Raw genomic sequence first — 115,343 nt, forward strand, 5'->3', positions numbered from 1 at the left:
GAAAAATTTATTATCGTTATCTAAATCTAGTAAAGGTAATGGTCGTACATTAACACCTTCATCGTCACTTGTAAGTTCTAATCCTGGAAACATTCCTTTAATTAACAGTGATTTTCCAGCACCTGCATCGCCTATAAAACCTATAAGTTTATCCATTGGACTTAGATATCTTTGTGCTATTTGGTGACCTAAAAGTAAAAGTCTTTTTTTCCCTCTTGGTGCAAAATACATAGAATACATCAATGCTTCATGTAATAGGGATAATGCCATAAAATCGCTCCTTTTGTTATACTTAAAACTGTATTCTTATGTTCTATAGTTCAAATTCTAAGTCTAGTAATGGTGCGTGTTGTTGAGCTCCATATACATCTGTTTCCCCAAGCTGTCCAGATGAAATAGGCCTTTTTATAGTTGCTTTTATTGCTTTAGCAGGTTCAAATTCTATTACATTAATTACATCATGAATTGAGACATTATACAAAGAAGAAATTAATTTACTATTAATAACTTTTGCATCGCAAATTTTATAAAACATTTCCCAATCTTTAAATATTATATCTAAAGTTAGTTCGTAAGGACCTGCATTTTTACTTCTTATAACTTCTGCAATATCAATTAGTTTTACTTTCATTATATACCTCCTTCATATTTCAGTTGATACATAGATAAACTAATGTAGTAGTTTATCTATGCGTGATTTATCATTAAACATTCACTATTTCCATAGGGAAAAGTTCACATGGATCTTCTACTTCAACTACATGATATAGACTAAATTCATATACTTCCCCTGCCTGGAAATCTGAAGGAGAGTACGGAAATGCAAGGTTACCTGCTGTAGAAATTCTACCATCATATCCATAATGAAGCATAGTTGATCGTGCAAAACTACATATTGTATTAGCTGTATCTTGATTGTCTGCTACTGCTTCAATAACTATTCCTATCTCATGACTTCTTATCTCTTTTACAGGTTCTAAGTCTCTCATAACAGCATTTTTACCATAGATTTTAAAGTCTAAATAGTACTTAAAACCTACCTCTTTAAAATTATCAGCAACTCTAGCTTTTACTTCTTTAATAATATTATCTATTTGTGAGATCATTATATTATCCCTAGTTCCTGCAATAGAAACAGTTCTATACCCTATTTTTTTTGCTCCTTCTAATTTTATAGTATATTTTTTCGATGGTATAAATTTTGATCCAGTCACCTTAACAATATTTTCAGTTATCTGCTCAAATTTAGTTTTTGTTAAATTTATAACCCCACCTGGTCCTGGAAGAATATACGGATTAGTCTTTTCATATAGCGTATGAGCTGCTACAGACATTGTTGTACATTTTCTAATACTACTTAAAGGTTCCAGTTTGAAGTAATCTTCTCCCAAATATCCAAACATGCAATCACTTCCACTTCCTGGTGACGCTGCAATACTTGCACATTCTAGAATTTTACCCATATGAAGAGCAAGCCCTTTATCATAACCCTCTTTAATTGCTGATGCTGCAAATACTGTTGGGTCATATGCTCTTCCTGCTAAAATCACTTGAGCACCCTTCTCTAGTGCATCTATTAAAGGCTCAATTCCCATTTGCCCTACTATTCTTCCTGTATTTTGTAGTTCTTCTAAAGTCAATTCTGGAGCTGGCTCTAAAGGAGAAATTTTTCCTTTTTTAAACTTTTGATCTACTCTATTCTTATCAATCTCAGCATGTATTACTGCCATTTTAAACTTAAGTTCTTTTTCCGATGCCAATTCTTTAACAATATCTACTGTCCATTGTAAATGCGGTTCTCCACCACTTCCTCCTGATGTTCCTACCACTACAGGAATATTTCCCTTCAAAGCTGCTTCAATCATTATAGTCAAATCTCTTTTCACAGCACTCCTATCAGTAAAGGACTTTCCAGATCCTAAATAATAAGGTCCTGGATCAGTTGACCCTGCGTCAACAGCGATTAAATGAGGTTTTCTTTTCATCCCTTCTTTAAAAGACTCTATTGGAAATCCATATCCTAAAATTGCAGTTGGAGACAATACTCTAAATTCACCCATTATTACACCTCATTTCTAATTCTTTTTGTGAGCGCTAAAATCCTATTCATTTCGTTATACACTATCATATAACCTTCATCCACACCCATACCTGGTTTTGCAAGTATTTGATCTGGCTGAACAGCCATTGCAATATTCACACAAACTTGAGATGATCTATCTGTTTCGTTACAAGTTCCCCCTTGATACGCTCCTATTCCTTTCTTCTTACAATACAATACTGCATCGATTATATTATTGATACCTCCCAAATCTGGAGTTTTAATTTGTATCATATGACCTGCTTTATTATCAGCAAAATACTTTATGTCATCCAAAGTATTACACCACTCGTCAGCTACAATTTCAATATTAATATTGTTTTCATCAATCCTTTTAGTAATTTCTTTTAATGCTAACATTTGGCCTTCTCTTTCATCTACATCAATAGGACCTTCTATCCTCAATTTTAATGGGTAAGCAGCTTTTTCTAACTCCTTAAGATATCTTAGTATCTTATCATAATCATTTTTAAAAGCTATTCCAATAGTTCCGTAAACATCTATATGCAAAACAGGCTTATAGTCTTCAGTTGATTTTAACTGTTGAACCCTGTCTTTCAACCACGATACATATTCTAAAAGTAGTTCTCCTTTTTCACCTAATTTTAGATTTACATTATTTATTAATGCATGTGGAAGTACATCAGCTTTTTTTATAATCATTTTATCTACATTGTTATATCTATCATCACCTGATTGCATAAATATTGGTATACCTTCTTTAGAGATACTTGTTCCATACTCTTCAGATACTACTTCTGCCATTAATTTTTTCTTACCTTTTGCTACTGCATCTAAAATAGCCTGAGTAACACCATATCGCAATGCTGTATGAAGTTTTTTACCTGTTTCAGGATTTATTAGTCCATCAATTTCTTCAGACAAACTTTTAAAATTATCTAAATTTCTATTTATTAATAAAGGAGTTATATATTTTTCTATTACCGGTATATAATCCTTTGCTAAAAATAGCGGATCTCTTCCGCCAGCACCTGAATACTGAACTGCAGCACAGTCACCGTATGCTATTTGACCGTCTTCTAAAATAAGCATCACTGATATAGCTTCCCCTGCCTGTCTAACAGCCGTAAAACCCTCAGTTATTGGATTTCCATTATAAGTAGCTCCATCAGCTACAGCATTAGTTTTAATAGCTTTCTGATCATCAAAGAAAAAACCTGTTTTACCCTGTGAACAAACCACATCTACAATTTTCATATTTAACCTCCTGATTTTTATAGTATTTACGGAGTGAAATTATTAATTATCTTGGTCTTCCCACAAGTCTTCCTTTGCCTATTGCATAAATATCATCGATTACCATTTGAAAACTTACATCTCTTTTTTCGAATTTGGCTCTTTCTTCAATTTTCTTTTTATGAAAATCCTTAATATCTTTGGTAAAAGGTAAGTTTGCATATTCCAAAAATCTTACTGAACCATTATTATCTCTTGCAGGTAATACTTTTCCAGCGTTAAATTTACTTGGAGCAAAAGGTACATCAATTATTCCAGCTTCAAAACCTCGTATAGTTCCTATTGCAATATCTCCATTTCCTAATTCTATCAATCTATTTACTATGCAACGCGTTTCCGCTTTTATCATATCTATTTCTTGTTCCAATTCTTTTGTTAAAGCCATTTTTTGATCTGCCAACATAGTAACTACTTGTTTAGTTGCTTTTAATCCGTTTGCATTCGCTTCTTTTGTAGGTACTCCCATAGCCTCATGTGGTGTCTTTACAATCACTTTAGTGGCTCCGGCTAAAGCTGCTGCTGCTGCACCCCAAGAGATTACACCAAATGCCTTTGACTCATCTTGTGGAAACCCTCCCATCCATTGATGTAATACAGTAGTAACTACAACATCTTCATATCCATACTTACATAAATACTCTTCCGTTAATTTTTCAACTGTTTCTATTGCCGCAACGTCTTGAACTAAGTTTCCACATTGACCATATCCTACTGTTATATTTTTTACTCCTTGCTCCGCTGCAAGTAAACTTTCGATAATAGCAACTGCATGAGAAATACATGGTGGTACTAACGTTCCAGTTAAAGGTCCAAAAGGTTCTCTGTTTATGCTAACTCCAGCTTCTTCATATAATCCTATAAGTCTGTCAACATACTGCCAATTATAAATTGTTTTTTCAAGGGAAATATTCTTTGAATATGGTATATTATAAGATATGCCACCACCTTCAAAGCTAGTAAATCCACCTGATATAGAAATTTCAGAAAGTAGTCTAGCATCAGGCGTTCCATGACGAACCTGAACTGGAGAATTAACTGATTCATTAACTTTCCTACACAAGGATATACCGTGATTTACTGCTGGAAAACCATTTAACAATGATCTACCTTCTCTTCGACTTTCCTGAATTCCTTCTTCAGCTTCTTGATATCTATTATGCCTTGTATAACTATCTATGGTTGTAGGAAGTAAATCAGCCTCTCCTTCTTTTTCTAAGTAATTTAGGAGTTCTATATGCTTATCTACTAATGCAACTCCTGCTCTAGGTTGAATAAGTGTCCTTTTGTTTTCTTTTGCTTTAAATAATTTATTTGAGAAAACTTTTTCTTTAGGAATATTTTCATGATACTTCACTGCTTCATCAAAGTCCACCTTGCTACCTGTTACCCATTGAGTTAAAACATCTTTTCTAAGTTTATCAAATAAGGTATTCTCTAACCTTTTATTTTTTAGTTCCAAAACATTCACTCCCCCTAAATTCAAATTTATAATTAGTTGATTTTTTCAATTTCTTTTTTCATAATTCTTATGGCCTTTTCGGGATATTTTTCACCTAACAAACCCATTGCTGCAAGTATATATTTCTTATCCAATAAAAACTCAGGGTCTATAGGCTTCAATACTGTTGGATTTTCTTTTTCAAACAATATTTTTTCCAGTATTCCTTTTGAGTTTGAACTATTAATAATTGGACCTCCTGTTCCAACAACATACTTTATGTTAGTCAAATCTTTTCCATCCTGTAAATATGCAGTCCCAAATGGAGTATATTGTGTTTCTATTGTTCCAACATGTCTTTCAACAGCTGTTTTTGCTGCCAAATATCCTAGCACAAAATCAAGATCTTTAAGTTTGTCTTCTTCAGCAATTATTTCTGGACTTTCTTCAATTTTTTTTATTAGTTCAATTATTTCATTTTTATTTATTTTTGACTCTTTTGAAACTAATTCTAAACCTAAAGCGTCAACTAATGCTTTAGCACTATACCTTACTCCTAAATCTCCTTCAACACTTCTTTTTTCAAAAGGTTCTTTTAATCCTTTTATATAAACACCTGTTTTTGTAGGTTCCCCGTTTGCTAATGAGTGAACATCAGTAGTAGCTCCTCCTATATCAACTACCATAAGCTCACCAATACCTTCTTCAGTACTTGTTCCTTTTGATAACAAACTTGCCGCTTTTAGTACTGCTGATGGTGTAGGCATTAGAATACCTTCTATAAGGCTTTTAACTTCGGTAAATCCCTTTGCCTGAATAATTCTTCTTAAAAATATTTCTCTTATAGCCTTCCTTGCCGAATCTATATTTAATTCATTAAGTCTTGGCATTACATTTTCTGTTATCTTTACTTCTTTTCCTGATTTTATTAGAATATCTGCTACTTTATCAGCATATGTTTTATTTCCTGCTACGACAATTGGGAATGTTTCTTCAATTGTTCCAATCATTTTTGCATTATGCAAGATAGATTTAAAATCTCCACCATCTGTTCCACCTGTTAAAAGAACAATATCTGGTTTCATGGTTTTTATTTCTTCTATCTCGCTTTTATTTAAACCATATGAATATACTTTCATCACCTTAGCACCTGCACTTAAAGCTGTTCTTTTTGCAGCTTCAGCAGTAAGTTCAGGTACCAAACCGACGGCAATCATCTTTAATCCTCCAGCTGCACTACTGCAGGCATATTTTTCTTTAAATTCAATCTTACCTATTTTACTACTTAAAATATTTACCGCTTCTACTAATCCCTCATTAATATCAGTATTAACAGTGGTAAAAGATTTAGCTGTTCCTAAAATTCTTTCGTTTTCTAAATCAACTGCTGTAACTTTAGTAAAAGTACTACCAAAATCTATTAGCAATACCGCATTCATATATTAATTCACTCCTAGATCATTTTTTAAATCAGCAATTGTAATTTCAGGCAATGTACCCGGCGGATATACTCTATTAAATCCCATATCTATAAACTTTTGTTTCACTTCTTCAAATGGTGTTTTGCCAACTACTAAGTTTCCTCCAACAAATAACAAAATATCATTTAGTCCTGCTTCTTCGCATTTGCCTTTCAATCCTCTACAGTCAAGCTCTCCATGTCCATAAAGTGAAGAAACAACAATTACATCAGCAGCAGTTTCTATTGCAGCTTGAATATATTCTTCTTGTGATACCATAACTCCAAGGTTTTCCACCTTAAAACCAGCTTCTCTAAAAGCATGAGCTAATATTTTGTTTCCAACTGCATGAACATCTGCTCCTATTACACCCATCACTATTGTTTTATCATTCATTTTTCTCCCCCACTCATAAATTTATATGGTTTTAAAAAATTATAAATATACTCTTTCAAATATTTCCACAAAACAAAACGTTTACATTGGACTATGCCATCAGTATATTCTCATCTAAAGTGTTTGTCAACAGTATTATACATTGAAAAATACTAAATTATTCCCTTTTTTTTAATATTATTGAACTACCTTAATATACCTATGCAATTACAATTATATAACCTTGCAATGTATTATAAATAAGAGAAGTAAAACACAATATATAAATCTAAATTTGAAATATATATATCCGTAAAACTCAAAAAAACACAAATGGAATAGTCCAATTGTGTTTTAAAATTTTTTATATATTTTTTTCTTTTATTATTCTTGTAATTTTTTCCTCTATATAAATTAAAGTCCCTCTTTCAATTTGGTATTGAAATTCAATGATTTTACCTCCTAATGATTTAAATCTATTTATTTCATTATCGTATGTTAATATTATATCTGAATCTGATGGAATAATAATAACATCCTTTGCTTTTAAAAATTCTTCCAAATCACTTTTAGTATCTTCAACTACATATGTATATGAAACATTATTAATTTTTATTTGCATTGTTTCCAGTGTATTTTTTATAATATCTGAAAATCTTCTTGAGTAACATATGATTCCAATAGATATCTCTTTATAAAACTTAGCAAAGTTTATAATTGTTTGCTGACTTGGTGCTACAGCACCTCTTATGACCCTATCCGTTAATTTTGGAATCAATTTTAATAATTGATTATAATGCGTAACAGTTGTAATTATTAAATCATACTCACTAAGTAATTCATTTATTTGCTCTGATTTTTTCAAGTCATCTAATAAAAATCTGGTAATAGTTACATTTTTAATGTATTCTAATTGCTTCTTAAAAATATTTAAAGCTTCAGGATTACAATCCACTGTTGCTATTGAAACTATCTGAGCGTTTTTTTCCCTTTCCAACATTAAAATATCTATAAATATTTTAATCTCTTTATATGAAAAACCTATTGATGTTAAACTATCTATAGTTTCATTTATAATTTTTATAGCCTTTTCTTTTCTATTTTCATCTCTAACATCCTGCTCGCTAGAAATATAGCTTCCTCTTCCTTGTATAACTTCAATAACTTTAATATTTTCTAATTCCCTATATGCTTTGGTTACAGTACCTCTTGAAGTATTTAGTTCGTTTGCAAGTTCTCTTTCTGGTGGAAGTTTATCTCCCGCTTTTAAAAGACCATCTCTTACCCCAGAAATAATCTGTTCAATAATCTGTTTGTAAATTGGTTTATCTATATCCCTATCAATTGTTATTTCTAAATTCAAATCTATCACCTAACTTTTTAGCTTAATGTTTCATTTTTTCTTCTTTAATAAATATATTTTAATGTATATAATTATATTATTCATATTTATTAATTGCAAGAAAATTGTATATTATGGCATTGGAATTGCAAATAATGTAGATTTTTCATATAATTGAATTAAAGGATACCTCCTCTGAGATATCCTTTAGTATTCTTAAAATGTCTATATGATTTTCTACTTATCTTTCTCCTTTTATATATGGATCTCCATCAGCCCTTGGTGCTATTGTTTTACCAACAAATCCTGCCAAAGCTAACATAGTCAACACATATGGAAGTGCTTGATACACTTGTGTTGGAAGTCCCAATCCAAATCCTTGAGCAAATAGCTCAAGCGCTTGAGCAAATCCAAAGAAAATACATGCCCACATTGCTCCTATAGGTTTCCAGTTACCAAATATCATAGCAGCTAAAGCTATAAATCCTCTTCCTGCAACCATTCCGTCTCTAAACAATCTAATAGAACCCAAAGATAGATATGTTCCTCCAAGTCCTGCTAAAGCACCTGATAAAATAACACAAAAATATCTTATCGCAGATACATTTATTCCAACTGTATCTGCAGCACTTGGATGCTCTCCAACTGAACGGATTCTTAATCCTAGTGAAGTCTTATATAAAACAAAGTTTGCAACAAACACAAGTATTATTGCTAATATTACAAACCAATCTAATTCTGCTAAAAAACCACCAATTAACGGTATCTTAGATATAGCTACCGATGGATATGGTATCCCCTTAACAACATCAGTTTGACCATTGGTTTTGTACAATTCATATATTAAGAAACTTGCAAGACCAGCCGCAAATAAATTTATCGCAACTCCTGATACAACTTGATCTGCTCTTAAACTAACACTAAGTACAGCATGAATTATTGCTACAAGTGCTCCAGCTATTATACCTGCCAAAACTCCTATCCATGGATTTCCAGTAGATATTGTAGCTGCTATTGAGAAAAACGCTCCCATAGTCATCATACCATCTAAACCAATATTTACAACACCTGACCGTTCTGAAAATACGCCACCTAATGCAGCGAAAATAAGAGGTGTAGCCATTCTTAATGTTGCTGCTAATATTGCTAATACAACAGGTAAGCTCTCAGTATTACTCATTTTTCATAGCCCCCTTCTTTCTTTTTTCTCTCAACCATTTGAACAAATAATCAGCTGCCACAAAGATAATTATAACTGCTTGAATTAATGAAACTATTTCCTTTGGTATTCCAACCATTTGTAAAGTTAGTGCACAACTATTTAAAGCTCCAAGTAATAATGCTGAAAATAATACTCCAATTGGATGACTTTTAGCAAGCAAAGCTACAGTTATTCCGTTAAATCCATAATTCGTAAAACTTGCTAATTGATATCCTTGGTGTTGTACCCCAGCTAAATGAGTTGCACCACCTAATCCTGCAAGCATACCTGATATAACCATTGCTAGAATAATATTTTTCTTAACATTTATACCACCGTATTCTGCAGCATATGAGTTTAATCCAACCGCTCTAATTTCATACCCCTGAACAGTTTTCCAGAAGAAATAATAAACTAAAATTGCACAAATTATTGCTATAAATATACTTATATTAATCCTATATTTATCACCCATAAATCTCCAAAGTCTTGCTGACTCAACTATTTTATTTGTAGTTGCAGAACCAGGCTTATTTAATGGTCCCAAAACAAAGTAATCTGAAACAGCTAAAGCTATAAAGTTCATCATAATAGTATTTACTACTTCGTTTGTACCTGATTTTGCTTTCAAGAACCCGGGAATACCTGCCCATAAAGCTCCAAGGCCCACACCAGCGATCAATACCAATAAAATATGTATTAAAGCTGGAATTCCTGGTATTAATCCTACCATCGTAGCTGCTAATATACCAACAATAAATTGACCTTCAACACCTATATTAAATAGTCCGGTTTTAAATGCTACTGCATTAGCAAGTCCTGTAAATATTAGCGGTGTTGTATTTACAATTGTAGTATATATCTTTGTTTTACTCCCAAAGCTTCCTTTCCAAATTGCTGAAAATAACTGTTGAGAAGATGTTATAAATCCTTCTTCTTTTACCACCATAACTATAAAAACTGCAAGTATCATAGCTAACGCAATTGATATAATCGGTAATAATAGTGCATTTTTTGCGGATACTAAAACACCTTGTGTTTTATTTCCTTTTTTATTTTCAACCATAATTTTCCTCCTAACTAATCTTTATCTCTGATAAATCTTGTGTTAATTTAATTTAGTCATTCACAAAATCTTATACATCAATAAGTTTTACACTTAATTAAATTTAAGTTTAAATGATTTACCTAAATTGTTCCTCCTGCCATAAGTATTCCAAGCTTTTGTTCAGTTGCATTCTTACTGTCTAAAATTCCAACTATTTCTCCATCATACATAACTGCTATTCTATCAGATAAAGACATTATTTCATCAAGTTCTAAAGATACTAGTAAAACAGCTCTACCATTGTCTCTTTCCGCTACTAGTCTTTTGTGTATATATTCAATAGCACCTACATCTAATCCTCTCGTAGGCTGAGCTACAATTATCATTTCAGGGTCCTTGCTTATTTCTCTTGCTACTATCATCTTTTGCTGATTTCCCCCTGATAAAGATGAAGCATTCACGTTTTCACTAGGTGTTCTTACATCAAATTCGTCAATAAGTTTTCTTGCATACTCTTTTACATTTCCATAATTCATTACTATTCCTTTTGAAAAAGGTTCTTTGTAATGATTACCTAGGATTGCATTTTCTGCAAGAGAATATTTCAAAACTAACCCTCTCTTATGTCTATCCTCTGGTACGTGACCAACACCTTCTTCAAATACTTCTCTTGGTGTAAATCCTGATAAATCTTTTCCACGGAACAATACTTTTCCACTAGTAGATTTTCGAAGCCCAGTAATAACTTCTATAAGTTCTGATTGCCCATTACCATCTACCCCTGCGATTCCAAGTATTTCCCCTTTGTGTAATTCTAAATTTAATCCTTTTAATACAGGAAGCTCTCTAGCATCTAGTGCTTTCAAGTTCTCGACTTTTAAGACTACCTCACCAACTTCCAACTCTTTTTTATCCACTTTCAAATTAACTTTCCTACCAACCATTAATTCTGCTAATTCATCTATATTAGTTGACTTAGTTTTAACTGTATCAATAACTTTCCCTCTTCTAACGATTGTAACTCTATCACTCATACTCATTACTTCTTTTAATTTATGAGTAATTAATATTACTGATTTGCCTTCTTTAGTCAAGTTTTTCAATATATTTCCTAATTCTTCTATTTCTTGAGGAGTCAATACTGCAGTAGGTTCATCTAAAATCAAAATATCTGCACCTCTATAAAGTGCTTTTAATATTTCTACTTTTTGTTGTTGTCCAACAGTGATGTCTTCAATAATATCATTTGGATTGATGTTAAATCCATATTTTTTAGCAAGTGCTTCAACATCATCTTTTGCTTTTTTCATATTTATTTTTAGACCTTTTTTAGGTTCACTTCCTAAGATTATACTTTCAGCTATAGTAAAATTATGTACCAACATAAAGTGCTGATGCACCATTCCAATCCCCACATTAATTGCATCTGAAGGTCCTTTGAATTTTACTTTTTCTCCTTTAACAAAAAGATCTCCTTTTTCTGCCTGATATAGACCATAAAGTACATTCATTAACGTAGTCTTTCCTGCGCCATTTTCTCCTAAAAGTACGTGAATTTCTCCCTTTTCAAGATCAAAATTAACATCAGAGTTAGCTATTACACCAGGAAACATCTTGGTAATATTTTTCATTTGAACTACCTTTTCCATTTTCACAACTCCTTCATCATTTCTTTAAACAGATTTCTAATAAACTGAAACATTATACAAGTAAATAGCTTAACAATAATTAAACTTTTTAACATGTATAAATCGAACTTTCCTAAAGAAACATTACCCCATCTTTAGTAACAACACCTTTTATAAGTTTTGTCTTTTTAACTTCTTCTTTAACTATATTATAAGCTTTTACAATCATTTTTTCAGCTTCTTCTTGTTTTTTTTCATTATTTGCAAAAATTGTAGCTATGGATTCTCCTTGAGAAACATAATCTCCAATTTTTTTATTAATAACAAGTCCTACTGATAGGTCAATATTACTCTCTTTTGTTTCACGGCCTGCTCCTAATACTAAAGCAGCTCTACCAATATCATCAGCTTTTATTCCTTTTACATATCCTGCTTCTTCAGCTTTAACTTCAGCAATTATAGAAGGCATAGGCATTAAATTTGGATTTTCAACAAATTCTGGATTTCCACCTTGAGCTTTAACGAGTTCTTTTAACTTAGACAATCCCTTACCCGACTTAATTATTTCTTCTAAAATGTTCCTACCTTCTTCTGCATCTTTAGCTTTTTTACCCAATACTAACATATGAGATCCCAATGTTAAACATAATTCCGTTAAATCTTCAGGTCCTTTTCCTTGTAATGTTTCAATAGCTTCTTTAACTTCAAGTGCATTGCCAACAGCAAAACCTAAAGGCTGATCCATTTCTGTAATAACTGCAATAGTATTTCTACCAACATGTGTTCCGATATCAACCATTTCTTTAGCTAGTTCAAATGAGCTTTCTTCTTCTTTCATAAACGCCCCACTACCAGTCTTAACATCAAGTACTATTGCATCTGCTCCTGAGGCAATTTTTTTACTCATAATACTACTGGCTATTAATGATAAGTTATCAACAGTGGCTGTTACATCACGAAGTGAATAAAGCTTTTTATCTGCAGGTGCAAGATTTGCAGTTTGACCACCTATAGCTATCTTAAACTTATTAACATCTTCAATAAACTTTTCAATAGGCATCTCAACGGTAAATCCATCAAAAGATTCCAATTTATCAATAGTTCCACCTGTATGGCCTAATCCTCGTCCAGACATTTTAGCCACTGGAACTCCTGCCGCTGCAACAATTGGACCTAATACTAAGGTGGTTGTATCACCAACACCTCCAGTACTGTGTTTATCAACTTTTATACCTTCAATTCCTGATAAATCTACTGTTTCACCACTTTCAACAATAGCTTTCGTAAGATCAGCCGTTTCTCTTTTATTCATCTTTTGAAAATATATTGCCATCATTAAAGCAGAAACTTGGTAATCTGGTATTTCACCTTTTGCATATCCTTGAACAAAAAAATTAATCTCATTAGTTAGCAGTTCTCCACCATTTCTTTTTTTCATTATCAAATCATACATTCTCATATTTTCACATCCTTTTTTATAAATCTTGTTCTACAATATTCAAGATAATAATCACTCTTAATTATTCTAATTTATCAATCACTTAATATCCTTTACTAGTATCTTCGCTACCTTCAACAATAGCTATTGACGCACTAGCTCCTATTCTACTTGCTCCAGCACATATTACTGCTTCCGCATCTTCTTTTGTTCTAACTCCACCTGATGCCTTAACTCCCATATTGGCTCCTACAGTTTCTCTCATTAACTTAATATCTGCAACTGTTGCACCACCAGTAGAAAATCCAGTTGAAGTTTTTACAAAATCCGCTCCTGCTATTTTAGAAAGCTCACATGCCTTTACTTTCTCTGCATCTGTCAACAAACAAGCTTCAATAATTACTTTCACTAGTGCTTTTCCTTTAGCAACTTTTACTACTGCCTCAATATCTTCTCTTACAATATCATACTTATAATCTTTTAAAGCTCCAATATTTATAACCATATCTACTTCTTCTGCACCCATCTTAATTACTTCTTGAGTTTCAAAAGCTTTAACTTCTTTTGAATTTGCTCCTAATGGAAAACCAATTACTACACAAGTTTTTACATCAGTTCCTTGCAACGCATTTCTTACTACAGAAGTATAAAAAGGATTTACACATACAGATGCAAAACCATATTTAATTGCTTCTTCACATATTTTTAATACTTCGTCCTCTCTTGTTTGAGGTTTCAAAATAGTATGATCAATAAATTTTTCTAATTTCATAAAATCACTCCTTAAGATTATTTTAAATACTATCATTGTTAAATTTACGATATTCATAAATTCTTTAATTACATAAACTGTAATAAAAATTCCATTTTAAACTTTATATTAAAACTCATTGTTTATTCTTAATATTTTTTACAAAAATATTCATTAATGATTTGTGATATGAGGGTACTTGTTAACCTCCACTTGTAAGAATCAACATACTACCTTAAAATGATTGAAATCGCTTCCACATATTTTTACTACTACTGTTTTAAATTCATTTTTTTATTAGTTTTTCCGAACCTTTTAAAACCAATTCAGGCAAAAGCATTACTTTCTTGATTTCTTTATTTTCTTTATTTTTAAATATCTCAATAAGCATTTCCATTCCTGCTCTGCCCATTTCTCTCGTCGGTCCATTTATATAACTGATATTTAGACCTAATGTGTTAAGAACCTCTACTTTATCAAATCCAACAAGTGCAATATCTTCTGGTATTTTCATATCTTTTTCAAATATTGCTTTTAAACACCCCAATGTCATCATATTGCTACTAACAAAAATAGCTGTTGGTCGATCTTCCATATTTAAAATTTCTTTTGCTGCTTCATATGCGCTATCCAATAAATATTCACCGTTAAATATATATCTATCGTTTAATGGTATTTCATATAAATTCATAGCTTTTGTATATCCTAAAACTCTATCTTTCGCAGGTTTTGAATTCATACGCCCAGTAATAATAGCAATCTTTTTATGACCAGCTTTTATTAGGGCTTCTGTACCCTCATAAGCTCCTTTAATATTATCAACGAATACTCCATTGAAGTTAGAATATCTAACATGACCGTCTACTAAAACTATCGGTGTACCTAAGTTTTCAATAATTCGTAAGTATTCACAATTTATTTCATCTTCTACGGATGTAGGAACTATGATAAGTCCTTGTATCCTCTGTTCTTTTAATAGCTTTAAAGCTTTTATTTCTTTATCAATATTTTCATCAGTATCAAACAAAATAATATTTAAATTATGTTTATCTGCGACATCACTAATTCCTTTGATTACTTCACCAAAAAAAGGATTGTTTATGTCAGGAACAATTACACCAATAGTATTAGTTTTATTTCTAGATAAACTTCTTGCTATGGCATTTGGAGTATAATTCAATTCTTTCATAACTTTTAAAACTTTTTCTCTCGTATCTTTTTTTACATATCCAGAATCATTTAAAACTCTTGAAACCGTAGCTTGTGACACACCAGATTTCTTTGCTATATCGCTTATTGTAACTGTCATTTCTGACCCTCCTATTTATTTCAGTAACCGCTTTCATGTTTAAAATAAAAAAATAGTCTCTATTTGTGATAGCGATTACATATTAAATATACAATATTCTCACTAATAAATCAATAGGTTTTCATCAAAAAAATACTGTATATATATGTATCTTGAAAATTATCTCAAGATTTACAGTATATATCTAGAATATCACTCTTCTTTTTTTATATAATAAAAAACTCATAAAAAATTCACCAAATCTTTTATGAGTATATTTTTCATATTATTAATACTTAATGATTTTATAATGAATTACTCTCAACTATCACTTCAATAAATGCCTTTGCAATTTCTGGATCAAATTGAGTACCACTACATCTTTTTAATTCCTCTACAGCCTCTTCATAAGTTTTCGCTTTATTATAAGGCCTATTAGATGTCATTGCATCAAAGCTGTCAACTACCGTAAGTACCCTTACTAAATAAGGTATTTCATCTCCTTTTAAATTTGACGGATACCCTGTTCCATCAAATCTTTCATGATGGTGCAGTATTAGCGGTGAAATATTTTGTAGAGAATCTACAGATTTTACAATATCTAATCCATTTTGGGTATGCTCCTTTAGCATATTCCATTCGTCATTTGTAAGAGCCATTTTTTTATTCAAAACTTGTTTCGGTATATTAATCTTTCCTATATCATGCATATATGCACCATAAACTAAGGTTTTTTTATCTTCTTCACATAATTCTAATTTATCAGCTAATAATCTACTATATGATACCACTCTTTCAACATGACCATATGTATACTTATCTTTTGCATTTATTACACTAATTAAAGTTTTAATTGAAGTTATTAAATCAATGTGTTCTTCAGCTATATCCTTTTTTAATTCATCAAGAATAGATGTATAAATTTCCACCCTATTTTTATTAAAGAATTTAGCTTTATAAAGCGCATCATCAGCACTTTTTATAAGATCTATTTCACTTTTAGCCTTATCAGGATAAACAGATATTCCTATAGAAACTGTAACTTTTCCATTAGGTTGATTTTCTTCACCTTCAAAGTACGTTTGTTCTATTTGTATTCTAAGCTTTTCAGCCATATTTTTAGCTTCTACTTCATTAGTATTGGGAAGTATAATTGCAAATTCTTCTCCACCATATCTTGCAACAATATCTTCTGTATTGACACCATTTTGTAATAAATCAGCCACTTTTTTCAATACTTTATCGCCTTCTTGATGACCATACATATCGTTGTAATATTTAAAATAATCTATGTCAATAAAAATCATAGAAACACGATTATTTTCTTTTTCGCTAATTTCTACTTTTTCTTTTAAAGCATCATAAAAGAATCTATGATTATAAACATCTGTAAGTCCATCCTTATTAGCCAAATCTTCAAGTTTTTTGATGTGTTCACTTTCTGTCTTAACATAGTAACCTAATGGCCATGCTGTTAGAATAAAAACTCCTACAAGAATTAAATCATTTTGAAAGAATTGATTTATTTCTGAGTTTGAACCATAAATTAAATCCACTCCAAGTATTAAAATTGAAGAAATACATGCTATTGTGACTCCATGCTTTATGCCCAATTCTATAGTAGAAGTAATTATTAAAAATAAAAACAAAAATTTAAAGTCACTTGTATATGCTCCAGTAAAAAGTACAACTAGAAAGAAAATAACCATAAAAAACACGTTCTCTATAACTTGTAATATACTAAAGTATTTGCTTTTAATGCTACTACTTGTTGAAAAAGCCCATATAAAATATATTAATAATAGTATAGATATAGGAATAATTACAAAAAAGCTATAGAAAACACTATTCGTATTATTAAAACAAATTTTATTTTCACTAAACAATTGTTCAAAAATACCTATACCTACAAATAAAATAGATGCTAATTTTACTATAGAAACAATTTCTTTTATTTTTTTTCTTTTATCATTTTGTATTTTATTCATTTGTAATTACCTCTTATCAATTATTAACTATTAAAAAGAATAAATAAGGTCTAATGACCTTATTTATTCTTCTCTTAAACATTTTGGTTCTTCAGGTTGATAACCATACCATACGCAAGCAGATGAGGATACTGTCATTGCAATAAAGGTAAAAATAATTGCTGCAACTCTAAATAATGACTTCTTGTTTTTCATTACTTTCAACACTCCAATCTTTATTTTTATTATTATTTTAAATTGTACAAGTACAATTTAATATGCTACAGATACTAACTACAAAATTCAAAATAAATTAATTACTTTAGTAAATTTATTTACAAAAGTGTGACCACTTTGTGTTAAAGTAAAAACTTGCCACCAAATACTTCCACACATACAAAGAGTATAATTTAAAAAACTATTTTTTCCCATAAATGAATATAATACTATATTAGATAGAGCAAAAATTAAATACCCACTTACTATCGCAAATGAATATTTCTTTAGTTTTTTCTTCTTGACTTCACTCCTAATTGGTTTTGATGAACTATCAACTGGAGCAAGTTTATATATATAATAATAAGCCCAAATAAATGATATAACTACTATAGTAATAACTGCCAAAATATTAGACATAGGAACAATAAAATGTACAATAAAAACGGCTTCTACCATACAAACAATAATGCTAAGAACTGTACACGTTTCAGGTGAACTAGCATGTACCCCTCCTGAATATTTTCTTAATATACTTGTAGCAATAGATAAAATCAAAGCCTCTACTAACACATCAAAAATCAAACCTAAAACAATTAAAAACAGTAAAATTATAAAAGTTTGCACAAAAGCAAAAGCACCATAAGCTATTACTTCTTTTTTATCATTTCCAAGATTCAGTTCCTCAGATATTTTATTTGCTAATGCACTTGAAATTTTAGTTATTTGAAACATAATCAGACTCTTTTCTATTCGATAATTTGTAAAATAAAATAGTTATTATAAAAAACAAAATAAGTGATGGTATTCCATATAGAGTTTTCATTAATGGTTGACTAAATATATAATTTATATCTTTTTTCAATACATTATGGATTATATAAATATTTAAACCTTCACAAAGAAATTGAAATATTGTTACAATAATAACAGCTCGAATAGCTTTTAAGATTTCAATCTTACTTAAATAAACAACTAATGTAATACTTACCATAATCCCTAATATATTATTTACTCCATAATTAATCGGTAATAACCTTATAATATAAACTATTATTGCATAAGCAATGCTTGATAATAGATACTTACTTAAGATTATTTTAGATTTCGAGAAAACATATATTGCAAAAATAAATAGAAACCCTTCTGGCAACCCTCTTAATAATATATCTGTCATGGATAGTTTCAACATATTTCACTTCTCCTTTAACAATGTTCTACATTTTACACTTCATTTATGTACTAATTATACCATCATTTATCAAATTGTTAAACATGAAGTTTTTTTAATTATTAAATTATTACCATTAGTATTAACTTTTTTATGTTATTTCATATTCAATTGCCTAATCGCACTGAAAATTATAACAAATGAAAAGAAGTGAATAAAAATATCTCCAATACTTAAAATTGTATACCCTAAATCAATGTAATCTGTTAAGAACTTAACCTGAGTGGAACTACTCCCTAAAATATGTATGTTATCTACATTGGGAAACGCACCCTTTTCTGAATAACCAGTATAATATGACAAAGTAGGAAAAACTGGCATTTTACCACCATTAGCTGCAATAGCAATTTTGTTCAAAACGCTTCCAATAAAAATAGATATTGATCCTATAACTGAACTTTTATAAAGTTGGTATTTTACAATCAAGATCAGAAAACATAATAAATGAAGTGTAGTAAATATTTTTGCATATTTTACAAATCTATAATCTTCCATGAAAATTGTTATAGCTAGAAAAATATAAAAAACTTCATATACCAATACAGGATAAAAGGCCCAAGATTTAAATAAAGGTTTTAGCTTGTACCCTTTTAGCTTAGCTACCAAAAGCGCTAAAAGTAACGATTCAATCATAATATTCCTCGCAATCAAATAGTTTACATATTAATATTTTAATTTAAGTATTAAATTTAATTATACTCACGTACAACCCTCAATTAATATTATACTAATTTTATTATAATTTGCCAAGCTTTTTTATAAATTATCTAAACTTGTTTTTTTTTAACAAAAAAGGACTTTAAATTCTAAGTTCATTTCTAAGAATATTCACATTAGAATTACATAATACATACTTTATTAATAAGGAAATTATCAATAATAGAATAAGGGTGAAAAAATGACTAGAAATATAATTAATTACTATGCCTGTGGAAATACTGCAAAAGGTTTTTTTAATCTTTTTGACAACAATTTATTAGGCTTAAGAAAAGTATTCATTTTAAAAGGAGGTCCAGGAACAGGTAAATCTACTTTAATAAAGAGAATTGGTGATCTTTGGGCTAAAACCGAGAGTAATATAGAATATATACATTGCCCTTCTGATAATGGCTCATTAGATGGCATAATAAATACAAATCGCAAAATTGCTATTGTAGATGGCACATCACCACATGTGATTGAACCAACTGCACCTGGCGCAATTGATGAGTACGTGAATCTAGGAGTCTCATGGGATTCAAGCAAACTTGAGCTTGCAAAAGCGAAAATTATTGATCTAAATTGTAGAATTAGCGACTGTTATAAAAACGCTTATGCATACTATGGAAAAGCTTTAGCTATTCACGATGAATGGGAAAAAATATATATTGATAATATGAATTTTAATAAAGCTGACAAATTATCAGAAAAAGTGATAGAATTATTGATTAAAGATAGAAAAATTTATCAAAACCCAATTGTTAAACATAGATTTTTAGGCGCCGCAACACCTAAAGGTCCTGTAGATTTTATAGAAAATTTAACTAGCGAAATATCAAAAAGATATTTCCTTAAAGGACGTCCTGGCTCTGGAAAATCTACTTTGCTTAAGAAGCTTGCTAATAAAGCTATTTCAGACGGTTTTAATGTTGAAATTTATCACTGTGGTTTTGATCCAGATAGTTTAGATATGATTATTTTAAGAGAATTAGACGTATGTATTTTTGATTCAACATCTCCTCATGAATATTTTCCTTCTAGAGATGATGACGAAATAATAGATATGTATAAAGAACTAATTGTTCCTGGTACGGATGAAAAATATAAAGAAAAGTTAGATAATATCAAATTACGATATAAATCAAATATAGGATTGGGGAATTCATACCTAAAAACATCAAAAGGAATACATGATGAACTCGAAAAATATTATATTAACGCTATTGACTTTAGTAAAATTGATGAGATACGAGAAGAACTTATATATAAACTATCAAAATATGAATAATAATATAAAACTTAAAAAACAAAAAAAGCTACAAAAATCTGTAGCCATTAATATTTAGCTCAATTATTAGTACTTGAAAATCAACTTCAACTATAGATAAACATCAAGAATCATAGTTTATAGTTGAGGTTGTTATTCCTAATTACGGTAGTTCAATTTTTTGCTTATCTTTTGATTGTCTGTAAATTAAAAACTTATTCCCTATAGCTTGAACTCCATCACAATTAACTTCCTCACAAATAATATCAGAAGCCTCTCTTGCAGTGTAATCTGAGTTATTTAAAACCTTTATTTTTATAAGTTCTCTTGCCTCTAGCGCTTTATCTACTTGATTATAGAAATTGTCTTCAAGACCATTTTTACCAATTTGAAAAATTGGTTGCATCTTATGTCCTAGACCCCTCAAATAACTACGTTGTTTGTTTGTCAACATAGTAACACCTCCTTACATAAATTCAAACTCAAAATCATTTAATCTTACAATGTCTCCATCTTGAATTCCCATTTCTTTTAATTCATCCATTATACCTTTGTTTTTTAATACTTTATGAAAATATCTTAATGAATCTGGTTCATTTATATTTATACTCAATAGAATTCTATCTACAAAACTACCTGAAATAACATAAATACCATCTTCAATATTTATTTCATAAGTAAATTTCTTCTCTTCTGGTATAAACATATCACTTTCTTCATACTCAAGCTCTTTAACAGGTATTTGAGAAAGCATATTTACCGCTTCTTTCATAAGTTCTTCTACCCCTTGTTTAGTAGCAGCAGATATTTTAAACACTTTTTTATAACCCATTTTATTCAATTCAGACTTAAAGTTTTCAAAAATTTCTTCATCAAATAACATATCACTTTTATTTGCTGCAACTATTTGCGGTCTATCAGTAAGTTTAATATTGTAATTGTAAAGTTCTTGATTTATCTTTTTAAAATCCTCTATAGCATCTCTACCTTCTACACCTGATATATCAACTATATGTATTAATAATCTAGTTCTTTCAATATGTCTTAAAAACTCTAATCCAAGACCAATCCCTTCTGACGCACCTTCAATAATACCTGGGATATCTGCCATTACAAACGCCGGTGCTCCTTCTACTTTTACAACGCCTAAGTTTGGTTTTAATGTTGTAAAATGATAATTAGCTATTTTAGGTTTAGCTTTTGAAACGGTAGAAATCAAAGTTGATTTACCAACGTTAGGAAAACCTAACAATCCAACATCAGCTAATAGTTTCAGTTCCAAGAAAATTTCTCTTTCTTCTCCCGGCATTCCAGGCTCAGCAAATTCTGGTGCCTGTCTAGTTGGAGTAGCAAAATGTTGATTTCCTCTACCACCTCTACCACCTTTTGAGATTACAAACTCATCTCCGTCATGAGCTAAGTCTACCATAACCTTTTTGGTTTCATAATCTTTAACTACTGTACCTGCAGGGACTTTAATTATTAGATCTTCACCCTTTTTACCTGAACACTTGCTTCTGCCGCCATCTACTCCACGTTCAGCAACAAATTTTCTTTTATATTTAAAATCCAAAAGAGTAGTAAGTTGTTTATCTGCAACTAATATTACACTTCCGCCTTTTCCACCGTCTCCCCCTTCAGGGCCACCTCTAGATACAAATTTTTCTCTTCTAAAGGCAATACATCCGTGACCACCGTCACCTGATTTTACGAATATCTTCGCTTTATCTAAGAACATTTTATACACCGCCTTTGATTATAATTTTACCAAAAACTCAGAAAATTATAATATGTTTAATTCTAATCGGTTTAACATTTGTTTGATTTGCTAAGCACATAATTCATCTCTTTATAATAATATATAAATTTATTTGTACTTTAATAGATGAACTCTTTTATAAATAGCATTAATAAAGAGTAAAAAAGCACCCTTACGGGTGCCTATAATTATTCTGCTATAGCTTCTTGAACATCGATTGGATACACACTAGCTTTTTTCTTGCTTTTGCCAAGTCTTTCGTATCTTACGACACCATCAACTTTTGCAAACAATGTATCGTCTCCACCTCTACCAACGTTTTCTCCTGGATGGATTTTAGTTCCTCTTTGTCTAACTAAGATATGTCCTGCTAATACGAATTGTCCATCGCCGCATTTAACACCAAGTCTTTTAGATTCAGAGTCTCTTCCGTTTTTAGAACTACCAACACCTTTTTTGTGTGCGAATAACTGAAGGTTCATTAATAACATATTTACACCTCCTCAACTATTACATTTATATATTTTTCGTAACTTTTCATGCTTTTAAAACCTAAAAGTAAAGTCTCCAACAAGACTTGACTCTTTTCTATATCTTCAACTGATCTATTTTCAAGATTTATACTCAAATAACCTGTTTCTTCTTCAATAAAGAAATCTTGGTTTTGAATAAGTTCCATATGTAAAACATCAATTAAACCATTTAATGTAGTATAACTCATGGCAGATATAGCACTGCAAATTATATCATATCCTTCTTCAGAATACTCTGTATGACCACTTGCAGTATAAGAAATTATTCTATCATTTCTTTTTTTAAATAAGACATTTGTCATTACAATTACGCCTCGATTTTTTCGATTTGTAACTTAGTGTACGGTTGTCTATGACCGTTCTTTTTTCTATAGTCTAATTTAGGTCTATACTTGAATACAACAACTTTTTTGTTTTTTCCTTGCTTTAAAACTTTAGCAGTAACTTTAGCACCTTCTACTACTGGAGTTCCAAATTTGAAATCTCCTTCGTTACCTATTGCAAGAACTTCGTTTAGTTCAATAGTTGATTCAGCATCAACATCTAGTTTTTCAACGAATATTACGTCGCCTTCTTGAACTTTGTATTGTTTTCCACCTGTCTTTACTACAGCGTACATTAAAACACCTCCCTAACCAGTCTCGCCACAATAAGGTACATTTGTTAAAATGTTTTAATAAAAACCCAGAGTGTGCGGCCTACAAAAGCCATTGTATCACAGAGAATAATATTTGTAAAGGAAATTTTAATCATTACAATCATATATTTTCAGATGCTCAATCTTTTTTATTTGGCTATTAAATAATAAGGGCTCTACTTTATAATGAGCTAAGTTTTGTATAAAATTAACATAAACAGTTTTATCAAAAGCATCTAATGCTTTAATAAATTCTAAAACATTCCCTTGTATATCCTTTTTATAAACTTCATCTAGCTCAATGTATATATTTTGGAATTCAAATTTTTCTTTAAAAGCTATTGATTCATTTTTTATTAAATGAAGAAGATATTCTACTTTAACTCGACTACCCTTTCCTCTACAAAGCCCACATTCATCCTCAATATATTCATATATGGTTTTTCCCCTTCTCTTTCTTGAAATCTGTACAAGATTCAGTTTTGTTGGTGGATAAATGATTGTTTTCTTCTTATCATATTTGAATCCTTCAATTAAAGCTGATACCACCTTTTTCATATTTGAATAATTAGACATTCGAATAAAATCTATAACTATTGTTCCACTTAAGTTCCTTAGCATTATTTGACTAGCAATTTCTTTCGCAGCATTCAAATTTGTATCAAAAGCAGTTTTTTCCATATCTTTCTCGTTTGTGCTAGAAGCCGAATTCACATCAATAACATGCATAGCTTCAGTGCGTTCAATAATTATATTACCCCCATTTTTTAAAGGTACTTTTGCATTTCTTAAAGATAAAATTTCTTTTTCTATATTATGTTTGCAAAATAAATCTACTGGTTTAGAATACAATTCTATTTCAACATCCAAATCGGGTTTTCCAATAACAAACTCACTTATATAATTATAATCATCTTTGTTATTAACTGTAACTTTCCCAGTATTATTGCCTAATATGTCAATAAGTACTCTCCCCAATATTCCTCCACAATCATATAGTAATCTTGGTCTTAAAGAAAACTTACCCTCACGTAGAACTCTTTCAAAAATGTTATTCAATTCTCCTACCTCTTTATTAATAGCATCTATGTCAACGTTAAGTGCATTTGTTCTCACCATTACGCCTGCATCTTGAGGCAAATCTATTTTCTTAGAAATATACCCTATATAATCATCTTCAGACAAAAGTTTTTTTGAAAAACTCAACCCTTTATTACTTATAAGTACCACATATCTACCTGGAATACTTATTTTATTTGTTACTTTTGCTCCTTTATCCCCAATAGATTCTTTCATAACTTCTACAATTGTATGTTCTCCAGTTTTTATATTTTTAGACTTTTTATTCAAGAACATATACGCATTTTTACTATGTCCTATATCTATAAAAGCACTATTTATAGCTGGAACTATTTCCTTTACTATTCCAATATAAATTTGACCTGGACTAGGTTCGTTAAACTCTTCTTCAAATAAACATTCTTTTAACTTACCAAATTCTCTAAGAGCAATTCTTAAATTATTATTTAATCTTTCGATAAATATTTCTTCCAAATAACCACCTCATTTATTAGTCTTTTCTTTTTTGTCATTCCTCGCCTATTCTATAACCTTCTATAAACATCTTATGTAAAATTTTCAATAATAATTTTGAATCTTCTAAAGCAAAATGCCTTATTGAAGATTTTATGTGCAACATATTTAAAGCTTTATCTAAAGATACTTTATGTGAAAGATTATAAAACCTTCTAAATTCTTCTGATAAATCTAAGTAATCATCATATAAAAAAGGAACTTTAAATCTATAGGATTCACATAAATTCTTTAAAATCCTATATTCTACAATCCCCCAAGATATCCACACTGTCTCATTTGGTGTATAGTACTCTTCTAGATTATCAATTGCCTCCATAAGACTTATTCCATTATTTATTTCGTCCATTGAAAACCTACTGGCATAAATACATTTATTTTCTTTTTCTCTACATTCAATGAAGTTCTTAGGTTTTACAATAGTAGTGTATTCAAATTCACCTAAATCACTTTTTAATATAGCTCCAATTTCCACAATTTCTTGTAAATACCTTTTCGCTTTATTCTTAATTATTCTCGTAGATACAAATTCAAAGTCAATTGCTAAAATGTCAAAAGGTATAAAAATCATGTCATCTTTATCTATAATGTAAAAACTCATATATATCCTCTTTTCTTCAAAGATTCAATTAAAAACTTTATTTATAATTATACCCTAAAAGTTAAATAGTTTCCATTATGACTCTAACACAGCACAAAATAAAAGAACCAAGGTTATCCAAGGCTCTTAAATATGAGAAGCAAACTTCATAATTTATAATACATAATTAATTTTTACCTATTTATCATTTTATTTCATATATTCAATTAATGATACTAACTTTCCTTCTCTTGCCGCTAACATATCATGTCTAAATATCTCAATAAAAGAAATTTCTTTTCCAAAAGAAGTATTATTTAATATAAATTCAGATAACAATTTTGGAGATAAATTTGATTTACTACCACATGCTAATAAAACTTTAAAAATTACAATGTTATCTTCAACTTTATATTCAAGTTTATGCAGCATCGGCTTAATATTTACCTCTTTACTACCTTTTTTAGTCTTTTTAGTTATATTCCATTCAGATAGTTTAGTCATCTTTTTCAGCTCATCGCTTACTATATCTTCATTATTACACTTAACTTTTATTGTGTAATTAGCCATTTCAACAGCAGCCATCGCTTGCGGTTTTTTCTTTTGATTGGTAATATTTTCCACTCTTAAAGCATCTAAAAATTTTATACCCGGAGTTGTTGCATTATTTAACTTTTCGATCAATTCTTTTTCAGGAACCTTTTCAACTAAAGACAGATCCAAATATTCACCTTTAGAATAAACCCCTACAGATAAGGGTTGTGCTAGAGACATAATAATATGCGGATTAAACCCATACGAATATTCAACTGGCACTTCACTTCTTCTAACAATTCTCTGAATTGTTCTCATTAATTCCAAATGTCCGACAAATTTGATATTGCTCTCTTTTGTAAATTTAATCAAGTATCGCATTTTCAAAGCATACCCCATTTCTAAATTCATCATTAGTATTAACCCCACAGCCAACACATTTTTCACGGCAATCAGGAGTGATTTCTGCCATTTTTGCTTTTTCATTTTCTTTTATCAAGAAAGCTTTTGAAACCCCGATATCTATAAAATCCCATGGTAAAATTTCTTCATACTCTCTTTCTCTGCATGCGTAAAAATCACGATCTATTCTGCATTCATCAAGAGCCTCATTCCAAATTTCAAAATTAAAATGTTCAGCCCATCCGTCAAATCTTGCTCCCTTTTCAAATGCTTTTATAAGTACATCACAAAGACGTCTATCTCCTCTAGCAAATATAGCTTCCATATAACTAACTGGTGACTCATGCCAATTATAAGTAATAGCTCTGCTTTTTATAGAATCTCTTAGCAATCTTATTTTTCCCTTTACATCATCCATTTTATCTTGCGGTGCCCATTGGAATGGCGTAAACGCCTTTGGTACAAATATTGAAGTTGAAACAGTTACCTTTAGCCCTTTTTTTCTTTCATTTTTTGGAATACTATAATATTGATCAACAACTTTCCTTGATAAATCTGCAATTCCAAGAACATCTTCTTCTTTTTCGTAAGGTAACCCTATCATATAATAAAGTTTTATAGTTGACCATCCTGCTTTAAAAGCAGCAAGAGATGAATCCATAAGATTTTGCTCATTTACACCTTTATTAATAATATCTCTCATTCTTTGAGATCCTGCTTCTGGCGCAAAAGTTAATCCTGTTTTTCTAACCTTTTGGATTTCCTTAACCAAATCAACTGAAAAAGAATCAGTTCTAATAGATGGAAGTGAAATCCCCACTTTCTTTTCACCAAATTTTTCTACTAAAGAAAAAACCAAATTCTGTACATCTGAATAGTCGCATATACTTAATGAAACAAGAGATACTTCATCATACCCTGTTGCCTTTAGCAGTTGTTCAGCCTGTTCAATTAATTTTTCAGTTTTCTTTTCTCTAACAGGCCTATAAATCATACCCGCTTGACAGAATCTACATCCTCTAGTACACCCTCTAAATGTTTCTAAGGTAACTCTATCATGAACAATTTCAGTATAAGGCACTATTAATTTATCCGGAAATTCAGATTCATTGAAATCTTTTATAAATGCTTTATAAACCTTTTTTGGAACATCATCAAATTTAGGATTAAATTCTTTTATTGTATTATCTGAGTTATAAGTAACTTCATATAAACTTGGTACATAAATCCCTCTAATTTTTGTAGCTTTTCTTAAAAACTCTTTTTTCGTTAAATCTAAGTTTTTACACTCTTTATATAAATCCATAAGTTGATTTAATTGTTCTTCACCTTCACCAATTGCAAATAAATCTACAATATCGTATAAAGGTTCAGGATTATAAGCACATGGACCACCACACATAACTATAGGTTCATCTTCTTTTCTTTCTGAAGCTCTTATATTAATATTGGCCATATTTAGCATATTCAAAATATTAGTATAACTCATTTCATACTGAAGAGTGAAATTTACAAAATCAAAATCATTCAAGGAATCTTTTGTTTCCAAAGTAAAGGTTGGAATATTATTCTCTCTCATTAATTCTTCCATATCAGGCCAAGGAGCAAATGCCCTTTCGCAATAAGTGTCTTCTCTTTTATTCAGTGTATAATATAAAATTTTTGTTCCTAGATGAGACATACCTACTTCATATACATCTGGAAAACAAAAAGCAAATCTTATGTCTACTTTATCTTTATCCTTTATATAAGAATTCAGCTCTCCTCCAATATATCTTGCAGGTTTTTCAACCCTAAATAGTATATCATCAGATACTCTGTTCATTATTAGTCCTCCTCTGTTTATTTACATTCCTTATTTTATCACAATGTTATTAAAAGTAAACAAAAACCCTCTAATTATTAGACCAATGTTCCCATTCTTCTAATGCTTTTTCTGATAATTTACCCATTTCATTATTATCATTGACATTCTTCAGAATTTTAATGTAATTTTCAATTGTTATGTTACCATAACATTTCAAAGCTTTAATCAATTCCTCTTCATAAATAATATCTAATAATTTCATTTCTTCATTAAGAACATAAAAAATATTATATTTGTTCTTATCTAAAATACTCATTGCTTTTAATAAATCTTTTTTGAAATGGATGGAAATACTTTTGTTCTCAATAAAACCTTTCTCCGAAAATTTTGTTTTCTTTCTTATAACATCTGCCATAATAATATAAACAATCCTTTCTTTTTCTTTATAAGAAGCATAAATTATAAATATGCCTATTACGCAAATAGAAAAATTGTATGACCCAAAAAGCATCAAAAAAGAAAATATGAATATCACCAAAATACCAAATAACATACTTATCTTAACTGTAATTCTATTAGCACGTTTATATAGAGTTTTTTGTGCTAATATATCTCTAAAAATCCTCCCACCATCTAATGGAAATGCAGGTAATAAATTAAATAAACCTAATGCGATATTAGTTGAAAAACAAATGTAAATAAGTTCAGATTTATAAAAAAAATTTATAATAAAAAAAACCAATCCACAACATATATTAAAAATAGGTCCAGAGATAGATATTATAAAATCTTCCCTAGGGTCTGCATCATTTAGGTCCTTTAAATTTAATATAGTTCCAATTGGTTTGATTTCTAAATAAAATCCACTAAATCCATATTTCTTAGCTACTAAATAATGTACCATTTCATGAAGAATTACGAAAAATAGTGATACCGTTATATTGCCTTTAAATCCTAAGATTAAAAGAACGGCAATATAAGGAATAAACAATTTATTTATTTTAATCACTTATAAACCTCCAGAATCTGTGTCAAAGAAAGTTCAATCTCATTATTTTCATTATATGTAATACTATCCTCGAATTGTATAGAAAATTTTTCTCTAAATTTGTTTTTTATCTTATCTAAATCTAAAGGATTATCTTTCACTCCTTTTATCCATCGCTCAATATTCAGCTGTATATCCAGCTTAGATGGGTCATTTTTTATTTCCTTTAACTTCTCTTCAATTAACGTAAAATTATAGCTATTATTAACGATTTCTTTACCATAATTGTAAACTGCAGCCGTTTGAGGTGTCACAAATATTTTGCATAGAATAACAATAGCAAATAAAATCAAGGTTCCTGTAAACTCCTGAATTATTCTTCGCCCTATTTTATTTTTCTTTTCTCCAGCATAGTTGCCATTACCAATTCTTCCACTAGTATAGGGCATATTTTTATCTCCAGACAAACTTCTATAATAGTTATCGTATTCAGTGTTGTAGTGACTCATAATCCCCATCCCTTCTATTAGTTTTCCTCTCATAGTGCATTATGAATTTTGATTTGTATAAATAATCTACTTAGCATTTTATCTATACATAATATATATATTTTAAAAAGTAATCTTATATGACATAAGGGCATAAAAAAAAGAGCCTATAGCTCTCCTTAATTATGCATCTCTTTTGGTTACTAACGCCTTAACAACAACTTCCGCTGATCCTAAATTTGTTGCAAGGGGTATACAATGTACATCACATAATCTTAGCAATGCACTCACATCAGGTTCATGTGGTTGAGCAGTTAATGGGTCTCTCAAAAAAATAATTATATTCATTTCTCCAACAGCTACCTTAGCTCCAATTTGCTGATCTCCCCCTAATGGACCAGATAAAAATCTTGTTATTTCAAGACCTGTCGCTTCATTAATTTTCATTCCAGTTGTACCTGTTGCAAACAATTCATGCTCTGCAAAAACATTACGATACCTTTTTACAAAATCAATCATTTCATCTTTTTTTCCATCGTGAGCTATTAATGCTATTTTCATTACTGTTCCCCCTAGAATACGATTTTTTTCTTCCTCATTCCTATATTTAATACTAATGCAATCCCAATAAAATTTGAAAGCAATGAACTACCCCCATAGCTCATAAGCGGTAGAGTAATCCCTGTGATAGGCATAATACCCATAGTCATTCCAATATTCTGTATTAACGAAAATACAAAAGTAGATACAACCCCCACACAAACTACTGCACCAAAAATATCTTGAGATGATTTTGCTATTTTAATCATTTTAAATATTAAGATGCAATACAAAGACAAAAGAAACAAAGCACCTATTAGACCCCATTCTTCACATACTACAGCAAATATAAAATCTGTAAATGCTTCCGGTATAAGATTCATCTCTAATTGCTTACCTTGAGTAAATCCTTCGCCAAAAATTTGACCAGATCCTATCCCAACAAGAGATTGAGACAATTGAAAAGTAGACGTTAAACTATATTTTTCAGGTGTTAAAAAAGATGTTAATCTAACTTTCCAATAATTAGGCATAAGTGACGAGTTCCATAAGACAAGAATCAACACTGTTAACCCTACAAAACCTCCAAAAATAACTCTCAAGTCTAAACCAAAAATAAAGAAAATTCCAAGAACTATAAAAAAACTAACCATAGTCATACCCATATCTGGTTGTATTACAATCAACGACATAGGAATAATTGCATATAAAACAAGTTTAAAGAAATTCTTAGGTTCATTAATCTTGCCTTCCATTTTTTTTAATTGAAGAGCTAACATCAATATCATTCCTAATTTTGCAAACTCAGACGGTTGTATTGCTCTCGAACCAAGTTTAATCCAAGCTGTAGCACCTTTTGTTGTTTTACCTAACACAAAGTCATTCAACACAAGCATTACTACTCCAGACCAATAAATAATTGGCACATAATTTATAATAAGTTTATAATCAACTAACAACACTATATAAATTACTATCAAACTTAATACTAGCCATATTAGTTGAAGTTTTGCATAGTATATTGTTTTTCTTGCACTGTATATATTTACACACCCAAATAGAACTATCAAAGACGCTACCATTATAAGTCCGTAATCCAAGTGTTTTCTTAATTTCTTATTTATTGTTAGTTTTTCAAACACTTTCACCCCTCCAATACCAATAAGATTATATCATAAAAGAGGGATGAATTTATATACTTCATACTAAATTTACTCATTATTCAATTTCTAAGGTTTTCATTTCTTTTATAGGAATACTAGCAACTAATGCCGGAAAACTCCCTTTAATATCTTCTGCATCAGTTAATCTAACCTCTACATCATCATTATCTATTTCCATGTACTTCTCAATAACTTTTAAAAGGTCTGATTTCATCATTTCTAAAAGTGCTGGTGAAATTTTTGCTCTGTCATGAATTAAAATTAATTTTAATCTGTCTTTTGCAACATCTTTTGAAGACTTGCTAGAGAATACTTTTAATAAATCCATTTTAACCTCCTTAATTATGGGTTTGAATTAATAATTAAACAAAAAATCTTATATCACTTATAATATTACAATCTAAATATTTTTTTAAAAGTCGCTACTAAAACTGAATCTTCTGATTCTAAAGGAATAAATGGCACTTCTTCCCCTTCAATCCTTTTAGCAACATTAGAAAAAGCTATTCCTGCATAAGCCTTATCATTCAAAACTACAGGCTCACCTTTATTAGTAGCTATAGTTATTTGTTCGTCAGCTGGGACAACACCAATTAACTTAATAGCTAACGAATCTATAATATCAGATACATCTAACATTTCACCTTTCTTAACCATCTTATAATCAAGTCTATTTACAATCAATTGATGATTATCAAGTCCTTTTGCATCTAATTTTCCAATAACTCTATCAGCATCTCTCACAGATGTAACTTCCGGATTAACAACAATTAAAGCTCTATCCGCACCAATAACAGCATTTTCAAAACCTTGTTCTATTCCTGCTGGACAATCTATTATGATATAATCAAAATCTTTTTTCAATTCATTAACTAAACCCAGCATTTGCGATGAGCTAACATCACTTTTATCCCTTGTCTGAGCAGTAGGTAACAAGTATAAATCTTTAATTCTCTTATCTTTTATCAAAGCTTGATTTAATCTACACCGTCCTTCGATTACATCCAACAGAGTAAAAACTATTCTATTCTCTAATCCCATTAGCACATCTAAATTTCTAAGGCCAGTATCTCCATCTACTACTACTACTTTTTTTCCTAATTTCGCAAGGGCTGTACTAACATTTGCTGCTGTTGTTGTTTTTCCAACTCCACCCTTTCCTGATGTTATTACGATTGCTTCACTCATCTGTTTTCCCTCCGTATTAAATGTATTTATCAAGCAAATATGGTTCTACAACGATTGTGTCACCTTTAATCTTTGCAATTTCTGGATAGCCCGGTTTTTCTCCATCAGGAGCTATAGTTAACTTTCCTGCAATATCTAGAATTTGAGGTTGTAAACTAAATGCAACAACAATTGCTTTACTATTGCCATTAAAACCAGCATGAACATTACCTTTCAACGCACCAAAAACCATTATATTTCCTCCTGCATAAACTTCTGCACCAGGATTTACATCTCCAACAATAACTAAATTTCCGTTATATTGAATGATTTGTCCACTTCTAACAGACTTCCTTATAAACTTAGTCCTACCTTCATAGACTCCTGAAAAACTCCTTTTACTTTTTTCTTTTTTATCCTCAAGAATACAATCCTTAATTAAAAATTCTTCAAAAAGTACTTTTTTTAAGTTTATGATATTTCTCTCATTTAACTGTTTTAAATCTGCAGTAATTTTTAAAGTTGATCCTTTATAAAACTTTTTACCATTTGACAATTTCAAAGTTAACGTTTCTAACATATCTTGGAAATCTCTGTATTTATTCATATCAATAACTGCATTTAAGCCATCTTTATTGCCTTTAATTATTAATCCATCACTTCCCATATTAATCCTCCATAATTGCCATATCTAATTATTTCAACAAGTTATCTCGATTTCCTTCAATTTTAATAAATATTTACGGAAATTTAACAAAAATAAGTTATCCTGATATAATCAGTCTAAAAAACTTTCTATTTTTTGTATATTTAAGTTATTTTATTTGCTATAAGTGTTTATTTTCATATCTTCTATTATAACATTAATATTCTGACATGTTTATCTAAACAACAGGATTTAATTATCTAAATTAAAAACCAACTACCTTTTGAAATAAAATGAAAAAACCCTATTATAAGGGTTTTATTCGTCTGATTCTATACTTTCATTTAATTCAAGATTCTCGTCAGCTTCAGTATTTTCTCTTTCAGTAGATTCATCAGAAACAGTAACATAATTATATGTTGGAACATAATTTGGATACTGCGTTTTTAAGGTGTCTTTAAAGTATTCTTCATACACCGCTCTTGCTACTCCAGCTATTTCACCACCATGACCACCATCAAACACTACCACCGAAACAGCTATTTCTGGGTTATCAAGAGGTGCATATCCTATATATGTACCAAATGATGTCCTGCCTATTTTGTCTTGATAAGATGCAAATGTAGCAGAACCCGTTTTACCTGCATGTTTTATAGGAAAACCTTTAAAAGCCGAAAGCGCAGTTCCTCTTGGCTCGCTTACCACTCTCCTCATACCTTCCTTAACTGTTGCAAGTGTAGAATCATTAATAGCTACTTCTTCTAAAACTTTCGGTTCATATTGTTCAATTATTTCTCCATCTGGACTAATAATACTATCAACCAAATGTGCTTCATATCTAGTACCACCATTAGCTAATGTAGCTGCATAAATGGCAAGTTGAAGGGGTGTAAATTGATTAATACCCTGGCCAATTGAAGCACTTATCAAACTATTTACATTATTTGTATCATCCCATGCATTTTTTATTGAAAGGTACATAGCATACGATATACTTTTTATTTCATTTGAAATATATTTATTTAAAGCTTCTGTTTCCAGAGGATTTCCTCCACTTTCCTTATAATTATCAACAAATTTATTCTTTAGATTTTTATCTACACTAACTAATTCATTGAGCAAAGTTTTCAATTCATTAATAATTGAACCACTACTTTTTATACCATCTTGCATATAACTTGTTACTTTATTTTTTATTTCACTTTTAACACTTACAACATTTTCTTCATCTTTCGATGTAATATTTAAATCAATTGGTTCAAAAGATTTTTCGTTACGCAAAATACTATACCCATTAGTTAAAAAGCGATTATACAAACTATCCAAATTTATAGCAACTGCAATATTTTTATTAGTTTCATAATTATACACCTGGCCATATTTTTCAGATATTTCTATACCTGTATAAGGTTCTCCTGTTTGCTCAACACCTAATCCAAACTTCCATGCCCATTTTGCAATAGAATCAAAGCCTTTATTTGCATCATTATTTCTATTAGCTTTTTCATATAATCTACTTCCCATTTCATAATAAAACCAGTTATTTGAAACCTTTAAAGCATCCTTTATATTAAAAGTTTGACCAGGATGAAGACTAGCATTTTTCTTAAGATTCTTATTAGCTACATACTCCAAATAATATTTACGATCCTTGATATTCTCACCAGCTGATACCACATTTTCTTCTAACGCAGCTACTGACATCAATGGTTTAAAAGTAGATCCAGGAGGTAATAACGCTTGAGTAGCATAGTTAAATAAAGGCTTAGGGAATAAGTCAAAACTATCTTGTCTAATAGTTGTATTTCCCTCTATTGACTGATCCAAAGGAAAAAGTTTATTTACTATTTCTTCTATTGTTAACCCATCATAAACACTCCTTGATGCAGAACTCCTTTTCAATAGTTCTTCTACATAGGCAGTACCCATTTCCTCTAAATCTGGGTTGAAATAATATTTTTGAAGATCTGAAGTAAGCATCCCAGGAGTAGATAAAAGATTTGGATCATATCCAGGCTTACTTGCCATAGCTAATATTTTCCCAGTATTAACATCAACTACAACAGCTGCCCCTCGTGTAGCATTTGAAGTATCAACTTTATCGCCACCATGAATTCCTTTTCCTTGCTGGGCAACAAGAGCTTCTTCTAAAGCCTTTTCTGCTACAGCCTGCAAATCTGCATTAATTGTAAGTTTTACATCATTTCCTGGATAAGCTGGCTTTTCAGCCACTTCCCTTACAATCCTTCCTTGCTTATTAATTTCTGCAAATATTATTCCTTTAGTTCCTTTTAATACAGATTCAAGTGCTCCCTCTATTCCGGATGAACCTACATAATCAGTATTCACGTTATATCCTTTTTCTTCAAATTCTTCTTTCTTCAAAGGGCTTATCTTGGATAAATAACCTATAAAATTAGAGCCTAATTCATTAAATGGGTAAACCCTGTTCATATCAATTTTAACTTCAATTCCAGGAAGTTCATCATACCTTTGCATAATTATATGTGCAGTTTCTTTTTTTATATTCCCAGCTATTACAACAGATTTATTCCCTTGAAAACTCTGCATTCTCATGTCATCCCGTACTAAAAGATATTTTCGTTTATCCTCATCACTCGTTTTCTCTACATCAATACTGAATTTATTTAATAAGCTTACAAGGTCATTATCATCACCTTTGTTATATAACTTAACAAACAACTCATCTATTAATTCTTCTTTTATATCACTATTAACATTGTACTTTTTTAATAAATTGGCCAGCTCTTTTGACTCGTCTGTTTCTAATAATTTATATAATTTGTAAAACGATTCTTTCTTGTCTAAAATTTCAACATTTTCATTTATCTTATAAAAATCCACCATATAATCAAGAGTATCTTGTGGAGAGAATTTTAACAATTCCCCATTTAGCTTATTTAATAATTTTTTTTCTTCATCACTTAATTTACTTACATTTTTAAAATCATTTATATCATCAATACCAGGGATAATGTTATTTTTAGCAAAAAAGTCATCAAGTCCTCTATCTTTCTTAAATCTCAATTCTCTAGATCTTATAGTTTTTATATTAGTACTATTAAATTCGAATCTTATAGGGTCAATCTTTAAAGCTAAATTGTCTTCAATTTTTTCATCATATTCATCAAGAATTTCAAATAAAATTCGCATCGTCTCGTAAAAATTTTCTTCACTTTCTTCTGTTTTCGTATATGTAACCGAAAAACCTTGAACATCTTGAGCAAGAACAACCCCATTTGAATCAAATATGGAGCCTCTTGGTGCAATTTCTTCAAAATCTCTATTGGTTCTGTTAACAGCCACCTCTCGATAATATTCCCCTTTATACACTTGTAAGAATACTAACCTAGATATGATTGCTACAAATATCATTAACACAATCACACTAAATGAAAAGTACCTATATTCTTTTTTTTTCTTTTTATTATACTTTTTTTTCATTTAATATCCTCGCTTTTTAAAATTCCATTTTTTCTCCATAAAATTTTTAGTGCTTAAATAATAAACAAATTTATACATTAAAAAGGATACTAATCCTGTATATAATCCTCTATACAAAATAAGACTATTATCTGTATATTGTCCTACTATAAAAAGCAAAAATACTACAATTATCCCTTTAATAATACTTGTTAAAAAATTAATCACTATAGGGACAATTACTTTATGCTTATATATCAATTCACCTATTTTTGCAGCTAAAATACACATCAACATATTACTTAATATATTTATACCAAATATATTTGTAAAATAAGTATCTTGAAGAACTCCACTAAAAATCCCTATTGATAGCGCTTCCCATTTTCCATTAATAATCGAGTATGATATTGAGAAAGAAAATAACAAGCTTGGATAAACATCACTAACTGCTAAAAATGGAGAAAAGACGTTATCTAAACCAAAAAAAACCAACCCTAACATAGCTACCACAGTAATCTTTTTCATAACATCACCTTAATATTTAATATTTCTTTTTTCTTTAGGAATCACAACAAAAATCTCTTCAAGCTTTTTGAAATCAACCGCTGGTTCAATTAAAGCGCTTTTCAAAAGTTTACTCTTGTCTTCCTCTATGCTCATTACTGTCCCTAGAACAATCTCTTTAGGGTATACTCCACCTAATCCTGAAGTGGTAACAACATCTCCAATTTTAATATCAGAATCAATTGATAAATAATATAACTTAGCAAGAAGCTCATCTCCATTGTCTCTATAACCTTTAACAATACAATCACTATCTCTTGTACTATTAACAATAGCTGCAACTGCTATATTTTCATTAATTAGTGTTTGTACCATAGCCCAATTACTACCCACGGTATTTATTTGACCAACTAATCCTTCTCCAGTTATTACAACCATTCCCTTTTCCAAATCATTGTTCGATCCTTTGTTAATAATGAATCCATCAAGCCAATCATTTCCGCTTTTTCCTATAATGTCACATCCAATATATTCATACTCATTCCTTTGATTCATAAATTGAGTCATTTTTCTAAAACGTTCATTTTCTAAAACTAAAGCATCATAATTCATTGACTTATTTTTAAGTTCGTTAATTTCTGCTTTTAAGGCTTTATTTTCTTCTTTTATTTCCTTTAAATTTACTATGAATTTAAAATTGCTAACTACAATATTGTTTGCTTTATAAAACACTTTTTGAATTGGGTTAATAACAGCACCAATACCGTTCTCTATAAAATTTTTTTTATCATTATCTTTTGTATTAATTATTATTCCAAAAAAGGTAACTGACAGTACAAGTACAGTTACTGTCAGTTTATGCTTCAACAATGTCTTAATCATTCCCCTTATCTTCTCTTTCTTCCAATTTTATTAATAATATCAATATATCCACCCGAACCAATTGCAACACAATCAAGAGGAGATTCTGCAATATTTACAGGCATATGAGTCTCCTTATTTATCAATCTATCAAGACCTCTCAATAATGCACCTCCACCTGTTAACATAATACCTTTATCCATAATATCAGCTGCTAATTCAGGAGGTGTTTTCTCCAAATTAGCCTTAATAGCTTCTATTATAGCTTCAACTGTTTCTTTTAATGCAGCTCTTATTTCACCTTCATTTATAGTTATAACTTTAGGTAACCCAGTTATTAAATCTCTACCTCGAATATCCATATTTTTTTCATCAGAATATGAACTCTCAGAATCAACAGCTGCTTCTCCTTCAATAATATTTAATTCTGATTTTACTGGATAAGCTGAACCAATATTTATTTTTATAGCTTCTGCAGTTCTTTCACCAATCATTAGACTATATTGTTTTTTTATGTACATAATAATCGCTTGATCCAAATCATCTCCAGCAGTTCTTAAAGATTGACTAGTAACTATTCCACCTAGTGAAATCACAGCCACTTCAGTTGTTCCGCCACCGATGTCTACAACCATGCTTCCAGTAGGCTCTTCAACAGGTAATCCAGCACCTATAGCTGCTGCCATTGGTTCTTCAATTAATTTAACTTCACGAGCTCCTGCATTCTTTGTCGCTTCTTCTATCGCCCTTCTTTCAACTGCTGTAACTCCTGATGGATAACACACTACAATTCTAGGGCTTGCAAAAGATGATTTATTTATAGCCTTAGTTATAAAATCTCTTAACATAACTTCAGTAACATCAAAATCAGCAATTACACCATCTTTCATAGGTCTAATTGCAACAATATTTCCTGGTGTTCTACCTATCATTTGCTTTGCTTCATCACCTACTGCTAACACCTTGTTATTTGTCTTATTTATAGCAACAACAGAAGGTTCCCTAATTACTATCCCTTTTCCCTTTACAAAAACTAGTGTATTTGCTGTTCCTAAATCTATTCCCATATCTTTTGAAATTCCAAATAGTCCCAATGTTTTTCTCCTTTCGATTTAAAGCATTCCTTTTTCTTTTAAACTTATATATTTCCCGTTACCAATAATTAAATGATCTAGGATATCTATACCTACGATATTACTACACTTTAATAATCTTCTTGTTATACTAATATCCTCTTCACTAGGGGTCGGGTCCCCAGAAGGATGATTATGACATATTAATATAGTTGCACTTCTCCTTTTTATTGCCTCAACAAAAACTTCCCTTGGATGAACAATTGAAGAGTTTATACTTCCAATCGAAACATCCTTAATATAAATCACAATATTCTTTGTATTCAACAAAATCACTTTGAGATGCTCTTCCTTTAAATATCGCATATCTTCCATTAATAAATCAGCTGCATCTTTTGGACATTTTATTTTCATCTCATCTCCTGATTTAAAAGACTTAAATCTTTTTGAAAGTTCTGCTATTGCTAAAAGTTGAGCTGCCTTTGCAGCTCCAATTCCTTTAATCTCCATAAACTCTTCAGAAGTTAAATCAAATAATCCATTTAAACCACCAGATTTCTTTAGCAGTCTATTGCATAAATTAATAATGTTCTCTGATTTTGTACCACACCTTAAAACAATTGCTAAAAGCTCATTATTTGAAAGTTCACCGGCACCATATCTAATAATTTTCTCTCTTGGTCTTTCGTTACAAGGTAAATCAGTAATTTTAAGGCTTTTGTTCATAATTACCTCCTTAAAGATTTACCCCCATCCCTTTTAATAACTTATTCAATTTATTTATTGGAAGTCCTACTACACTATAATAACACCCATTTATTTTTTCTACAAATACACCTGCAATGCCTTGAATTCCATATGCACCGGCTTTATCCATAGGATCTCCAGATTTAATATATCGTAAAATATCCCTGTCTGAAAGTTCAGAAAATGTTATATCAGTACATGCATAGTCAGTATATATTTCCTTTGTAGAAGAATTAATAATAGCTAATCCAGAATATACTTGATGTGTTTTTCCACTCAACATTCTGAGCATATACAAAGCTTCATCTTCGTCTTTGGGTTTACCCAACAATTTATTATTTATAGCCACTATAGTATCACATCCAATGATAATAGAATTATCTTTAGCTTTTTCTAATACATCCAGGGCTTTTCCTTTTGCAAGTTCAATAGTATATTGCCCAATATCACCTTTAAAATCTACAGAATCTTCATTAAATTCGCTAAAAATTATGTCAAAGTCTTCAATAATTCTAGACAAAAGTTCCTTTCTTCTGTCAGAAGCAGATGCTAAAATGATTTTCAAGGTATCACTCCTAAGTTTGTATTTATCTAAAGTATAAACCTAATTTTTAATTGTATTCGTATTTTTTGGAAATAACACTTGTAGTTTATACTATCATTATCAATTATTGGCATTACGTTAAATTGTTTGTCATAAATATATCTTTTTCTAGTATAGTTTATCATTTTATAAAATCTTAAACAAGTAGCTATAAAAGTTTTTTCAAAAAGTTAATAACTTTATTTCATCATTAAGATGGATTTATCCAAATAAACATTAAAAACCAAAGGAAATAATTATCCTTTGGTTTTTAGTCCTATACCCCTTCGTCAAATTTAATAATAAAACTATATAAGTACTCTTTTATTGGTATTAAATTTTCTTTCGTTATAGCCTCTGGCAACTTTGATGTATAATCTTTCAATTCATTCAAATCATTATAGTTTTTTTCTGATTTATCAATTTCAGCTAATGTATTCAACCATTCTTTGATAGTTTTAGTTTTTACTGAGCTAGCTCCATCTTGTTCTATCTCAGAAATAATTTTTAGATTACCATTTAAAACAAGAGATATTTGTTTATCACATTTATTTTCAGTAGATAAAGTAATATTATTTGAACTAAATTCCATATTAGCATTTTCCAATTTATCTTTTATAGTTGTAACATCGTTTAAGCTATATACACCCAAAACCACTTTACTAATATCCCCTACTTTCACAATAAAAGGCTCTCCAAACCCAGCTAGTTGACCTTTTAAACTATTAGCATTCTCTTGGTTGCTAAAAGCTCCACATTGAAGTATCACGAAAGCACCCTCATTTCCTAAAATAGCTTCTTTCTTATTAGTATCCTTACTTTCTTTAGTATCGTCAATAGCTTTAATAATAGGTTGTCCAGTAGAAGTAGTTTCTCCACCATCATTAGTAGAAGCTCCCTCTATTTCATTAACTGTCGTATCCTTATTATCAACACCCTTATTGGAAGTGTCTTTCATTAATATTGAAAGTATGCTTCCTAGTAATATAGATACTAATATTATTCCTACAATAAATATTAGAATAGTTGTAGAGTTACTTTTCCCTTTATTCATATTGTATCTTGTGTACTTCATTGTATGACCCCCTTATTCATGCAACATCTCTTCTATATAATAATTATTAATCACATTATAAAAATATGATTACTTTTTATAATGATAGCCACAATTGAAATAAAATACGAAACAAATCATTCCATTTAACAATTTTAAAATAAAACACAAAAAAAAGACCTAAATCTAGGTCTATTAAAAATATCAAAATAAATTTTAACTAATAATTCTTCTACCACCGCAAAATCTTGAATTATAATATGATTCACTTAAACTACTAATTTTGACCACATCTCCTCCAGAAGACGCATGAATGAATTTACCATTTCCTATGTAAATTCCTACATGTGAATAAGATCCCGTAGTATTAAAGAACACTAGATCACCCATTTGCAAATTTTTTCTTGAAACTGAAGTTCCCATTTGCCATTGGTAACCTGTGTAATGACCAAGATTATAACCAAATTTTTTATAAACATAAGAAGTAAATCCGGAACAATCAAATGAGCTTGGACCAGAAGCTCCCCATACATAAGGTCGGCCTAGAAAATTATAAGAATACTCAATGATGCTTGCACCTAATGTTTTTCCTCTTGACATCATCGTTCGCTCAACCAGTGACTCTGGTACAGTTAATACTTTCTCAGTATTAAGAGTTGTAGACAGCATAATCTTACTTTTAACTTTGTTGTTAATAACGTCAGCTTTAGCAGTCTTTGAACCCATACCTAGAATAACACACATAGCCATCAAAAAAAATACAGATAGCAATACCTTGCGACAGTACTTATACATTTTTTTCCTCCCCACGTTACTTACAGTTTGTACATAACCAGTGTTATGAAACTATAGAATCCCTTAATTAAAACCATAATTATACATTTCTCAACATAGTTTATTTTAACATTTTGATAGTTGCATAATTTAATAGTTAAATAGAAAACTCTATAAACCTTTATCAATTGTACATTACAATATAACCAAAACATCTTTGGAAATAGAAATTAAACCATTTATGTAATGGTACACATATTTATTATTATATATATGTATACATTCTTTGTCAAATTACAGTATAAAAGCTTTTCTTTGGTATAGTTGTTGTAAAGATATCTTTTTGCAAAATACAAAAATAAAAATAGCTTTTCATTTAATAATGAAAGGCCATTTTTATAATCAAATAATTTAATATTCTGAATACATTAAAGTTAATCTAATAACTCTTCTTACAATCCTTTCAGCAGCATAATAAGGCACTCCATACATTCTCAAATATCTGAATACACCAGGATTGTATCTTTTAATTTGATTTAATATTCTGTTTACTTGTTTCTGATAACCATACTTTTCTTTCTTTTGCTTTTTTTTGCGTGGTAATTCAGATGAATCATCTTCTGTTATCTCTTCATCATAAAAATCCGGGAAATTTAAACCTGCCATTTGCGGTGGCATCATAGGGAACATCCCCATATCCTGAAAATTATACGCTCTCATCATTTCGGGATTCATTCCGTTTTCCATCATGCCCATATTCATTCCAGGCATAAACATAGGAACTATTGGCATAGGCATCATTTCATACTCACTATCAAAATCAACATTTCTATCCACTTCTTCATTATAATTAGAATCCATTCACAAACCTCCATATTAATAATTACATTACTAAATTTATGCAACAATATCAATATAAATTCTAATTATTGGTATTTTTCTATTTATTTTATATTATTTTTTACTATTACAATCTTTTGGTAAAAGTGTAGACATAGATATTACCATCTTTATTGCTTCATCTACAGTTATATCCAATTTTTTAACTGATTCCCGATCAACATAAATCAAAAAACCGTTTGTTGGGTTAGGTGTAGTTGGTATAAAAACAGATATTTTTTCGTGATTATTCAATACTAAGTTTTCATTTGTAATAAATCCTATGCTTTGGATTCCTTTGTTAGGAAACTCAACACTTACAACATTCGAAAACTTATTTTGAGAGGAAGATGAAAAAGTTTTACTTAATTCTTTTATTGATGCATATACAGAATTTATAATCGGAACTTTATTAATCATCTCTTCTACATAATCAAAAGTCTTTTTTCCAATTACATTATTAGCAATAAATCCAATTAACAAAATAATTCCTATAGTTAAAAGAAAGCCCACTCCTGGAAAATAGTCTCCAACAACACTTACTATTATTTTTTTTAAAAAAGAATCTATGAACAAGAAAATTGTTTTAATAATATAATATGTAACTGCTAGCGGCAACGTAGTAGCTAGTCCAGTTATAAATAAATTTTTTATTTGTTTCATGTTACTCCCCCTGAAAGCATTTTGTAATAATTACTAAAATCAATATATCATATTTATTAGAAAAAAGAAAATAATATTACTGTACATTTATTTTGAGAGGAGTTTTTTTATGGAATGGAAAAAAGGAAAAGTTAAATTTGATGACGGTTCTATATATCCAGCAGAACTGTTAATTTCTGAAGATGGTCAAATTTGGAACTCTAAAGTATTTAAAGATAGAAAAGTTATCGAAGAAATTGATGCAGATAATTTTGCTCTAAAACTTGGTAAATCTGTAGCAGAAGTGTATCCTTACACTTGTGAAATAGATGATTAAAAAAGTATTGCGAATATAACTTCGCAATACTTTTTTAAATTTATTAAATATACTTCACATATTTTTCTTCTAATTTTCTAAATATATAAACAATTACAAATGTTAAACATAAATAAATAGCTGCAGCAATAACAAAAGGAGTAATAACAAAATCTCTATTCAATATTTCTTTTGCAGCTTTAAGAATTTCCGGCATTCCAATAACTGTCACAAGCGCAGTATCTTTAACTAGATTGATTGCTTCATTACTAATAGGAGGAAGCACTCTCGCAAAAGTTTGTGGTATAATTATTCTTTTCATCGTTTGTTTATAATCCATACCTAAAGTTTTTGCTGCTTCAAATTGTCCTTTATCAATAGATTGTAATCCTCCTCTAAAAATTTCAGTATAATAAGCAGCATAGTTTATAATAAATGTTATTGCAGCAGCAATAAATGGACTCAGGTTTATCCCTACAACCGATAGCCCAAAATAAGTAAAATAAAGTTGCAACAATAATGGTGTTCCTCTAACAATAGTTGTATATATGCCTAATAGAAATCTTAAGAATTTAATTTTTGATATTTTTCCCATAGCACACACTAAACCTAATGGAATAGAAAATATCATAGTAACAGCATATATTTGTAAAGTCAATATACTCCCTTTTAATATGAATAAAGTAATACTAGTTAAATACGACACAATCTTACCTCCAGCTATTTTACTATGTCTTCACCAAACCATTTTTCTGAAATTTTTGCAGATGTTCCATCTTCCTTCATTTCACTTAAAATTTTATTTACTTCATCAGCTAGTTTTAATTCACCTTTTCTAAAACCAATGCCATACTCTTCACTTCCGAAATCATCAGTAACAACTTTATATTCACCTGGTTTTTTACTTATATAGTATCTAGCCACTATTTCATCTATAACAACAGCGTCTGTTCTTTTTGCACTTAAATCTAATAATGCTTCTGTATAATTAGCAAATTCTCTTAGCTCTTTTAACGAGTCTAATGTTTCTGAATCAGCTGAAACCGCTTCTTTACCGCTACTTCCTGCTTGTACACTAACAACTTTTTCTGCTAGATTTTCTTTTTTTTCTATATCAGAGCCTTCTAATACAACAATAACTTGCCTATTTGCTAAGTATGGATTTGAAAATTCAACTTTATCTTTTCTTTCTTCAGTAATAGTCAACCCATTCCAAATACAATCAATATCTTTTTTCTCTAAACTTAAAATCTTAGAATCCCAATCAATAGGTTGAAGTTTCAATTCAACATCTAATCTTTTAGCAACTTCTTTAGCCATATCTATATCAAAACCAACGATTTCTTCATTATCCCCTCTAAATCCCATTGGTGGAAAGCTGTCGTCAAGACCTAAAATAAACTCTCCTTTATCTTGAACATAACTCAAAGAATTATCCTCATTATCCGTAGCCTTATTATCTGTAGCTTTATTTCCACATCCTGTTAAGACAAAACTAAAAGCTAAAATAGTAGTTAAAAAACTAATAATCTTCTTTTTCATAATATTATCCCCCTAATTATTTTCTAAAGTATTATCACGAAACTTATTATACTTTAGTATGCTAAATTTGTAAAGCGGTAAATTTTTATAAATAACAAAAATAAGCCGTATTATCTACGACTCATTGCTCTTCTTTCATTTGCAAGTTCTCTAATTAAATCTCCAAGCTTCCACATAAGCGAATGTGGAGTTATAACCGCAAATATCGGATTTAAATCTACCTTCTCTTTGAACTCATTAATATAATCATGAATTTCTTTATTAGAAAAAGCATTAAAAATAATAAATTTATCTTTTTCACAATCTTCATTTATAGAGTTAATCATTTTTTCTTCACCTTTTAGTAAACCATCTATTTTATCGTCTAATTGACTTTCTCCCACTATTAAAACATCATCGACTCCAAAAGATTTATTATAATTCTGAGTTAAGCTTAACTCATCATCACTAAATCCATATATTAATAGACATCTTCGCCCCTCAGGCCTATTTACATCCTTCATATCAATTTTTTCAAAAGCCATAGTTTTATCTACCTTTCTTTATGAATTACTTTTTCTCCAAGGTATGATGCAATGACATGGATTATTAATGATATTATGCCAAGGTACATTAAAAATCTATTATCATTAACAGGACATACCCCTTCTGGTAATACACTCCTATCATAATACGTTTTCCCAATAGCAAATAAAGACACTGAAACACCTAAATAGAAGAACATATTTGTTAATAAATTAAAATTTTTCTTATTCATATAATCCCCCTCTTTTGTATTTTAATTCAACTTATCTTAAAATTTCAAACCTATTGCTTTATTATACTATTAAATTTAGTATAAATTAAATATTTCACAGAATTAATTAAGGATAACCAAAATCATTATTGGCTATCCTCAAAATTTAACATCATCATTTAATTAGAGTATTAAGTCTCGGTCTATTATTCACCCTCAATACTATTAATCACTGCATACTTATTGATATTTTTCATATTGTCCACAATGATTTGTACATTTTCTGTAGCTATACTCGGCATACTAATTCTTAATTCTTCTTTCAAATTATCTTTTGTTATATTACTAGCTGGATTAACAGTTAAATGAACTTTTTTTAGAGTTCTAATTTCTTTTTCCTGACATATTTCTTTTAACGAATCTGAAATACTTTCAAAAATCATAGTGCCGTGCATTTACTTACCCCCCGTTAAAGTAAATTTTTTCTATACTACATATTATATTTTACATTTTCTATAATATGTATGTATATTCCATTTTTGATTTTAAATAGTTTTATTCAAAAATATAAAGAAACCACGAAGTATATTCGTAAATTTCTTATAATTTAATTATTTGATTCCAACTAAAATAAAATCATTTCTTACATTTATATATTATATTACCATTTTATGTATTTGTAAAGTTATTTTTCTGTTTTATTTACTTTTTTTAACAATCGTTTTTATTGCATTTCGTTCTATATATACACTTTTACTAAAACCATTTTTAAAATACCTTATTTGTTTATACTCTATACCTTCCCTTATATAATCAAGTACATCTACCCTGTTAGACTCAAATACCTCTGGCTCTTTTTTATTTTTCAAATATACTTTTACTTTCATCTAATCACCTCAATATATATTTTTCACTCTTTATTATTACCTCACTTAAAACAAATAACAATTTTCAAATCTCATTACATTAACTTTAACGTTAGATATGCTTTTTCAAAGCACTAAAGAATCATATTTACAATTTACTGGTCAAGAACAAATGCGTATATAGATACAAAGCCACTTCACTAAGAAATTCTAATTCATTTTCTTAAAGATATACTAAAAAATTATAACTCGCATACTCAAACAATAATTTTCTTAACGCATATATTACAAAAATGAATAAGAATTTTTAAAGCTTGTTACGATGCCTTTTACGCTATATATGCTTCTTCTGCTCATTGAAGGATGGAATTTATAAATTAGTTTAAAATTTTACACAATACTGCAATGTATTGATATAACTGTACTTGACTGGCGTTAAATTTCCGTGAAAATTTATAAATTCCTATACATTAAAAAAAGAGAAGGTTATCCCTTCTCTTAAGTGCAATATATAATTTCCAAAATACCGCTACCCTATAATTGACACCTATCCTCGTGATAGGTGGGTGTCCTCACTGATGCATCTATCTCTTAAAAGCCGTCTAAGGGTCTCACAATAAGTCCATATCAACATCAATATATTGAACTCCCTTGCTTGAACTGTAGGTTCAATACAAGAGCACACGAATAATCCAGAAATATAAACTATTTAATTTTAAATTAATTTTCTACTCAAGTCTAATATAGCAAACTTCCTGCGAAATTGCAATAGGTCATTTTGGTGCAGATGATGGGACTTGAACCCATACGAGCATTTGCTCACTACCCCCTCAAGATAGCGCGTCTGCCATTCCGCCACACCTGCATTTATAGTCTTATTCCTCATTCACATAATTTATTATACACTTTAAATGAATTATGTCAACTATAATTTAAAATATATTTCTAATATCTCTTCCACTAAACTGATTAAACTTTTATCATTGCAATACAAATACTTATAAATATTATAATTAACTTCTACCTTTTTGATATATTTATCCGTTTCACCAAAAGGAATATTATCCAAGTTTTTACCATCTTTAGAGTAAGCTTTATTAGATAGCCATTTTTTTACGTTTCCTCTGCCTCCATTATATGCCGCTAAGATTAATTTGTTATTATTTCCAAATTCGTTTCTTAAATTATTTATGTACCAGCAACCCATTTCTATATTAAATTCCGGACGAAATAAAATATCATCAGTATACTCTGTTTTCCCCATAACATCTGCGGCCCATCTAGCTGTAGAAGGAGTTATCTGCATAAGTCCACTAGCGCCTTTACTAGAAAGTGCAGATTCTTTGAAGTTGCTTTCTGCTTTTATTACTGCATAAATGAAAAATGGATCAACTTCATATGCTTTAGAATACTTCATTACATAATCTTGGTATTTCATCGGATAAAATTGTTTTGCTATATATCTTATACCAATTAATAGTATAATAATTAATAAAAGTATCAAAATTATTTTTCTTAAAAATTTCATTTTTTCTCCCTAATCTACAAATCCTTCATAATTTCTTTAAATATTTTATCAACTTGCTTTTCTGAATCCTCAATACTGCCTGTATTATTAACAACATAATCTACTATTTCTTTTTTTAAATCTAGACACATTTGAGCATTTATTCTATTAATGGTATTATTTCTAGATAAACTGTCTCTTATCATTACTCTCCTTATCTGTGTATCCTTATCTACCCAAACTAATACATTAATATCCATAATCTTATGTAATCCATGTTCTATTAAAGTTGGCGCATCAATTAGTACAATTTTTTCCTTTATTCTATCATATTCATTCATTCTTAAATTTATCTCTTTTATTATATAAGGAATCATAATTTCTTCTAATTTTTTTCTTCTTTGATTCTTTTCAAATATAAAATCACCAAATTCTTTTCTCAATAATTTACCTTTATCATCAAAAAATATCTCTCCAAATTCTTTTTTGAGATTTATTAATATCTCTGGATATTTATCCAAAACATTTCTGGCTATTATATCCGCATCAATAATTGGAATATTCTTTTCTCTTATTAGATTAGATACAGTACTCTTGCCACTGCCTATTCCCCCTGTAAGACCTACTTTAATCACATTTTACCTCCCAAAATTATTATTTAGCATCGTACCAAGTATCTCCCGTATTAATGTCAACATCAAGGGGTACAGATAGTTTTATAACATTCTCCATCTCTTCTTTGACAATATTTTTCACTTCATCTAACTCGTCTTTTTTGACATTCAAAATTAATTCATCATGTACTTGTAATAATAAAGTAGATCTTAATTTTTCCGCTTTTAATCTACTGTAAACTTTTATCATAGCAAGTTTTATTATATCTGCTGCTGACCCCTGAATAGGAGTATTCATTGCTAATCTTTCTCCAAAAGCTCTAACTATTTTACTTGAAGCTTGTATTTCTGGAATAAATCTTCTTCTATTTAGAATGGTTGTTACATATCCATCTTGAATTGCATTTTTTATTACGTCGTCAAAATAACTTTTCACTTTGGGATATCTTTCAAAATAAGTCTCAATGTATTGCTTTGCTTCTTTTCGTGAAATATTCAAATCTTGTGACAAACTAAATGCACCAATTCCATAAACAATCCCAAAATTAACGGCTTTAGCATTACTTCTCATCAACGATGTTACTTCGTCAAATGGAACATTAAATACTTCTGAAGCTGTTTTTCTATGAATATCACTATGATTAATAAAAGCATCAATAAAATTTTCATCCTCTGATATATGAGCTAAAACTCTAAGTTCAATTTGAGAGTAATCTGCTGATAAAATAATATCATCTGAGTTTTGAGAAACAAAAACCCTTCTAATAGCTCTCCCCATCTCATATTTTATAGGGATATTCTGAAGATTAGGTTCAGTACTTGATAGTCTTCCAGTTGTTGTTACTGTTTGATTAAAACTAGTATGAATTTTACCATCTTCATCAATAACATTTTTTAGGCCCTCAACATAAGTAGAGTTTAATTTCGATATTTGCCTATAATAGGTTATTTTATCTATAATAGGATGTTTATCTTTTAGTTTCTCCAGAACTTCTGCATTCGTGGAATAACCTGTTTTTGTCTTTTTTATAACTGGCAAATCAAGCTTTTCGAAGAGGATTTTACCTAACTGTTTTGGTGAATTTATATTAAATTTTTCTCCTGACATTTCAAAAATTTCCACTTCAGTTTGAGATATTTCAGACTTTAATTTATCACCAATTAAGTTTAACTCATCTTTGTTAACATCAAATCCATTATACTCCATTTCAGACAATACTTTAATCAAAGGATGTTCTACATTATAATATAGCTTTTCCATATTAGTTTCTTTTATATTTCCTAAATAATAAGAATAAACATCCTTTATATACTTAATATTGATCTTTGCAACATTAGATCTCTTTTCTATGATTTGTTCTTCGCTTAAATCCTTAATTTTTGTATTTTTAAATACTATTTCACCCAAATCTACATTATATAAACCTTCAATTAAATCCAACAAATCATAAGACTTTCTTGATGGCTCAATAAGATAAGCTGCTATTTCTACATCAAATTTTAAATTATTAAAATCAACACCTATTTTCCTTAATATTTCGATAGCCTTTTTAGATGAGTGACAAATCACCTCAATGTTTTCATTCTCAAATAAAATCTTCATAGATTTCAAAGACTTCGAGTTATGATTTTCTTTTTTTATAGCATAATGTTTTTCATCAATTTTTATATACACATATTCGAAATCAATTTTTGACATAAAATTCTCGTTATTATAATCAAATAAAGCAAAAATTTCTCCAGTATAATTGCTCATTTCGCTAAAAAAATCTTCAAATTCTTTATCTGATTCAATAGTTTTTATATCTAAATCAATATTAATATCCTTATTTGTTTTACTAGAACTTTCTGTCGCATCTAAATCTTTGTTTTCGTTTCCTTCTCCAATTCTTGCAAGCAAAGATTTAAATTCTAATCTTTTAAAAGTTCTTATAATACTATTAATATCATAATCATCTTTAGATTTTATATCTTCCAATGAAATTTCTACTGGAACATTAGTAACAATAGTAGCAAGTTTTTTACTAAAAATTGCCTGTTCAGCATATTCTACAAGGTTTTCTTTTAGTTTTTTCCCTTTTATATTTTCTACATTTTTCAATACATTTTCAATACTTCCATACTCTTTAATCAATTTAAAGGCAGTTTTTTCACCTATACCCGGAACACCCGGAATATTATCTGATTTATCACCCATAAGCCCTTTACAATCAATAAATTCTTTAGGTGTTACTCCAAATTCCTCTACCATTTTTTCTCTATTGTAAATAATCTTATCTGTCATTCCTTTTTTATTAATAACAACTTTTACATTATCAGTTGCTAATTGAAGAGCATCTTTATCCCCAGTCACTATAAACACTTCAATACCATTTTCTTCAGCAAATACCGACAAAGTTCCAATAATATCATCAGCTTCAAAACCATCAATTTCAAAAATATTAATAGCCATATCATGCAATATTTCTTTCAATATTGAAAATTGTCCACTAAGCTCTGAAGGCATTTTTTCTCTTCCTGCCTTATATTCTTTGTATTCCTGTTGTCGAAATGTAGGAGCTTTTTTATCAAAAGTTGTAACTATATAATCAGGTTTTATCTCATCTTTAATTTTTAAAAGCATATTCATAAACCCATAAATAGCATTTGTATGTAATCCTTCTGAATTTGTAAACTGAGGCAACCCATAAAAAGCTCTATACATCAAGCTATGTCCATCTAATATTAATAATTTATTTTTTTTCATATACAACCTCCAACTATAATATATATACATAGATAAGTCACTTAGTTGATTTATCTACATAAGTTAAATTTATAATTAAATCTTATAACTATAAAGTACTATAATTAGTTTACTCATTCTAGCTATTAATATCAAGGAATAAAGTTGTGTTCAAAAAAATTTTAAACAATTTTGATTAAAAATACACATATTTGTAATAATTTTATTTTACATCTACTTAATATACCTGATTTAATTTTATGATATAATTATTTTAAAAGACAAGCTAAAAGCTAAATAATATGATTAATAAATTCTTAACTAGGAGGTATTATATGAACTCACATGAAATCGATTATAAACTTTACGGAGACGATATGCAATTTGTTGAGATTGAATTGGACCCTAGAGAAAGTGTGGTAGCAGAAGCTGGTGCCATGATGATGATGTCGCAACATATTCAGATGGAAACTATATTTGGTGATGGTTCTAAACAAAATAATGGCGGTGGCTTTATGAATAAGCTTATGGGCGCTGGAAAAAGAATGATAACAGGTGAGAGTTTATTTATGACTCTATTTACAAATGCAGGTCATGGCAAGCAGCAGGTATCATTTGCTTCTCCCTATCCTGGTAAGATAATACCTATGGATTTAAGCGTTATGGGCGGTAAAATAATCTGTCAGAAAGATGCATTTCTTTGTGCAGCTAAAGGCGTTTCAGTTGGCATAGAACTTCAAAGAAAATTAGGGACTGGTTTTTTTGGGGGCGAAGGATTTATTCTGCAAAAATTAGAAGGCGATGGTTTAGCTTTTGTTCATGCTGGCGGTACTATTACTAAAAGAGACCTTCTACCTGGCGAAACATTAAAAGTCGACACAGGTTGTTTAGTTGCATTTACTAAAGATATACATTATGACATTGAATATGTTGGAAATATTAAATCAGCGGTCTTTGGAGGAGAAGGTTTATTCTACGCTACTGTTACTGGACCTGGATCTGTTTGGGTACAATCACTTCCTTTCTCAAGACTTGCAAGTAGAGTATTCGCTGCTGCTCCACAAACAGGTGGTTCAAGAAAAGGTGAAGGATCTGCTCTTGATTTATTAGGTGGTTTAGGAAACTTACTAGATGGTAATTAAAAATTTATAAATTCCTATACATTAAAAAAAGCGAGAAAATTTTCTCGCTTTTTACTCATTTTTACTCAAATAACATACTAACAGGATTACCTTCATATATTCTTTTGATTGCTTCAGCCATTAAAGGAGCTATAGACAATATTACAAATTTATCAGACTTTTTCTCTTCAGGTTGATTAATTGTGTTTAACATTACTAATTCTTTTATTTTAGAGTTATTTATCATCTCTACAGCATTTCCGGATAATACTCCATGACTACACGTTGCATAAATATCTTTAGCACCGTACTCTTCAAGCACTTTCGCACCTCTTGATATTCTTGTTCCAGTATCAATAATATCATCCATTAAAACTGCGCACTTTCCTTCTACATTTCCGATAATTGTCACATCTTCTTTACCAGTAATTTTATCTCTTTTAGTATCAATAATTGCAATAGGTGCATCTAACCGAGTTGCTAATTTTCTAATTCTAGGAACAGATGCTGCATCTGGTGAAACTATTACTACATCATCACGATTTTTAAAACCTTTATCAATGAAATACTTACCAAGTATTGGCTCTCCTAAAAGATTATCAACTGGTATATTAAAGTATCCTTGTAATTGAGTTGCATGTAAATCTATTGTCAATACTCTATCTGCTCCCGCTTTTGTTAATAAATTTGCTACTAACTTAGCTGTAATAGGATCTCTTGATTTAACTTTTCTGTCCTGTCTTGCATAAGCATAATACGGAATTACTGCTGTGATTCTAGCAGCAGAAGCACGCTTATATGCATCAATCATAATTAATAATTCCATTAAATTGTTGTTTACAGGTTCATTTGTAGCCTGTACAACGAAAACATCATATCCTCTAACAGTTTCTTCTGTAATTACTGAAATTTCTCCATCACTAAATGTGCTAACAACACTATTCCCTAAATTTACCCCTAAATTTCTAGCAATTTCTTCAGCTAATGGCTTATTAGAATTACCAGAAAATACTTTAAGTTCCTTACCGTGATAATACATCTTTGACCTCCTCTATAGTTTAACATCTAGTCTAATATTTATATCCGTATCACTATAATATCTCTTCATCTAAAAAGTATAACAAAAATTCTGCATTAATACAAAATAATTATACATTTTTTTTGTATTTAATCTGCTTTTTAGAATTTCTTAATGTACCCTATTCCAATAACACCTTTACCTATATGGCACCCAATTGCGGGTGAAATAGGGGCATCTATTAACTTTCTAGTATCAATACCTACTTTTTTAAGCCTATCTTTTACATATTCAATATGTTTTGGTGCCTCAGTATTAAATAAGAACAAAAACTGTGTTTCTTCTCCATTTTTTGTATCTTTCAAAAAACTATCTATTACTCTATCAATAGCTTTTTTGGTAGTTCTAATTTTTTCAACTCCTACTATCTTCCCATTATCTTTTATTTCTAACAATGGTTTGATTTTAAGTACAGAAGCAAAAAAACCAGATGCATTAGATAACCTACCATTTTTCACCAAATATTTCAGATCATCAACCATAAAAATAATTCTGTCGTTATCTCTCAACATTTCTAAATGAGCAATTATTTCTTTAACAGTTTTACCTTCTTCAACTAATCTTTGCGCTTCTATTGCCATAAACCCTGCTAAAAATGATGCCGTTTTGCTGTCAAATGCATGTACATTAAAATCATCCATATAACTATTTGAAAGACAAACGCCCTGATATGTGCCACTTAAATGTTCTGAAATAGATATATATATAGCATCGGTATATCCTTTTCCTTTTAATTCTTTGTATATATCTATAAGTTGTCCAATTGATGGTTGAGCTGTGCTAGGAACCTCTTCTAAATTATCTAATCTTTCATAGAATTCTTTTGGAGAGAGATTAAGCCCATCTAAATATTCTTTATTATCTAGCATTATTGTAGTCCTAGCAAGTTTTATGTCATCATATCCTTCAATAAAATCCAATCCACTTGTACTGCATGTTATGATTGCAATTTTTTCCATATTAACACCTCGTATCACCTATGCTATTTTTTACTTTAATTATTATAAATACGTTTTTATGTAGTTATTAGATTTAATTATTACATTAGAATATATCTATAATATTTGTCTTTATTATATCAAAAAAGTAAAATACTTTGAAGCTCAAAGTATTTTACGAATTAAAATTATTATAATTGATTATTATATTTAACATTTGATGTTAAAAAAATCTTCTTGCAGTATAGTAGTCAGACCTACTTGATAATCTAGATATTTTAATTACATCTCCAGTTCTAGGTGCATGAATATAAGAATTATTTCCCACATATATTCCTACATGATGGACTGCTCTTCCACGTTTTGCGAAGAAAACTAAGTCCCCTGGTTTAAGTTGCGATTTAGGCACATATTTTCCGGCTTTTGCTTGATCTCTTGAAACCCTAGGTATTTTAACTCCAAAATGTCTAAACACATATTGTGTAAAACCAGAACAATCAAAAGAACTCGGTCCTGTAGCTCCCCATCTATAAGGTCTTCCCAAAAAATTTGAAGCATAAGCAATAACTGCACTAGAAGAAATCTTAGATGAACCCCTGGAAGGTACATAAGTACTTGTTTTAGCCCTAGCTTGTTCTATTAGTTTTTTTGTTTTGGTAATATCTTTTTGATCCTGACTTACTGCATTTGCATAAGCAGTTACCTGTTTTCTTGCTTCATTTATGTATTTTTGTTGTTCAGTTTTATTAGCTTCAAGTTTAACCATTTTTTCTTTATAAATAGCAACTGAACTATCTAGTTTTTCAGTTTCTTCTTCCATAATCTTTTTTCTTTTTTCAACTTCGGCTTTTTTTCTTTTTAGAGAAGCTATAATTTCATTATCAAGCTCAGTAATTGTTCTTATTATTTGAATTCTAGAGTATAAATCATGAAACCCTTTTGCACCAAGAAGTATTTCAACAAATCCTGTTTTTCCACTTATATACATTGCAGTAATTCTGTCATTATACAATACTTTTTCGTTTATCATATCCTTTTCTGCTTGTCCAATATCTTTAGCAGCATTTTCAATGTTTACTTCAATAGTTTCTATTTTGTTATTTAATTCATCTATTTCAAACATAGTATTTTCAATTTCATAGTCAAATTCTTCAATTTTAGATTCTAGTTCTTCAACAGTTTTTTTAGCAGAACTCAATTTATTTTTACTATCCTTTAATTCTTTGTATTGTTTATCTAACTTTTGTTGTAATGTGTCAGCTAACACTACGACTGACGAAGTTGATGATATTAATATAATAGTAGTTAAAACAGTAGCTGTTAATCTTTTACGCACACAATCACTCCTCTTTATATTATCCACTATTTATTATATCATTCTACATTACAAATTTCAGCATTTTCTTCAAATTACCTTATTTTAACTTAACTATTCATTATATTTTTTCTATTTTCTTACTTTTAATTGTTTATTATTGTCGAACTAAAAACATTGTTTTCATATTATTAACAATTAACTATCTATTCTAGAAAATTTACATTTTATAAAGATTCAAATAGGTTAAAGCCTTATTTAATACCATTCAACTCTATTTCTTCCATTTGTCTTTGCTTTATATAGTAATTTATCAGCCTTGCTAACAAATTCTACTGCTGATTCATTCTTCCATGTACAAGTACCTAAACTACATGTTATATTTAACCCTTTATAATCAAATATTATTTGCGAAATTATTAGTTTTACCTTTTCTGAAACTAAAACAGCTGCATGGATATCTGTATTTGGTAAAATAATCAAAAACTCTTCTCCACCATACCTACCTGCAATATCCATAGTTCTTATATTAGATTTAATTGCCTGGGCAACAGTCCATAAAACTTCATCACCTGCTTGATGTCCATAGTTATCATTAACTTTCTTAAAATAGTCTAAATCTAACATCATAATTGACAAAGGCTCTCTAGTATCTTTAATTTTACCTATTTCTTTTTCTAATAATTCGAAAGAGGTATTATGATTATATAATTTTGTCAAACTATCTGACACTGCAAGTTCACGTAACTCTTTAGTTCTTTCTTTTACGTTTTTTTCTAATGATTGGTTCATTTGTAATAAACTTTTCTCATAAACTTGCTTCGAATGAATCCTTAATATTATGTTTATTATAATTGTAATAAATATTATACTTATAACCATCATAACTATTATCACATTCAATATTTTTTTGTACTTGCAAATATCTCTTCATTTTCTTGAGTAAAAACTATATACCATCCATATCTTAAGTATTCTTCACTTATATCAACTTTAGTACTGGAATAAAGTTTTTTATCTCCTAAAAATTCTGCTTCAAAATTTTTTTCACCTTTTAATATATTACTCATAACATATTTATAAATTTATTTTCTTTATATTCATATTCGATATTTATCACCTCATTTGTATTTTAATTATATCAATTTTTCAAACAAACAACATCATTTATCATACTTTTTAATATAATTTTGTAATGTTTTGTAATTAATATTGCTATTTTTACATTTTCAATATTATTCATAGGATAATTTCAAGAATTATCAAATAATAATAATTATTCTTATATAAAAAGCACTATTTACATCTTCAATATCTTATGCTATTATAAAAGTATAATAGGACTACAAATTAAATCAGTACAAGAAAAGGAAGTGATTCCGCCAAAATATTAACTTTCTTTAGTTAATCAGAACTATAAACCTATTGAAAGGGGATAGACCAATGTACTTGATAGAATCTTTAGAGGATAGTTGTTATTAATAAGAAGTCTATAACTTTATCATTTAGGCTAAGGAGAACACTTTAGTTCAAGATTAAACTATTCTCAGCTTAATTAAAATTAAATAATATAAAAAATATTAAAAGCTAAGATTGTCTAAATCTCAGCTTTTTGTATATTTATATATTATCAAGAAAGCAAAAGATACTATGTTTGGCCTTAAAGTAATTGAGATAAAATATTCTAGTATATAAAAACAAATTTATACTTGTCTTAATAAAATTACTATGCTATACTTTTTTTATAGATGAACCATAAAATCATCAATTAAAAAAATTAAATACATTTTTCACGTGTTACTGATTCGATCAGGCATGGGTAAGAAAACTTGATAATATAATCAAGTTTACTATACTCATGCCTTTTTTATTTGCATTTATACCCCTATCATAGGATTTATAATCAGATAATACGGAAAATCAAATTTAAGGAGGATACTATTTATGTCAAAAAAAGCTTTTGGAATTTTACAACAAATCGGGAAAGCGCTAATGCTTCCAGTTGCTCTACTACCTGCTGCAGGAATTTTACTTGCTTTCGGTAATATGTTTCAAAATCAACAATTTTTATCTGCCGCTCCTATGTTTGAAATAGCTTGGTTTCAAAAATTTGCTATAGTTATGGAACAATCTGGTGGTATAATATTCGATAATCTTGCACTTTTATTTGCAGTTGGTGTTGCAATAGGTTTATCTGATGGAGATGGTGTTGCAGGACTTGCTGCTATCGTTGGTTTCTTGATTATGAACAAAACTATGGGTCTTTTTGCAGGTGTTACAGCAGAACAAGTATCAGATCCGTCTTTCACCAGTGTTCTTGGAATTCCTACTCTTCAAACTGGTGTTTTTGGAGGTATTATAATTGGAGTCGTTGCCGCTTATGCTTATAAAAAATATTTCAATATTGAACTTCCTTCGTATTTAGGTTTCTTTGCCGGTAAACGATTTGTACCAATTGTAACTGCTGTATTTGCTTTAATTCTTGGTGTTGTTCTTGTATTTGTATGGCCACCTATACAAAATGGACTAACAGCATTTTCACGTAATATGATAGATACAAACTTAACTCTTTCGGCTTTCGTATTTGGTGTTATAGAACGTTCACTTATTCCATTTGGATTACATCACATTTTTTATAATCCTTTTTGGTATCAATTTGGAGAATATGCAAATAAAGCTGGACAAATAGTCAATGGTGACCAACAAATATTCTTTGCTCAATTAAAAGATGGTGTTCAATTTACTGCTGGTACATTTATGACTGGTAAATTCCCATTCATGATGTTCGGATTACCTGCAGCTGCACTTGCTATTTACCAAGAAGCTAAGCCTGAAAAAAAAGCATTAGTTGCTAGTATTATGACTTCTGCGGCACTAACTTCATTTTTAACAGGTATTACAGAACCACTCGAATTTTCATTCTTATTCGTAGCGCCCGTTTTATTTGGAATTCATTGTATTTTCGCAGGACTTTCATTTATGACAATGCATATTTTAAACGTTAAAATTGGTATGACTTTCTCTGGTGGTGTTATTGACTACTTATTATTTGGAGTTATGCCAAATCGTACTTCTTGGTGGCTAGTAATCCCTGTAGGATTAGCATTCTCTGCTATATACTATTTTGGATTTAGATTTGCCATTAGAAAGTGGAACTTAAAAACTCCTGGTCGTGAAGTCGAAACTGAAGGTTCTTCACAAACAATTTCAATTAAAGGTTCTCAATTAGCTTCCGAAGTTTTAGTTGCACTTGGTGGTAGAGAAAATATTGATAAACTAGATGCTTGTATCACTAGATTAAGGGTTAGTGTTAAAGATATAAAAAATGTAGATAAGCAGCAATTAAAAAACTTAGGAGCGTCAGGTGTACTAGAAATAGGCAACAATATACAAGCTATCTTTGGTCCAAAATCAGATCAATTAAAGAATGCTATAAAAGATGTAATGGCTGGTAAAATTCCTACTCAAATGGAACTAGCTGCAACAAATGTTAATGAACCTAATGTACAATCACAATGTTCAAACTGCTTTGTTTCTCCACTGGATGGTAAAATAGTAAGTCTTGATGAAGTACCTGATGATTTATTTTCAAAAAGACTACTTGGTGATGGTTTTGCAATTCTACCTACAAATGGTGAGATTGTCTCTCCAGTAAATGGAACAGTAACTACAATACTTCCTTCCAAGCACGCTGTTGGATTGACCTCTGAGGATGGACTTGAAATACTTGTTCATTTTGGTATTGATACAGTAAAACTAAATGGTGAAGGTTTTGAGTCTTTAGTTAAACAAGACGATACTGTTAAGATTGGTCAACCTTTACTAAAAGTAGATGTGAAAAAAGTGCAAGAAAAAGTTCCTTCTATAATTACTCCGGTTATTTTCACAAATCTACCTGAAGGAAAAAAAGTTATTTTTACTAGTAAACAAACTCTTAAAAAAGGTCAAAACAATATTATAGAAATCAAATAATAAAACTCCAGTTTCCAAGGTTTCATTCAACAGTAAAACTTAATTTACAGTTGAACCCGAAAACTTGGTACTGGAGTTTTAACTATTCTTTAATTATCATAGCAGCCATTTCACCTATTTCCTTATTTCCATACTTAGCATAAATTTTAGAATAACCTTTTAAATTAGTCACTACGATAGGAGTGGTAGTATCAATATTTTGATCTATTAGCGTTTTATCAAAGGATAAAATAAGATCACCTTTAGAAACTATATCGCCTTTATTTATATATGAAGTAAAGCCCTCTCCTTTTAAATTAACTGTATCTAATCCCACATGAATCATTATTTCATATCCAATCTCGCTTTTTATTATTATTGCGTGCTTTGTAGGAAATAAGACTACAACTTCTCCTGATATAGGTGCAAAAACTTTATTTGCAGAAGGAATAATAGCAAAACCATCTCCTAAAATTTTTTCTGAGAATACTTCATCATTCACATTATCCAAAGAAATCAATTCTCCTTCAATAGGATTATATATTTCTAATTCTATTTCTTCATCTTTAGAGTAATTGGATGCTTTCATACTAGATACTTTAATTTTATTTTTAGAAATAGAGTCAGATGATTTGTTTAACATTGCTTTTATCATATTTTCTTTAATAAATTCAGCTTCTGTCCCAAGTATTATTTGAAAACAATTAGATGCTTCAAATATCCCTGCAGCTCCTAAATCTTTAAGCTTATTTCTATTAACAATTCGAGTGTTACTAACCTTTAACCTTAATCTTGTAACGCAGGCATCAATTTCTTCTATGTTATCTTTGCCCCCTACTGCGTCTATTATAGATTCGGCCTTATTCTTTCCTTTTGATTGTTTTGATATTATTTTATCATATTGTTTATTTGTTTCATCTTGAACTTCTTCTCTACCAGGAGTCTCAATATTTTTCAACTTTATAGTAAAATAAAACACCACAAAATATAAAACAAAAAATAATGGTCCAATAATCCATAAAAGAAGCGGATTTTCTGCATAATTAAATCCAAGAACATAATCAATTAATGAAGCTGAAAAAGTATATCCTAATCGAATATTAAGCATACTTGTAATAATTCCTGAAAAAAAAGCAGCTACTATATGAAACACATATAAAAATGGAGCAACAAATATGAATGAAAATTCTATAGGCTCTGTTATACCCGTAAAAAAGGATACCAAAGCTGCCGACATCATCATTCCAAAAATTTTCTTTCTATTTTCTACTTTTGATACTACTACAATTGCCAGCGCTGCACCAGGAAGTCCAAACATTAATATTGGATATTCTGCTGCCATGAAAACTCCTGCTGTTGGATCTCCATGAAAGAATCTGGGTGAATCTCCAAAATATTTTATTCCATTAGAAACATATTCGCCAAATTGGAATAGAAATGGCGGATAGTATATATGATGTATACCAGCAGGAATCAAAAGTCTTTTCCCCGCTGCATAAAAAGCTGGTCCAAGGATAGAATCGCTAGCCCAATGAGCAAATAAATCTATTCCGCTCTGAATAGGAACCCATATCTTTATACTAATAATTGCAAATACAAATGAACTAATAGATGTAATAATAGGCACAAATCTTTTTCCACTAAAGAACCCTAAAATTTTAGGTAGCTTAATTTCATGATATTTATTATATAATATCGCAGCAATAAGCCCAATTAAAATACCTCCAAATACTCCCATATTGATATTGGTTCCAATAATAAGTGATTGCTTTACTAATATTTCTTGAAGAATAAGTTCTCCAATTACTGCTGCCAATGCTGCAACTGCTTCTCCTCCTGAAAATCCAATAGCTACCCCCACTGCAAAAATCAAAGGTAAATTATTGAATACTGCATTACCCGCTGTGGAAAGAAATAAAAAAGTAACTCCATATTTACCTAAAAGATCTGGTTGACCTAATCTTAACATTATACCTGCCGCCGGAAGCACTGATACAGGTAACATCAAAGATTTACCTATTCTTTGTAGAATCGAAAAAGTTTTTTTTCTACTCACTTTTATCCCCTTCTATTTCCTTTAATCTTCTAAGATGTAAAGCTATATACCCTATTTCATCTTCAGGTACTTCTACATTAAATAAATTCCCAAATTTTAATCCTACCTTTAAAGCCATATTAAATTCTATATAAAGTTCATTTTTTATACTATCGAGCAAATAATTTTTTATTGGTTTTTCATATTTTATTCTTTCATACATAAAATTGATATGAGATACCGTTCTTATGTATTCAAAGGAATTTTTGTTTAAATCTTTTCTCAAAAGCTTTGAGATAAACTTCATAATTTCTGATATCTTTCTCATGTAAGATGCTGATGTATTTACTCCCTCTTCTGTTAACGCAGCTCTTAAATGCAAACAAATAAATCCAATCTCATCATCTGGAAAACTTACATCAAATCTACTATTTATCATTTTAAGAGCATTACTTGATAATTCAAATTCATTTGGAAACATAATTTTCAGTTCCATAATAAATGGATTTTCAATCTTCACCCCACTCTTTAGCCTTTTTAATGCAAAGTTTATATGATCTGGTAGAGAGATATGAATTGCATTATTTAGCTTTATTTTTAATTTTTCTTCCCAAAAAGAGATGATTTCTTCAGAAATACCAACAATAGCAGTATCGATATTTCTAAGAATATTTTCGTAATTATTATTTAACTCCTCTTCTCTTTTAGTAAAAACAGTAGTCACTCGTTCTCCAGGTATAAGCATGCCTTTTTTAAATTCAAATCCAATACCACTACCTACTAAAACTACTTCTTCTCTACTACTGCTTAATCCAATTACCACATTATTATTTAATATTTTCTTAATCGTATACATTGTCCACCCCAAAAATCTTCATTAATGAATTAAATTTCATTCTTATATTTTAGTAACAAAGTCAAATCTCTTAAATTTATAAACTTACCCATATAATTATGAGGTTCATCATTTTGCATTTGACTAATAGCGTCCTCAACTCTCATCCATTTTACTCTAAAACCATGGTTCTTTTCACTTTCAGTAAAGTTAGGTTCTTCGAGTTCACCTTGGGTTTTACACAAATACACATAAGAAATTTGAAGCTGTTGAAACAAATCTCGATATTCTATAATGATACCTATTTCATCTTCAACTTTTATATGTGCTCCAACTTCCTCAAGTATCTCTCTATATAATGCTTTCATAACTGTTTCGTTACTTTCAATCCCTCCACCTGGAAGCTTGTGATATTTATCTGAAGTAACATGTAATATTGCAATTTCACCTTTATCATTTAAAAGAATTGCTCTTGCTGCCTTTCTTATTTCATATTTAACCTTTTTATTTGCAAGCTTATTATCAATTTCATAATGATAAATTTCTCTTATCAGTTCCACATCTTTTCTCTCTTTCTTAGATTAATTTATTTATTGACATTTAATTTACTTTATACTTCATATTATCCCTGAAACTCTAATTAATATTTTCAAATTCATGTTTTATTGCCCATAAAAGATTTTCATCTTGAATAATATCAGAAGCAGTCAAAACTAGAGATCCAATAGTTTTCTTCATCCCTTCATAAGCTAACGGCTGAATTGTAGCATCTGCAAATTCTATAGTATGAGATACAACTTCTCTATCACTTATTGAAAAAGACGGTTGGATTGTTGGGCAAACATGACTTACATTACCTGTATCCATAGACCATAGCACACTCTCAGCTTCTTTGATATCATTTATCCCTAATTTTCTTAAATTATCATTAAATGTTTCCATTAGAATTTTATTAGTTACCATATTATCATAAGTTGCCTCATAGTTTGAAATTTCTAATTCAGTTCCAGTTGCTAACGCAGCTCCTTTAGCACAATTTTTAACCTTCTTTACCAATTCTTCTAAATAAGTTTTTGTAACAGCTCTGACATAAAATTGTGCAATGGCTAGATCTGGAACAATGTTTGCAGCGATTCCACCATCTTTTATTATTCCATGTATTCTTGCATCACTTCTAATGTGTTCCCTCAGAGCATTAATATTATTGAAAGTATTTATAACTCCATCTAATGCATTAATACCCTTTTCAGGAAATGCGGCTGCATGGGCAGATTGTCCTTTAAATGTAAATTGTAATGCTTGTACTGCCAATGATTTTCCACTGTTAACATACTTATCCAACGGATGTGAAATCATAGCAACATCTACATCATTAAATGAACCATTATTGACCATATCAACTTTACCACCAAAATTCTCCTCTGCCGGTGTACCAAAAACAATTACCCTTCCTCCAATTTCAGAAATGAGTTTTCCTAATACTATACCCGCTCCTGTACTTGTTGTTCCCAATAAATTATGTCCACAACCGTGCCCTATTCCAGGTAAAGCGTCGTATTCAGCTAAATATGCAATTGTTGGACCTTCTTTACCACTGTCCTTTACTGCCTTAAAAGCAGTCTTAATACCTATATATTCTTCTTCAACTTGGAAGTCATACTTTCTTAATAAATCTGCATGGGCTTTACATGCCTTGTATTCTTCAAGTCCTAGTTCTGGATTCCTAAAAATATACTCATTTAATTCTTTTAATTCTTCTTGTATCTTTTCAATAATTTCATTCACTTTGTTTACCATATTAGTTCCCCCATCTTATCAAAATATAAATAAGACTACTTTATATTATAAATTTTATTTTTCACTATTTTTAAACTCTTCTTTAATTGCTTTTAAGAGACTCTCATCCTGTAAAACATCAACAGCAGTTAAAACTAAAGTCCCAATTGTTTTCTTCATTCCTTCATAAGCTAAAGGTTGAATGGAAGCTTCAGCAAATTCAATAGTATGAGCTACTACTTCTTTGTCACTTATTGAAAAAGATGGATGAATTGTCGGACAAACATGGCTTACATTTCCAGCATCCATTGAACCAGTTATTTTTTCTCCTTCTTCCAAATCTCTTATACCAAAATTCCTTAAATTCTTAGAATAAGCTTCCATTAAAGTCTCGTTAGTAACCATATTATCATATGATGTTTCGTAATTTATAATTTCTAATTCAGTACCAGCAGCCAATGCAGCTCCCCTAGCACAATTCTTAACTTTGTCTACCAATTTTTGAAGATAAGTTTTCGTCGTTGCTCTCACATAAAACTGTGCAATTGCTAAATCTGGAACTATATTTGCAGCAATTCCTCCTTCTTTAATAATTCCATGTACTCTTGCGTCTCTCCTGATATGCTCTCTCAGTGCATTTATATTATTGAAGGTATTAATGGCTGCATCTAGTGCATTAATGCCTTTTTCAGGAAATGCTGCTGCATGGGCAGATTTACCTTTAAAAGTGAATTGTATCGCTTCCATGGCCAATGATTTTCCACTCTTAATATACTTGTGCATTGGATGAGATAACATCACTACATCCACATCTTCAAATGATCCATAATTCACCATATCTACCTTTCCTCCAAAATTTTCTTCAGCAGGGGTTCCAAATACGATTACCTTTCCACCTATTTCAGATATTAGTTCTCCCAGTACAATCCCAGCTCCAGTACTTGTTGTTCCCAACAAATTATGACCACACCCATGACCAATGCCAGGTAAAGCGTCATATTCTGCTAAATAAGCAATTGTTGGACCTGTTTTCTCACTTTCTTTAATTGCCTTGAAAGCTGTCTTTATTCCAATATATTCTTCTTGAACATAAAAACCATGTGCTCTTAATAAATCTACATGTGCTTTAGCAGCTTTGTATTCTTTGAGGCCTAACTCTGGGTTTTTATAAATATACTCATTTAATTCTATTAATTCTTTTTCAATTCTCTCAATAATTGCATTAACTTTGTTAATCATACTACTTCCTCCATTTTGTAATAATAAATATTTATTCTGCATAGCATATCATAGCTATTCCACAAAAGTAATTTAGTTGAACTTCTACCACAATGTAGCGTTAGAACGAATTAATCTTCGGTAGATATTGTAGTTTAACTTACTTTTTATGGTTTAACCATATCATAAATTTCCTAAAAAAGTTCTTTATTGATAAACGCTTATTGGGGTTCCCATTGATGCATAATCCCAAAGTATTCTAATATCTTCATCACTAAGAGCTATACATCCCCATGTCCAATCTGTACTATTTCCGCCTCCATGAATCATAATTTCACCACCAAGAGATGTTTTCCAAGGTGGTCTTTTTTTGCTATTTATTGCATCAGAAATATCATTAAAAGTAGAATCATCAATAATTCCTTTTTCTAATCCTTCTTTAGCATCGTTAACATTTGGATAACTTACGCCTAAACTCAAAGTATATTTGCTCTTATCGTTTCTAGTACAAACGTAGTACTCACCTTCAGGTGTTTTTCTATCTCCTTCTTTTTCTTTATCTCCAACAGGATTACTCCCTAATGCTATTTTAAACCTTCCAATAATTTCTCCATTTCCATAAAGTTCTAATCTTCGATTAGCTTTAAAGATTTTTATCCTCACATTTTCTATGTTCTCCTCAGGTTTATTAAAAAACAAATTATTCTCCTGCAAATTTTCTTTTGCAATTTCAAGTCTTATTAATTCACTATCTTGAGGCCCACTCTTTTCTGTCACAAATATCACTCCTAAAAATGCAATAATCACAAAAGTTATAACAAAATATTTATTTTTTTTGAACAAACTACCACCTCATTACTACTAATACCATATTCTTTATACACATTGGATTCAAATTAAATACTTCTTGCGCCATTACCATTATATCACATTAAACTTTTTCATATCTGCAAAAAAACCATCAAAGGTCAATACCCGTTTTGGGGGTAATATTATGTTCGCACTATTGAGTAAACCTTTATCGCCAGTGACCAACGTATACTTTTTAAATTTTTCACAGATACAGATAAGGTCATAATCATTTCTTGAAAGTTTATTACCATTTAAGATATAAATATCTTTTTGCTTATTATATTTAATATTAATATCTGATTTACTTATTTTTAAAGTATCAACTAAATCTTCATTAATTATATGACCTACTAATTTTAAAAATTTATCAGAAAGCACAGGGACTCCATCAATATTTCTAAATTCCTTTTTTGATATTTCAACAGCTATATTGTGATAAATGGCATAATCCATTTCTTTGTTTTTTTCTATAGCTTGGAATAATAAAGGGTATTCATTCCATATTCTTATAACTACATTAGTATCCAATAGATATTCTTTAAAATTACTCATTGTTTTTTGCTTTCTCTAAAATATTAACCACTCCTATAAATCAATTATATATTTGCCTAAATATCATAATACTAGTTATTTTACCATAATCTAATAAATATATTCGACAATATTCTTTATTAAAAATTATTTTTGTAAATAAAAAATAATATATAGATAATTATGTTATAATGTTAAGTACTCAAAATCTTTAGAAGAGTCTTTATTAAATATTAAAATATTAATCAAAAGAGGTGTATTATTATAAAAAGCAAAAATGAAGCAAAAGAAAATCAATATGATATAAAAGAAAACATTACTTATCTAAAAGTAAGTAAAAAGAATGGTACAATTATCAGCACTCAAATAAATACTGAAGATTTAGAAAAAGTCTTAGAAAAAGGTAGATGGTTTGCAGAATGGAATAAAAACTTTAATAGTTATTTAGTTCAAACCTTTAGCTTTTCTAGTATCAACGGTAAAAATAAAAAATCAAAACTATCTCTTCAATCATTTATTTTGGGAGTAGATGCTAAAGCTCCAATAAGACATATTAATGGAGATACACTTGATAATAAAAAAGATAATTTAGAAGTTTATAACCAAAACACACCTAACGATTATGAGATAGTAGACGAAAAAACTGTTTCAATAATACTAAGGGATAAATATGGTCGTGAAAAAGCTAGAACCCTCATTGATAAAAAAAACTTAGATAGAGTACTAAGTAAGCCTAACGGTTGGGTTTATTATAGAAGCACTGAAAAACCTTTTGTTGTATCAAATACTCCTAATGGAAGAGTTTATTTAGATAGATTTATTATGAATACTACTGAAGACATGATCGTGCATCATATAAACCTTAATACTCTAGATAACAGAAATTCTAATTTAGAGAATAAATCAGTTAATGAAGATGAATAGCGAAAGTATATCAAAATAAATAACTCCTACTAATAAACGGTGGATATCTTTAAAAATTATAAGATTTCACACCGTTTCTATTTTATTACTTATCATAAAAATACATTAACTCTCCATTTTCATCTAACAACTTTCCATGATCTTCACTACTATTATTCCAAATATTACTGCTTGTCCACTTTAAATCCCCTTTGGCTTTACCGCTAACAACAGTTATTGAATCTCCAGCTCTAAGTATATAATCATTAAAAGTATATATTTGATTTCCGGCTACTGAAACGAGTGTCCACCCTTTTAAGTTTACATCTAAATCTAAATTATTTTTAATAGTGACTACTTCCTTAACTTTATCAATATTAGTTATCTCTATCCCCTTCTGATGAATTGAAGCTGAATCAGCATCTGGCTCTTTTATGACAGGTTCCTTTGAATTATCCTTTTCCTCTATTCTTGACAAAGATTCTTTATCTATATTAAAAGAGATTGTGTTTCCATCACTTGTAACAATTATTGTACCAGATTCATCCGTCCTATAAACAGTAATATTTTTATCCTTTAGTTTTTCCATAGTTTCAATGTGAGGATGACCATAATCATTCAATTTTCCCACACTTATAACTGCATATTTCGGATTAACTTTATTTAAAAATTCATTTGTGGTTGAAGAATGACTTCCATGGTGTCCTATTTTAAGTACATCAACTTTTAAATCCATTCCATTTGATACCATTTCTTCTTCACTAACATCTTCAGCATCACCTGTAAATAAAAAACTATTATTATCCAAAGTAAGCTTTATAGAAACACTATAATTATTAGTATCCCTATAGCTAGTACTATTAGGTGCAACTATTTGAAATGTTGCTTTTCCAAGTTCATAAGTTGTTCCAACTTTTGGCACAGTTATTTTCAAATTGTTATTATTTATAGAATTGATTACATCCTTATAAGTTTTTGTGGTTGCAGTTACTTTAGGCATTATAACTTTATTAACTTCAAAATTATTCAACACTATATCTGCTCCACCGATATGATCTTCATGAGGGTGTGTACCAATAAAAAAATCTAACTTTTCTACCCCTTGATCTTTTAAATAATCCTTAACTAAATCTGCTTTATCATTTTTACCTGCATCTATTAGCATATTTTTTCCGTCACTTTGAATTAAGATTGCATCTCCTTGGGCAACATCAATAAAATGAACTTTCATTATTCCTGATACTTCATCGGTAGTTACACTAGTGTCATGAGAAATTACCTGAGTATTTTCTTTCGTAGAACACCCAGCCATATTTAAAAACATGAAAATAATTGACGACAAAAATATTAATGTTTTTATTCCTTTATTTTTGAATTCTTTTTCTTTTTTCATTTGTCTTCTCTCCTAAACTTTTATTTTATTATACATTAAAAAATGAAAGTTTAACATCATTAGTTTATTTGTGAAATAAACTAACTTTGCTAAACTTTATTATATCCATATATGATGGTTACTCCATATTATTTTGTTTTATAAACTCCTCATACCCTTTCATTCTTAACTTACATGAAGGGCATTCACCACAGCCTTCTCCTATTATTCCATTATAACAAGTCAGTGTTTCATTTTTTATAATATCTAGAACTCCTAAATCATATGCCATCTTCCATGTTTCTGCCTTATCAATCCACATTAATGGTGTATGAATTACAAATTGGTAGTCCATAGCAAGATTTAATGTGACATTTGTTGATTTCACAAAAATATCTCTACAATCTGGGTAGCCACTGAAATCACTTTGAGACACTCCTGTTACTATATTGTTTATATTTCTCTGCTTTGCAAAAACTGCAACAAAAGTTAGAAAAATAAGGTTTCTTCCATCTACAAATGAATTAGGAAGTTCGTCATCTTTTTTATAGTTACAAACTTTTATATCTTTTCTAGTTAATGAATTTGGTGCTAACTGATTTAATAGATTCATATCAAGAACATGATACTCTATATTATTATCTTTACAAATTATTTCTGCACATTGAAGCTCTTCTATATGTTTTTGACCATAATCAAAAGATACTGCTATTACTTCATCAAATTTCTCTATTGCCCAGAACAAACAAGTTGTGCTATCTTGTCCTCCACTAAAAACTACAACAGCTTTATTACCTATTCTTTCTTGCATTTTTTCCCTCCTATTTATTCTTGGTATTATGATTAATGAAATATTACTTAGCTTAATTACATTTATATAAATTAATTAATTTATTTGTTACTCTATCGTCACTTTCAAATCTACCTCTAAAAGTAGTAGTTAAAGTTTTCGTACCGGGCTTTTTTATTCCTCTGGTTGTCATGCATCCATGCTCGCCTTGAATAATAACTGCAACATCATCACTATCGGTAATTTTCTGCATTATTTCAGCAATATCTTTGCCTATTCTCTCTTGTAGTTGAAGCCTTTTACTTACCATATCTGCTATTCTAGCAATTTTACTAAGCCCAATTATTTTATCTTTCGGAATATATGCTACTGCAACCTTCATATTGTACATTAAAGCAAGATGATGTTCACAGTGGGAGAAAATTTCTATATCCTTCATTAAAACAAAATCCTCTGTTTGATTTTCAAAACAGTCTTCTTCAAATGTTATATTAAACATTTCTGCAATTTCATCATTAGTGTAGTTAATTCCGTTGAAAACTTCTTCACACATTTTTGCAAAACGTTGAGGTGTTTCTTTTAATCCTTCTCTATCTGGATTTTCTCCTAAGGCCTCTAGTAATCCTCTTATATGCTCTTCTATTTTTTCTTTATTAATCATATTAAACACCTCTTTCTTCAGGCTTCCAAATGATCTTGTGAAGTTGAATTTGAAGTCTTATACCATTTAATTTATTTTCTTTCATAAAATTTACAACCTTTTCTGGGGCAATTGTTCCAAAGACTGGACTTAGATATACATTACAATTTTCCGTAAGATCGTATTTATTATTTAAATCTTTTATTAGAAAAAGCTCTGATTCAGTTCCTACAACAAATTTGATAACATCCTTTTTACTAAGATTTTTGAAATTATCCATATTCATTTTATCTTCCATATCGCTGCATGGAAGCTTATAATCCATAGTAAAACTAACTCGATCATTAATTATCTTCTTAAATTCAGAGATATCTATACTCCCGTTAGTTTCAATTTCTATATTTAGTCCATTATTCTTCATCAAAAAGCTTATAAGCTGGCCTATTCCCTCTTGAATCAAAGGTTCTCCACCTGTTAGTGTTACATTTTTTATACCACATTCTTTTATATAAGAAAGAATTTCTTCTTTTTCTAAAAGTTCGTATTGGACATTTTTTTCATTTGCCCATTTAGTATCACAGTAACTGCAATCCAAATTGCATCCTGCAAATCTTATAAAGATTGATAATTCTCCTGCCTTTATTCCTTCACCATTTATACTTACAAACTTTTCTACTACTTTGTATTGCATAGTTACACCTCTTCATAAACCGCACAATTTGACGGTGTTTCAAAAACAGTTATTCTTCTTATGTTATAGTCATAGTTTTTCAGTTTATTATAAAAATATTTCCCAAAACTTTCTGCAGTTGGTCTAAAATCCACTTCAATGATTCTAAAACAATCATCTTTCAAGCAATTCAATGTAGCTTCTCTCATAGTTCCTTTTTCTATTATTAATGCATGATCAAGATAGTCTACAATTTCTTTTAAGTCTTTTTTTAAATCTCCAAAGTCAACAACCATTCCTCTAAGTTGCCCACTCTCAATCAACTTTTCAGAACAAACTTCAGCCAAAATTCTCCATCTATGTCCATGAATATTTGCACATTTTCCTTTATATCCACTTAAAAAATGTGCACTGTCAAAACTATGTTCACATCTTAGTATATACATTTTATTCCTCCATAATCTTCTTCAGGGATCGTAAAAAATAACTTTCCTTAAATTTCCATCAAAAATTGCAGAACCATCAATTCAGAGAATCATAGTCAACTTAATTTATAATTGTATCAAAATTTCGACGTATTAACGAGTTTTGTACACTTATAAATTTATAGTTGAACTAGAATCTCTATATTTTGATAGCAAAAGTGAAAAGTAATTTTTTAGCCGATCCTTAGTTTAGCTTTGTTCGCACATACACAACATCCTATTGCTCCATTAAATTGTGGTTCTTTAACAGTAATTACTTCATCATAATCATTTTTCAAATATCGTATTAAAGCTTTATTATTAGCTACGCCTCCAGTAAGAACAATCTTCTCTCCTCTAAACTTTTCTATCATAGGTTTAAGTCTGTTATAGAGCGAAAAATTAACACCTGCACAAAGTCTTTCTGTTTTTATTCCTTCAGCTATTTTTCCAATAAGCTCAGATTCGGTAAATACTGCACATGTAGAATTTAAATATATAGGATCTTTGTAATATATTGACAATTCATCTAAAGAAACTTCAAGTATATTTGACATATTTTCAAGATATCTTCCGCATGAAGCTGCACATTTATCATTTAACTCCATATCAGTCATCAATCCATTTTCAATTTTCATTATCTTAACATCTTGTCCACCAACATCAAGTAATATAAAATTTTTCAACCCTGTTTGATAAACCGCTCCGTACGCATGAGCTTTTAATTCATTAATAACCTTAAATTTTTTCAAATCAGTATTATTTCTTCCATATCCAGTTGAAACCCATTTATCAACTTCTCCTATATTAAATTTATCTATATCCACAATAATTTTTCCATCATAACTACAGTAATCTCTATAAAATTTCATAGTGCTAAGCTTTATGCTGTTGACTATTTCATAACTCTCCATAATAATAATTTTAACTTCTCTACTTCCAAGATCGATCCCTAATGTCCTCATTCTACTACTCCCCCTTCAAATCGTTAAGCATATCTAGGAAAGCTTCTATTCTAAGTTTTGTTCTTGCATCTAGAACATTACTCTTATCGCCTTCTATAGTTAACATAGGTAGATTAAGTTTTTTCTTAAGTACAATGTCCTCTACTGCTTTATGACAAAAAGCTTGGGTATAATGTATTACACCATCTATTTTTCTTTCTTCTATAGCTTTTTTAATTTCTTCTATTCTAAAATCCAAATCGTAGGGATAAGTATAATCGTAGTATTGATAATAAATATCTTCTGCTTTATATGCCCTTGAAAAAGCAAATTCTCTCTGAACTTCATTAAATATAAATCTTGCATCAAATTCTTCAACAAAATCGTGCAAATCACCTGTCATTGGTGGAACTCCTAAGTAACCTAACTTGATCTTCTTCTCATCCGCTTTTCTTCCTTTTATCTCTTCGAGCTTTTCATCTAACAACTTTTCATAGGATTCTAGATCCCCATCAAAATCACTTAAACAAAGCTGAAGTATGTGATTTTCAAAGCCTGTAACTTTATATTCCTTATATGTCAACTCATCAATTTCACTTGCTTTTAATCTAGTTTTGTTCAGTCTTCTTCTTACCTGTTCAACTTGTTCCTCACTTACATTAAAATATTCCATGAAATTCCTAATTGAAGAAGTAACATCTCTGAGTTTATGACTGTGTGGGAAAGCAAACGGATGAATCTTGATTTCTTTTATTTTCAAAACTTCTAATAAAGCATCAGTATTCGAACAATCTCCTTCTACAACACCTACAATTTCCTTAATTTCGTGCCTTATACATGCACCGAAAATTCCTTTAATCCAAGCACACATACTTTTAGGGAAACCTTCCCTTTCAGCAAAATCTATGTATTCAATATGATTTTCTGATGTTACAAATAAATTATTTAAATCAATTGGTGTATATCCAGCTGCTATTAAAATTTCAACTGGAACTGTTGTGGTTAATCCTATTTTCTTCATATCTATCTCCTCCTTAAAAGGCGGCAAAGCCGCTTCGCTAGGGAACCTGAACGTTTTCGGTGTTTGCAAGCAAACGCCTGTCACGCCAGCGGGATCCCCTTCTACGACGCATACGCGTCTGAGCACCCTCCTGAAAGAATCAGGAAATACTTCCCCTGCACCCCTTCATTTTACATTAAACATTAAATAGGTAATTATATTTTCGTATCCAATGTAAAATGGCAAATAAAAAAGAGCAAACAAAAAAAGGGCTTAAACAGCCCTAAAACAAATAATACTTTCTACAAAAGTAGTAAAAGTATATGTCCTAGTTTTGTTTATAGACAGGATGGTTACGAACTGTCTTATAGAGAATCCATTGTAAAACTTTATTTATCCTTGTACTAAAACTCGAAGTATCAACGAGTTATAGTACAAGGATAAATATTTAGTTGAACTGGAATCTATTTTTTACGTTTTCGATTAATTATAACATAACTCGAGTTTAATACCAATGGTAATTAGACACAATAATTATAAATTGCGAAGAAAAGAGTTTCGCAATTTATAGTAGTCAGTTGACGGTCTACAGTTGACAGTAAATGATGATTTTCTTCCAGAAAATCTTTAACTAAGCCTTGTTAGCTTTGCTAACTTAAATAAGGTATTTTTACAAACGTAAAAGGAAAGAAATTCAAATTAAAAGCTTTCACTTTAGTGAAAGATATCCTTTACTGTCAATTGAACACTGTCAACCGTCAATTTGTTTCACAATTTATTTCAATTGCGAGCTTTATTTTGATATCAACTTTGCTATTTTATTTATTAAAAGCTTTATAAAGCACCTGCGTTCCATTATTTTCATAACCTTGTTCCATTAATTCTTTATATAATTCTAAAGACAATTTTAAGCCCGGAGTTAATAGTCCCATGTTTTCTGCCTCAGTTAAAGCTATAGTCATATCTTTTACAAAATGCTTTACAAAAAATCCTGGTGAAAAATCCTCTTTTATGATTCTAGGAGCTAAATTACTTAAAGACCAGCTCCCTGCCGCTCCCAAAGTTATACTTTTTAAAACTGTTTCTTCATTTAGACCTGCTTTTTTTGCATAAATTAAAGCTTCACATACCCCAATCATATTGGTGGCAATAGCAATTTGATTGCACATTTTTGTATGTTGCCCTGATCCTGCTTTTCCTTGATAAACTATATTTTTACCCATAAGTTCAAGAAGTGGTAAAGTTTCATTAAATGTTTCTTTTTCACCACCTACCATAATGGATAAAGTTCCATTTTTAGCACCAATGTCTCCACCAGAAACAGGCGCATCCAAAGTTTTCACTCCTTTTTCTAGTGCTTTTTTATTAATTTCTATTGCTAGACTAGGTTTAGAAGTAGTCATATCAATCAAAATATTTCCTTCCCTAGAACAGTTGATAATTCCCTTTTCTCCTAAGTAGATTTCTTCTACATCAACTGGAAAACCCACTATAGTAATAATAATATCTGAATTCTTTGTTAGTGTACTGATTTCATCTTCCCATATAGCCCCTTCTTCTATTAAATCTGAAGCTTTAGATTTTGTTCGTGTAAAAATATGAACACTAAATCCACCTTGCATAAGATTTCTTACCATACTTTTTCCCATAACACCAATACCAATAAACCCTATTGTTTTATTTTTCAATTAGAACCCTCCTTATATGGATTATTTAAACAATTTTTTTCTTGGTATTATTTTATCATAAATTTGTTGAAATATATCTCTAATTTATATATAGCTTTATTTGTATAATACACCTTATACTGTTAATCAATAAAATACCTGGTAATATTTATCATTGATATTGAATTAATATTTTGATATAATTAAAAAACTAATTAAATCGTTTTCATTAAAAATTTTATCAAAAACATTTTTTGTTTTCTGGATACATTCTGAGGAGGTAATCATTTGAAAAGCATTAGAGGAAAATTTGTACTAGTTATTATTTCAATAGTTATAATTATTTCAATTATTATTAGTTCTTCATCATTGTATTTAATTTATAAAAACAACAATGATAGATTAACTCAGCTTGAGAAAGATCTACGAGTAAGTTATGATCAAAATATCAAGCAACAAGTAGAAATTATTGTATCTCAACTTGATGGGATTAAAAATACAATAAAAAAAGGAATTCTAACTGAAGAAGAAGGTAAAATAGTTGCAGCTGATATTATTAGAAATGCACGATATGGTAAAAATGGTTATTTCTTTGTTGACACATTAAACGGAATCAATGTAGTCCTTCTTGGTAATAAAGATGTTGAAGGTAAAAGTAGAATTAATCTAGAGGATAAAATGAAAAACAAAATAATTCAAAACTTTATCCAAATCGCAAAAGATAAAGGTGATGGATACACCGATTATTATTTTCCCAAAAACGGTGAAAATATCCCCTTACCAAAAAGAGCTTATGTAAAATTATATGAACCCTTTGGATGGGTAATAGGAACAGGTAATTATATTGATGATATCGATGCTTTTATTCAAAATGAGGAAGATATAATCGCTAAACAATATAAAAATACTGTTATTTTACTTTCTATAATATTAGTAAGTTCAATAATTATCGGTTACATAGTAGCATTTTTAGTAAGTAAATCAATTAGTAAACCAATCCAAAACCTTTTAGCATCCGCTAATTCAATAGCTGATGGAAATTTAGATATATCTATAAATATTAATAGATCAGATGAACTAGGTTCTCTTGCCAAAGCATTCACAGTAATGGTAAATAACATGAATAATGTAATTTCCAATATTAACTCAGCATCTAACCAAGTAGCTGCCGGCGCAAGACAAGTATCACATTCAAGTATATCCTTATCTCAAGGTGCAACAGAACAAGCTAGCTCAATTGAACAATTAACTGCATCCATTGAGGAAATTACTTCACAGACAAAACAAAATGCAAAAAATGCTGATGAAGTAAAAAATATTACACAGTCAGTTAAAACAAATGTAACAGAAGGTTACTCACAAATGAACTATATGTTAGATGCAATGACCGAAATTAACAATTCGTCAAAAAATATATCAAAGATAATTAAGGTAATAGATGAAATTGCTTTCCAAACTAATATATTAGCACTTAATGCAGCAGTTGAAGCAGCTAGAGCTGGACAACATGGTAAGGGATTTGCAGTAGTAGCTGAAGAGGTTAGAAATCTTGCTGCCCGTTCTGCAAATGCTGCAAAAGAAACAACAACCTTAATTGAAGGATCTATTAAAAAAGTAGAAGATGGTACAAAGATTGCAGACATAACAGCAGAAGCTTTGAAGAAAGTCGTAACAGGCGTCGATGAATCAGCTCATTTGGTAACAGAAATTGCTGTATCAACTAGAGAACAATCTATTGGGTTAGATCAAATTAATACTGGAATCAATCAGATTGCATCTGTGGTACAAGCAACTTCAGCAACATCAGAAGAATCAGCTGCAGCAAGTGAAGAATTATCAGGACAAGCTGAAACACTGAAGAATCAAGTAAATACCTTTATTTTAAAAAATCTTAGTCAACCTGCATCTAATGTTAGCATTGAAAATTCAAATCCAAAGGATTTAAATTTTCCAGAGAAAAAAAATGAAATAAATGATATAGATATGGAAAAATATTAAGATATACGAAATGATATGTATAGTATAAGGGCTAGAGTTTTTAAACTCTAGCCCTTATTAAGATTACGAAATTTCAAATTTATATTATCCCAATTCATCTAAAGCTACATGATAATTAGGATCTTCAATAATATTTATTTCTACAATTTTATTAGAATCTTGTATAAAATCATAGCACTCTTTAGTCAAGTGTTTCAAATGAAGTTCTTTCCCTAAAACTTTATATTTTTCAGTTAGTTTATTAATGGTATCTATTCCAGTATGATCAAATAATCTTGCATACATAAAATCAATTATAATTACTTCAGGGTCATTTTTAACATCAAAAGCTTCCAAAAAATTTCTGGAAGATCCAAAAAACAATGCTCCTCTTATTTTATATACTTTTGTACCATTCTCTTCAATTTCTTCATCAATATCAATTCGCTTACCTTTTTCCCAAGCAAATACAAGTGAAGATACAATAACACCAACAATAACAGCAACCGCTAAATCTTCAAACACTGTAATACCAGATACAAGTATTATTATTAGAGCATCTGACTTTTTAATATTCTTTATAACTCTGAAACTTGACCATTCAAAAGTTCCAATAACTACTATGAACATAACACCTACTAAAGCCGCTAGCGGAATTTTTTCTATTAGACTTGATCCAAATAATATAAATCCTAATAAGAATAAAGAAGCTGATATTCCTGAAATTCTTCTACGTCCACCAGAATTTATATTAATAACACTTTGGCCTATCATTGCACAACCGCCCATACCTCCGAAAAAACCTGTTACTATATTAGCAAATCCTTGTCCTATACATTCTTTATTTCCTCTACCTCTTGTATCCGTAATTTCATCAATTAATGTTAATGTCATTAATGACTCAATTAGTCCTATTGCTGCAAAAATTACTGCATAAGGAAATACAATTTTAAAAGTTTCTAGATTAATAGGTACTTTGGGTATACCAAATTCAGGAAATCCCCCTTTAACACTAGCAATATCTCCAACTGTTCTTGTATCAATTCCTAAAACATTTACTAATAAAGCTACTACAATAATTGCAAATAATGAAGCCGGTATTGCTTTAGTTAATTTGGGTAAAATGTAAATAATCGCCATGGTTAATAATACTAAGCCAACCATTATCCATAATTCTGATCCTGTCATCCACTGAAGAACTCCATTCTCATCAGTAACTTTAAACTGACTTAATTGAGCCAAGAAAATTACGATTGCTAGTCCATTAACAAATCCCAACATTACCGGATGAGGAATTATTCTTATAAATTTACCCAATTTCAATAATCCAACCGCTATTTGAATTAAACCCATTAAAATAACAGCTGCAAACAAATATTCCACTCCATGATGAGCTACTAATTCTACCATAACAACTGCAAGACCACCTGTAGCTCCAGATATCATCCCTGGCCTTCCTCCAAAAATAGAGGTTATAAAGCCTACTATAAATGCTGCATACAAAGCAACTAGTGGATCAACTCCCGCAACAAAAGCAAAAGCTACTGCTTCTGGTACTAAGGCTAATGCTACAGTAAGCCCTGATAATGTTTCATTTTTTAAATTCATCGTTTTTATATCCATATTTAGATAATATACACTCCTGTCTTCTGCTAAATTTTTATGCACACAAGTGTATATTTTAACATAAAACCATATCAAAATCTAGAAAAATATCAATGCTATATATCAAATTGAAATTATACTTCTTAACTTCAACATTTCTTCATCAGTAAGTTTACGCCATGAGCCGATAGCTGTTTTATTGATTTTAATATTAAGAATTCTAATTCTTTCTAGTTTCTCAACTTTATATCCAAAGACTCCACTCATTTTACGAATTTGTCTATTAAGCCCTTGTGATAAAATTATACGAAAAGTATCATTATTAACTCTACTCACTTTGCAAGGCTTTGTTTTAACTCCAAAAATTTCAACACCCTTTGACATTTGAGTCATGAAAAAATCATCAAAATGTTTATCAACTGTTACTAAATATTCTTTTTCATGCTCATTATTAGGATTTGAAATTTTATTAGCTAGTTCTCCATCATTTGTCATAAGTATTAAGCCTTGAGAATCTTTATCTAATCTACCTACTGGAAAAATATAATCTGGATAATTAATAAAATCAATTATATTACTTTTCACTTTTCTTGAAGCAGTACAAGTAATGCCTACTGGTTTATTTAATGCAATATAGATTTTTTCTTTAATAGGAATTGGTTTATTGTCAAGTAGTATTTCATCACTCTCTTTTACCCATTGACCAGCTTCACAAAAATTCCCATTAAATGTTATTCTTTTTTCTTCGATAAGTCTATTCGCATCTCTTCTAGAACAAAAACCTGCATTGCTCAAAATTTTATTTATTCTTATAACTTTTTCATCCATCTATATTTCTCCATTATTTGTATTTTTAATCATGAAATCCAACACTTTTTTTTCGGTCCAATAATCCTCATCATTTAAAGAAGAAAATCCTACATGTCCTCCATGCTTTGGTGTAACAAGTATCAAATTAGGATTTACTATTGCTTCCTTAAATGGAAAACATTCAGGAGTCAAAAATGGATCATCCATAGCATTTATGATTAAAGTAGGTATTTTTATATCTTCCAAAAATTGTTTGCAACTACATTTATTATAATAATCATAAGCATCTATAAATCCATGAATAGGTGCAGTATATTTATCGTCAAAGTCTTTTAATGATTTTATACATTTTAAATCTTCATCAGAAATTTCATCAGGTAAAAATTTCTTCTTAAGCATTACCTTTTTCTTTAGTGCTTTCAAGAACCTTCGTGAATAAATGAAATTCCTCTTGTTAGCCAAATTTTCCATAGCACTTTTTAAATCACAGGGTACTGAAATAGCTGCTGCTGAAGTTATTTTACAATTCAACTTATATTTGCCATCACCTAAATATTTTAATAACATATTTCCCCCTAAGCTAAAACCTACTAGTGCGATTTGTTCATAGTCTTTTTCAATTAGATTTAACAAATAATCTATATCATCTGTTGCACCACCGTGATAAAATTTCACTGTTTTATTAATCTCACCACTACACCCTCTATAATTCATCGCAAGAACATCCCAATTATTTTTATTGAAAACTCTACACATTCCTTTTATATACTGTCCATTAGAACTTCCTTCCAAACCATGAAAAAGAACTAACAACCTTTTGGAACGAATTTTAGACCAATCTATATCTAAAAAATCGCAATCTGGGGTTTTTATTCTATTACGCTGAAAATCTATATTTTTTATCTTTCTAAACAATGTTGGATAAATAGTGTTAAAATGTTTATTCCTAAAAATAATACTAGCCTTATATTCTAGGGAATTTTTTATTGTCAAAGAAATATCTCCTTTCACATTTATTCTTTTATAGTACATATACATATCCACGCAAAAAGGAATTAACATCTCTGTACCAGATATATTAATTCCTTCTATTTACCTTTTGTTTAAATTACATTTTACTCTACATAGAAATTATTTTAATAAATAGAACCTTTAAATAATTACCTTCTGGAAATTTATCTGTAACTGCAAAATCCTTTGGCAACTGATGCTCCTCAATAATTTGATACATTTTATTAGATTCTTTAAATGCCTCATCAATAAATCTTTTAAACTTTGTCATATTGAATGTACTACAGTTTGTAGATGCAACAATTAGCCCATCATCTTCAGTTATCTCAATAGTTTTTTTAACTAAATCTTTATAATCCCTAGCTGCACTAAAACTACTTTCATTTGAAGTTGCAAAGCTTGGTGGGTCAAGAATAACAACATCGAATTTTATATTGTTCTTTTTTGCATACCTAAAATAAATGAATAAATCTTCTACGATTATATCGTGTTTTTTATAGTCTATCTTGTTAAGGGTAAAATTCTCTATAGTTTTTTCTAAACTTCTCTTTGCTAAATCAATACTAGTAGTGCTAGCCCCACCTTTTGCAGCGAACATTGAAAAAGCACCAGTATAAGAAAAAGTATTCAAAACTGTTTTATTCTTTGAGTATTTATTTCTTAAAGACTTTCTTACTTCCTTTTGATCCAAAAATACTCCTACCATTGCACCATCATTAAGGTAGATAGCAAAATTAACACCGTTTTCCTGAACAACAAGAGGTTTTGGTGCTTTTCTACCCAACAAATAGCTATCTTCATCTGTAACCATGCCGTTTTCATTAAATCTCTTTTTTTCATAAATACCGTGAAAAGGCACTAAAGACTTTATTGCTTTTAATATACTATCTTTGAATGCATATATTCCTTTACTATACCATGTTAGAAGATAAAATCCATCAAAATAATCAATAGTAAAACCGCCTATCCCGTCTCCTTCTCCATTAAATACTCTAAATGTAGTAGTATCTTTGGAATAATAAAACTTTTTTCTTTTGGACAATGCATTTTTTAATTTATCATAAAAGAATCTATCATTTAAAACACTTTTATTACTATTACTTAAAATCCAACCAAATCCTTTATTCTGTTTTCCATAATAACCTCTACCCAGGAAAACATTGTTTTTATCTACAAGTTTTATAATTTGGCCTTCTTCTTTTAATTCGTTAATATTTACAATTGCATCTTTAAGAATTAACGGATAACCATTTTTATATTTATTCAAATATTCTTTTTTTACTACGAGTGTTGTTTCGTTCATATATTTACCATCCTAAAACTAGATTTATAATATTTAACCATTCAGTAATTATATCATATATATTTTTATTTTAAAAAGAAAACTTAGATTTAATTATCAATTGTATAAATTAATAATTAATTTTCACTGCTTCATTTATTGCTTCAATTATTTGATTATCTTTAAAAGGTTTATTTATACAATTAATAGCGCCATTATTAAGTACTTCTAACATTTTATTTCCTTGTCCTAACACTGTAACCATTATAATCTTCGCATTAGCATACTCTTCTTTAATTAATCTTAATGCACCAATTCCATCTAAAAACGGCATATTTATATCCATTGTAACTAAATCAGGCTCTAATTCCCTATATTTTTTGAATGCTTCATAACCGTCTTCAGCTTCTCCTACTATTTCATGTTCAGTATTCTCTATAATATTTTTCAGTTTTTTTCTAGCCAAAACAGAATCATCGACTATTAATATTTTTGCCATTCAATAACCTCCATCGTTCTTCATACTTCAAATACAATTTTTTATTCAATCACAGGATATTCACAACTAACTAACAAATTAAACTCCCCAAAACTTAAACTACATGGAATTTTATATATTTCTTTAGTTTTTATCAATTTACCACTGCATTCAAATTTAGGTGGAGACAGTTCTAATTCAACCCCGCTGTTAGACAAACCTGATAGGAACAATCCATTTGTACAATTAAGAAATTCGCCTAGTGAATCTTGAACTATTTCATCTACTTCTTCACACTGCTCTTCTGCATAAATAGAAGCAAATTTTGTAACTACTTCGTCCTCACCTTCTAAAGCAGAAAATATTCTATGGGTTCCATCTATTTTTTGGTATACTAAATTATCAAAAGCTTTACTATCTATTTTTTCTGCTTTTCCTAATACTATATCAACATCTATAAATCTAGCAATATTTCTTACAAAAAGTTGAATATATTTATGCAGCAGTGTACTCATTGAACTATCTTTAATTTTAACAAACATAGGAACTATTTTTTCTAAATTATTATTTCTAATAGCATTGAATTCTTCAAAAGAAAATCCAGACTCTTCTTTAAACTGAACGAGTATTTCTTCATATCTTTGAAAAGTTATATAACCTTTATTTATCAAAGCTTGCCCAATCAAAACCATTGATTTTTTTTGTTTTCTCAGTAGTTCTTCAAGCTTTTCTTTTGTTAAATATCCCTCTTCAATTGCAATTTCGCCAAATTTTTTATCTTTTATAATTTGTAATTTATGAACTTCTAATACTTCCTTAGCATTCATAAAACCATTATCAATAGCTAAAATACCTATTTTTACTCTTACTAGTTTTTGCAATTCCAACACTTCTTTAAGTTGTTTTGCTGTAATTATCCTTTTTTCCAATAAAAAATTACCAAAATATTGATTGAACATAAATGTTCCCCTTTCACACTAATACTTTTTAAAATCAACCATTATCAAATTTCTAATTATGTAAATAATTATACCATAACAACGAAAAATGTAGAAGAATCTCCAAAATTCAACATCAAATTTTTACTAATTTATTTTATAAAAAATTCATTTAAACTTCTATAAAATTATTACCCTTTGTCCATCAAATTAAGTTATAATAATAGTACATTTAATAATGTATTTATTTTTATGAACTTAAAGGAGGAATATCTAAACTAAAATGAATACAAACCAAATATTACAAGTAACTGCATTTGCCGGTAAAATCATTCTTGAGAACGGCGGTGAAACATATAGGGTAGAAGAAACTATGAAGAGAATATGCATATCTTTAGGTGTAAAACAAGTTGATAGTTATGTTACACCAACAGGTATTATAATCTCAATATCCGACAATAACACAACTAATTCTATAGTAAAAAGAATAACTAGCAGAACAGTTAATTTGGAGAAAGTATCAATGGTAAACGATTTATCTAGGAAAGTAAGCAAGGAAAATTTACCTTTAAAAAAGGTAAAAAAAGAATTAGAATACATTGATAAATACCCAACTTATAATAAAAACATACTGTTAATTTTTTCAGGCCTAGCCGCTGCTTTCTTTTCTTTGCTTTTTGGTGGAACAATAAAAGATTTTTTTGTATCATTTTTTATCGGAATAGTTATAAAGCTATTATGTACTTCTCTTTATAAAATTAAAACAAATGAATTCTTTGTAAATGCTATATGTGGGATTATTACCGCTCTGCTAGCTGCAGGAAGTGTCCAATTAAATCTTGCAGATAACATAGACAAAACTATAATAGGCTCAATAATGCTTTTAGTCCCAGGAATTTCAATTACAAATGCAATAAGAGATACCATAGCTGGGGATATAGTTTCTGGAGTCACAAGAGCTGTAGAGTCAATATTTATTGCTGTAGCAATAGCTCTTGGAACAGGTTTTGCTTTAAAATTATGGTTTAATATCTTCGGAGGATTAATTTAATATGACTACTTCACTTATATTTAAAATGGCTTCTAATTATTTATATGCATTTGTTTGTACTCTTAGCTTTGGCGTTCTGTTTAACATAAGAGGAAAAAAACTTTTTGCTACTTCATTAGGCGGTGGCCTAGGTTGGGTTGTTTATCTTATTTTAATAAATATGGATATTTCAAAAGTATCCGCTCTTTTTGTAGCATCTATAGCTGTTTCAATTTATTCTGAAGCAATGGCCAGATTTCTTAAGAATCCCGTAACCCTATTTGCTATATCTGCAATTATTCCATTAGTACCAGGCTCTGGGATGTACTATACAATGTATGAATTCATTCAAGGTAATGCCGATAAAGCTTTAACTCTAGGGGCTGAAACTTTCTTTAGTGCTGGTGCAATAGCATGTGGAATTATTTTAGTTTCATCTGTTACTAGATTAATAAATACTAAAAGATATAAAAATCGTAGACTATGAATTAAATTATTTATTTTTATTGAATAATAGATTATAATAAATTTTATAGATAAATATTAAATTAAGGAGTTTTTAACATGCATAACAACGATTCATACATAAATTTTGTACCCGAAACAAAATCTCCTAAGGTAAAAAATGATTGTGATTTATTTTTTATTTTTGATAATAATAATAATCTTCTTATTAAAACCTTAGATGAAGAAATTTCAATACTTACTGCAAAAGATATTCTATCTCTTAATTTTAAAGATACTAATGAACTTTTCTTAGGAAAATTTAATGGACTAGCATGCTATACCTATAAAATTGACAATGCTATAAAATTACCTTCAAATTTTCAGTTTCTCAGCTTACGTGCGTTAGGTTTACAATTACCTACTCCACTTACATCTGTATGTGCAAGAGCAAGGAAAATATTAAATTGGAGGGATACAAACCAGTTTTGTGGACGATGCGGAAATCAGATTAATCAACTTGAAAAAGAAAGAGCGATGAAATGTCCAAAATGTGGTCTGCTAATTTTTCCTAAAATTTCTCCTGCAATCATAGTTGCTGTAACAAAAGATGATGCTTTATTAATGGCTCATAATAATAATTTTCGAGAAGGGTTATATAGTGTTATTGCGGGATTTGTAGAGCCTGGTGAAACATTTGAAGAGTGTGTAAAAAGAGAGGTTTATGAAGAGACATCAATTAAGGTTAAAGATATCAAATATTTCGGTAGTCAACCATGGCCATATCCCGATTCTTTAATGGTTGCGTTTACTGCCAACTATGAATCAGGAGATATTAATGTAGATGGAATAGAGCTTGGTCATGCTGATTGGTTTAAATCCACAGCTCTTCCTATGCTTCCTCCCAAAGATAGCATAGCAAGAAGCCTCATAGATAATTTTATTTCAAATCAAAATTCATAAAAATATTAAATCATGTCTTATATATTAGTCATATTTAAAAGTGCTAATCAAATTTTGATAGCACTTTTAAATATTCAATTCTCACTTACGATTATCCTTTTGATTTAGAATTAAATATCAAAGCCATTATATATCCAAATAAAATAGCCCCACTTATACCTCCAGCTGTACCTTTTATTCCTCCAGTAAAAGCTCCAATCAATCCTTCTTTATCAACTTCCAACTTTACTGCTTTAGCTAAAGCATATCCAAATCCAGGAAGTGGTACTGTTGCACCGGCCTTCCCATAATCAACAATAACATCATAGATATTTAGAGCACCTAATATAACCCCCAGAGTCACAAACAGTACTAAGATTCTAGCTGGCGTTAATTTTGTTTTATCAATAAGTATCTGCCCTATAGTACATATAATGCCTCCTACTAAAAACGCCATTATATAATCATTCACCACTATCATCTCCAAACTCTATACTAACTGCGTGTGCAATTCCAGGAATGCTTTCACCTTGAAGAGATGATGTTGTACTCATAAGCGCTCCAGTTGAAACTAATAGAACCTTCTTGAACTTACCTTCTAACAAATTTTTATACAAAAATCCACTACTAACTACTGCAGAACAACCACAACCACTTCCACCTGCTTTTGTCTTCTGTCTGTCATGATCAAATATCTCTTCCCCGCAATCTATATAATTCTTTCCTAAAGTAAAGTTATACTCTCCAATTAACTCTTGAGTTATTTTTCTACCTATAGATCCCAAATCACCAGTTGCTATAATATCATAATCTTCTGGATTTCTTCCTGTATCCTCAAAGTGTTGTTTTATAGTATCAACAGCTGCCGGAGCCATAGCTGCTCCCATATTTGTAGCGTCTTTTACCCCATAATCTTTTATTTTTCCCGTTGTTACATATTTAATATAAGGAAAGTTACCTTTACTTCCTATAAGCATAGATCCTGCTCCTGTTACTGTCCATTGTGCAGATGGTGCTCTTTGGCTCCCCATTTCCAAAGGAACTCTGAATTGTCTTTCCGCTGATGAAAAATGTGAAGATGTAGCTGCTATCGTATAATCCGCAAACCCACCATCTACGAGCATTGATGCAATGCCAATTGCTTCAGCCATAGTAGAACATGCTCCATATACCCCCAGAAAAGGTATATCTAAATCTCTTATAGCAAAATTAGTTGCTGTTAACTGGTTTAACAAATCACCAGATATAATATAATTTATTTTATCCTCAGATAAGTTGCTCTTTAGTATCGTTTCTCTAATAGACTTTGATAGAATACTCGTTTCAGCTTTTTCAAAGCTTTTCTCTCCATTTAAGTCATTTTTAAGAATAATATCAAAATAATTTTTTAAAGGACCATTCCCTTCTTTAGGTCCTACTATACTTGTAGTAGATATAATTTTAGGTTTAGATTTTAATATTACCGTTTGCTTACCAATTCTCTTATTCAATTTGAACCTCCAATAATATTTTTAAATACTTCTATTTAATAAAACTCATTATATAATAAATAATCCCTACTATCACAGATGATCCTATGCCATATACTAGCACCGGCCCAGCAATAGTAAACATTTTTGCACCAACCCCAAATACAAAACCTTCCTTTTTAAACTCCATAGCAGGTGAAACAATAGAATTTGCAAATCCAGTTATTGGCACTACAGAACCTGCTCCCGCGAAGTCACCTATCTTATCATATATTCCTACACCAGTTAATAAAGCTCCTATAAATATCATTGTAATTGATACACAAGTTGCTGCATTAATCTTATCTATCCCTATACTCATATAAAAATCAGAAAATAATTGTCCTATATCACATATAATTCCTCCTACTAAGAAGGCTCTAATACAATTATTTATTAATTTGGTATTTGGGGTATCTTTTTGTGACAACTCATTAAATTTAGACTTAATATCACTTTCTTTTACTGTCATAAAACCACCTCCATAATTTCTTCTATTATATTTTTCTCAATTTTTCGATTTTTAAACAAAAAAAAGAATAGAGTACGAAATGTACTCTATCCACTTAATTTTTCTCTCATCATTTTTAATACTTTCTTTTCTATTCTTGATACTTGTACTTGACTTATCCCAAGCATTTTAGCAACATTTACTTGAGTTACATCTTTGAAATACCTTAAAATAATTATTTGTCTAGACCTTGCATCCAATTTACTTAGTGCTTCTTTTAATGATAGTTTATCTATAACATTCTCATTATTTGGATTACTTATTTTATCCAATAAATATATCGGTGATCCATCTTCCTGATGTATTGTCTCAAATAAATACTGTGGTTCAGTCACAGCATCAATAGCAAAGAGAATTTCTTCTTTTGGCATATCCATATAATCAGCTAATTCCTCTATCTTTGGCTCCCTTTTTAATTTTTGGGCTAATTCTTCTCTTGCATAATGAACTTTTTTTGCCACGTATTTTATATTTCTGCTTACTTTTATGTAACCATCATCTCTTAGAAATCTTCTTATTTCTCCCATAATCATAGGAACTGCATAGGTAGAAAACTTTACATCATAACTTAAATCAAAGTTTTTTATTGCTTTTATTAGTCCCATTGATCCAACTTGAAATATATCATCATATTCGTAGCCTCTATTCATAAATTTCTTTGTTAAAGCAGCTACTAAAGGAAGATTTATTTCAACTAACTCATCTAGGGCTAATTGATCCCCTTTTTGGGCCTTGGTTAACAATTCAATATTGTTACTATACTTTTTTCTCGCTTCATTATTCAATGTGCCCATGTATCAATTTTAAATCCTCCTTTTATTTATTCAACTGATTTAAATATTTTCTTCATAACTATGGTTGTACCTTCTTTATCATCAGATAGAACTTGTAATGAATCCATAAATGTTTCCATTACAGTAAAACCCATTCCTGATCTTTCCAAATCCGGTCTTGAAGTAAATAAAGGCTGCATCGCTTTATCAATATCATCAATACCTTTTCCCTTATCAGTTATCTTTATTTCTGCTTCATTTCCTTTAAGATCTACTTTAATTGTTATTAATCCGCCTTTGTTTTCATACCCATGAATAATTGAATTTGTAACAGCTTCTGAAACAGCTGTTTTCACATCTGTCAACTCTTCAATTGTAGGGTCCAACTGAGATATAAAAGCTGCTACAGCAACCCTTGCAAAACTCTCATTTTGTGATTTACTTAAAAATTCTACTTTCATAGTATTCTCAAACATTTTGTTCCCCCCATTACCCGTTATTTACGGCTTCATCTGCACTACTGTATAGTGGTATTATTTTAAACATTCCAGATAGTTCAAAAACTCTTTTTACGGACCCATTAACATTGGAAATACTTACTCTTCCTTTTTTATTTAATAGTTTCTTATACCTACCTATAACCACACCAATTCCAGAACTATCCATAAAATTAACATTTGAAAAATCAAGTATTAAATTTAATGAATTTGTTCTTGCAATCATATCATCTATTTTATTTCTGACATCTTCAGCACTGTGATGATCTAATTCGCCACTTAAATAAACTATTAAAGCATTTTTTTTATTAGTAAATTTGATATGCATTTTTTCCCCCCAATCTCCGTTAATATAATTAATTCTATATTTTTCTCTTATTTCCTTTTTTTTCTAATAATTTTTTATATTATTTTTTATTTTACCCAATTAAGAACATTTTATTCTATATAAAACAAAAAGCCGCTTTCGCGGCTAAATATAACTATTTATTATTTCAATTTCTTCAGTACTAAATCCAAAAAATTCATTTAATCTATCTTCACTAGAATAATCAATTATATTACATATAGGAATGCATAACTTCGAAACATTATTAGGATAGTACTCATACATATTTTCTCCTAATTTTTTAGTAAAACATTTAAAATAAAATTCATACACTTTACTGTTTAACAAATACAAAAGGAAATCATAAGTTATTGGTATATCCTCTTTCAATGCTAACGCATAAATGTCAGCGCTAAAGCATTTGCCTTTATCTAATGAGAATCTATTATTTTGAGATTTATAAGGAAAAATTATTTTTTTATTCTTGAATATAAATTCTTTTCTACCCCACTGCAGTTGGTACCATTTTCTTCGGCCTAATCTACATTCCCTTCTAAGCATAAGTTTTTCTTTAAATTGGCTAATATATTTTATACAATTTGGATATTCCTTTTCATCTTCAATTTTATCAGAATAAATCAAATATTTTCCAGTATCTAAAACATTACTTTTTTGAATGCTTGTACTTTTAACCCAAGGCATAATAATATCTTTTTCTAAATTATATTCATCTATAATATCTTGAGTAACCACAAATGCTTTATCTAATCCTGTTATTATTCCTTGATAACTATTACATATATTTGATAAATTAGTTAAACTTTTCTCTTCTATTTTTCTAATAATCTCTCTCTCTTTTTTATTTCTAAGAACCCACCCTTTATTATTAAGTAAATTTTTGTTGATTTTGAAATAATTGAAGTTGGTTCCTTCTTTTAAAAATAACGAATTATAAAACTCGCTATTTTTATTTTTAACATTTATATTAGGTTTAAAGACTTCAATTTCTTCAACAGCATCTGAACTGTTAATCAAAAAAATAATTACAGGATCTATACCAATATTTTTAAAGGGTCTAATACCATAGAAATCTACAATCTTAAATACAGAACAGTATTCTTTAAGTACTTTTCTCAAATCCTCACCACTAGGTGATTCCATAAAGTATCTTGATGTTATAAACGTAATCTTACCATGTTTATTTATTACATTAATACCCTTTTGAAAAAAGCAAAAAGATAAGTCACTTTTATCTTTATAAAGATTACCATATTTTTTCTTCAATGCAAGGAAGTATTCACGTTCTATATTTTTATGACCTACATATGGTGGATTAGCAACTATAAAATCATATTTAGTATCTTTTTCATCTAATAGAAAATCAGATACAATATAATTCTCTATATGTATATACCCAAATACTGTAAAAACATCAATAATGAGTATCTTTATTGATGTTTCATCGATATCACATCCATGAACATTGTAAGTAAGAATATGTTTTAAAATTCCATCTTTTTTTATATCAAGATTATTCTTTTTATTGATTTCATCAATATTTGATTTAAATATACTTTCTAAATGATAAATCAGTGGTATTAATATGTTACCGCATCCGCATGAAGGATCTAGAACCTTTAAATATGGATTTGATATTACATCTTCAACTTTTATTAAATTACTAACCATATAAGATGCAATTGGCTGGGGTGTATAAACTACTCCATTACTTTTTTTGTTATTTAGTATTTTTATAAATATATCGGAGAACTTTCCATCAGTTATACCTAATTTTTTTTTATAATTATTTATTGCAGTATACTTAAACATTTTGTCAATTGGTTCGTTAATAATATCGTAAAGTTCATCTATCATTCTAATAAATTCATTTATCATTATGTTCTCCTCACTAAAATCAAATTACGTTTTAGTATATCATAAAAATACTTTACAAACAAATTATTAAATTCCAATCTCTTCAGAAACCATGGACATTATTTTATTCTTTTTGTCATCGTTTTTTATAAGAATATCATTAATTCTATTTAATATGTTATTTTTATAGTTATTATCCTTTATACCAACTAGATTAACTTTTACATTTAAAATTGCACTTTCTATTGCAGCATTAATTAAAATTGCGGCCACTCCAGCATCTGATATTAAATTTTTATTTCCATGTTTACATGATACATAAATATGGTTGTACAAATTCATAGACTTTTCAGCTAATTCCAAAGGTATAGTCAATGAACTTCTATAGCTTTCTTGAATTTTTTGTTCTCTAACTTTTTTATTTTCTTCAGTATCTTTAGGTAATTTAAAACTCTCTAAAATTTGCGCAAATGCTTCACCATCATCATCCATAGATTTCAACAATAATTCTGTAACCTCATTAGAATCTGCTTGAGCTTTTTTAATTTTTTGTTTTATTTCATCACTTTCTGACAAATAGCTCTTCTTATTAACTGTCAAGCTAAAAACCATTCCACAAAGAGCGTTTCCAATTGCTGAAACTAAAGCTGCTGCACTTCCTCCTCCTGGTATAGCTTTTTCTGAAGCAAGTATATTTATATAATCATCTATTGTTAAATTCTTTTGCATAATATTCCTCCTCATTTTTATTCTTCTATTTTAATTTTTATATGAATTTTTGTCAATAATGAACAAATGCATATATAGCTACAAAGCCACTCCACTTCACTAAGAAATTCTAATTCATTTTCTTAAAGGTACAGGTTTTTGTTCAACTAAAAATTTATACAATTCCATAATTCACTAATACCTGAGATTTTGGACTTGTATAAATGTATTAATGAGTTATGAGCATATATAGATTTTAGTTGAATTAAAAATCCATTTACAAAAATGAACAATAATTTCTAAAGCTTGTTACGATGCCTTTTACGCTATATATGCTTCTTCTACCCACTGTAGGATGGAATTTATAAATTAGTTCAAAAATTTCACATAATACTGCAATGTATTGATATAATTGTACTTGACTGGTGTTAAATTTCCTTAAAAATTTATAAATTCCTATACATGAACAAAGGCCGATTAAGAATAACTTATATTAATTCTTATCCGACCCATAGGATATAAAGCACAACCTAGTTAAATTATTTTAATAAACATACAATACACTTATAAAACAATATTTCTAGCTAATATAACTAAATGTATCTACTAACATTTAATGGTGAATGTTTTCTGTATAAGCATTGTTCCAGTTATTCAAATACACATAATCTCTTACATCTTTTTTAGGATAATGTTCTTTTACTTCTTCAGGCTTTCCCACAGGCGTCATGGCTATAACTCTAATTTCATCAGGTATATCCAGTGCTTCTTTAACTTTATTTTCTTCAAAAGAAGCCATCCAACATGTTCCGTAACCTTCCTCTGTGGCAGCAAGCACTAAGTGTTCCATAGCTATAGCTGCATCTAAAAGATACATATCCTTTCCTTCAACTGTTTCTGATAATTCAGGGTTACCTACAAAAACCACCAAAATTGGAGCTTCATTTATAGCATTGGATGCTTCATTTGTTTTATTCTTTATTGAATCAGCAATTTTACTTTTCTTATTAGAATCTTCAACAATTATAAATTTATATGAACTTAAATTTTTCCATGAAGGACTCATCATGGCCGCGTTGATCATTCTGTCCAAACTTGAATCCTTAACTTTAATTCCATTAAACTTTTTCACACTCTTTCTTTGCTCAATTACACTATAAAAATCCATATTACTGCCTCCTTTGTTATATTATTTTTTACTTAAAAAATAATTTTATACCAAAAGCAGATTTACTCTAATTACAGTGCACCTTCTTGTTGAAGTACATATCTAATAGTCTTTAATATTATTTTTATGTCTAATAAAACAGTGAAATTTTGGATATATTCCAAATCATATTCTACTTTTTTCTTTAAAGGTAATTCCCCTCTACCATTAATTTGAGCTAATCCTGTAATTCCAGGTAAAACCAAAACCCGCTGTTTGTATTTTTCCGGAAAATACTTCACAATCCCAGGTACTTCTGGTCTAGGACCTACAATACTCATATTTCCTATAAGTACATTAAATAATTGTGGGATTTCATCCAAACTAGATCTTCTCAATAATTCACCTAATTTAGTAATTCTAATATCATTTTTTTCTTGTATAACAAAGTCCTCTATGTTTTCAGGTATTTCAATTTCTTTTTTAATATCAGCATCAGAAACCATAGTTCGAAATTTATATATAACAAAATTTTTACCATCTTTACCAACTCGTATTTGTCTAAAAATAATTGGACCATCTGAATCTATTTTTATCAATATAGGAATAATCACAAATAAAGGAAGCAACATTATAATGCCTATTAGTGATATAACTATATCCAAACCTCTTTTTATAGTAAACTGATATTCTTTTTCTCTAAAAACTACACTATCAATTTGATTTTCAAATTCCACCTCTAAATCTCCCTTCTCATTTTATAGGACTAAAAATATAGAACCATTATTCTTTTAGTTTAACTTAATTTTTGTAGTTTAATCATCCTATATATTTAAACTCTTAATAAACTATTATCTATCTAGTAATTCTAGAATTATTATAAATCAAAGTCCTAAAATTAAGCGAAAAAGCAAAAAATCCAATTATAAAACCAATTCCATAGCTTACATGTAATATTGGAAATATTAGTATTAGCAAAGAAAATATCTTGAAATTTTTCTTGCATAATTTAAAACTGAAATATATATCCATCAAAAAATATAAGGACATAATAAATAGCCACAAAACGAATATATATTTATTAAGCATTCCTCCTAATATTCCAAAAACATTAAACAATACAAACATGGTAGGTATTATGTGGCGAATTGAAGGTACTTTTTTATATTCACTAATTATTTTCATCTTCCAAAATCCATATTGAAAATATTGATTCCATAAATTTTTGATTGAACTTCTACTGTAATATTTTGATCTTATATTTGGGGATAATAGTATATTATAATTATTTTCAGTAAGCCTAAAATTAAGTTCAAAATCTTGGCCTCTCACTAATTCTTCATCAAAATAACCAATATCATCTAATACATCTCTTTTATAAGCACCAAAAGCCACGGTATCAACAAATTTTTCTTTCTTTGAGTACCTAAATAAAGCATTCCCTACACCAAAGGGCGAACTCATAGCCAATGAAATTGCCTTGCCAATAGTATTTTCATTTATAGTTTCTATAGGCCCTCCACAACAATGCACGTCTTCTCTATTCAATATTTCAACATTATTCTTAATAAAATCTTTATCCGCTTCAGAATGAGCTCCAAAAATAATTATTATATCAGATTTACTATTTTTTATTCCTAAATTCATACCCTTTGGTGCTGATTCCCCTATGTTATTAATCAATTTAACATTTTTAAACTTTTCTTCATAATCTAATACTATTTCCCTTGTTCCATCATTAGATGTACCGTCACAAACTAAAATCTCATATAAATTGTCATCGTAAGTTTGTTTAGTAAAAGAATCTATACATTTTTTTATATATTCTTTCTCATTTTTACATGGAATAATTATAGAAACTGTTTTAGAATTTTTCAATACTTGCATTATTAATCACCTTAATATTCCCTTTATTTATACTTATTTTGCTGTATATCAACCCAAGAGCAATCCAGAACGTTGAAAATGTCACTACAGAACTTGGTCCTAAAACTAAAAAAACAAGAATTAGTGCCATATTAATTGGAATTAAAAGGTACTTATTATTTTCCTTACTTCTAAATAAGTAGGGTTTAGTTAGTTCAAAAACACCAACCAAGTAAATAATACCCATATACATTAATATACCAATTCCAAAATCCCCTAAAATTTCAAACCAAAAATTATGTATTTGATATACTCCATGTGTGTTACCTTTTAATAATATATAATTTTTTATATTTCCAACTCCAAATCCCATTATGTTCTTTTCTAGTATTACTCCCTCGAAAACATCCAATAATAAAGTAACTCTCTGATTATCTGATCCTTTAGCACCTACTGTTACTACTGGTTGTAATTTTGTTTCTTTCTCAACTACAGCTTTTTCAAACAATTTATCAATATTTTTTATAATTGTAGTATTTTTCAATCTGCCGCAATATGGTTCCGTACCTGGAACTAAACATATAACCATAAAAATCATTGATGAATATACTAAATATTTAATTACTTTCTTAATCATAAAATATTTCTTTTGTTGATTCTTTGAAATTAACAAAATAGTAAATAGGCTAAAATAACTTAAATAAATTGCTATTAACCCTAATCTACTCATAGTAAATATAATATTTACGTGTGCCATAATAAATATAGCATTGTCAACAAAAGTGTTTTTTTTATTACTACATATACCATTAATCACTAATGCAGAAATTCCAAGAACTAAAAAAAACGCATAATTATTAGGATTATAAAAGAATACAGTAGGCACTCTTTTTAAATGAACTTGATACATCTCTTTAGTAATAAAAATATTTCTCAGCCCTAGTTCAATACCGCAAATCTCCAATGTTCCAAGTATAACAATTCCATAGAATAAATCTTTTAAAAAATTTAAACTCTTGATATATTTTTTATTGTTATTATTCCAAGATATGTATACTAAAAACAATGCTAAGCTTATAAAGTATTGTATTAAATAATTAAAAGCAAAATTTTTATCTTCAGCCCAAAACATGCTACTAGTCATATAGAAAATAAAAACTAGTAAAAATATCGAATATTTATTGAATTTGATTTTTTTTAACCAGTTATCATTATTCTGCGTAAAATCAAACAAATATATTAAAATATACATAATAATAGAAATATAGAACTGATTTCTATTATTCAACGTAACTATTGAAAATAACAATGAACAATAAAAGAAGAATTCTCTTATACTTTCCCCATAAAATTTGTAAATTAATACTAAGTAAAAAACTGCAAAAATTGAAATCACTACAATATTGGGGGTAACGTACATTTCTACTACGATAGTTGCTAACATCATTAATAATGCTATTTTTTTGTTTTTTAATTCTAAGAACATTAATACCTCCACATACTGTATTTTACTTAAAATCTAATTCTTTGTTAATTTTTTTATATATTTTATGTATTATTATTTCCATTTTACTCCAATTATAATCTTTTTCAATTGCATTATTCCCATCTATGCCCATTTTTATAACTAGATCTCTATTATCTGCTAAATAGTCGATAACTGCTGCAATTTCTTTAGTATTTGTCGGGTCCACAGTAACCCCTGCTTCAGAAGATTTAATTATATTTTTCATCATTGGAAAATCACTAGCAATAATAGCAGTTTTGGTAATCATATATTCAAATAATTTTATCGGTTCAGAATTCACATATCTCCAATTCTCAGGCTGCAACAATATAAATCCTGCATCAGCCCTATTTAAATACTTAAATACATCAAGATGTGGAACCTTTCCTGTGAAAGTAATATCAGCATTGGGAATTTCTTTTTCTATAAAATTATTCACTTTTATCTTTAATTCATTTGAACTAAAAGACCCAAGAAAAAAATATTTATAAGCACCCTTTGTTAATTTAATACTTTCTAGAATCTTTAGTATACCCCTATCTTCTCTTATTCCACCTACATATATAAATGTAGGTATTTCATTGAATTCTTTTGCTGATGAATGCAAATCTAAAATTGGATAGTTAGGGATTAAAGCAACATGATCATTATAATTCTTGAATTTATTTACCAAAATATTATTCACAGTTATTATATAATCCGCTTTTTTTGCCATATTTTTCTCATATAAATAAATAAACTTTTTAAAGATATCTTTTCCTATTTTAAAGTGTTCCGCAAATGCTTCTGGATGATATTCATGAGAATCAAATATTGCTTTAGAATTTAATTTCTTCTTTAATTTTAATGCTACCTGAAAAGAATCAGGTTCGTGAGCATGATACACATCTGCTTTAATATTTAGTGCAATATCAAACATTTCTCTCATTGGTCGAACTCTATCATACCATGCTTTTCTTTTTGAAAAACATTTTACTGTAATACCATCGTCAGTTATAAAATCTTTTTCTCCCGGCGCTATAAGATATATTTCATTATATTTCTTTTTTAATGACATAATTTCTTTGAAATAAATCCTATTGTCAAATATATCGTGTCCGGAAGTTAATATACAAATTCTCATTATTACACCTCATACTCCTGACTATCTGTTATCATTTTCTCTTTATTGGTTCTCTAACAATTGATTTACAGGTACTTTCCTGAATTTTTTAGCAGGGTTGCCTGCTACTATAGTAGTTTCCTCTACATCCTTTGTTACAACACTTCCTGCTGCTACAAAACCTTCCGAATAAATATATTTTCCAGGCAATATAACTGCTCCTGCTCCGATACGTCCACCTCGTTTAACAGTAACACCTTTGAACTTTCCAAACCTTTCCTTTGATCTTGCAGCATAATTATCATTAGATGTCACAACACAGGGTGCAATAAACACATAATCTTCTACTTTAGAGTATGCAGTTAAGTATACATTGGTTTGAATCTTACAATTTGAACCAACTTCACAAAAATTTTCTATAGTAACACCTTTTCCAATAATTGATTTTGAACCAATAGTTACATTTTCCCTTACAACTGCCAAATCAGCAACAAGTGTTTTTTCATTTATTATACATCCGCAATAAATTATAACACCTGCTCCAATCAAGCACTCGTCATTAATTATACAACCTTCAAGTTCTTTTTCATCTTTGAATATAGAATTAACTGCCCTCATAGGTCTTTTACCTATAACTGTATTATCATCTATTCGTACATTATTTTTAACATTGCTTCCTTCGTGTACCACAACATTATGCCCTATAATGCAGTTATCACCAATCGTTACATTTTCCTCTATAACAACAAATTTTCCAATTTTAACATTAGATCCAATTTTAGCTTTCTCAGATATATAATTCATATAGATCCTCCAATTTTAAACTTCTATTTAGATTTTCTTTTCTTGTAGTTTGCTTTTAATATCCATAGTTGAAAAGTTTTTAATTGGAAATTGCACCGGTAAGCCAGTAACTCTTGATTTATAAGCAGCTAATATTATTGATAAAGCTTTCTTACCTTCTATTCCAGATATTAATGGTTCTCTATCATTCTTTATTGCATCAATAAAATCTTTAAATAATAGAGCATGCCCATATCCATAAACAGAATCTGGTTCTGCTTCATCAACATTTAAAACTTCATCTTCTGATTCTAAACTATCTTCAAATCTCCAATTTTCAATTTTATTTACTGCTAGCCCGCCAATACAAACTGTTCCTTTTTCACCAAAAATACTTAGAGTTTCTTCTAAGTTCTTGGGATATACACAAGCAGATCCTTCTACAATTCCAATTGCACCGTTTTTAAACTTTATTAGAATTGCACCAAAATCTTCGGCATCTATATCTCTAATAAATGTATCACTCATGGAGAATACACTTTCTATCTCTCCACCCATCATCCATTGGAGTAAGTCAATATTATGAATACATTGATTCATAAGAGTTCCACCATCTAGCTCCCATGTTCCTCTCCAAGGAGCTTGCTCATAATAGCTTTTATTTCTACTCCACAGTACTCTTGCTGTTCCGTTAATCAATTTACCAAATCTATATTCATCGACTGCTTTTCGTAATTTTTGAATTGGTTGATTAAATCTATTTTGATGGCAAACACTAATCTTAACACCCATCTTTTCAGCCATCTCTATCATTTTATCCGCATCTTCAATTGATAAAGCCATAGGTTTCTCAATAATAACATGTTTGCCTTTTTCCATACAATATATTGCTATATCCGCGTGATATCCACTTTCTGTTGCAATAGTAACTATATCAATTTCTTCATTATTAATCATTTTTTTATAGTCAATATACGTTGAAACATTACTTTTTTTTCCTAATTTAGCTATATATTCATTTCTTTTTGCTTCAGCTTTTTTTATATCTATATCACAAACTGATACTAATTCACATTCTTTATTATTTCTTTCTATTCCTTCTATATGTTTATACGATATCCTACCGCATCCAATAATAGCAATTTTAAACTTACTCAAAATTCTCCCCCCAGAAAACAAAAATAACTTTCTAAAAATTATTATAATTTCACAATTTTTTCTCTATAGTTTTTTACTTCTTTTGTTGCATTTCTTGTATCAAATAATATTTTAGCTCTTTTTACTATAGTTTGATAATCATAGCAGCTATGATCTGTTGCTATAATTACTATATCAGCATCATCTATAAAACTTTCCCATTCCATTGATTTATATTTAGTATTACCTACTTTAAATTCTTCAACGAATGGATCATTATATATAACTTCAGCTCCATATTTTTCTAACAACTCTAATATTTTCAAAGATGGCGATTCTCTCATGTCATCAATATCTTTTTTATAAGCTACTCCCATCAATAATACTTTAGATCCGTTCAAAGCCTTTTTGTGGCTATTTAAAAGCTTTATTACATTATCTATTACAAATTCTGGCATGAAATCATTTATTTCTCCTGCTGTCTCAATCAATCTAGTATGATAATTATATTCTCTTGCTTTATAAGTTAAATAAAATGGATCCAAAGGAATGCAGTGACCGCCTAATCCCGGGCCAGGATAAAAAGCCATATATCCGTATGGTTTAGTCTTCGCAGCATCTATAACTTCCCATACATCAATCCCCATTTTACTACATAATATCGCCATTTCATTCACAAGACCAATATTTATATGTCTAAAAGTATTTTCTAGAATTTTTTCCATCTCAGCAACTGCTGGAGATGAAACTGTATGAATTTCTCCCTCTAAAACATTTTTATATAATTCAGCAGCAATTTCTGTACATGCTTCAGTGCACCCACCTACAACTTTGGGAGTATTTTTAGTTTTAAATTCTTTATTTCCTGGATCTACTCTCTCAGGAGAAAATGCTATAAAGAAATCTTTCCCACATTTTAAACCAGTTTCTTCTAAAATTGGCTTTATTATTTCTTCAGTTGTACCAGGATAAGTAGTGCTTTCTAAAACTATAATCATTCCGGGATGTAAAAACTCTGCTACAGCTCTAGTAGAAGCAATAACGTATGATACATCAGGTTGTTTGAATTTATCTAAAGGAGTTGGTACAGCTATAGCAACAGCATCTACATCTTTTACAAAAGAAAAATCTGTTGTGGCTTTTAGTAATCCTGCTTCAACCAATTCTTTTAGGTCTTCATCGATAACATCCCCAATATAGTTATGTCCTTCATTTACCATTTTCACTTTTTGTTCTTGTACATCAAAACCTATTACTGTATAACCAGCTTTCGCTTTTTCAACAGCAAGAGGTAACCCTACATAACCAAGTCCTACTACCCCTAAAATTGCCTTTTTGTTCTTAATCTTATTTATTAGTAAATCTTTATTATTCATAATTCTCCCCCTAATATCCACTTCAGCCATGTAAATTATTTGAAATAGTTTTTCAAAACTTTAGCTACATATTTTTGTTGTTCCAATGTAATTTCAGGATAAAGTGGCAATGCAAAAGTTTTTGTGCAAGCATCTTCTGATACTGGCAAATCACCCTTTGTATAATTCAACGACTCGTATACTCTCTGAAGATGTACAGGCACTGGATAATAAGACCCTGAAGCAACTCCATTTTCTTTTAGATATGAAGTTATCTTATCTCTATCTTTATGCTGAATTGAATATAAGTGATATACATGTTTACATTTTTCATCTTCAAAAGGAATTTTCAAATCTAACGCGTCCAATAAATCATTATATATTGAAGCTTTTTCTCTTCTTTGGTTATTCCACTTATCTATATATTTTAATTTTACTCTAAGGACAGCAGCTTGTATCTCATCTAACCTGCTATTGTGACCAATCATGCTATGCACGTATTTCTCTGAACTTCCATGAACCCTTAACGTTTTAAGTTTCTCGCAAAGCTCATCATTATTAGTAACTATCATTCCACCGTCTCCATATCCCCCCAAATTTTTTGTTGGGAAAAATGAATAACATGCAGCGTGACCTATAGCTCCTGCTTTTTTTCCTTTATATTCTGCACCAATAGCTTGGCAAGCATCCTCTATAACAATAAGATTGTGCTTCTCTGCTATTTCCATTATTCTATCCATATCACACATTTGACCAAACAAATGTACTGGTATAATTGCTTTAGTCTTTTTTGTGATTTTTTCTTCAATTTTATCCGCATCTATACAAAATGTGTTTTTATCTATATCTGCAAAAACTGGAGTAGCACCAACTACTGAAGTTGTCTCAGCTGATGCAAAAAAAGTAAATGGAGTAGTTATTACTTCATCTCCCTCCCCAATACCATATGCTTTTAACACTAGCATAAGTGCATCAGTACCATTAGCAACAGCAATTCCATGTTTAACTCCTGTAAAATCAGCCACTTCATTTTCAAATGCTTTTACATTTGGACCCATAATAAAATGTGCGGATTCTAATACTGACTTTATAGCAATATCTATTTCTTTTTCTATTCCCTTATATTGAGCTTTCAAATCTAGCAAATTAACTTTCATAATTATCCTCATCCCTCTTTTAATACACTAAACTTCATTACTTTTTTTAATTTAATTATTCTTTAACTTTTCTAAATAACTTTCTATTTCTAATAAAACCTCATCATTTGGATCTAATTTTTTTGCAATTTCTTTATGTGTTTTTGCATTTTTCAAATCGCCATTATTTAAATAACACATAATTAAATTCGTACAAATTTCTATAGAACCTGTAACTTCAAATGCTTTTCTTAAATAAGATATTGCATTATTATAATCTTTCAAAGCAGCATAGTTAATACCTAATTCGTTGAAAACTTCTGGAAAAGAATTATCAATATTCAAACTTTCATTTAAATAATAAATAGCTTTCTCATAATTCTCCAAATTTCTATATGCAACTGCTATATAATAATATATACTAGGATTATCTCCCATTTCATCTAATAGTCCTAATAACTTTGCCAAACCTTGTTTTGGCGTATCATAAATTAATTGTTTTCCTTCTTCATATTCAACAATTCTTTTCAATGAAGCCTTAATATCAGTAATTTCTTTTGTTTCTTCTCCTCCTAATGATAAATATTGACTTATAGAGAAAAGTGAAGCTTCATACTTTTTTTCTTCTCTATAAATTTGAGCTTCTAATAAATATGGCTCTGGATAATCTTTGAAATTTTTAGAAATATTGATAACTCTCTTCATCTCATCATTATATGCTTTATCTTCAACTCTTAGTGAATCCAATATTGTAAGTAATTTATTATAATTTTCTAAATTACCTTCTATCTTTATTAATCCATTTAATAAAATGTATGCTTCTTCTAAGTTATTCTCTTTAACATTTTGGGCAATCTTACCTTTAATATACTTTATTGATTCTGGTCTACTCTTAATTAACTTTATATAATCATTATTGTGTTTAAATTCATCATCTATACCGAGAACACTAAACATTCCTTCAATAAAAATTCCTAATGATATATTTTCATTTCCCTTGCCATTTTTTATATCTTCAACTAAAGATTCTGTTCCTATAGGCATGTAAATATTCTCATCCACTTCAGTATTAAACAGAACTTTTATTCGCTGATTATCTAAAGTTATAAATAACATACTAGACAGTTTTTCTTTTAATTTAGCTTTTATGTTCATTTTTCCTCCTAAAGTATACTACTTTTATCTTATATTGCTTTATAAGTCTTTATAATTATAATAGATAAACTTTCAATTGTCTCTTAGTTCATAAAGATTTTACAAAAAATTTATAGCCGCAGACTCTGCGGCTATAAATTAATTTATTCTACTGATTGATCGCTTCATTAATTATTTCCATAACATTATCCCTAAATTCATCTATTCTTAATTCCGCATCTTTAAGATTCTTCCCAACAACGGATAAGTATATCTTCATTTTAGGTTCTGTCCCAGATGGTCTTACAACAAACCAAGAACCATCACTTAATATAAACTTCAATACATTAGACTTTGGAAGATCAATTATACTTTCTGTCATTTTTTCTAAATCTTTTTCTAGAGAAAGTTTATAATCAATTTTCTTTAATATACTAACATCATCAATAGTAGGATTCATAGAATGTCTAAGACACTGCAATGCGTTTTCAATTTTTTCTTGACCTTCTTTACCTTCTAAACTGATTGAAACTAAACTTTCTTTATAATAACCAAATTCTTCATACATGTTTATTAATGCATCATACAGACTTAATCCAATAGATTTATAATAGAGAGTCATTTCACAAATTAGCACTGCAGCTATTACTGCATCTTTATCTCTAACAAAATCCCCTGATAAATATCCATAACTCTCTTCAAAACCAAATAAAAATGTTTTGTCTTTATTTTCTTCAAATTGCTTAATTTTTTCACCTATATACTTAAATCCTGTAAGAACATTTATCAATTCTGCATTATACTTTTCAGTAATTTTTGAAACTATTTCAGTTGTAACAATAGTTTTGATAATTGCAGGTTTTTTAGGCATTTTATTCAATTCATTTAATGAAGTCATTATATAATTAGTTAATAATGCTCCCATTTGATTACCAGTTAAAACCTTATGTTCTCCTTTATTATCTAATACAACAGCTCCAATTCTATCACAATCAGGATCTGTTCCGAAAATAATATCCGGTTTTATTTCTTCTGCCATTTCTAATGCTATGTCAAAAACTTGTGGCTCTTCTGGATTTGGATATGATGCTGTAGGAAAATTTCCATCCGGTTTTTCTTGTTCTTTAACTACAGAAACATTTTCATAACCAAGTTCTTTTAGAACTCTTCTTATAGGAATATTCCCAGAACCATGAATTGGTGTATAAATGATTTTTAAGTCTTTTGCATATTTAGCAACTAAATCCGCTCTAATGGTAAGAGATTTTACTCTATCAAGGTAAGATTTGTCAACTTCTTCACCAATTATGTTTAATAAGTTTTGAGTAATGGCTTCTTCTTTATCAATACTCTTAATTTCATCAAAATCAGAAATATCATTAACAAATCCAATAATTTCTTTTGCGTCTCCATCAGTTACTTGTCCACCATCAGCTCCATACACCTTATATCCATTATATTGCTTTGGATTATGTGATGCCGTAACTACAATTCCCGCTTTAGAACCTAATTCTCTAACAGTATAAGATAGTTCAGGTGTAGGTCTCAAACTTTCAAACAAATTAACCTTAATCCCATTGGCACATAAAGTTTTTGCAGCAGATTCAGCGAATTCTTCTGACATATTCCTTGAATCGCAAGCAATACTAACAGAAATATTTTCTCCACTATATTTTTTTAGAAGATAATTTGCCAATCCCTGAGTAGCTTTTCCAACTGTGTATACGTTCATTCTATTTGAACCAGCACCTATAACACCTCTAAGTCCCCCTGTTCCAAACTCTAAATCTTTATAAAACCTATCTTCAATCTCTTTATCATCTTTAATATTTTTTAACTCTGATTTTGTTGACTCATCAATTAAAGTTGAATTCAGCCATTCTTGATATTTTTGTTTATAAGTCATGATTTACCTCCTCAATAGAAATTCTATAGAGATATTATACTATAAATTGGTAATTAAATACAATGTTTTTTGTAGAATCTACAAAGTTAAAAGAAATGACTAATATTAAGCCATTTCTTCTTTTCTAATTCTTTCTTCGTCTTTTACTATGCTCCTAATCATATCATCTTTATCTTCTACTTCCTCTTCAATCTTGTTACTTACATAATTTACAGCCAAGATTATTGAATCCATTTCTAATCCAAAAGTTATTTCTTCTGCTACTTCAAGGTCAGCAACTCTAAATACATCCCCTACATTTAAAGAAGCTACATCAACATTTAATGTTTTTGGTATATTATCAACATTGCATTTTACTTTAACAGTATCTCTTTCTCTTTGAAGTATTCCACCCTTACTGATTAAAGCCCCTTCTCCCGTTATTGAAATAGGAATTTCAGTTGTAATTCTTTCGTTTTTGTTAACTTCTTGAAAATCTATATGTAATAATTCACGATTTATAACATCTCTTTGTACTTCCTTAATAAAAGCAGTATGATTTTCATTATTGATTTCTACATCTAATAATGCATGATCTCCTTCTTTTAAAATTTCTTTATTTAATTCATTCTTATCTACAGAAATCAAAGTACTATCTGATCCATGACCATATATTACACCAGGCACCTTTCCATCTTTCCTAACTCTTTTCGCACTATTATGAGCATTTTTGTTTCTAATTTCGCATTTAATCTTTTCCATATTAATCCTCCTTTACTTCTGTTATTATTGACAAAAGTAAAGAAAATATACATAAAAAATATATAAGCCCTTAGAAAATCTAAAAAGCAGAATAATTTCAAATTATTCTTTAATAACAAGACCTAAAAGTTTTGAAAGTGAAACTGCTTGTACTGGAGAAACAATAACCCCCTTCAAGTCCTCTACTCTTATTTTTACTCCTTCTATTTCACAATTACTTAAATCAATTCCATTTAGTTTTGTTCCTGCCATTTCAGCTTGATTTAAATTAGAATTGAAAAACCTAACTTTCTCAAATTTATTTTCCTGGAAATTAGCATTAATCAATGAGCAACTCTTAAATTTCACCTGCTTAAAATGAGAACCTGAAAAAGAAGCATAACGACCATTGCAATTTTCAAATGATACGTTATGTAGAGTTGCATCACTGAAATTACTCCCCAAAATCTTACAATTAACCAACTCTACTCTATGGATAATTGCTCCAAAAAAATCTACATTGGATAAATCACAGTTTTCAAACCTAACATCCGTTAAATCAATAAATTGAAATGATACTTCTTTAAAAATAACATTTTTAAAAAGTACTTGTTTAAATTCTATTCGCTCTGCAGTTTTGTTTTGAATAGAACAGTCACAGATAATTCCTTCGCAAAATAAATCCTCATTTTCTATTTTCTTATTAAAAAACTGAAGTACCTCTAATTCCTTTGGTATTCTAGGCAATAATATTTTATAATTTGATTTTTTATCTTTCATTAAACTATCCTCCAATTTTAACTTAAATTTTGCTGCTTTATCAATTTGAATTTTAATACTTAGAACTTTATTTATACTCTTCTTCTGTTTCAACAGCAATCCCATTGCTTTTAAACAAATATGCCGTTACTCCATCGCCTTTTATTAAATTACCATTAAATTGTCCATTGTAAACACTTCCACTACCACATGACGGGCTATTAGATTTAAGAATTGCTTTTTTAGCACCTACTGCTTTTGCAATATTCAAAGATTCTTTAGCCCCTTTAATAAATTCTTTTGTACATTGATTACCATCTTTTGAAATCACTTCCGCATTGCCTTCAAAAACATTTTCAGCTTTCCCACCAACAATTTCACAAGGTATTCTTGGAGTAGGTAAGCCTCCTATTTGTTCAGGGCAGATAAGAATTCCTTCCCCATTTTGAAATATTTCAAATATTTTTTCATTAAAATTATTTCCACCACTATACTTACAATTAACTCCACAAAGGCAGGCACTTATTACATACATTTTTATTACCTCCAAAAAATTTATAAAGTACGCATTATACTGCGCACTTTATAGTTTATTTCAATAGTACCATAGACACACCATCTCCGCCTTCACCAAAAGCTCCAGGCCTATGACTTTTTACATGTATATGCTTACGCAATAAAGTTTTCACTGCTTTTTTCAAAACTCCAGTTCCTTTTCCATGAATTATGGTAACTTCAGCAAGACCAGCTAGATAAGCTTCATCAAGATACTTATCCACTTGATAAACTGCTTCTTGTGAATCCATTCCTCTTAAATCTATAGAAGAAGACACTTTACTTAAATTAAGCTTTGCTTCTCTTTTAGCTATTACTTTCTTTTCTTTTTTATTAGATTTACTTCTTCTCAAATCTTTAATATTTACAGTTACTTTCATTATCCCCGCTTGAACTTGTAATTCTCCTTTATTATCGGGTTTTGAGAGAATTACAACATTAGTATTAAACTTAGGTAAGTAGGCTTCTTCACCTTCTTTAACTTTGTCTAACATTTCTTCTTTACTTACTTTTTGCACCAAAGAATTCTCTGTATTCTCTAACTTATTCTTTAATTTCAATCTTTCTTCTTCTAGTTTTTGCCTTACATCATTCGAATAACCCATTCTCTCAAGTTTTCTTATTTCTTTTAGAATCTTATCTGCTTCTTCTTTTGCTTCTTTAATTATATTTTTAGCCTCTTGCTTCGCTTTTATAGTTTCTCTTTCTCTAACGTTTTGAAGAGTATTCAGTTTTTCCTCGTATTTTGTTTTTATCTTCATAGCTTCTGATTTTGCGCCTTCAGCAACTATAGCATCCTTCTGCGCTTTTATATTCTGGTATTGTAAGTTCTGAATCAAGTCTTCGAATTTTAAAGTTTCCTCGGAAATACCTTTTCTAGCTTCATTAATAATGTAATCAGGTAATCCAAGTCTCTTAGAAATTTCAAAAGCATTTGACTTTCCAGGAACTCCAATCAACAGTTTATAAGTAGGTCTTAGAGATTCAACATCAAATTCAACTGATGCATTCACAACTTTATCAGCTTTTATGGCATATGCTTTCAACTCACTGTAATGTGTGGTTGCAAATATTTTAGAACTTCGTTTTTTTAGATTCTCCAATATAGAAACAGCTAAAGCTGCCCCTTCAGTAGGATCTGTACCTGCTCCCAATTCATCAAAAAGAAGTAATGAATTTTCGTCAGCTTTATCTATAATATGAACTATATTTGTCATATGAGATGAAAATGTAGATAAACTTTGTTCTATACTCTGTTCATCCCCTATATCTGCAAATATTTCTTTATAAAATGATACTGAAGATTGATCTGAAGCCGGAATCATAACCCCACTTAGAGCCATAAGATGCAATAATCCAACTGTTTTTAGTGTTACAGTCTTACCTCCTGTATTGGGTCCAGTAATGATAACTGCATTAATGTCCTTTTCCATATAAATATCATTTGTAACTACTTCTTTTGGATTTATAAGCGGATGTCTAGCACTAATAATATTAAAATGCCCATCCTCGTTTAATTTGGGTAAAATTCCATTAATAGCATAAGCATATTTTCCTTTAGCAAATATAAAATCTATTTCCCAGACAATCTCAGAGTTACTTTTAATTAAAGTAACATTATCGTAAATTTTAGAAGAGAGTATACTCAAAATTCTCTCAATTTCAGCTTTTTCTTTTAACTTTAACTCTCTGATTTCATTATTTAAATTCACAAGACTAATTGGTTCTATAAATAAAGTAGCTCCAGAAGAACTCTGATCGTGTACAAGCCCTTGTACCTGTCCTTTATACTCAATTTTCACAGGTAATACATATCTATCTCCTCTAACAGTAAAAATATCTTCTTGTAAATATTGAGAGTATGTTCTAATTAATGAATTAACCTTACTTTTAATAGATGAAGTTTTCTCTTTGATATTCCTTCTTATATCATATAGTCCTTTACTAGCTCTATCGGAGATTTCAGTTTCTCCAATAATAGCATTAAAAATTTCATCCTCTAGATGCTTTATGTCAACTATTCCCATCGTTAGATTCTCTAGTATTCTATAACTTTCATCTTCATCTTTTTGAGAAATGAATTTTTTAATACTTCTTGAGCATCTTAATAAATTAGCACACCTCAACAATTCACCTGGCAATAATGTAAATCCTTTTGAAGCCTTTACTATTGTTTCTCTTACATCATATAGTCCACTAAATGGAGGTGAACCTTTCTTAAATAAAATTTTAAAGGCTTCATCTGTTTCTAACAAATGTTCCTTAACTAAGTAAGGATTATCATAAGGCTTTAAACTATCTATTTTATCTTTTCCTGCCTTTGATACAGCATAATTCTTAATTAATTCCTTAATTTTTTCAAATTCTAATACACGTAGTGCTCTTTCGTTCATTTAATCACCTTCTATAATAATAATTTATTCAACGCCTCTTTTAAAATGGCCTCTGGTAAAATCATTAAATTCTTCTTCCCACTTACCATTTTTACAAGCCTCTAAAACTTTTAATGTGTCTTCATTATTTTCATTAGTAAAATCTAATCTATAATAAGGTACATTTATTTTTTTTATTTCTGCCATATTAGATATTAAGTTGATCTTTTTTGAATTCAATAGATGACTTCTACAAAACTTATCTAATATAATATCAGATTCCATTCCCAATCTATCTTTTAAAGTAAATTCTCCGCCTTCACAGGGTTTATTGCAAATGCTTCTTTTCTTTTTTCCAAAACAACTTCCTACTGGACAATATTCAGTAATCATAAGCTCAGTTTTTCCGTAAATAATAGTGCCTACCGGGATATATGCATCTTTAGCTAATTCTATCAATTCTTTTTTATTTAACTCTACACTTAAGAAGACTCCATCTAAATAATCATTGTAAAAACTCAAAGAATTCTTATTAAATACATTTATTTTATAGTCACCTAGAACCTCAGTTTTTCTATGATACTTTCTAATTATTCCTGAATTAGAAGTAACTATGCCAACTATCTTATGCAAATTATTGTCAATTTCTTTACATATATAATTAAATTCTTCTTTTACTATTGAAGGTATTCTTATATATGCATTACAATCTTGAAGATTCTTTAGTTCAATATCACATTCTCTCATAAAATAATCAATAATAATGTTTTTATAGCCTAATTTTAATGCTGTCTCTAACTGATAATTTTTAATTACCGTTACAAATATTTTTCTCCTCTGTGTTTCAATATTTGTTTCATTAATATCATGTTTGTTATTCAAAGAAGCTACTTTTACATCCTTATTAAATCTATTCAACCTTAAGTTAAAAATTTCATCTGTTAATTTTCTCCTAATACTATTAAGGACTGAAATTGGTAAAAATCCTTCTTCATAACTTTCAAAATGCACATTTTCTATAATAAAAGGGGTGTTTCCTGTTTTCTTTAAACTTTTTATAATTCTTTCCTTATCAAGTGGTCTTTTTAAGGGACTTTGAACTTCTTCACCTAAAACCGATATATTTTCATCTCCAATTTGGGTATATATATGTACTGGTTCTCCGATTTTAAAATTTATCCTAATATTTATTGGAATCTTTTTAGTATACTTATCCTTATATGTTCCGCTTAGTCTTTCCATTAAACTAGAATCTAATGTTTTATATAAAATATTACTTTTTTTATACTTACTAGGTTTAAGTGAAACAGAATCACCCTTTTTAGCAGATTGTACTTCTTTTCCGTTTTTTATAATTTTAGATACTGTAAATCCACTATTATCTATTCTTATTCCATCAGATACTGATATATCTTCTTTAAGATCTATAGTATAATCATCATTTATTTTACCTAAAAGAACTCCAGTGTTCTTAGGATATTTCAAAGCCATCATTTCTTTTCCTTCATTACCATATAAAAAAGCTTTTGAAAATCCTTCTCTATTAAATAATTGCTTAAGAGTATTTATTTCTTTTTCAACATTAAACTTTTCACCATTATAATAGCTATCTATAGCTTTTCTATAGGATGAAACAACTCCAGCCACATATTCTGGTCTCTTCATTCTACCTTCTATTTTAAGAGAAGCCGTCCCTGTTTTAATTATTTCATTTATATTAGAAATAGTACAAACATCTTTTGGACTTAAAATAAATGCTTTAGTACTCTTTTTTGTATCTTTGTTAATTAATTCATATGGAAGTCTACATGGTTGAGCACATTTTCCTCTATTTCCACTTCTACCACCAATCATTGAACTCATTAAACATTGTCCAGAATAACTAATACATAATGCACCATGAATAAATACCTCTGTTTCAATTCCTGACTTATTAGATATTTCTTCTATTTCATTAATTGATAGTTCTCTAGATAGCACTACTCTTGAAAAGCCCTTTTCTTTTATTAATTGAGCTCCTTCATTATTATGGATAGTCATTTGAGTTGATGCATGTATAGATAGATTAGGATATATATTTCTAACTAAATATGCTAATCCTGTATCCTGAATAATAATTGCGTCCACATTAATACTATGTAAAAATCCAATAAACTCAATAGCTTCATCTATTTCATTATCTTTTATTAAAGTATTAACTGTTACATACATTTTTACACCATAAATATGGCAGTAATCTACTGCCTCTTTTAGTTTTTCTTCATCAAAATTTGAAGCATAGGCTCTTGCTGAAAATTTCTTTCCACCAAGATAAATAGCATCTGCACCATTTAAAACCGCAGCATATAAACTTTCCAAACTACCAGCTGGTGCTAATAATTCAATTTTCTTCATAAATATCTCCTTTATTACATATAATCCAGTGTGAAACTTTATTTATATAAAACAACTCCAGCAAAACTATTATACTTCATAAGTACAAAAGGAGCAATAAATAGCGAATGGATATTCGCTATTTATTGCTCCTTTTACAGTTGATAATTGGTAGTCTACAGTTTACAGCAAAGGATGGAATTTATACTTTCATTTTAGAAAGATGTCCAATAATGCAAACTATTAATATAGATATAATTTTTAAAATTGACATTCAAGTACTACCGGGCAATGGTCAGATCCTTGAACTTCACCTAATATTTTAGCATCAACAATATTTTCCTTAAAGTTTTCAGTAACAAAATGATAATCTATTCTCCATCCAGCATTCTTTTCTCTAGCTTTAAATCTATAACTCCACCACGAATACTGAATTTCTTCAGGATATAGATATCTAAAAGTATCAATGTATCCTTTATTAATAATTTTATCCATCCATTTTCTTTCAATAGGGAGGAAACCTGATCTCTTGCTGTTTGGTTTAGGATTTTTTAGATCAATTTCATTATGAGCAGTATTATAATCGCCAAATATTACAAGTTTTTTTCCTTTCGTCCTTAAATCCTCACAATACTTGAATAATTCTTCATAGAAATCTAGTTTATATTGAAGCCTTTCTTCACTCATTTGTCCATTTGGAAAATAAATATTAAAAAGGGTAAACTCATCATACTCTAATATTAATATTCTACCTTCACTATCAAACCTTTCAATTCCAATACCATGCTTAACTGATTTAGGCTCAATTTTAGTATAAACTGCAACTCCGCTATATCCCTTCTTTTCGGCAAAAGAAAAATAAGAATAATAACCTTCAATTTCTTTCATCTTATCCGTTAGTTGATTTTCTTGTAATTTTGTTTCTTGTATTCCCAAAATATCTGGTTGTTCATTTTCTAACCATTCAAAAAAACCTTTCTTATCTATAGCTCTAAGTCCATTAACATTCCATGAATAAAATTTCAAATTTATCCCTCTTTCTCGCAAGTAATGTTTTTCCATTAATATTTATTATTAATTATAACACAATATTTATAAATTGCGAAGAAATATTTTCGCAATTTATAAATGACTGTTGACAGCAAAGGATGATTTTCTTACTGAAATTCTTTAACTAAACCTTTACCTAAAAATAGTTTTGCTAAACCAAACCCAATCCCTCTAGTACTGCCCGTGATGATAATATGTTTCATTATATCCCTACTTTCTGTAACCTTTATTATCTTATTTTACCACATTACTTCGTTCTAAACATTTTCTAGAGTTCCTTTATAATAAAGGTATCTACTTTTAATTAAATTTGTTGAAATTTTCTGATTTTTATACTAATATATGATTAACCCTAAAACTTCATCACTTAAGCACAATTTTAGTATTTTACTAAAATAAATTTAAGCTAAATATAACAGTTACCTGCATAATTAACCGTTTACAATTCACTTTAGTTTATTATATCTAAGATAAACCCGCTTGTTATGTACTATTATTCTATGATATAATTTATAATTATTAGTATAATTGCATATTTATTAAAACATTCTTTCAAGGAGGTACTCAAATGAAAAAAGAATTTTCACTCAGCAAAGGTAACGCAATGATTAACTTCACTGCAAAATTCTGCGACAATTCAGAAACATTGTTTCACAGTTATGGTTTTTATAGAGTTTTAGAAGCTTATATAAATTCAAGTAAAAAGAGAAATTCCAAGATATATAAATTTCTCAAGAATTCTTTTCCTAAGAAGAGAAATAGAGAAGATTTGGTAAAAGAACTTACACGTGTATTCAACTTACTTATGGTTTTAGATTCTGATGAGATAGTAAAATTAAATAATGAGTATACTGCTTTATTTAAAGATAAATACCAATTCTTAAATTTTGTTGAAAGCCTTTATAGCTTTTGGAGAAAGATTGAAAGATATACTATTATCAAAAACAATAAACTAAATAAAAAAGGATTTCAAAAAGTTAGTTTTATCAATGCAAATGCTGACTTTACAAATCTTATAAGAACAACTTACAGAAAAATTGAAAGCAATACATTAAAAGAAGATTCAAATATATATAGACAGCTTCCAGCTGGTGGTAATGCAGGTTTAATTTTAAACAATTCTAAATGGCCGTTGCCAGAGAATTATCAATTTTTAAAGGGAATTCCTTTTATTGAATCAATAATAGTAACTCCACCCTTTATCATCTAT

At 29.4% G+C, this 115,343-nt stretch carries 115 protein-coding genes, 1 tRNA gene and 1 other RNA gene (2 of these 117 only partly in view); 10 read left to right on the plus strand and 107 right to left on the minus strand.

Annotated features, from left to right (window positions below; all coding sequences use genetic code 11):
• The 19 genes from ACQ3F0_RS02835 to ACQ3F0_RS02925 form a co-directional block, all read right to left on the minus strand.
• A protein-coding gene (locus ACQ3F0_RS02835) for an alanine-tRNA synthetase second additional domain-containing protein (RefSeq protein ID WP_428863513.1) crosses the window boundary here: on the minus strand, positions 1-270 show its 5' end (the start). The gene continues 681 nt to the left of window position 1, outside the view; the window shows 270 of its 951 coding nt (coding positions 1-270); its start codon is at positions 268-270; its stop codon lies off the left edge, out of view.
• A gap of 43 nt (positions 271-313) precedes the next feature.
• Entirely contained in the window at positions 314-631 is a 318-nt protein-coding gene (locus ACQ3F0_RS02840; protein ID WP_428863514.1) for a DUF4387 domain-containing protein, read from the minus strand.
• 73 nt (positions 632-704) lie between these two features.
• On the minus strand, positions 705-2,060 hold the full coding sequence (locus tag ACQ3F0_RS02845; protein WP_428863515.1) for an acyclic terpene utilization AtuA family protein: 1,356 nt from the start codon (positions 2,058-2,060) through the stop codon (positions 705-707).
• A gap of 2 nt (positions 2,061-2,062) precedes the next feature.
• On the minus strand, positions 2,063-3,319 hold the full coding sequence (locus tag ACQ3F0_RS02850) for a methylaspartate ammonia-lyase (RefSeq protein ID WP_428863516.1): 1,257 nt from the start codon (positions 3,317-3,319) through the stop codon (positions 2,063-2,065).
• A gap of 46 nt (positions 3,320-3,365) precedes the next feature.
• Positions 3,366-4,817 carry a methylaspartate mutase subunit E gene (locus ACQ3F0_RS02855; RefSeq protein WP_428863517.1) on the minus strand — a complete coding sequence of 484 codons (1,452 nt, stop codon included), beginning with the start codon at positions 4,815-4,817 and terminating at the stop codon, positions 3,366-3,368.
• A gap of 32 nt (positions 4,818-4,849) precedes the next feature.
• On the minus strand, positions 4,850-6,235 hold the full coding sequence (gene glmL / locus ACQ3F0_RS02860; protein ID WP_428863518.1) for a methylaspartate mutase accessory protein GlmL: 1,386 nt from the start codon (positions 6,233-6,235) through the stop codon (positions 4,850-4,852).
• Positions 6,236-6,238: 3 nt separating this feature from the next.
• Positions 6,239-6,652 (minus strand): methylaspartate mutase subunit S, encoded by a 414-nt coding sequence (gene glmS, locus ACQ3F0_RS02865; RefSeq protein WP_428863519.1) that lies wholly within the window; start codon positions 6,650-6,652, stop codon positions 6,239-6,241.
• Between the two features lie 343 nt (positions 6,653-6,995).
• Entirely contained in the window at positions 6,996-7,994 is a 999-nt protein-coding gene (locus ACQ3F0_RS02870) for a GntR family transcriptional regulator (RefSeq protein ID WP_428863520.1), read from the minus strand.
• A gap of 220 nt (positions 7,995-8,214) precedes the next feature.
• Entirely contained in the window at positions 8,215-9,153 is a 939-nt protein-coding gene (locus ACQ3F0_RS02875) for an ABC transporter permease (protein WP_428863521.1), read from the minus strand.
• The gene (locus ACQ3F0_RS02880) at positions 9,146-10,240 is read right to left on the minus strand and encodes an ABC transporter permease (protein ID WP_428863522.1); all 1,095 of its coding nucleotides are present in this window, start codon (positions 10,238-10,240) and stop codon (positions 9,146-9,148) included. The genes ACQ3F0_RS02875 and ACQ3F0_RS02880 overlap by 8 nt, the downstream gene beginning before the upstream one ends.
• Positions 10,241-10,362: 122 nt before the next feature.
• Positions 10,363-11,871, minus strand: a complete 1,509-nt coding sequence (locus tag ACQ3F0_RS02885; RefSeq protein ID WP_428863523.1) for an ABC transporter ATP-binding protein — start codon at positions 11,869-11,871, stop codon at positions 10,363-10,365.
• A gap of 112 nt (positions 11,872-11,983) precedes the next feature.
• Entirely contained in the window at positions 11,984-13,309 is a 1,326-nt protein-coding gene (locus ACQ3F0_RS02890; protein ID WP_428863524.1) for a pyrimidine-nucleoside phosphorylase, read from the minus strand.
• Between the two features lie 82 nt (positions 13,310-13,391).
• Entirely contained in the window at positions 13,392-14,060 is a 669-nt protein-coding gene (gene deoC / locus ACQ3F0_RS02895; RefSeq protein WP_428863525.1) for a deoxyribose-phosphate aldolase, read from the minus strand.
• 265 nt (positions 14,061-14,325) lie between these two features.
• Positions 14,326-15,348 (minus strand): LacI family DNA-binding transcriptional regulator, encoded by a 1,023-nt coding sequence (locus ACQ3F0_RS02900; RefSeq protein WP_428863526.1) that lies wholly within the window; start codon positions 15,346-15,348, stop codon positions 14,326-14,328.
• Between the two features lie 284 nt (positions 15,349-15,632).
• On the minus strand, positions 15,633-17,315 hold the full coding sequence (locus ACQ3F0_RS02905; RefSeq protein ID WP_428863527.1) for a bifunctional diguanylate cyclase/phosphohydrolase: 1,683 nt from the start codon (positions 17,313-17,315) through the stop codon (positions 15,633-15,635).
• A 63-nt stretch (positions 17,316-17,378) separates the two neighbouring features.
• Complete coding sequence (locus ACQ3F0_RS02910) at positions 17,379-17,510, minus strand: cyclic lactone autoinducer peptide (RefSeq protein ID WP_428863528.1); 132 nt, start codon at positions 17,508-17,510, stop codon at positions 17,379-17,381.
• An 87-nt stretch (positions 17,511-17,597) separates the two neighbouring features.
• A complete protein-coding gene (locus ACQ3F0_RS02915) occupies positions 17,598-18,245 on the minus strand; it encodes an accessory gene regulator ArgB-like protein (RefSeq protein ID WP_428863529.1) in 648 nt (215 codons plus the stop codon).
• Complete coding sequence (locus tag ACQ3F0_RS02920) at positions 18,229-18,702, minus strand: hypothetical protein (RefSeq protein ID WP_428863530.1); 474 nt, start codon at positions 18,700-18,702, stop codon at positions 18,229-18,231. The genes ACQ3F0_RS02915 and ACQ3F0_RS02920 overlap by 17 nt, the downstream gene beginning before the upstream one ends.
• Before the next feature lie 135 nt (positions 18,703-18,837).
• A complete protein-coding gene (locus tag ACQ3F0_RS02925) occupies positions 18,838-19,374 on the minus strand; it encodes a DUF5317 family protein (protein ID WP_428863531.1) in 537 nt (178 codons plus the stop codon).
• Positions 19,375-19,639: 265 nt separating this feature from the next.
• Here ACQ3F0_RS02925 and ACQ3F0_RS02930 point away from each other — a divergent pair, with 265 nt between their 5' ends.
• A complete protein-coding gene (locus ACQ3F0_RS02930; RefSeq protein ID WP_428863532.1) occupies positions 19,640-20,728 on the plus strand; it encodes a PRK06851 family protein in 1,089 nt (362 codons plus the stop codon).
• Positions 20,729-20,870: 142 nt separating this feature from the next.
• Here ACQ3F0_RS02930 and yhbY read toward each other — a convergent pair whose 3' ends face one another.
• The 26 genes from yhbY to ACQ3F0_RS03060 all read right to left on the minus strand — a co-directional run bounded on the left by yhbY (position 20,871) and on the right by ACQ3F0_RS03060 (position 44,129).
• Positions 20,871-21,161, minus strand: coding sequence for a ribosome assembly RNA-binding protein YhbY (yhbY, locus tag ACQ3F0_RS02935; protein ID WP_428863533.1), 291 nt, complete (start codon positions 21,159-21,161; stop codon positions 20,871-20,873).
• 12 nt (positions 21,162-21,173) lie between these two features.
• Positions 21,174-22,445, minus strand: coding sequence for a GTPase ObgE (gene obgE / locus ACQ3F0_RS02940; RefSeq protein ID WP_428863534.1), 1,272 nt, complete (start codon positions 22,443-22,445; stop codon positions 21,174-21,176).
• Between the two features lie 209 nt (positions 22,446-22,654).
• Positions 22,655-22,957: a 50S ribosomal protein L27 gene (gene rpmA, locus ACQ3F0_RS02945; RefSeq protein WP_428863535.1), complete on the minus strand. Its 303-nt coding sequence runs from the start codon at positions 22,955-22,957 to the stop codon at positions 22,655-22,657.
• A gap of 2 nt (positions 22,958-22,959) precedes the next feature.
• On the minus strand, positions 22,960-23,301 hold the full coding sequence (locus ACQ3F0_RS02950) for a ribosomal-processing cysteine protease Prp (RefSeq protein WP_428863536.1): 342 nt from the start codon (positions 23,299-23,301) through the stop codon (positions 22,960-22,962).
• Between the two features lie 5 nt (positions 23,302-23,306).
• Complete coding sequence (rplU, locus tag ACQ3F0_RS02955) at positions 23,307-23,618, minus strand: 50S ribosomal protein L21 (protein ID WP_428863537.1); 312 nt, start codon at positions 23,616-23,618, stop codon at positions 23,307-23,309.
• A 126-nt stretch (positions 23,619-23,744) separates the two neighbouring features.
• Positions 23,745-25,190 carry a ribonuclease E/G gene (locus tag ACQ3F0_RS02960; RefSeq protein WP_428863538.1) on the minus strand — a complete coding sequence of 482 codons (1,446 nt, stop codon included), beginning with the start codon at positions 25,188-25,190 and terminating at the stop codon, positions 23,745-23,747.
• A gap of 34 nt (positions 25,191-25,224) precedes the next feature.
• A complete protein-coding gene (locus ACQ3F0_RS02965) occupies positions 25,225-25,830 on the minus strand; it encodes an exonuclease (protein WP_428863539.1) in 606 nt (201 codons plus the stop codon).
• Between the two features lie 189 nt (positions 25,831-26,019).
• A complete protein-coding gene (locus tag ACQ3F0_RS02970; RefSeq protein ID WP_428863540.1) occupies positions 26,020-26,757 on the minus strand; it encodes a TIGR03936 family radical SAM-associated protein in 738 nt (245 codons plus the stop codon).
• The gene (locus tag ACQ3F0_RS02975) at positions 26,708-28,570 is read right to left on the minus strand and encodes a TIGR03960 family B12-binding radical SAM protein (RefSeq protein ID WP_428863541.1); all 1,863 of its coding nucleotides are present in this window, start codon (positions 28,568-28,570) and stop codon (positions 26,708-26,710) included. The genes ACQ3F0_RS02970 and ACQ3F0_RS02975 overlap by 50 nt, the downstream gene beginning before the upstream one ends.
• 70 nt (positions 28,571-28,640) lie before the next feature.
• Positions 28,641-29,561: a M50 family metallopeptidase gene (locus tag ACQ3F0_RS02980; protein WP_428863542.1), complete on the minus strand. Its 921-nt coding sequence runs from the start codon at positions 29,559-29,561 to the stop codon at positions 28,641-28,643.
• Entirely contained in the window at positions 29,558-30,049 is a 492-nt protein-coding gene (locus ACQ3F0_RS02985) for a hypothetical protein (protein WP_428863543.1), read from the minus strand. The genes ACQ3F0_RS02980 and ACQ3F0_RS02985 overlap by 4 nt, the downstream gene beginning before the upstream one ends.
• 162 nt (positions 30,050-30,211) lie before the next feature.
• Positions 30,212-30,589, minus strand: coding sequence for a methylglyoxal synthase (gene mgsA, locus ACQ3F0_RS02990; protein ID WP_428863544.1), 378 nt, complete (start codon positions 30,587-30,589; stop codon positions 30,212-30,214).
• An 11-nt stretch (positions 30,590-30,600) separates the two neighbouring features.
• Positions 30,601-31,710, minus strand: coding sequence for a rod shape-determining protein RodA (gene rodA / locus ACQ3F0_RS02995; RefSeq protein ID WP_428863545.1), 1,110 nt, complete (start codon positions 31,708-31,710; stop codon positions 30,601-30,603).
• 76 nt (positions 31,711-31,786) lie between these two features.
• Positions 31,787-32,059: a cell division topological specificity factor MinE gene (minE, locus tag ACQ3F0_RS03000; protein ID WP_428863546.1), complete on the minus strand. Its 273-nt coding sequence runs from the start codon at positions 32,057-32,059 to the stop codon at positions 31,787-31,789.
• A 65-nt stretch (positions 32,060-32,124) separates the two neighbouring features.
• Positions 32,125-32,919 carry a septum site-determining protein MinD gene (gene minD, locus ACQ3F0_RS03005; RefSeq protein WP_428863547.1) on the minus strand — a complete coding sequence of 265 codons (795 nt, stop codon included), beginning with the start codon at positions 32,917-32,919 and terminating at the stop codon, positions 32,125-32,127.
• A gap of 16 nt (positions 32,920-32,935) precedes the next feature.
• Positions 32,936-33,565: a septum site-determining protein MinC gene (minC, locus tag ACQ3F0_RS03010; protein ID WP_428863548.1), complete on the minus strand. Its 630-nt coding sequence runs from the start codon at positions 33,563-33,565 to the stop codon at positions 32,936-32,938.
• Positions 33,566-33,862: 297 nt separating this feature from the next.
• The gene (locus tag ACQ3F0_RS03015) at positions 33,863-37,009 is read right to left on the minus strand and encodes a penicillin-binding transpeptidase domain-containing protein (RefSeq protein WP_428863549.1); all 3,147 of its coding nucleotides are present in this window, start codon (positions 37,007-37,009) and stop codon (positions 33,863-33,865) included.
• Positions 37,010-37,516 carry a rod shape-determining protein MreD gene (mreD, locus tag ACQ3F0_RS03020; RefSeq protein WP_428863550.1) on the minus strand — a complete coding sequence of 169 codons (507 nt, stop codon included), beginning with the start codon at positions 37,514-37,516 and terminating at the stop codon, positions 37,010-37,012.
• Positions 37,517-37,525: 9 nt separating this feature from the next.
• Positions 37,526-38,377 carry a rod shape-determining protein MreC gene (gene mreC, locus ACQ3F0_RS03025; RefSeq protein ID WP_428863551.1) on the minus strand — a complete coding sequence of 284 codons (852 nt, stop codon included), beginning with the start codon at positions 38,375-38,377 and terminating at the stop codon, positions 37,526-37,528.
• Positions 38,378-38,382: 5 nt separating this feature from the next.
• Positions 38,383-39,450 (minus strand): rod shape-determining protein, encoded by a 1,068-nt coding sequence (locus tag ACQ3F0_RS03030; RefSeq protein WP_428863552.1) that lies wholly within the window; start codon positions 39,448-39,450, stop codon positions 38,383-38,385.
• 18 nt (positions 39,451-39,468) lie between these two features.
• A complete protein-coding gene (gene radC, locus ACQ3F0_RS03035; RefSeq protein WP_428863553.1) occupies positions 39,469-40,155 on the minus strand; it encodes a RadC family protein in 687 nt (228 codons plus the stop codon).
• Positions 40,156-40,165: 10 nt separating this feature from the next.
• Entirely contained in the window at positions 40,166-40,741 is a 576-nt protein-coding gene (locus ACQ3F0_RS03040; protein WP_428863554.1) for a Maf-like protein, read from the minus strand.
• A gap of 295 nt (positions 40,742-41,036) precedes the next feature.
• A complete protein-coding gene (locus ACQ3F0_RS03045) occupies positions 41,037-41,834 on the minus strand; it encodes an SPOR domain-containing protein (RefSeq protein ID WP_428863555.1) in 798 nt (265 codons plus the stop codon).
• A gap of 195 nt (positions 41,835-42,029) precedes the next feature.
• A complete protein-coding gene (locus ACQ3F0_RS03050) occupies positions 42,030-42,608 on the minus strand; it encodes a C40 family peptidase (protein WP_428863556.1) in 579 nt (192 codons plus the stop codon).
• Positions 42,609-42,998: 390 nt separating this feature from the next.
• Positions 42,999-43,448 (minus strand): hypothetical protein, encoded by a 450-nt coding sequence (locus tag ACQ3F0_RS03055; protein ID WP_428863557.1) that lies wholly within the window; start codon positions 43,446-43,448, stop codon positions 42,999-43,001.
• A 93-nt stretch (positions 43,449-43,541) separates the two neighbouring features.
• Positions 43,542-44,129 carry a DUF502 domain-containing protein gene (locus ACQ3F0_RS03060; protein WP_428863558.1) on the minus strand — a complete coding sequence of 196 codons (588 nt, stop codon included), beginning with the start codon at positions 44,127-44,129 and terminating at the stop codon, positions 43,542-43,544.
• 109 nt (positions 44,130-44,238) lie between these two features.
• Between ACQ3F0_RS03060 and ACQ3F0_RS03065 the strand changes: the two genes are divergently transcribed.
• Positions 44,239-44,445: a hypothetical protein gene (locus ACQ3F0_RS03065; protein WP_428863559.1), complete on the plus strand. Its 207-nt coding sequence runs from the start codon at positions 44,239-44,241 to the stop codon at positions 44,443-44,445.
• 43 nt (positions 44,446-44,488) lie between these two features.
• On the opposite strand, the gene ACQ3F0_RS03070 is transcribed toward ACQ3F0_RS03065, so the two are convergent.
• From ACQ3F0_RS03070 to polA, 11 genes are all read right to left on the minus strand, one after another.
• Positions 44,489-45,130 carry an amino acid ABC transporter permease gene (locus tag ACQ3F0_RS03070; RefSeq protein WP_428863560.1) on the minus strand — a complete coding sequence of 214 codons (642 nt, stop codon included), beginning with the start codon at positions 45,128-45,130 and terminating at the stop codon, positions 44,489-44,491.
• Between the two features lie 14 nt (positions 45,131-45,144).
• Positions 45,145-45,966 (minus strand): amino acid ABC transporter substrate-binding protein, encoded by an 822-nt coding sequence (locus tag ACQ3F0_RS03075; RefSeq protein ID WP_428863561.1) that lies wholly within the window; start codon positions 45,964-45,966, stop codon positions 45,145-45,147.
• Between the two features lie 110 nt (positions 45,967-46,076).
• Positions 46,077-46,490 carry a DUF3783 domain-containing protein gene (locus ACQ3F0_RS03080; protein ID WP_428863562.1) on the minus strand — a complete coding sequence of 138 codons (414 nt, stop codon included), beginning with the start codon at positions 46,488-46,490 and terminating at the stop codon, positions 46,077-46,079.
• A gap of 8 nt (positions 46,491-46,498) precedes the next feature.
• Complete coding sequence (locus tag ACQ3F0_RS03085; protein WP_428863563.1) at positions 46,499-46,723, minus strand: hypothetical protein; 225 nt, start codon at positions 46,721-46,723, stop codon at positions 46,499-46,501.
• Between the two features lie 185 nt (positions 46,724-46,908).
• Positions 46,909-47,157: a hypothetical protein gene (locus tag ACQ3F0_RS03090; RefSeq protein WP_428863564.1), complete on the minus strand. Its 249-nt coding sequence runs from the start codon at positions 47,155-47,157 to the stop codon at positions 46,909-46,911.
• 243 nt (positions 47,158-47,400) lie between these two features.
• Positions 47,401-47,589, minus strand: a complete 189-nt coding sequence (locus ACQ3F0_RS03095; protein WP_428863565.1) for a hypothetical protein — start codon at positions 47,587-47,589, stop codon at positions 47,401-47,403.
• 490 nt (positions 47,590-48,079) lie between these two features.
• Positions 48,080-48,270, minus strand: a non-coding RNA gene (ssrS, locus tag ACQ3F0_RS03100) — 6S RNA.
• Between the two features lie 77 nt (positions 48,271-48,347).
• A tRNA-Leu gene (locus ACQ3F0_RS03105) sits at positions 48,348-48,433 on the minus strand.
• A gap of 60 nt (positions 48,434-48,493) precedes the next feature.
• Positions 48,494-49,096 carry a lytic transglycosylase domain-containing protein gene (locus tag ACQ3F0_RS03110; RefSeq protein WP_428863566.1) on the minus strand — a complete coding sequence of 201 codons (603 nt, stop codon included), beginning with the start codon at positions 49,094-49,096 and terminating at the stop codon, positions 48,494-48,496.
• Between the two features lie 14 nt (positions 49,097-49,110).
• Positions 49,111-49,710 (minus strand): dephospho-CoA kinase, encoded by a 600-nt coding sequence (coaE, locus tag ACQ3F0_RS03115; protein WP_428863567.1) that lies wholly within the window; start codon positions 49,708-49,710, stop codon positions 49,111-49,113.
• 19 nt (positions 49,711-49,729) lie between these two features.
• A complete protein-coding gene (gene polA / locus ACQ3F0_RS03120) occupies positions 49,730-52,435 on the minus strand; it encodes a DNA polymerase I (protein WP_428863568.1) in 2,706 nt (901 codons plus the stop codon).
• Positions 52,436-52,749: 314 nt separating this feature from the next.
• On the opposite strand from polA, the gene ACQ3F0_RS03125 reads away from it, so the two are divergent.
• On the plus strand, positions 52,750-53,556 hold the full coding sequence (locus tag ACQ3F0_RS03125; RefSeq protein WP_428863569.1) for a TIGR00266 family protein: 807 nt from the start codon (positions 52,750-52,752) through the stop codon (positions 53,554-53,556).
• A gap of 61 nt (positions 53,557-53,617) precedes the next feature.
• On the opposite strand, the gene ACQ3F0_RS03130 is transcribed toward ACQ3F0_RS03125, so the two are convergent.
• The 5 genes from ACQ3F0_RS03130 to ACQ3F0_RS03150 all read right to left on the minus strand — a co-directional run bounded on the left by ACQ3F0_RS03130 (position 53,618) and on the right by ACQ3F0_RS03150 (position 57,936).
• Entirely contained in the window at positions 53,618-54,574 is a 957-nt protein-coding gene (locus ACQ3F0_RS03130; RefSeq protein WP_428863570.1) for a ribose-phosphate diphosphokinase, read from the minus strand.
• A gap of 140 nt (positions 54,575-54,714) precedes the next feature.
• The gene (locus ACQ3F0_RS03135) at positions 54,715-55,572 is read right to left on the minus strand and encodes a DegV family protein (RefSeq protein WP_428863571.1); all 858 of its coding nucleotides are present in this window, start codon (positions 55,570-55,572) and stop codon (positions 54,715-54,717) included.
• 202 nt (positions 55,573-55,774) lie between these two features.
• Positions 55,775-56,887: a C40 family peptidase gene (locus tag ACQ3F0_RS03140; RefSeq protein WP_428863572.1), complete on the minus strand. Its 1,113-nt coding sequence runs from the start codon at positions 56,885-56,887 to the stop codon at positions 55,775-55,777.
• 237 nt (positions 56,888-57,124) lie between these two features.
• Positions 57,125-57,751 carry a GGDEF domain-containing protein gene (locus ACQ3F0_RS03145; protein WP_428863573.1) on the minus strand — a complete coding sequence of 209 codons (627 nt, stop codon included), beginning with the start codon at positions 57,749-57,751 and terminating at the stop codon, positions 57,125-57,127.
• Between the two features lie 14 nt (positions 57,752-57,765).
• Positions 57,766-57,936 carry a hypothetical protein gene (locus tag ACQ3F0_RS03150; protein ID WP_428863574.1) on the minus strand — a complete coding sequence of 57 codons (171 nt, stop codon included), beginning with the start codon at positions 57,934-57,936 and terminating at the stop codon, positions 57,766-57,768.
• A gap of 874 nt (positions 57,937-58,810) precedes the next feature.
• Here ACQ3F0_RS03150 and ptsG point away from each other — a divergent pair.
• Positions 58,811-60,838 carry a glucose-specific PTS transporter subunit IIBC gene (ptsG, locus tag ACQ3F0_RS03155; protein WP_428863575.1) on the plus strand — a complete coding sequence of 676 codons (2,028 nt, stop codon included), beginning with the start codon at positions 58,811-58,813 and terminating at the stop codon, positions 60,836-60,838.
• A gap of 82 nt (positions 60,839-60,920) precedes the next feature.
• Here ptsG and ACQ3F0_RS03160 read toward each other — a convergent pair whose 3' ends face one another.
• The 7 genes from ACQ3F0_RS03160 to ACQ3F0_RS03190 all read right to left on the minus strand — a co-directional run bounded on the left by ACQ3F0_RS03160 (position 60,921) and on the right by ACQ3F0_RS03190 (position 68,085).
• Complete coding sequence (locus ACQ3F0_RS03160) at positions 60,921-62,822, minus strand: glucose PTS transporter subunit IIA (RefSeq protein ID WP_428863720.1); 1,902 nt, start codon at positions 62,820-62,822, stop codon at positions 60,921-60,923.
• 43 nt (positions 62,823-62,865) lie between these two features.
• The gene (locus ACQ3F0_RS03165) at positions 62,866-63,708 is read right to left on the minus strand and encodes a PRD domain-containing protein (RefSeq protein WP_428863576.1); all 843 of its coding nucleotides are present in this window, start codon (positions 63,706-63,708) and stop codon (positions 62,866-62,868) included.
• Between the two features lie 29 nt (positions 63,709-63,737).
• On the minus strand, positions 63,738-64,247 hold the full coding sequence (locus ACQ3F0_RS03170; protein ID WP_428863577.1) for an NUDIX domain-containing protein: 510 nt from the start codon (positions 64,245-64,247) through the stop codon (positions 63,738-63,740).
• A gap of 76 nt (positions 64,248-64,323) precedes the next feature.
• A complete protein-coding gene (locus ACQ3F0_RS03175; RefSeq protein ID WP_428863578.1) occupies positions 64,324-65,484 on the minus strand; it encodes a M20 family metallopeptidase in 1,161 nt (386 codons plus the stop codon).
• A gap of 54 nt (positions 65,485-65,538) precedes the next feature.
• A complete protein-coding gene (locus ACQ3F0_RS03180; protein ID WP_428863579.1) occupies positions 65,539-66,702 on the minus strand; it encodes a M20 family metallopeptidase in 1,164 nt (387 codons plus the stop codon).
• Between the two features lie 186 nt (positions 66,703-66,888).
• Complete coding sequence (locus ACQ3F0_RS03185) at positions 66,889-67,458, minus strand: L,D-transpeptidase family protein (RefSeq protein ID WP_428863580.1); 570 nt, start codon at positions 67,456-67,458, stop codon at positions 66,889-66,891.
• A 144-nt stretch (positions 67,459-67,602) separates the two neighbouring features.
• Positions 67,603-68,085, minus strand: a complete 483-nt coding sequence (locus ACQ3F0_RS03190) for a hypothetical protein (protein WP_428863581.1) — start codon at positions 68,083-68,085, stop codon at positions 67,603-67,605.
• 498 nt (positions 68,086-68,583) lie between these two features.
• Here ACQ3F0_RS03190 and ACQ3F0_RS03195 point away from each other — a divergent pair, with 498 nt between their 5' ends.
• Positions 68,584-68,988 carry a hypothetical protein gene (locus ACQ3F0_RS03195; protein WP_428863582.1) on the plus strand — a complete coding sequence of 135 codons (405 nt, stop codon included), beginning with the start codon at positions 68,584-68,586 and terminating at the stop codon, positions 68,986-68,988.
• Positions 68,989-69,073: 85 nt separating this feature from the next.
• On the opposite strand, the gene ACQ3F0_RS03200 is transcribed toward ACQ3F0_RS03195, so the two are convergent.
• The 8 genes from ACQ3F0_RS03200 to ACQ3F0_RS03235 all read right to left on the minus strand — a co-directional run bounded on the left by ACQ3F0_RS03200 (position 69,074) and on the right by ACQ3F0_RS03235 (position 76,535).
• A complete protein-coding gene (locus tag ACQ3F0_RS03200) occupies positions 69,074-70,360 on the minus strand; it encodes an MBL fold metallo-hydrolase (protein WP_428863583.1) in 1,287 nt (428 codons plus the stop codon).
• Between the two features lie 118 nt (positions 70,361-70,478).
• Positions 70,479-71,150 carry a 7-cyano-7-deazaguanine synthase QueC gene (gene queC, locus ACQ3F0_RS03205; protein ID WP_428863584.1) on the minus strand — a complete coding sequence of 224 codons (672 nt, stop codon included), beginning with the start codon at positions 71,148-71,150 and terminating at the stop codon, positions 70,479-70,481.
• A gap of 52 nt (positions 71,151-71,202) precedes the next feature.
• Positions 71,203-71,790 carry a GTP cyclohydrolase I FolE gene (folE, locus tag ACQ3F0_RS03210; protein ID WP_428863585.1) on the minus strand — a complete coding sequence of 196 codons (588 nt, stop codon included), beginning with the start codon at positions 71,788-71,790 and terminating at the stop codon, positions 71,203-71,205.
• A gap of 1 nt (position 71,791) precedes the next feature.
• Complete coding sequence (queE, locus tag ACQ3F0_RS03215; RefSeq protein WP_428863586.1) at positions 71,792-72,460, minus strand: putative 7-carboxy-7-deazaguanine synthase QueE; 669 nt, start codon at positions 72,458-72,460, stop codon at positions 71,792-71,794.
• A gap of 2 nt (positions 72,461-72,462) precedes the next feature.
• On the minus strand, positions 72,463-72,885 hold the full coding sequence (gene queD / locus ACQ3F0_RS03220; protein ID WP_428863587.1) for a 6-carboxytetrahydropterin synthase QueD: 423 nt from the start codon (positions 72,883-72,885) through the stop codon (positions 72,463-72,465).
• 212 nt (positions 72,886-73,097) lie between these two features.
• Complete coding sequence (locus ACQ3F0_RS03225; protein ID WP_428863588.1) at positions 73,098-73,868, minus strand: acyl-CoA dehydratase activase; 771 nt, start codon at positions 73,866-73,868, stop codon at positions 73,098-73,100.
• Between the two features lie 4 nt (positions 73,869-73,872).
• Positions 73,873-74,868, minus strand: coding sequence for a 2-hydroxyacyl-CoA dehydratase family protein (locus tag ACQ3F0_RS03230; protein ID WP_428863589.1), 996 nt, complete (start codon positions 74,866-74,868; stop codon positions 73,873-73,875).
• A 797-nt stretch (positions 74,869-75,665) separates the two neighbouring features.
• Positions 75,666-76,535, minus strand: coding sequence for an NAD(P)-dependent oxidoreductase (locus ACQ3F0_RS03235; RefSeq protein WP_428863590.1), 870 nt, complete (start codon positions 76,533-76,535; stop codon positions 75,666-75,668).
• A gap of 267 nt (positions 76,536-76,802) precedes the next feature.
• Between ACQ3F0_RS03235 and ACQ3F0_RS03240 the strand changes: the two genes are divergently transcribed.
• Positions 76,803-78,512, plus strand: a complete 1,710-nt coding sequence (locus tag ACQ3F0_RS03240) for a methyl-accepting chemotaxis protein (RefSeq protein WP_428863591.1) — start codon at positions 76,803-76,805, stop codon at positions 78,510-78,512.
• An 84-nt stretch (positions 78,513-78,596) separates the two neighbouring features.
• On the opposite strand, the gene ACQ3F0_RS03245 is transcribed toward ACQ3F0_RS03240, so the two are convergent.
• The 6 genes from ACQ3F0_RS03245 to ACQ3F0_RS03270 form a co-directional block, all read right to left on the minus strand.
• Positions 78,597-80,114, minus strand: a complete 1,518-nt coding sequence (locus tag ACQ3F0_RS03245; RefSeq protein ID WP_428863592.1) for a SulP family inorganic anion transporter — start codon at positions 80,112-80,114, stop codon at positions 78,597-78,599.
• A gap of 105 nt (positions 80,115-80,219) precedes the next feature.
• Complete coding sequence (locus ACQ3F0_RS03250) at positions 80,220-80,909, minus strand: pseudouridine synthase (protein WP_428863721.1); 690 nt, start codon at positions 80,907-80,909, stop codon at positions 80,220-80,222.
• A gap of 15 nt (positions 80,910-80,924) precedes the next feature.
• Complete coding sequence (locus ACQ3F0_RS03255) at positions 80,925-81,899, minus strand: YheT family hydrolase (protein ID WP_428863593.1); 975 nt, start codon at positions 81,897-81,899, stop codon at positions 80,925-80,927.
• Between the two features lie 127 nt (positions 81,900-82,026).
• Entirely contained in the window at positions 82,027-83,220 is a 1,194-nt protein-coding gene (locus ACQ3F0_RS03260; RefSeq protein WP_428863594.1) for a class I SAM-dependent rRNA methyltransferase, read from the minus strand.
• A 109-nt stretch (positions 83,221-83,329) separates the two neighbouring features.
• On the minus strand, positions 83,330-83,698 hold the full coding sequence (locus tag ACQ3F0_RS03265) for a response regulator (RefSeq protein WP_428863595.1): 369 nt from the start codon (positions 83,696-83,698) through the stop codon (positions 83,330-83,332).
• 41 nt (positions 83,699-83,739) lie between these two features.
• Positions 83,740-84,636, minus strand: coding sequence for a chemotaxis protein CheX (locus ACQ3F0_RS03270; RefSeq protein WP_428863596.1), 897 nt, complete (start codon positions 84,634-84,636; stop codon positions 83,740-83,742).
• Positions 84,637-84,898: 262 nt separating this feature from the next.
• Between ACQ3F0_RS03270 and ACQ3F0_RS03275 the strand changes: the two genes are divergently transcribed.
• The 3 genes from ACQ3F0_RS03275 to nudC all read left to right on the plus strand — a co-directional run bounded on the left by ACQ3F0_RS03275 (position 84,899) and on the right by nudC (position 87,052).
• A complete protein-coding gene (locus ACQ3F0_RS03275) occupies positions 84,899-85,666 on the plus strand; it encodes a threonine/serine exporter family protein (RefSeq protein WP_428863597.1) in 768 nt (255 codons plus the stop codon).
• Positions 85,667-85,691: 25 nt separating this feature from the next.
• The gene (locus ACQ3F0_RS03280; protein ID WP_428863722.1) at positions 85,692-86,132 is read left to right on the plus strand and encodes a threonine/serine exporter family protein; all 441 of its coding nucleotides are present in this window, start codon (positions 85,692-85,694) and stop codon (positions 86,130-86,132) included.
• 77 nt (positions 86,133-86,209) lie between these two features.
• Positions 86,210-87,052, plus strand: coding sequence for an NAD(+) diphosphatase (gene nudC, locus ACQ3F0_RS03285; protein ID WP_428863598.1), 843 nt, complete (start codon positions 86,210-86,212; stop codon positions 87,050-87,052).
• A 91-nt stretch (positions 87,053-87,143) separates the two neighbouring features.
• Here nudC and spoVAE read toward each other — a convergent pair whose 3' ends face one another.
• The 25 genes from spoVAE to ACQ3F0_RS03410 all read right to left on the minus strand — a co-directional run bounded on the left by spoVAE (position 87,144) and on the right by ACQ3F0_RS03410 (position 114,109).
• Positions 87,144-87,512, minus strand: coding sequence for a stage V sporulation protein AE (spoVAE, locus tag ACQ3F0_RS03290; RefSeq protein ID WP_428863599.1), 369 nt, complete (start codon positions 87,510-87,512; stop codon positions 87,144-87,146).
• Positions 87,496-88,521, minus strand: coding sequence for a stage V sporulation protein AD (gene spoVAD / locus ACQ3F0_RS03295; RefSeq protein ID WP_428863600.1), 1,026 nt, complete (start codon positions 88,519-88,521; stop codon positions 87,496-87,498). Before spoVAD ends, spoVAE begins: the two co-directional genes overlap by 17 nt.
• Positions 88,522-88,552: 31 nt before the next feature.
• Positions 88,553-89,011, minus strand: coding sequence for a stage V sporulation protein AC (gene spoVAC / locus ACQ3F0_RS03300; RefSeq protein WP_428863601.1), 459 nt, complete (start codon positions 89,009-89,011; stop codon positions 88,553-88,555).
• Between the two features lie 86 nt (positions 89,012-89,097).
• Positions 89,098-89,844, minus strand: a complete 747-nt coding sequence (gene sigF / locus ACQ3F0_RS03305; RefSeq protein ID WP_428863602.1) for an RNA polymerase sporulation sigma factor SigF — start codon at positions 89,842-89,844, stop codon at positions 89,098-89,100.
• Positions 89,845-89,870: 26 nt separating this feature from the next.
• Positions 89,871-90,299, minus strand: coding sequence for an anti-sigma F factor (spoIIAB, locus tag ACQ3F0_RS03310; RefSeq protein ID WP_428863603.1), 429 nt, complete (start codon positions 90,297-90,299; stop codon positions 89,871-89,873).
• 13 nt (positions 90,300-90,312) lie between these two features.
• On the minus strand, positions 90,313-90,648 hold the full coding sequence (spoIIAA, locus tag ACQ3F0_RS03315) for an anti-sigma F factor antagonist (protein WP_428863604.1): 336 nt from the start codon (positions 90,646-90,648) through the stop codon (positions 90,313-90,315).
• A 144-nt stretch (positions 90,649-90,792) separates the two neighbouring features.
• The gene (locus ACQ3F0_RS03320) at positions 90,793-92,544 is read right to left on the minus strand and encodes an Eco57I restriction-modification methylase domain-containing protein (protein WP_428863605.1); all 1,752 of its coding nucleotides are present in this window, start codon (positions 92,542-92,544) and stop codon (positions 90,793-90,795) included.
• A gap of 66 nt (positions 92,545-92,610) precedes the next feature.
• On the minus strand, positions 92,611-93,252 hold the full coding sequence (locus ACQ3F0_RS03325) for a cyclodeaminase/cyclohydrolase family protein (protein ID WP_428863606.1): 642 nt from the start codon (positions 93,250-93,252) through the stop codon (positions 92,611-92,613).
• Positions 93,253-93,844: 592 nt separating this feature from the next.
• Complete coding sequence (locus tag ACQ3F0_RS03330; protein ID WP_428863607.1) at positions 93,845-94,399, minus strand: nitroreductase family protein; 555 nt, start codon at positions 94,397-94,399, stop codon at positions 93,845-93,847.
• A gap of 71 nt (positions 94,400-94,470) precedes the next feature.
• Positions 94,471-95,115, minus strand: coding sequence for a sugar transferase (locus tag ACQ3F0_RS03335; RefSeq protein WP_428863608.1), 645 nt, complete (start codon positions 95,113-95,115; stop codon positions 94,471-94,473).
• 118 nt (positions 95,116-95,233) lie between these two features.
• Positions 95,234-96,265: a glycosyltransferase gene (locus tag ACQ3F0_RS03340; RefSeq protein ID WP_428863609.1), complete on the minus strand. Its 1,032-nt coding sequence runs from the start codon at positions 96,263-96,265 to the stop codon at positions 95,234-95,236.
• Complete coding sequence (locus tag ACQ3F0_RS03345; RefSeq protein WP_428863610.1) at positions 96,243-97,730, minus strand: O-antigen ligase family protein; 1,488 nt, start codon at positions 97,728-97,730, stop codon at positions 96,243-96,245. Before ACQ3F0_RS03345 ends, ACQ3F0_RS03340 begins: the two co-directional genes overlap by 23 nt.
• 22 nt (positions 97,731-97,752) lie before the next feature.
• Positions 97,753-98,874 (minus strand): glycosyltransferase, encoded by a 1,122-nt coding sequence (locus ACQ3F0_RS03350; RefSeq protein WP_428863611.1) that lies wholly within the window; start codon positions 98,872-98,874, stop codon positions 97,753-97,755.
• Between the two features lie 42 nt (positions 98,875-98,916).
• Positions 98,917-99,657, minus strand: coding sequence for an N-acetyltransferase (locus tag ACQ3F0_RS03355; RefSeq protein WP_428863612.1), 741 nt, complete (start codon positions 99,655-99,657; stop codon positions 98,917-98,919).
• A gap of 27 nt (positions 99,658-99,684) precedes the next feature.
• Positions 99,685-100,794 (minus strand): Gfo/Idh/MocA family protein, encoded by a 1,110-nt coding sequence (locus ACQ3F0_RS03360; protein WP_428863613.1) that lies wholly within the window; start codon positions 100,792-100,794, stop codon positions 99,685-99,687.
• Between the two features lie 41 nt (positions 100,795-100,835).
• Positions 100,836-102,149 carry a nucleotide sugar dehydrogenase gene (locus tag ACQ3F0_RS03365; protein WP_428863614.1) on the minus strand — a complete coding sequence of 438 codons (1,314 nt, stop codon included), beginning with the start codon at positions 102,147-102,149 and terminating at the stop codon, positions 100,836-100,838.
• 35 nt (positions 102,150-102,184) lie between these two features.
• Entirely contained in the window at positions 102,185-103,285 is a 1,101-nt protein-coding gene (locus ACQ3F0_RS03370) for a DegT/DnrJ/EryC1/StrS family aminotransferase (RefSeq protein ID WP_428863615.1), read from the minus strand.
• Positions 103,286-103,336: 51 nt separating this feature from the next.
• Entirely contained in the window at positions 103,337-104,419 is a 1,083-nt protein-coding gene (locus ACQ3F0_RS03375; protein ID WP_428863616.1) for a tetratricopeptide repeat protein, read from the minus strand.
• Between the two features lie 148 nt (positions 104,420-104,567).
• Complete coding sequence (locus ACQ3F0_RS03380; RefSeq protein WP_428863617.1) at positions 104,568-106,304, minus strand: phospho-sugar mutase; 1,737 nt, start codon at positions 106,302-106,304, stop codon at positions 104,568-104,570.
• Positions 106,305-106,409: 105 nt separating this feature from the next.
• Entirely contained in the window at positions 106,410-107,045 is a 636-nt protein-coding gene (locus tag ACQ3F0_RS03385; RefSeq protein ID WP_428863618.1) for a 50S ribosomal protein L25, read from the minus strand.
• 102 nt (positions 107,046-107,147) lie between these two features.
• Complete coding sequence (locus ACQ3F0_RS03390; RefSeq protein WP_428863619.1) at positions 107,148-107,804, minus strand: pentapeptide repeat-containing protein; 657 nt, start codon at positions 107,802-107,804, stop codon at positions 107,148-107,150.
• Between the two features lie 67 nt (positions 107,805-107,871).
• Complete coding sequence (locus ACQ3F0_RS03395) at positions 107,872-108,318, minus strand: 2-thiouracil desulfurase family protein (protein WP_428863620.1); 447 nt, start codon at positions 108,316-108,318, stop codon at positions 107,872-107,874.
• 55 nt (positions 108,319-108,373) lie between these two features.
• A complete protein-coding gene (locus ACQ3F0_RS03400; RefSeq protein ID WP_428863621.1) occupies positions 108,374-110,731 on the minus strand; it encodes an endonuclease MutS2 in 2,358 nt (785 codons plus the stop codon).
• 24 nt (positions 110,732-110,755) lie between these two features.
• Entirely contained in the window at positions 110,756-113,104 is a 2,349-nt protein-coding gene (locus ACQ3F0_RS03405; protein ID WP_428863622.1) for a U32 family peptidase, read from the minus strand.
• A gap of 240 nt (positions 113,105-113,344) precedes the next feature.
• Positions 113,345-114,109: an exodeoxyribonuclease III gene (locus tag ACQ3F0_RS03410; protein ID WP_428863623.1), complete on the minus strand. Its 765-nt coding sequence runs from the start codon at positions 114,107-114,109 to the stop codon at positions 113,345-113,347.
• Between the two features lie 592 nt (positions 114,110-114,701).
• Here ACQ3F0_RS03410 and ACQ3F0_RS03415 point away from each other — a divergent pair.
• Positions 114,702-115,343 carry the 5' portion of a phosphoenolpyruvate carboxykinase gene (locus tag ACQ3F0_RS03415; RefSeq protein ID WP_428863624.1) on the plus strand. Its footprint extends 1,113 nt past the window's final position, so 642 of the gene's 1,755 nt are visible here — the first part of the coding sequence; it begins with the start codon at positions 114,702-114,704; the stop codon falls past the right edge of the window.

Origin of the sequence: Clostridium sediminicola (assembly GCF_050402865.1) — a bacterium.
Lineage (GTDB): Bacteria > Bacillota > Clostridia > Clostridiales > Clostridiaceae > Clostridium_AF > Clostridium_AF sediminicola.

Bases quoted from the DNA above. Each gene is read 5' to 3' on its own strand.
- mgsA (WP_428863544.1), bottom strand. From the start codon at position 30,589: ATGAAAATAGCATTAATAGCTCACGATGGAAAAAAAGATGAAATGATT.
- ACQ3F0_RS03015 (WP_428863549.1), bottom strand. From the start codon at position 37,009: ATGAAAAAAAAGTATAATAAAAAGAAAAAAAAAGAATATAGGTACTTT.
- ACQ3F0_RS02975 (WP_428863541.1), bottom strand. From the start codon at position 28,570: ATGAACAGAGTATCTGATGATATACTATTTAGGGTTGAAAAACCTGCA.
- minE (WP_428863546.1), bottom strand. From the start codon at position 32,059: ATGGATTTATTAAAAGTATTCTCTAGCAAGTCTTCAAAAGATGTTGCA.
- ACQ3F0_RS02965 (WP_428863539.1), bottom strand. From the start codon at position 25,830: ATGAGTTTTTACATTATAGATAAAGATGACATGATTTTTATACCTTTT.
- ACQ3F0_RS03225 (WP_428863588.1), bottom strand. From the start codon at position 73,868: ATGAGGACATTAGGGATCGATCTTGGAAGTAGAGAAGTTAAAATTATT.
- rplU (WP_428863537.1), bottom strand. From the start codon at position 23,618: ATGTACGCTGTAGTAAAGACAGGTGGAAAACAATACAAAGTTCAAGAA.
- radC (WP_428863553.1), bottom strand. From the start codon at position 40,155: ATGAACAAAAGCCTTAAAATTACTGATTTACCTTGTAACGAAAGACCA.
- ACQ3F0_RS02920 (WP_428863530.1), bottom strand. From the start codon at position 18,702: ATGTTGAAACTATCCATGACAGATATATTATTAAGAGGGTTGCCAGAA.
- mreD (WP_428863550.1), bottom strand. From the start codon at position 37,516: ATGAAAAAGATTACTGTGGTAGCTATGTTAGGGTTGGTTTTTTTTGGT.
- ACQ3F0_RS03385 (WP_428863618.1), bottom strand. From the start codon at position 107,045: ATGGAAAAGATTAAATGCGAAATTAGAAACAAAAATGCTCATAATAGT.
- ACQ3F0_RS03375 (WP_428863616.1), bottom strand. From the start codon at position 104,419: ATGAACATAAAAGCTAAATTAAAAGAAAAACTGTCTAGTATGTTATTT.
- ACQ3F0_RS03180 (WP_428863579.1), bottom strand. From the start codon at position 66,702: ATGATTAACAAAGTTAATGCAATTATTGAGAGAATTGAAAAAGAATTA.
- ptsG (WP_428863575.1), top strand. From the start codon at position 58,811: ATGTCAAAAAAAGCTTTTGGAATTTTACAACAAATCGGGAAAGCGCTA.
- ACQ3F0_RS03055 (WP_428863557.1), bottom strand. From the start codon at position 43,448: ATGGATTCTAATTATAATGAAGAAGTGGATAGAAATGTTGATTTTGAT.
- ACQ3F0_RS03090 (WP_428863564.1), bottom strand. From the start codon at position 47,157: ATGCACGGCACTATGATTTTTGAAAGTATTTCAGATTCGTTAAAAGAA.
- ACQ3F0_RS03245 (WP_428863592.1), bottom strand. From the start codon at position 80,114: ATGGATATAAAAACGATGAATTTAAAAAATGAAACATTATCAGGGCTT.
- ACQ3F0_RS03275 (WP_428863597.1), top strand. From the start codon at position 84,899: ATGAATACAAACCAAATATTACAAGTAACTGCATTTGCCGGTAAAATC.
- queC (WP_428863584.1), bottom strand. From the start codon at position 71,150: ATGCAAGAAAGAATAGGTAATAAAGCTGTTGTAGTTTTTAGTGGAGGA.
- ACQ3F0_RS03045 (WP_428863555.1), bottom strand. From the start codon at position 41,834: ATGAAGTACACAAGATACAATATGAATAAAGGGAAAAGTAACTCTACA.
- queE (WP_428863586.1), bottom strand. From the start codon at position 72,460: ATGCAATACAAAGTAGTAGAAAAGTTTGTAAGTATAAATGGTGAAGGA.
- spoIIAB (WP_428863603.1), bottom strand. From the start codon at position 90,299: ATGTTTGAGAATACTATGAAAGTAGAATTTTTAAGTAAATCACAAAAT.
- ACQ3F0_RS02950 (WP_428863536.1), bottom strand. From the start codon at position 23,301: ATGACAAATGTCTTATTTAAAAAAAGAAATGATAGAATAATTTCTTAT.
- yhbY (WP_428863533.1), bottom strand. From the start codon at position 21,161: ATGTTGACAAACAAACAACGTAGTTATTTGAGGGGTCTAGGACATAAG.
- ACQ3F0_RS03355 (WP_428863612.1), bottom strand. From the start codon at position 99,657: ATGAATTATATATCTGAGAAAGCTAAAATTGGATCTAATGTTAAAATT.
- nudC (WP_428863598.1), top strand. From the start codon at position 86,210: ATGCATAACAACGATTCATACATAAATTTTGTACCCGAAACAAAATCT.
- ACQ3F0_RS03160 (WP_428863720.1), bottom strand. From the start codon at position 62,822: ATGTTACCTGTATCAGTGCTTCCGGCGGCAGGTATAATGTTAAGATTA.
- mreC (WP_428863551.1), bottom strand. From the start codon at position 38,377: ATGATTAAGACATTGTTGAAGCATAAACTGACAGTAACTGTACTTGTA.
- ACQ3F0_RS02845 (WP_428863515.1), bottom strand. From the start codon at position 2,060: ATGGGTGAATTTAGAGTATTGTCTCCAACTGCAATTTTAGGATATGGA.
- ACQ3F0_RS03390 (WP_428863619.1), bottom strand. From the start codon at position 107,804: ATGAAAGATAAAAAATCAAATTATAAAATATTATTGCCTAGAATACCA.
- ACQ3F0_RS02905 (WP_428863527.1), bottom strand. From the start codon at position 17,315: ATGAATAAAATACAAAATGATAAAAGAAAAAAAATAAAAGAAATTGTT.
- ACQ3F0_RS03110 (WP_428863566.1), bottom strand. From the start codon at position 49,096: ATGAAATTTTTAAGAAAAATAATTTTGATACTTTTATTAATTATTATA.
- ACQ3F0_RS03175 (WP_428863578.1), bottom strand. From the start codon at position 65,484: ATGGTAAACAAAGTGAATGAAATTATTGAAAAGATACAAGAAGAATTA.
- ACQ3F0_RS02930 (WP_428863532.1), top strand. From the start codon at position 19,640: ATGACTAGAAATATAATTAATTACTATGCCTGTGGAAATACTGCAAAA.
- ACQ3F0_RS02885 (WP_428863523.1), bottom strand. From the start codon at position 11,871: ATGGAAAAGGTAGTTCAAATGAAAAATATTACCAAGATGTTTCCTGGT.
- polA (WP_428863568.1), bottom strand. From the start codon at position 52,435: ATGAAAAAAAATAAATTATTAATATTAGATGGACATAGCTTGATGTAT.
- ACQ3F0_RS03145 (WP_428863573.1), bottom strand. From the start codon at position 57,751: ATGATGGTTATAAGTATAATATTTATTACAATTATAATAAACATAATA.
- ACQ3F0_RS02985 (WP_428863543.1), bottom strand. From the start codon at position 30,049: ATGAGTCACTACAACACTGAATACGATAACTATTATAGAAGTTTGTCT.
- ACQ3F0_RS03265 (WP_428863595.1), bottom strand. From the start codon at position 83,698: ATGGCAAAAATATTAATAGTCGATGATTCTGTTTTGGCTAGAAAAAAA.
- deoC (WP_428863525.1), bottom strand. From the start codon at position 14,060: ATGAAATTAGAAAAATTTATTGATCATACTATTTTGAAACCTCAAACA.
- ACQ3F0_RS02875 (WP_428863521.1), bottom strand. From the start codon at position 9,153: ATGAGTAATACTGAGAGCTTACCTGTTGTATTAGCAATATTAGCAGCA.
- ACQ3F0_RS02850 (WP_428863516.1), bottom strand. From the start codon at position 3,319: ATGAAAATTGTAGATGTGGTTTGTTCACAGGGTAAAACAGGTTTTTTC.
- ACQ3F0_RS03270 (WP_428863596.1), bottom strand. From the start codon at position 84,636: ATGTTCAATCAATATTTTGGTAATTTTTTATTGGAAAAAAGGATAATT.
- ACQ3F0_RS03280 (WP_428863722.1), top strand. From the start codon at position 85,692: ATGGCTTCTAATTATTTATATGCATTTGTTTGTACTCTTAGCTTTGGC.
- ACQ3F0_RS03230 (WP_428863589.1), bottom strand. From the start codon at position 74,868: ATGAAGAAAATAGGATTAACCACAACAGTTCCAGTTGAAATTTTAATA.
- ACQ3F0_RS02915 (WP_428863529.1), bottom strand. From the start codon at position 18,245: ATGTTTCAAATAACTAAAATTTCAAGTGCATTAGCAAATAAAATATCT.
- ACQ3F0_RS02910 (WP_428863528.1), bottom strand. From the start codon at position 17,510: ATGAAAAACAAGAAGTCATTATTTAGAGTTGCAGCAATTATTTTTACC.
- ACQ3F0_RS02840 (WP_428863514.1), bottom strand. From the start codon at position 631: ATGAAAGTAAAACTAATTGATATTGCAGAAGTTATAAGAAGTAAAAAT.
- ACQ3F0_RS03085 (WP_428863563.1), bottom strand. From the start codon at position 46,723: ATGAATAAGAAAAATTTTAATTTATTAACAAATATGTTCTTCTATTTA.
- folE (WP_428863585.1), bottom strand. From the start codon at position 71,790: ATGATTAATAAAGAAAAAATAGAAGAGCATATAAGAGGATTACTAGAG.
- spoIIAA (WP_428863604.1), bottom strand. From the start codon at position 90,648: ATGCATATCAAATTTACTAATAAAAAAAATGCTTTAATAGTTTATTTA.
- ACQ3F0_RS03380 (WP_428863617.1), bottom strand. From the start codon at position 106,304: ATGACTTATAAACAAAAATATCAAGAATGGCTGAATTCAACTTTAATT.
- ACQ3F0_RS03320 (WP_428863605.1), bottom strand. From the start codon at position 92,544: ATGATAAATGAATTTATTAGAATGATAGATGAACTTTACGATATTATT.
- glmL (WP_428863518.1), bottom strand. From the start codon at position 6,235: ATGAATGCGGTATTGCTAATAGATTTTGGTAGTACTTTTACTAAAGTT.
- glmS (WP_428863519.1), bottom strand. From the start codon at position 6,652: ATGAATGATAAAACAATAGTGATGGGTGTAATAGGAGCAGATGTTCAT.
- ACQ3F0_RS03050 (WP_428863556.1), bottom strand. From the start codon at position 42,608: ATGTATAAGTACTGTCGCAAGGTATTGCTATCTGTATTTTTTTTGATG.
- ACQ3F0_RS03325 (WP_428863606.1), bottom strand. From the start codon at position 93,252: ATGCAAAAGAATTTAACAATAGATGATTATATAAATATACTTGCTTCA.
- ACQ3F0_RS03065 (WP_428863559.1), top strand. From the start codon at position 44,239: ATGGAATGGAAAAAAGGAAAAGTTAAATTTGATGACGGTTCTATATAT.
- ACQ3F0_RS03190 (WP_428863581.1), bottom strand. From the start codon at position 68,085: ATGAGTAATTTTAAAGAATATCTATTGGATACTAATGTAGTTATAAGA.
- ACQ3F0_RS03080 (WP_428863562.1), bottom strand. From the start codon at position 46,490: ATGGCTTTTGAAAAAATTGATATGAAGGATGTAAATAGGCCTGAGGGG.
- ACQ3F0_RS03125 (WP_428863569.1), top strand. From the start codon at position 52,750: ATGAACTCACATGAAATCGATTATAAACTTTACGGAGACGATATGCAA.
- ACQ3F0_RS02925 (WP_428863531.1), bottom strand. From the start codon at position 19,374: ATGATTGAATCGTTACTTTTAGCGCTTTTGGTAGCTAAGCTAAAAGGG.
- ACQ3F0_RS03345 (WP_428863610.1), bottom strand. From the start codon at position 97,730: ATGTTCTTAGAATTAAAAAACAAAAAAATAGCATTATTAATGATGTTA.
- ACQ3F0_RS03135 (WP_428863571.1), bottom strand. From the start codon at position 55,572: ATGGAAAAAATTGCAATCATAACATGCAGTACAAGTGGATTGGATTTT.
- obgE (WP_428863534.1), bottom strand. From the start codon at position 22,445: ATGTTCTTAGATAAAGCGAAGATATTCGTAAAATCAGGTGACGGTGGT.
- ACQ3F0_RS03370 (WP_428863615.1), bottom strand. From the start codon at position 103,285: ATGAAAGTTAATTTGCTAGATTTGAAAGCTCAATATAAGGGAATAGAA.
- ACQ3F0_RS03340 (WP_428863609.1), bottom strand. From the start codon at position 96,265: ATGCAAGTATTGAAAAATTCTAAAACAGTTTCTATAATTATTCCATGT.
- queD (WP_428863587.1), bottom strand. From the start codon at position 72,885: ATGTATATACTAAGATGTGAACATAGTTTTGACAGTGCACATTTTTTA.
- spoVAE (WP_428863599.1), bottom strand. From the start codon at position 87,512: ATGATAGTGGTGAATGATTATATAATGGCGTTTTTAGTAGGAGGCATT.
- ACQ3F0_RS03200 (WP_428863583.1), bottom strand. From the start codon at position 70,360: ATGAAAAAAGAAAAAGAATTCAAAAATAAAGGAATAAAAACATTAATA.
- sigF (WP_428863602.1), bottom strand. From the start codon at position 89,844: ATGGGCACATTGAATAATGAAGCGAGAAAAAAGTATAGTAACAATATT.
- ACQ3F0_RS03150 (WP_428863574.1), bottom strand. From the start codon at position 57,936: ATGAGTAATATATTAAAAGGTGAAAAAAATTTTGAAGCAGAATTTTTA.
- ACQ3F0_RS02880 (WP_428863522.1), bottom strand. From the start codon at position 10,240: ATGGTTGAAAATAAAAAAGGAAATAAAACACAAGGTGTTTTAGTATCC.
- ACQ3F0_RS03165 (WP_428863576.1), bottom strand. From the start codon at position 63,708: ATGTATACGATTAAGAAAATATTAAATAATAATGTGGTAATTGGATTA.
- ACQ3F0_RS03095 (WP_428863565.1), bottom strand. From the start codon at position 47,589: ATGAAAGTAAAAGTATATTTGAAAAATAAAAAAGAGCCAGAGGTATTT.
- rpmA (WP_428863535.1), bottom strand. From the start codon at position 22,957: ATGTTATTAATGAACCTTCAGTTATTCGCACACAAAAAAGGTGTTGGT.
- ACQ3F0_RS03395 (WP_428863620.1), bottom strand. From the start codon at position 108,318: ATGTATGTAATAAGTGCCTGCCTTTGTGGAGTTAATTGTAAGTATAGT.
- ACQ3F0_RS03400 (WP_428863621.1), bottom strand. From the start codon at position 110,731: ATGAACGAAAGAGCACTACGTGTATTAGAATTTGAAAAAATTAAGGAA.
- ACQ3F0_RS02970 (WP_428863540.1), bottom strand. From the start codon at position 26,757: ATGATGAATTTAGAAATGGGGTATGCTTTGAAAATGCGATACTTGATT.
- ACQ3F0_RS02900 (WP_428863526.1), bottom strand. From the start codon at position 15,348: ATGACAGTTACAATAAGCGATATAGCAAAGAAATCTGGTGTGTCACAA.
- minC (WP_428863548.1), bottom strand. From the start codon at position 33,565: ATGGGAAGTGATGGATTAATAATTAAAGGCAATAAAGATGGCTTAAAT.
- ACQ3F0_RS03330 (WP_428863607.1), bottom strand. From the start codon at position 94,399: ATGGATTTTTATAGTGTAATTGAGCAAAGAAAGAGTGTGAAAAAGTTT.
- ACQ3F0_RS03350 (WP_428863611.1), bottom strand. From the start codon at position 98,874: ATGAGAATTTGTATATTAACTTCCGGACACGATATATTTGACAATAGG.
- ACQ3F0_RS03365 (WP_428863614.1), bottom strand. From the start codon at position 102,149: ATGAATAATAAAGATTTACTAATAAATAAGATTAAGAACAAAAAGGCA.
- ACQ3F0_RS03405 (WP_428863622.1), bottom strand. From the start codon at position 113,104: ATGAAGAAAATTGAATTATTAGCACCAGCTGGTAGTTTGGAAAGTTTA.
- ACQ3F0_RS03060 (WP_428863558.1), bottom strand. From the start codon at position 44,129: ATGAAACAAATAAAAAATTTATTTATAACTGGACTAGCTACTACGTTG.
- spoVAC (WP_428863601.1), bottom strand. From the start codon at position 89,011: ATGACAGTAAAAGAAAGTGATATTAAGTCTAAATTTAATGAGTTGTCA.
- ACQ3F0_RS03130 (WP_428863570.1), bottom strand. From the start codon at position 54,574: ATGTATTATCACGGTAAGGAACTTAAAGTATTTTCTGGTAATTCTAAT.
- ACQ3F0_RS03260 (WP_428863594.1), bottom strand. From the start codon at position 83,220: ATGAACGAAACAACACTCGTAGTAAAAAAAGAATATTTGAATAAATAT.
- minD (WP_428863547.1), bottom strand. From the start codon at position 32,919: ATGAGTGAAGCAATCGTAATAACATCAGGAAAGGGTGGAGTTGGAAAA.
- ACQ3F0_RS02890 (WP_428863524.1), bottom strand. From the start codon at position 13,309: ATGAGAATGTATGATTTGATAATGAAAAAAAGAAATGGTGGAGAACTG.
- ACQ3F0_RS03075 (WP_428863561.1), bottom strand. From the start codon at position 45,966: ATGAAAAAGAAGATTATTAGTTTTTTAACTACTATTTTAGCTTTTAGT.